This is a genomic window from Pseudoalteromonas sp. SG44-1, from assembly GCF_014164315.1.
GTDB classification, from domain to species: domain Bacteria; phylum Pseudomonadota; class Gammaproteobacteria; order Enterobacterales; family Alteromonadaceae; genus Pseudoalteromonas; species Pseudoalteromonas rhizosphaerae.
The window spans coordinates 1-115343 of the sequence record NZ_JACJEW010000001.1 but is presented as its reverse complement, the minus strand read 5'-3'; the positions used below and the strand labels follow the sequence as shown (position 1 = coordinate 115343).

Below are 115343 nucleotides of genomic sequence, written 5' to 3'. Positions count from 1 at the left end.
AATGAATGAGTGGAAGTCTTTCGATTTTAAACAAAGAATCAATCAGATCATCTCTCTTCCTGTCTATGTATGTAATGATGATACCGCAGCATGCTCAGCAGAGCTGAGCTTTGGCAACCCAGCTCGCTTTACCGATTTTTTATACATTTTTATTGGCACTTTTATTGGTGGTGGAGTCGTTATAAATGAAACCTTATTTACCGGTAAAAAAGGCAATGCGGGAGCTATTGGCTCATTACCAAGGCCTGTACTCAATAGTGAAGGCCAACTAACATCGCAACAGCTGATCATGCAGTCTTCGCTGTATATCCTTGAAAAAATGCTTAAAGATGATGGCTACAATACCGACATAGTGTGGAGTTCAAAAGAATATTGGGGAGATTTAGGCCCTGTTTTAGATAAATGGATAGATCAAGTTGCAGATGGCCTTGCCTATGCAGCACTGTGCTCACTAGCTATTTTTGATTTTGAAGCCATTGTGATTGATGGTGCAATCCCTATCAATGTAAGAGAGAAAATAGTATTAGCAACAAAGTTAAAATTAAGCCAAGCCGATCATCGTGGCATTTATCGCTGTGCCGTACAAAGCGGCTCTATTGGTGCTAAAGCTCAATCAATAGGTTGCGCTAACCTACCGTTAATTATAAACTTTTCTCAAGATAACGTCAGCCTTTCCCACAACTAGCTTCCAATAAATTTATCAAGCAGCCGGCGCTATTCGCCGGCGCTTTAATATCCTGGATTACCCGCAAATAAATTCAATTAAATAACTCCATAAACTTGTACAAAAAAATAAGTAATAATAGTTGATTTATTACTTTTAGTTCTCTACATTCTATTTACAAATTTGCCCAAACTGGTGAGGCGGGTTGATAAAACAGCAAGTTTTTAATCACACGCAACAAAAGCAAAAAATGGTTTAGGATTTGGCCACATAATCGTAACGGGTACATCTGGTCAAAAAAGAGTGAATCTATCAATGCCATTAACCCAGCTAAGTTAGCTGGCTTGATTCGAGAAGATACATAAAGCGACGTATTTTTTGACACCAAAATCAATAACTGTCTTGGTGGTCAAGGCTTAGATTTAACCAAAGGTATCGTTTAAAACGAGACGATACCCTGACAATTTTTATAGGAATAACGTAATGGAAGTAGTTGCAATTGGTGAAGCCTTAATTGATTTACTCTCAAATGATTGTATAGATAAAACAGTATTAAGCAGCGAGCTAGGATTCACTCAATTTGCAGGAGGTGCGCCCGCAAATGTAGCTGTCGCCGTAGCAAAGTTAGGCGGTTTGAGCTCATTGCTTGGTAAGGTAGGCGATGATCCGTTTGGTCGTTTTTTAATAAAGGCACTCGATACACATAATGTTAAAACATCACATGTTAGCTTTTCTAAAAAGGGTAAAACTGCACTAGCCTTTGTCTCATTAGATGAAAGCGGTGAACGTACATTTGATTTTTACGATAAAGACGCCGCGCATTATGATTTGCAGATTTCCGATTTAACCTCCTCTTTATTTGCAGCCCCTAAAATAGTGAGCTTTTGCTCAGGCTCTTTAGCTAAGGCTCACATATTAAATACTACGTTAAATGCACTAAAACACTTTAAAGAAGCAGACTCGGTTACATGCTTTGATATTAATTTTCGACCTGCCTTTTGGGATGAACCACTTACAGCCCCATCCATTATTAATGATATAGCTAAAACGGTTGATGTTATTAAAGCAAGTAAAGATGAGCTGATAGCCCTGTATGGTATTGAGCATATTGAAACCACAATAAAAAGCTGGGTAGACAATGGCGTGTCATTGGTTTTAATGACTGATGGTGGCGAGCCAATTACATTTTCCTCATGCTCATTTAGTGGTACATATCCTTGTCCACCAGCGAATGTCGTAGATACCACAGCTGCCGGTGATGCTTTTGTAGGCGGTTTTTTATACCAAGTAGCTTCGCTAGTAAGTGATAAAAACGAATTTACTGATTGGGCCAATAATTTTGAAAAAGTATTAAAAGCAATCGACTTTGCAACTAAGTGTGGCGCCTCAACTGTCGCAAAGTTTGGTGCATTCGACGCTTTACCAACGCAGCAAGACCTGTCTGCCTGAGCACTTACAATCAACCAGCCTATTTGTAACCTCTATTCTAACGACTAAAACTCATATTTTTAGTTTTAGTCGTCTAACAAAATCGCTTTTAAACTACTTTTACATTTAATACGTATAAAACTATTTATGCCTAATTATTTATAAACGATACGGTTTTGATATCACCAGTATGAAAGAAAAAATAAACATAGTCTGGTTTAAACGTGACTTACGCCTAAGCGATCATCAGCCTTTAAAAAATGCGTTTAGTAATGGCCTGCCCACACTATTAATTTATAACTTTGAACCTTTACTGCTTGCCGATGGGCATTACAACGAGCGGCATTGGCGCTTTGTCTATCAATCTATTGTTGATTTAAATACCCAACTAGCTCGCTATAATAGCCGCGTGTATATATTTAATGAAGACATGCAAACCCTACTTGAATCGCTTCACTCGCAGTTTGCAATCACAAACATGTTTAGCCATCAAGAAATAGGGCTAAACAACACTTTTGAACGTGATAAAACCATTAAAGCATGGTGCCAACACCATCATATTAACTGGTTAGAGTCGCCAACCGGGGCTGTGATACGTGGCAAAAAAAATCGCCACAATTGGAACGAACGCTGGCAACAAACCATGCAAGCACCTATTGCTATACCTAACTGGAAGCAAATAAAGCCACTCCCCCTTACTGACTATAAAACACCCAAGCTGCCTAGTGCCTATACGCAAGATAATGAATATTTTCAGCATGGGGGCCCACGACTTGCCCGTGAAGTAATGCAAAGTTTTTTTGCTGAACGCGGTAAGGGTTATCAAAAAGGAATATCTAGCCCTAGTTTAAGCCGTACTCATTGCTCTAGGCTATCGCCCTATTTAGCGTGGGGAAATATCAGCCTGAGGCAAGTGTATCAAATGGCGATTGACGCATACCATAGCACTTGTGCTGATAAAAAAGGTTGGCAGCGCCCGCTTGCTGCATTTGTATCTCGCCTGCACTGGCATTGCCATTTTATGCAAAAGTTTGAAAGCGAATGCAGCATGGAATTTAAAGCATTAAATCCGGGGTACCATGCATTTCCATATCGTGATGACGCACAAGTTACTAGCGATATTGAACGCTGGGCACAGGGGCAAACCGGTATTCCTATTATTGATGCCTGTATGCGCTGTTTAAAAGCCACCGGTTATATTAATTTTAGAATGCGCGCTATGTTAGTTAGTTTTGTTACGCATCATTTAAACATCAGCTGGCAACATGCAAGCCTGCCGTTGGCTAACTATTTTTTAGACTTTGAACCGGGGATCCACTACCCGCAAATACAAATGCAAGCATCGGTTACGGGCATTAATACTATTAGACATTACAACCCGATTAAACAATCTGAGGATCAAGACCCGAGCGGTGAATTTATAAAAAAATGGTGCCCAGAGCTTGAAAAGCTGCCTGTAGAATACTTGCATGAACCTTGGGAGCAAACACCCATGGAAGCATTATTTAACGACTTTAAACTAGGTGACGATTACCCTGCACCGATGATTGATTTAACCAAAGCGTCTAAAGAAGCGAGAGAACGGCTTTGGCAATATCGCGAACGTATTGAGGTTAAGCGCGCTATTCCTGCGATTTTAAAAAAGCATGTAAGCATCGCCCCTAGAACAAAAAGTACCAAGACAAACCATCACAATGGCTCATAAAAAACTAACTTTACCGCAAAAAACCTGCCCCACTTGCAAACGTGATTTTGCTTGGCGTAAAAAATGGCAGCGCGACTGGGATAACGTTATTTACTGCTCAGAGCGTTGTAAACGCAGTAAAGAGCTAAAGCTAACCCCTTAGTTAAATACAATAACCTTTGTTATCAACTCTAAAAATACGGTAATATCACCGTTATTATTAATAATAAATAGCATGAATTAAGGGATACTATGAATTGTACAAGTTGTGGTAAAGGGTTACTTAAACCAAGCTTTATTGAAGGTCAATTTCGTTCACACACATGCACGCACTGTAATGGCCACTGGATACTAATCGAAGACTTTGCAGCTTGGAAAGAGCGTAACCCAAACTTTGCATTTGCTGACAATATCTCATTCGAAGCCGACGCTAAAGACACTAAAAAAGCGTTAATTTGCCCAGTATCGGGGGTCATTATGCGTAAGTTTCGTATTTCATCAGCAACTGACCACCGTATTGATTACAGCGCACCAGTAGGTGGGATCTGGTTAGATGCAGGTGAATGGGAATTACTAAAAGAAGAAGGCTTAGCTGGTACATTGAATGCAGTAGTAACACAGCAATGGCAAAACCAAATTAGAGAGCAAAGTACCAAGCAAAACTTTAGTGACATATATGCTGATAAATTCGGCGCAGACACTTATACAAAAGTGAAAGAACTCAGAACATGGCTTAATGCACAACCGCAAAAAGCAGATTTGAGAGCCTACCTAATGGCTGAAGACCCATATTCTGCGGAAAAGTAAGCTGCTAAAAAAGTGGGACTCGCTGTATCGAGTCCTTTTATCACAAAAAATACCACAGTCATTGTACTTGTTTAATTTTCTTATTGCTGTGTTAACCGCATGCGCCACTGTTTTACTGTTATACTCAAATGCTAATACGCAGAAGCCAATCGCGGCTATGTCATATTTACTTTCAACTTGTCATTCTATGCAAGTTAACCACCTGATTTAAAACCGCTTTATATTAAAAATACTAATTTAGTAAATAACAAAACCCTTTACTGAGACCATTGTTTACAGTCAAGTGTTTCGCTTGCCTGTAAAACAGCCCACAGTTTGTTGGCGAAGTAGCATCATTCGTTTATGAACTCAGCATACTTTAAACAAGGCGATAGCATGAGTGAATTAACTATTGGCGTAATTGGTACGTCACGCAAGACAGATGAACGACGTTACCCTATCCACCCAGACCACCTTAAGCGCATTCCAGAACAACTTAGAAAACAACTGATCTTTGAACAAGGCTACGGCGAAGCTTTTAATGTGAGCGATGCGCAAATAGCCGCATTAACCGGTGGTGTTGCAAGTCGCAGTGATATTTTAACCAAAATAGGCACCGTGATCATCGCCAAACCGGTGCTTGCTGATTTACAGGAGCTACGTGAAGGTGGAACCCTTTGGGGCTACGTACATTGCGTACAACAACGCGAAATAACCCAAGCTGCACTTGATAGAAAGCTCACTCTCATTGCGTTTGAAGATATGTTTGTATGGTCGCCGCAAGGCAATGTTGGTCGTCATACTTTTTATAAAAATAACGAAATGGCCGGCTACTGTGCGGTGTTACACGCACTGCAGCTCAAAGGTATTGATGGACATTATGGTGATCAGCGTAAAACCATCATCTTTAGTTTTGGTGCTGTTAGTCGCGGTGCAATTTATGCACTCAAAGCCCATGGTTTTAGAGATATTACGATTTGCATCCAGCGCCCCGATCACGAAGTACGCGAAGAGATCCTCGACTGCCATTACGTTAAAGTTCGCCAAGGCCAACACGATGAAGCACGGATGATGGTGGTTGAACACGATGGTACGCAACGGCCACTAACGGAGCTCATTAGCGAAGCCGATATTATCGTCAATGGCACTTTTCAAGAAACTGCAAACCCGGTTAATTTTGTTATTGAATCTGAAGCGGACTGCCTAAAAGCAAATAGTTTAATTATAGATGTAAGCTGTGACGAAGGTATGGGGTTCTTTTTTGCTAAACCCACCACATTTGCAAATCCGATGTTTCGCTATGAAACCGTTGATTATTACGCGGTTGATCATACACCTAGTTATTTATGGGAAAGCGCAACACGTTCAATCTCAGCCGCCATGATTGTATACTTACCTACAGTATTAGCAGGCAAGGCACAATGGCAAAAAGATGAAACCATCCGTCGTGCGATTAATATTGAAGACGGTATAATCAAAAATACTGCGATTCTAGCGTTTCAAAAGCGCCAATTAAACCCGCCTTATAATGCACTTTAGTTATTAAACATCAATAAACACGCCGAGCAGCTAATCCTGCTCGACGAGTTCATCTGTAAGAGTCATTGTTCTGATGTTGTTTGCTCACCAGCAACTTTTTCTCTCAGTTGCATCACCACTTGATCTGATATAGCTAAATCTCCTTGCTTGGCACTAAAGCTATGAACAACCCCGGCAGTGGTAGCAACCACTTCCAACACCACTTTATCAAAATCAACATCAAATAAAGTTTGGTCTCGTACTACGGCATCCCCCTCATTAACGTAAATTGCCGAAATCGTAGCCTTACCCATCATTCCTTGTAGTTCAGGTACTTTGATATCCATATTGCTTCCTTTGTGGTTAATTTAAATGCTATTTCGCGCCCCATGCAGCAATCAATTTTTCAAACTGAGCCTGCACATTGTTATTATTGATACCTTGAGTTTGTTGGTTAATTGCATTAACAAGCTCAGTAAATGACGTTTGGTTATTGTTACTGGTAACCGCTGCAGTTAGCGCATTCACAGCCTCTTTATTATCAAGGGCTGCAAGTTGCTCAATTAACGCCTGCAAGTGTGGCTGACAGTTATTACCAGCTATAGCACGGCTTAATTGCTCTAAACTTGCCATATAAGGCGTTTGCACAAAACCATTATCAAGCGATTGCGCTATGCTACTAATTGCTTGTTTATTATCTAAACCTTGAATATTCACACCAACACTTTGTAATAACTGGCTGTAATCGTGGCTTAGGTTGTTTTTACTGAGTTTACCGGCAATCTCTTCCAGTGATTGATGCAAATAGCCCATTTGCTCCACCGCCATCATCACCGGGCTGCCTGCGCCATCAAGTTTATTTAAACGTACAAAGTCACCTTTAATTTGACTAAAGCGCTGCTGCTGCTCTGCGCTTAAGGTGCCACGCAGTTCACCGAGTTTAAGTAAGTTCTCTTCAGAGCCTTTACTGAGTGTTTGCGCTTCACCACGATAATGGTCACAAATTAAGTTTTCTAGCTCTTCGTCATTCATGGCAGCAACGACTTTTTCTGCCATTTTATTCATATTACGGTAGCTGCCTTGCAATTTAAATGGCGGCTCTGTGCGATAATTATTATCTTGCGCGGCTGAGGCAATATACTGGGCGTTCACTTTTAGTACGGTATTACGAATAGTGATTAATCGGCTGAGTACCGCTTTAATTTCGTTAACTTCCGCTTGTGAATAGCCGTGTTCAAGCTCATTTAATGAAATATCTTCGCCTTGACACATCCGCACTAACTTATATAAATCTTCCATGTTACGGTTAGCCAATGGCGCTAATACTGTATTAGATGTTAGCGCATTTTCTATAAAGCTCATGGCAAACTCTTGCTCACACCCGGCTAAGGTATCGCCAAGATTATAAATATCGGCGCGGTTTGCCAACATATCAGGAATTTTAAAGCTCTCACCAGATTCTGTATACGGGTTACCTGCCATCACTACGGCAAACTTTTTACCGCGTAAATCATAGGTTTTACTTTTACCGTTCCACACCCCGTCAATACGTCTTGAGCCATCACACAAAGAAATAAACTTTTGTAAAAACTCAGGGTTAGTATGCTGAATATCATCTAAATACAGCATCACGTTATTGCCCATTTCAAAGCTCTGATTGATTTTTGCAATCTCTTTTTCAGCAGTAGCATTAATGGCTTGAGCAGGATCGAGTGACACCTGATCGTGCCCTATCGACGGGCAATTTACTTTTACAAAAGTCAGCCCTAAACGGTTAGCAACGTATTCCACTAAGGTGGTTTTACCGTAACCTGGCGGCGAGATCAGTAATAGCATGCCCATTAAATCAGTGCGTTTGTTTTTACCTGCTGAGCCAATTTGCTTTGCTAAGTTATCGCCAATAATTGGGAAGTACACTTTATTGATCAGCTGATTACGTACAAACGAACTAAGCGGCCTGGCTTTAAATTCATCAAGCTGCAGGCGCTCTTTTTGCTCAGCTAAAATATCACTGCGCAATGCATGATATTGCTCAAAAGCCGGCACTTGCTCAGTAATATACTTACGCGTGCGGGCATAAAACTCAGCGTAATCTAAATTTAAAACTTGCTCTTGCACTCGCTTATGCTGCCCCATTAAGTGTTCAACTTGCGTGCTCGGCGTGGCATCCAGTACGGTATACTGCAATGCTGTAGTGGCACTGAGGTGTAAGTAGTTAGCCGCTTCCGCTTGCACCATTGCCGATACTTTAGGATTTTGCATGCAGTACGCATTAAGCCAACTTAAAAATAATAATGCCCGCTCATCAGTTTGCTTTACGTTTTCACAGGCCTGAGCAAGCTCGTTGCTATAACCTTTGGCTTTAGCGTCACTGCTAAACTGTTCAGCTAAATTTTTAGCTTGCTGAGAAACGATAAATAGCTGTTGCTCTGCCGTTTTTTGTTGCGCTAATTGTTGCACTAAATAAGCTGCGGCCAAGTCAGTGGATAAATCAGCAAAACGTGCAGATAATTTGCTAACTTGAGTTAAAAAGACATTGATCTGTTCACTTAACTGCGCGGTTAACGTGCTGATAAAGCTGGTCGCAGCAAAGTGTTTATCCATCAAAATAGCATTGCTCGCTTGATGGAAATATTCGTTCAGTTGTGCAGATGACAATTGCGCACTAAATAACTGCGCAATAATACGACAACTAGCCGGATAAATAAGTAAGTCCAGACTATTTTTTTGCGTCAGTAAGGTGTCAATAATTGCCCATGCATCGTGGTCATGAATGCCTTTTTCATAGCCTTCTTGATAGCGCGGTTCAGCAAATTTTTGCACCAGCTGCAATAACTGTTTATCTCGTTGTGCCTGCTCTAATTGTGCAAAAGTCAGCGAATGCTCACTGTTTTCACAAGCGAGTAATATTTGCGCAGCTAAATACTCACCACGATAAACCACCTCACTTTCCGAAACTAATGTTTGTTGCCACAAATGACGACTTTGCTGTAACGTTTGTAAGCTTTTCTCATCTGTTATTGGCTCAAAATAATCAGTACCCGTTAAGTGCAGCATCAGCTGCTCGTCACGCGGCAATAAGGTTAAATCGAGTAATTGCTTATTAACACTAAAAGCGTGCTTACCAATACTGACTGTATTGCCGCCATCAGTGAAAATATCTTGTTTATCACGTAACGAACGTATGCCCTGATCTTTACTGGCTTTTAGCTTTGATTGGATATCATCGGCACGAATTTCATCGCCTAACTCTTTAAGCTCACTAGTCAATGCACGAAGCTTGCTGATCATAGGATCGGCGGCAAAATAAGTATTTAATGCATCAAGCTCAGTAAAGCTTTGCGCACGGCGGTTAACGCCTTGCAATATACGCTCGGCGGAATTGGCTAGATTCAATGCGCGGCGCTGACGGGTATCAATTAAGCTTTGTTTATGCGCTTCAAAGCTTTCGTATACGTCATCACGTTTGGCAATGATCTCTGTCAGGTATTCGTCAAAGTCACTAAATTGCGATTCCAACTCTTCAAGCTGAATAAGCAAACGTGAAAGTTGCTCGTCACACGCCTCTGGGGTTTTAGCATTATTTAGTGCGTTGGTAATACTTTGCGAAAAAAGCTTAAAGCGTGCGGCAAATTCAGCTTTAGCTTCAACACTGCCAAGGCTCTTTTGGCGGATTTCAATACTCGCTTTAGCACGATTAACCAACGCATAAACAGCACTGATATCTTCGAGGATTTGCGTGCGCACACGGCTGTCGTCGATGTCTAAATCAAGCATAGTGTGGTTAAGTAAATCCAGCTCTACACTTTGCGCATCTAACTGTGCAATATAGGTCTTCAGCTCGCTAACGCTTTCGCTTTTACTGCTTAGCTCTTCAAGCTCTTTAAGTTTTTCGTGGTACGGCGCCAGCGCGCTGTCTTGTTGTAAAAACGCAGCAGTTGCTTGGCTTACTTCCACCAGCCGTGTATCAATTTCACTTTGTAAGTTATTCAGTGCAGCAATATCTATATATTTAATATCTTCAAGGCTTATTACTTGCCCTTTGAGCATTTTTAATGCATCAATACCTTGCACAAATTGCGGTGCGACTTTAAAGCTATCAGGACGTACTTCTCGGGTTACATCAGTGTATTGCTTATTAATATCCACCAAGGCTTGCTTGGCTTTGTTTTGAATCTCGGTGACTTTTTCAAACTCATCAAGCACTTGCTCAGCGGTTTCATTGATGCTGTGTAGGTTTTGTGCGATTTTCGCAAACTCGCTTTCGTTAAGCCAATGGTAACGGTCAAAGATATTCCGGCTAAGGGCAATTAAATCTTCGTAATGAAATAAAGTCGGGCTTTGCTCGCTAATGGCTTTATAGACACTGTATAAATCAGAAATACCGCGAACTAAATCGGGGTTACCTATTTTACCAAAAAAGCTAGTAAGTGGCGGCGCATTGGCTGCAAATTCAGCCGATACAAACGGGCTTTGCCAAATTTGAATCGGATGTACTCGCTCCGCTTGGTCTTTATCGGCTTTAAAAGTCAGCGTTATACCATCGTTGTAAATAGCATAACCGTGACAATAAATTGGATTTTGCAGGTTTTTATCAATAATATTATAGGCAAATAGCGCGTAACGGCCTTCACTTGGCTCGTAAAACACGTATAAAACATCTTCGCCGTTTGGTGACTTTATATGTCGGTGAAATTCTAAATCTTCTATTTGCTCTTCAAACGAGCGTGCTTGCCCTGATTGTAAGTAGTAACCGCCAGGGAAAATAATGCCGTGATCTTCAGGTAAAGTAACACATGCACTGCCGATTGCATCTTGGCGCATGACCTGCTGAGTGCGGGTGTTATAAATAAAGTAACGCCATGTTTTTTCACGGTATGGGAGAATTTTTAGCAGCACTAAGTCGCCTACCAGCGCGTACTCAACTTCGCTGTCAGCAAGGGATTGGTTTTTATCATCAACAGCTTCTTGATAAATCCCTTCACCGGTGTCAGTGCTGTTTTCTATTTTAATGGTCAGTGAACCGCCAATGGTTTCAACAAACACTTGGTCCGCGATGTTGATATGAGCGTGGCGCCCTTCTATGTGGTTACTTCGGTCAGTTTTGAGCCATTCAAAATCATAGTCATGTGCGTGTTGAATATCACGCTCACCGCGGTTATCGATATAATTAATGGTGTTGTCTGGGTGAATTTCCCAGCGAAAAACCCGCACATCCGATAACTTGTCACCGATTTGGAATAGCGCAAATAGCTTGCCATTTTGTTGATATAAATGCTGTAGGCTGGTTTGTTTGTAGTAGGTATACAGTTCTTCAAAATCACGAATAAAACGACTATCGGTTAAAAAACGCGTTGTCTCTGGGTAAGGCTCAATTTCGTAATGGTCGTCTTGCTCCACCAGCTTTTGTACACTAAATACATCACTGATTGCGGTTTCTTTTTTTAATCCCAAAAATACGTTGTAAGCAAAGATAACTTTATCGCCAATAATCACGATATCGCGCGGGGTACAATTTTGCTCCGTACGAACGCGAACACGCCCTTTTACTTGTAGATCAGTGCTACCAAACTCGTTAATACGCTGTGTATTTACATCATCTATTTGCGTTTTTAAACTAGCACCAAAATTATTTAAGCGGCGTTTAATTAAATCGTACGAGCCTTGTTCTAGCGCTTGTTGAGTTGCGTCCGTCATGAAACCTATCCTGAAATTTAATAGAAGTTAGCCGCAATAGTTAAACTATTGCGGCTACAACGAGAGAACTTAGAAATTAAGCTAGTCTTTTGGATCTAGTTTAATTTTCTCATCTAACCCACCACCTAAGTTACCGCCTAACATGCTTAGTAATTGGCTTTTTTCAGCCGCAGAGGTATTACTTAACTGCTTTAATAACTTACTCATGTTGAAGTTTTTAAGTGTTTCGGCTGAGCCATTCGCCCCAGCTAACACCCCTTTTAGGTCTTCAATTAAATTACGATCACCATTTAAGTGATCTTTAAATACGGTTTGTACGGTTTTACTTTCATCAACTAAGCCATCAATTGATTTACCTAAACTAATTGCACTCATAAATTGATTAAAGAACTGACCATCGCCGCCCATAATATTAATATCAGCATTACCTAAGGCTTTCGCCATAATATGTGCTTGGTGCTCAGCAATGTCTTTGCTGGCCGAAATTTTTGCCAATACGAGCTCTTTTTGCTGGTTAAGCTGCAGCGTAAAGCTTTCGTAATCGCGAGCATCTTGATCCATTGCGTTCAAGGCTTGTAGCTTCTCTTCAAGGCCTTTTGCTTCGGCGCGCATCTTACGCTCTAGGTTAATCGCTTCCACTTCACCTTGTTTCTCATTCGCATCAGCCATGGCTGTTTGTACTTGCGCCTGAGATAAACCAATTTCACGATTACCTTGTGCTTCAGCTTCAAGTTTTTGACGCATTACTTTAGCATCAGTTTCACCTTGAATTGCATTTGCTTCGGCCTTCGCTTTAATAACATCCGCTTCAGCAAGCCCTTTAGCAGCTGTTTCAACTTGTTGCGCATGCGCCAAAATCTTTTTCGACTCAGCTTGTTGATTAGCAATTCTAAGCTCTGCATTGGCCATTGTTTCAAGCTCACGAGCTTTATATTCTGCGGCTTGCTCTTGCGCTTTTGCAGCTTCGATATCTTTTACTAATGACTGTTCGGCTTCGGCTTTGGCACGAATGATCATCGCACTCTTCTCGCGCTCTGCACCTGCGAGTACTTTCACATCTTTAATGCGCTCTTCTTCTTCAGCCACTGATTTTTCAACAATCACGCGATCACGCACTACATCGGCAATTTCTTTACGTTCTACTTCCAGTGCTTTTTCTTTATTGATGCGCAGGATTTCGGTTTCTCTTTCACGTTCGATCACTTCAATTTCACGTGAACGAGCAACTTTCTCTTCTTCAATACCCAAAACGCGTAATCGGTTTTGTTCGGCAATATCAAGCTCACGTTGCTTATTTTGCTCGCTAATGCCAATCGCTTCTTCTGTTTGAATGCGGGCTTGCTCTGATTTTAAGCGCTCTTCTTGGCGTACTTTTTCAGCTTCGGCATATTCGCGGGCTTTCACGGTTTCAATTTCGCGCACTTGACGTGACATGGCATCTTGCTTTTGGCGCTCAATTTCCAGTGACTTTTCGGTGGCTTCTTGATTTTGGATCTCAATTTTAGCGCGTTCATCACACTTCAATTGATTGGTAGATACATTTTGTACTGCGGTCATTTCAGTGATGCGGCGAATACCTTCGGCATCGAGAATATTTTGCGGATCGAGCTTATCAATTGACGTTTGTTCAAGGTAATCAATAGCAACATCTTCAAGTGAATAACCCGATAAATCTTGGCCAATCACTTCTTTAATATTATCGCGAAATTCATTTCGGTGAGTAAATAACTCAACAAAATCCATTCGCTTACCAACAGTTTTAAGTGCTTCTGAGAATTTCGCTTCAAACAATTCTTGCAATGTGGCGTGCTCTGATGCACGGGCGCAACCGACTTGCTTAGCAACGCGTAAAATATCTTCTTTGTTTTCGTTAACACGAATATAAAAAGTAATGGCGATATCGGCGCGAATATTATCTTTACAGATCAAACCGCCTTTATCTTTACGCTCAAGCACCATGCGCTTGGTTGAAATGTCCATCACTTCCATTTTATGGATCACAGGATAAACAATTCCGCCCGTAGTGGTGACATCGGGCTCGTTCTTCATTTTATTAATGATCAGTGCTTGGCCTTGCTCTACCTTGCGATAAAACTTGCCGATAATTAGCAAAATAGCAAAAATAACAGCGATTGCTATACCTACAAATGTCAATATAGGTATGAGATTATCTAAAAATTCCATGTTATGTCCTAACGTGATTATCGATTTATTATGTGTTACTTACCCCTAAATAAACTAGGGTATTACCAAGGTTTGGCGGTAATAATGTAACAGTGTTGCTCTTTGAGGTGTTCAAGCAACACCGCTGTGTCACCTGATGTAAATTGCTCGTCATTTTCAGCTCTAACTTCAAGTAACTGCTCAGTACCTTGAAATTTAACCCGTGCTTGGCCAAATGTATTTGTTACTTTGCCAGTAACAACAACACATTCTAAACCCAGTAAATCTGAACTTTGCGAGGTTTGTGCGCTGCTAAAAAAGCGCTGTAATGGCCGAGAAATAATGGCCGCAATTGGCATAGCAATCAGCAAACAAACGCCCAGCATTAGCACGCCAAAAATATAAAACCACATACCATCGCCTAACAGGTAGGCAAAAAACTTATGGGCATAGATGCTGATCAACCAGCTACTCATCACTACGAGACTAATAGATACAGTAATTGGTATGCCACCAAACCCCATGCTAAACCATGAACTCAAGCCTGAGCTTTGCGACGCATCGGCTTCAATTTCTAGATCTGATTCAAACATGTCAATATCAGCAAAGCCAATAAGGGTTATTAGCCAAAACAACATCACAACTAACAACAGGGCTGAAAAAATAACGGTGGGGAAAGTAAGCGCTAAGTTTAAAAATTCCATCATTACAACTATCCATTTATTTTAAACGCAGTAGGCGATAAAACTTTTTATCATTTAGTCGCGTAAATGTTAAGTGTTTTATGGAAAATCAACGTTGTTAATATAAAAAATTGTAAATGAACGACTACTTTGAAACGTTAACTTAGCTTAATTAACGACTTAGAAGTAAAAAAACGCCGCAATTTAGCGGCGTTTTACTTTGTGTGTATGACGACCTAAGTTACATATTACCCAGCTTTATCATCATTGCTGTATACATTTTAAGATTGAGCTTAAGTTGTTCAACTGTAATAAACTCATGCTCTGAGTGACCGGTGTAGCGCTTGCCTGGCATTGATGGCCCAAACGATACTGCATTATCAAATAACTTTGCATTGGTACCGCCACCAATAGATACAAATCCAGCCTCTTGATCACCGGTAAAGTGTTTAAAAATATCTAATAATGCTTGTGCATGAGGTGCGCTGTCGAGCAACATTGGCGTGCCAATCACCACATCAACACCAGATAACTTTACGTTATTTCTCACTTGCCAATTACTCAGTGCGGTATCAATTTGCGTACGTAATACCGCTTCATCTTTACCCATTGGACGACGTAAATTCACAGCGAGTGTGAGTTCATTACCATCACGTTCAATAAGCGTTGGTGCTACTGTCATAGGTCCCATAAAGTCATGTTTATAAGCAATATCACCAAACTGTTTGCCATGTATATCAAGACCAATTAGCTGATTAATAAACGCAATTGCTTGACCATCACTGTTATTCTCAAGCTCAATACCTTTAAAAGCTTCCGCTAAGTAAGCAATGGCGTTAACCCCAGATTCTGGCTCTGATGAATGAGCAGACAACCCTTTTACGCTGATAACAACACCATCAGCTTGCTCGCTAAAGTTAAATTCCACAGCGTTAAGCGCACTCGCTGCATGTTTAAGTTTGCTGACTAACGCAGTATCGGCGTTATGTAACACCACACTCGCATCTTCTGGTATTTGGCTTTTAAAAGCGCCGCCAGTAAGTTCACTTACATACACTCCTGTTTGTGCTGAGGTAGCATTAAACGTTGGTGCAATTAAGCTCCAACCTTTTTCCGCGACAACCACCGGGTATGACGCATCAATAGTAACCGCATATTTAGGCTGCTGATAGCTTTTCATAAACTCTTCAAGCGGACCCCAATCAGATTCTTCAGCTAAGTAAATCATCAACTCAATACGATTATTAAGTGTGATCTGTTGATCTTTTATAGCTTTCATTGCATATAAAGCGGTCGCGATAGCACCTTTATCATCTTCTGTTCCACGCGCAATTAATTTACCTGGCTCTGAGGTACTATCTATTTCAAACGGGCTTTTTTTCCACTTACTTGCGTTGGCAGGTTGCACATCGCCATGGGTTACTATGGTTACCTTTTCAGTTTGTTGCCCCATACCAATAAGTACGGTGTAACCTAAATCTTGGTAATCAAAACCAAGTTCAGCAGCTTTCATTTTTAACAAAGCTTTAAAGCCAATAAAGTCGGGATTATCAGGAGTATTGATGCCGTCTTTATTAACCGTCGGGAATGATACTAAATTAGCTAAGGTATGAATTTGCGCACTTTGGTAGGTATTTACAGCATAATCAGCAACGCTGTCATTAATCTTATTTAATTTTGCATGTGCGTTAAAGGCCAATAAAGCGATACTAGCTAAAGCTAATTTTTTCAAAACAAGTCCCATTCAATTAACAACTAAGAATCACAATTATAACGCTCTGGCTTAATAACGAACAATGCTTTGCGATAGACCGACAACTTATTATTAATAAAACATAGAGCAAAGCAGCTAGGTAAATAATAGGCTGTAAGAAACTTAAGGTTTCATCTGATCAACCATTTCAACAAAACGTTTAACCCCTTGCGTAATTTCACTTAACCCTTGAGATACTTCTAAAATACTTTCTTGCCCTTCGTTTGCAATACCAGCGACAGATCCTAATAGTTCATCCATTTGACTTATCAACGCTTGAGTTTGCTCAACGACACGGCCTATCTCTGCGGTCGATTCTGCGGTATTACTTGCAAGTGTGCGCACCTCATCAGCAACGACAGCAAAGCCACGTCCAGCTTCACCAGCTCGAGCAGCTTCAATTGCAGCATTAAGTGCAAGTAAGTTTGTTTGATCTGCAATAGATCGAATAGTAACCACAATATCAACTATACTTTTAGACTGTATTTTAAGCTCTTTCCCTGTTGCCGTTGCATTATTAACTCGTTCAGCAATGTTTTTTGATGTTTCAACAGCTAAGCCTAAAATATTTACTGCATTGGAAGTTACTTGACTGGTTTCCTCTGAAATAGTCGCAGCTTGATCAATCGTGTTAAATGCTAAGTTAACGCGCTCTGTTATGTCTGATGCAAACTTAATAACTTTATATACCTTACCGTTTTCATCAAAGATTGGATTGTAAGTTGCCTCAAGCCACAAAATGCGACCATCTTTGCTAAATCTCTTAAAACGACCTGAATTAAATCGTCCCTTACTAAGGCTCTGCCAAAACTCTGGATTTTTAAGATAAAACTCTTTATCACAAAATATTTTATGATGTTTTCCTTTTACTTCTTCAAGTGAATAATGAACGGTTGATAAAAAGTTTTCATTAGCATCTAAAATATTTCCTTGTGTATCAAACTCAATGACTGCTAACGATAGATCTAGCGCATTAAGAATTGCATCTTTGTTTTTCAACACATTATTTATAGTCGTGATGTCATTGGCAATTTTAATAACTTTACTTACGCTGCCATCATCTTCTACAACTGGAAAATAATTTGCTTCTAAATAAATAGGAACCTTAGTTTTTGTAAAACGTAAAAAAGTACCACCAAATGATTTACCCGCACTTAAATCTTGCCAGAAATGGCGATAGTCCTCAGAATTTACATAGTCTGAATCACAAAATATTTTATGATGTTGGCCAACAATCTCACTAAGCTTAAACCCCATTACATCTAAAAAATGTTTATTAGCATCAACAATGATGCCATCCACTGTAAAACTAATAAAAGCTATATTAGATTTAATTGCATTTAGCTCTTTTTGAGCCTGAGAGGTCATTGGGTCAGTTTGTTTATGTTTATCTAAAACAGCATTCTTTGACTTAAAAAACATCATTTTATCCTTTGACTGTATCATTCTTATTAGCTATTTAAATCATAGAATTAACAACACTACTCTTTAACAGCCACACTTTAATTGTGACTACTATTCACTACCATTTAGTAACAAAAATCAATAATATCTAATAGTTGAGAATTTTAAAAAGAGCAAGATTAGTCATCAAATTAGTAAGGGGTATTACAGAAAACGCAGGAGATATAAACGATAATAGTATAGGGATAGTTGAGTTTCTAAAATAAATGAGCTATCAGTAAATCTTGTTACTTTTGAGCAACTAAATTTTTAATGTGTTAGAGCATTTAAAATGCCCACATAACAAACATTTTATAAATTTATTAGTCATATTTGCATACAACGAAGTATAATGCGCATCTTAAAATTATGGGGTCGATCATGAATCGCAGAAAGAAAATCGTTACAAAGTTTAATAACAAAGATAAGCGCGCAAATGCAAAATTACATAAAAGTAATAAGCCTGCTTATGTGTCTAAAGCTGAACGTGAAAGATTGGCACTACTCGCTCAAGAACAGCAAATAGACACTTTAAACGATGAAGCGAATTGATAAACCAATAAAAACATAAACTTGAGATTTAAATAAAATAAAAGTTAATAAATAGTTGCAAATTACACACCTAACTGTAATGTTGAATATTCAGCAACAATGCTGAAACACACCAATAATCACTTAGGAGGCATAAATGAACAAATTATTTATTATCGCTCCTAGTGCTCCTCAAGAATGTTCTGTCAACTATCATTTAAGTGAATGGTTCGACGAATAAAAAAACCTGAATAATTTAAAAGCAATAATGCCTCGCAGTAGGAAGGCTTCTATGTAATTAAAATTCAGGTAACAATAATGAAAAGAAAACTCTCAATTCTTAATGGAACACTAGCCGCGTGCATGTTTTTTTCGTTTGCAAGTAATGCTTGTTTAACAAACGAAGTTGAATCAAACGACACTGAAAGCAATGCAAATTCCCCACTTTGTAGTAATACCACCGTTGCAGGCTCGTTGAGCCGCAATGATACTGATTGGTTTAGCTTTGAAGTAACTCAAGTCGGGCCTATTGAGGTCAGCCTTGAGCACAACACTAACGATGATTTTGACTGGGCATTATACCAAGAAATAGGATCTGCTGTTGCCGAAGGGGCGACCAGTAATGTTCCAGAAACAGGCAGTTATAACGCACAATCAACGGGTACTTATTATGTAAAAGTAACGCGTTACTCCGGTACAGGTTGGTACGATTTAACGGTCAATTTTGGTGAAGGTAGTAACACCGGTGGCGGAAGTGGCAGCGGTGATTGTGGCTATAGCTCTCGCCCTGCAAAGCCAAGTTCATTACAAGCATATTTACAAGGTGGCAGTGCTGATTCATGCAGCACATTAACAGCTGATCAAGGTGCTGTATTACTGATGGGTGGTGGCAGCGATGTTGATCAAGCATTTAGTAATCGCGTTGCTAACCATGTTGGCAGCGGTGCCGATGTTGTTGTGCTTAGAACCTCAGGTACTGACGCCTACAACGATTATTTACTGAACTTAATGAATGCCGACTCAGTAGAAACACTGATCATTGATACTCGCAACAAAGCGAATGATGACTATGTTGACTGGGCTATCCGCAGCGCCGAATTTGTATGGATTGCAGGCGGTGACCAATCAGATTATCTTAATCAATGGCAAGGTACAAAAGTACAAACCGCTGTGCAACACGTTTTTGATAAAGGCGGTGTCGTTGGCGGAACGTCTGCAGGCATGGCGTTAATGGCAAACAGCGTGTACGACCCAGATGGCGTTGCTGGCGCAGTATCAGATGAAGTAGTCACTGACTTTTGCCACGAAACACTTAACTTCAGCAGTCGATTTATTGATGTGCCTGTATTAAACAACAGCTTAACCGATACGCACTTCCAAGAACGTGACAGAATGGGGCGTGCCATCGTGTCTTTAGGCCATCACAGCAATCAGTATTTTTCTATTGCAGCCAGTGAGGCAACCTCACTGTTCATCGATGCCTCTGGTACAGGTGTTGTTGACGGCAGCAATGAAGTTTACATCTTTAAAGAAACCGCTAATACGCAAAGAGTGACATTGCAATGTGGGAGCCCAGTAAACTATCAAAATATTAATAGAGTAAAGCTACTACCTGGTGATAATTACAATGTGGTTAGCCACGCTCATAATGGTATGCAACTAGACGTGAGCATTAATGGTAATAACAATAACTTCTACTCCCCTATCAATCCTTATTAATTCCCCCAGTTAAGAGCCCTTTGGGCTCTTTTTTATTTAAAAAGCAACTTGAGCAATTTCAATCAGGCAGGCATTCTCTTACTTTGTCACACTGACGCCACTTCTGAATAAAAGTATAACGAGTAACTATGAAAAACACGCACCTACAGCGCATCCATCATGTCTGTGATTATATAAACCACCATATTGATGAGCCACTTACATTAGATAGTTTAAGTGCCGTTGCCTATTGTTCTAAATTTCATTTTCATCGTTTATTTATCTCAATAATGGGGGTAAGCGTTACTAAGTACACGCAATTTGCTCGCTTAAAGCGCGCCTCTTATCGGCTTGCTTTTGAGCATCACAAACGCATTATTGATATTGCATTAGAGGCAAGTTTTGAAAGTCCTGAAGCTTTTAGTCGTGCTTTCAAACGTGTTTTTGCTCAATCCCCAACTCAATTCAGAAGCACACCAAACTGGCCACATTGGCATGCGCAGTTTGACTTTAAAATACCTGAATTAAAGGTTAGTAATATGAAAGTAGAAATTGTTCACTTTGCACCGCAAGCTGTTGCGTTGCTTACCCACAACGGTTCGGCCACTAAGCTTATGGAAACAGCCGCACAGTTTATTAAATGGCGAAAAGAGTCAGGCTTATCACCGGTAAAAACCAGTGATACTTATGGCATCCCTTATAGCGATCCTGCGGTGACTGACGACAACGATTTTCGCTTTGACTTCGCCGGCAGCGTCAAGCAACCAATTAGCGATAATCAATATGGCGTAAGAAATGGTGAGATCCCGGCAGGTCGCTGCGCTTTAGTCAAGCACTTTGGCAGTCATGACACTATCAGCGACACTGTTTATTATCTATATCGTCAATGGTTACCAAACAGCACTGAAGAAGTTAGAGATTTTCCGTGCTTCTTTCATTACTTAAATCTCATTCATGAAGTAGATGAGTGTGATTTAATAACTGATATTTACTTGCCGCTAAAATAATAATTAACCGCAGAGGCAAAATCTCATTATTGCCTCTTCGTTCTGTATTCATACTATTACAATTTCACACCTTCAAGCCGTTTAAAGCCAAGGAACTAAAATAATGCGTATAACGGATCGCTACATAGCCAACCACAGCGCTTGCTACTAGCAATTCAACTACCGCTAAATGATGTATTTGGTTTATAAACTGTACATCAACATTCATAGTTAGCATCCAATCCGCGAGTTTAAATAACGCCGTAGCACCAATGACCATGGGAAAGGTAAATGCAGCAAACCCAGGGCAAAACCTGCGGCGTAGTAATTTAAAAAATGCCGTATAAATAATGAGTGTCATTAGTATGGCAATACCAAATAACCCCCCAATTATCACTGGCGACGGCTGGGTCACTACAGTGAAATACCCCGCCAACGATAAGCTTGCCGGCGCCGCTAATATAGCTAATGTGGGCTGTGCAGCATCAGGAATTTGCTCAGCAAATATTATCCGGTAAATCATTAACGGCAACATAACTGCGTACATTAACATGCCAAAATAAAGTGCTGCTTGTGCTAAAAACAACAGTGCTGGGTTACCCGAGAACGCGACATCGGCAACAATAATACCCACCGGTGGTACAAACCAACTTGGCACCATGTGCTCAATTTTAAACTCACGAACACGATGAATAATAAAGCTCAATAAAAATCCCAAGTGCAATAAAAATGCGCCTACCCAAAGCACATCCCCTGCTAATGGATTAACGTGCCCTAACGAATTAGATACCACCAACGTTGCCATAGCAAAAGTAGGCACAACGCTACCTACAACAGGGTGCGCTAAATCGGCCTTTAATAAGTGTGGGTACAGTAAAAATTTTAAGCCAAGTATTAATAATAATGCGCTCGCAATTGCCGCCCCAGTGTATTGCGCTGCGCCATTTACATTAAACATATTTTCCCAAGCCCAACCAAGGCTGGCTATGCCTAATGCTAATCCACCCATTGGGGTAGGTGCGGTTATTACTTTGGCTTTTATATAATTAAACATGTTTATACTCCACACTCACTGTTTATCTTATAAAGAAGTTTAACCTTGCATTTTGTTTAGTTAAATCTAATTATATAGAACACATGTTCATAAAAATTAAACACCAAGCTCATGAATATTTCTCTTAAACAACTTAAAGTGTTTGTAGGTATTACTCAGCATGCAACACTTACCGCAGCCTCTGAGCGGCTTTACTTGTCTAAAGCGGCGGTGAGCATGGCGCTTAGCGAGCTTGAAAAGAAGTTAGGTCACCCACTGTTTGACCGAGTAAATCATCGCTTAATTTTAAATCAAGAAGGGCAAAAATTACTGCCCTTGGCCGATGAATTACTGCACAGAGCAAATGATATTAATACGCTTTTTTCGTCCCACGCAAAAGCCAGCGGCACCTTAAAAATAGGTGCCAGCGATACCATTGGTAATCATGTGTTACCCTCTATACTTAGTGGATTTCGCCAACAACAGCTGCATTATTCACAGCAAGTTTTTATTTCAAATTCTGAGCTTATTTGTCAAAAACTGCGCGATTTTGAACTCGACATTGCACTAATAGAGGGCCAAGCCCAGCAAAGCGACTTAGTCTCAACCGTGTTTAGTAAAGACACTATGTGTATTATTGCGCCGCTGTCCCACCCTTTAGCTAAAAAACCACAGCTTAGTTTTAATGACTTAGCAAACAGCGAATGGGTATTAAGGGAAGCCGGCTCTGGTTCACGCTCATTCTTTTTACAAAACCTCGCTACACATATCGATAATTGGAGCCAAAGTTTTGAGCTCAATACCACAGAGGCATTGATCAACAGCGTTGCTGAAGGGTTAGGGCTGGGATGTTTATCGTCACTCGCGGCACAATACGCTTTACAAGATGGCCGCGTTACAAAACTTAATTTAAACCACCCTATGCAAAGGCAATTTTGGTTAGTAATGCATAAAGACAAATATAAAAACCCGTTGCTAACGCAGTTTATAGATTTTTGTGATCAGCTATAATGTAGCCATGCTAAACATCATGGCTACATTTAGGTAGTTTACTTAAAATGCGTAGCTGATACCGGCATTAACCGAGCGACCTTGTCCTGCTAATTGGTTAAAGCCTTGGCCTTGATCCACATTAAACTGGGCAATACTGACTCCGCCTAAAGGCTGCTGGTAGTATTCGTCAAGTAAATTAGTAATTGCCAACTTAACTGTTAGCTTATCCCATGTCGCCTTGGTTGCTAAATTCACTAAGCTATAGTTGGCTGATAGATTTTCAATACGACGTGGATCTACACGCGTTTTGCTATCTACCCACTCCCAGCTCAATGAGTTTTGCCATTTACCGAGTTGTTGCTCAAGGGCTATTTTGCTATGCAGTGGCATTATTTGATATAACGGCTCATCACTGTCATCACGCTCGCCATGGGTGCTATTAAGCGCGGCGGTTAAATCCCATGTGCCTGCATTTTTACTATCAACAACACGGATAATACCTTCAAGCTTAGTGCCATAAAGTGTGGCGTCTAAATTGGTAAATTGCAGGGTATTACGCTCAGTTAATGCCTTATCTGTGCGGTTAGTACTGCCAACAACAGTAACATCAATATAATCATTTACTTGGGTATACCAAGCGTTAGCTGTTATTTGCCACTGACCATCTTCTGCCGATTTAGTGTAACTGGTGCTGATGGTATGCGCGGTTTCGGCTACTAAGTCTGGGTTACCAATATAACCATTACCATCACCAAACCAACCAATCATACTGGTCGACATTGTGCTGACACCCCAGCTATAACGTTCATATAAATTAGGCGCACGATTTTTACGTGCTAAGCCAAATTGTAGTTCATCTTCATTAGTAATTTGGTAGCGTAATAATAGGCTGGCATCCACAAGCGTGTCACTGCGCGCGCGATCCATGGCATTAAACTCTTTTGCAGCATCTTTATTTGGATCTGCCATATTCATTGCTGGCATACTTCCCATACCTGACATTCCATTCATGCCATCACCCATGTCTGAATATGGCTGCACTTCACCGGTATCCGTTTGCACATATTCAATACGCGTACCAGCAGAGACCCACCACTTGTTATTTAGCTGCTTTTGCAGCTCAGCAAAACCGGTGTAGCGGTCACGTTCACCGTCATTAATATTTACATAGTCGTTAGGCCCCATCATCATTGAGCCTTCAATCGCAGGCCACCAATCATCAATGCGGTAACCATAGTATTCTTGGCCGAGCAGTAATACAGTGTCAGCATCAAAGTCTAAACGCCAATTAAGTTGATAACTGATATCTTGCGCGTCGGTATTCATCGGCATCATGCCGGTTTTTTCAGCGCTGAAAAAACCCATTTCGTGCTTTACATCATTAAAGTTTATTTGCGCTCGAAACTCACCACTTTCAAGCTGGCGTTTATACTGAGTGACTATGCCATAACTGGTGTTATCCGTCATATCCATATATTGATTAGCAAAGCCCTGAAAGGGTATTTTTTGATGCGTTAATTTAACCACTAGCTGTTGTTTTTCATCTCGCAGCGCTGCGGTTAATGCATGATTTTGCACGCGATATAGAGTATCTAATACTAAATCACCATTACCATCGTCATAACTATCAGCGTCTTCAAAGGCACCTTGATAATTTAAACTAAAGCTGTCACTGGCAAGTCGTGCGCCAACACCAACCGCTTGCGCATTATTTACACTGCGATACTGCGCCGACACATAACCTGAATGCCACACTAACATATCACTCTCACCATATTGCGGAGCAATGGTGTTTACTACAATAACGCCGGCAATGTTATCGCCACCAGCGCTTACTGGCGAAATACCTGCAATCACTTGATAAGACGATAGCTGATTAGCCGAAATATAAGATAATGGTGGGTTCATCTGATTGCCACAGGCCGCAGTAATATCTGCGCCATCGACCAGTACTTTAACTCTATCGCCCATCATGCCATTTAATATAGGTAAACTAGAAATGCCACCTGCCGCAGAGAAATCCACCCCCAACTCAGTTAAAAGCTGTTCAGCAGAACCTAAATTTGCATGGCTGTTAACGTTTTGGCCCTGTACTTCAATCACTTCAATTGAATCATCAGCCAGTACATAAGGAGAGACTAAACTCGCAATGCAAAGTGCTAACGGAGAAAGTGCATAACGTGAATTGATAGGTGGATTGTGGTTGCTCATTTTATTCTTTAATTACAGCAGGTTTAAGATAAGCAAAGTATATAACTTGACGACAACACTGAACACGCGACAAATTGTCGCACCCCAAGCTCTGACTCGATGTTTATTGTTCTTATTTTAAACACGCTAATAACTTTTAAAAGGCTGTTAGAACACTAAAAACATAAAATAGCCACAACCACTGAAAATTTATTTTTCATCAGCATGCCGCTTAATAACCAAGGTGAATATATCAAGTCATTGAAAATTAGAACGTTCCTATTCAGCCAAAAACACTGCAATCTAAAATCGTATTTTCTGCTCTAAATACACTGTTTTTAGTGCAAGACGCTGACTTATTTTTATCATACAATCGCGGTTTAATTGGTTCTTCAAAATTGCAGTTTCCTGCTTTTTATTAAATAAATCATTCATATTTTGTCGTCAGTCTTTTTACAAGGGTTATCTATGTCACCTGAACCTAGCGTCGTGAACAATACGCTAAGCACTACCGCTATTTTGTTAGTACTTGCACTGGGTACTTTTATTTTAGGATTATCGGAATTTTCGATGATGCCGATGCTGCCATTGTTTAGCGAAACATTTGCCTCAACACCAGCACAAAGCGGTTATACCATTAGCGCCTATGCGATTGGCGTAGTGATCGGCGCACCGTTTTTTATGATCACCACAGCAAACATGCGCAAGCGTAATGCTTTGCTATTATTTGTGTCGATGATGTTTATATTTAACGGCTTAAGCGCATTTGCTAATTCGTTAGAGCAGCTTATATTATTTCGCTTTTTAAGTGGTTTACCCCACGGAGCTTATTTTGCTGTTGCCATTTTATTAGCCGCAGATATAGCACCTACCAATAAACGCGCCAGCTTTATGTCTAAAGTATTTATGGGCCTTACCATAGCAACGATTGTTGGCGTGCCTATGGTTACTTTAGTCGGTCAAAATTTTAGTTGGCGTTATTGTTTAGCGGGCACCGCAGTGCTGGCACTTGTTGCGTTAATTCTAATTGTAAAGTTCATACCAAACACAAAAAATTCAGCCCCTTCGTCGTTATTAAGCGAGTTGAGCGTACTGAAAAATAAGCTGGTTTGGTCAATTTTAGGGATCATTATTGTTGGCTTTGGCGGGGTGTTTTGCATTTATACTTATATTGCCGATACAATTTTAGTGGTCACTCACACACCAGCCTACACTATATCAATTGCAATGGTTATGTTCGGTATTGGTTGCACGCTGGGCAACTATATTTTAGGTAAGGCAGCTGATCATTCGCCCCTTAAAACCACTGGTATAGCACTTGTTGGCGCAATCGTTTTTGCTACAACTTATGTAATGGCAAGCCATAACATTTGGTTACTTTATGCGGTTATATTTTTTATTGGCTTTAGTGTCGGACTTGGCACAGTTATCCAAACTATGTTGATGGATGTATCTCCCCATGGGCACGCAATGATTGGCGCACTTGTACAATGCGCATTCAATACTGCAAATGCAATTGGTCCTTGGGTTGGCGGCTTAGCAATTGCACAAGGCGCGCAACCTAATCAAACCGGCTATGTCGCCGCAGTGTTATTTGCTGGTGGATTTATCATGTGGTTACTGAGTGCATTGCAAATGGGTAAACAAAAACCGCAACTAGTTGCCCCATAAACAGCGCTACACTCTGCGTACTTAAAGTACGCAGAGTGTAGAATTTATATCTCTTCATCTTGAAAGATATCTTCAATTTTTAATTTAAATAAACGAGCTGCTTTAAACGCTAACGGTAAACTAGGATCGAACTTGCCTTTTTCGATAGCATTCACCGTTTGCCTTGATACATCAAGTAGCTCTGCTAATTTTGCCTGAGTAAGGTCATGCTCCGCGCGCAATACTTTAAGGCGGTTTTTCATTCTTCGTCCTCAGCGCCAAGTTGTTTATTTATCACTACGACAGACACTAAATAAGTTATCCCCATAAACATCACTAAATGAGAAATCCCTTGTCGAAACGAAATTACCCCGCTCGTTTGTAATACCGAGTATGCTAAACCAAATACTAAACTCCCTCCTAAGGTAATCGCCATTGCATTTAAATGTAACCGTTGCTGCAATTCATCTAAGCCAGCTAAATGGCGTTTATTTGCCATAATCATCATAATACCTGCGCAAACATTGACCATAATTGCCACTATACTAAGTAGCGTGTTCTGCTCGCCCCACAGCAATAATGGCCCGAATGACGCAAGCGCCAAAGTTAAAACCCATGCCAGAGTCCACTTTGCTAAATAAACAGTGTTTAGTTTGTTGCGTTGTTTGAATGTTAATCCTGTTTGTTGTTTCATGCTCTCGCCTTTTTAGTCAAGTAAACTTGACTAAGTATTGTTGAGGCTCACAGAAAAGTCAAGCAGGCTTTACATAAAGTAATGTAAGATAGACATCACTTGAACTGTAACTGTTTAATAAAGCTTTTTAACGTTTAACTCAGAATATTGTATTAACTTATTGCTTGCAGTAGGATAAAACAAAGCTGTTTAAAGCAACCTCAATTTTAACAATAACAATGATGAGCCCTGCATGCGTAAATCTGTTTTCTTTGTCGGTGAATGGCAAGTAACACCTGCCACCAATAGCTTACGACGAGGTGCGCAAGTCAAACAACTTGAGCCCAAAGCGATGGATGTTTTATTGTTATTATGCGAAAAACAAGGAGAATTAGTTAGCAGTGACGAGATCATTAACCATTGTTGGCGCACTGTTGCGGTGGGCGATAATCCATTGCACAAAGTTATCACGCAATTACGTAAAGCATTTGACGACAAAGCCAGTGATCCGCAATACATAGAGACAATCCGCAAGCGCGGCTACCGCGTTATCGCCAAAATAGAGCTGCCTCTCGATGAAGAACAAAAAGCCAGCCATATAAAATGGCAAGGCAGCTCACCCTTTGTTGGCTTAAGCGCGTTTACTCCCAATGAAGCCGATGTTTTTTTTGGCCGCAGCAAGCAAATAAACACACTATTACAACGGGTATCGGCACAAATAAGTTTTGGCCGTGCTTTTAGCTTATTGCTCGGCTCTAGTGGCTCAGGTAAATCATCTTTAGTCAATGCAGGTATATTACCGGCATTAATGAGTGAATCAGGCTTTGATGGCTTTCGGGTTGAGTCATACTGCCAACTTGATTTTGCTGATATAACTAAAGATCGGTTATTTCTCGATTTAGCCTCTACCCTACTTGATTTAGAAATCAACGACGCCCCGGTGCTTAGTGATATGAGTGCCGACACCTTGAGCGAGTTATTACAAAACGCGCCCGAGCAAGTTATTGAGGGTTGCCAAATGGCTGTAAAGCAAAGCCAAACAGCCCATATAAAACCGTATTTATTTTTATTTATCGACCGCCTTGAAGTATTACTGTCGTCGCCAGTATTTAGCGAGCAAGAGCGCAGCCAGTTTTTAACAATTATAGAGTTACTGGCCACCAGTAACTGCATGATTATATTTAGCGCCTGTCGAAATGACTTTTATCCGCAAGTGGTTAATCAACCTAGCTTAATGGCAGGCAAAGCCAATGGCGCCCATTTTGACTTACTGCCGCCAACTCGCGCTGAATTAAAACAGATGATCCGCCTGCCAGCTTTAGCCGCAGGGCTTAGTTGGCAGCTTGACCCTGAGCACCAAACACCACTGGATGAAATGCTCTGTAACGACACCGCCAATAACCCCGATGCCCTGCCAATGCTGCAATACACTTTGCAACAACTGTACTTACAGCGCAGCGAAAACGATGAGCTATTAGTCTCTGAATATCAAGCATTGGGCGGTATTGAAGGCGCGATTGGCCAAAAAGCTGAGCACGTTTTTACACAACTGCCCAAGCAACAACAATCCCAGCTGAGCTTGGTATTATCAAAACTAATTACCCTGCACGCCGATGGCGAAACCCTCACCAGCCGCGCAGCCCGTTGGGATGAACTCACCACCCCGGCACAAACACAACTTGCACAAGCGATGGTCGATAGCCGCTTATTTGTATCGCACCTTAAAAACGAGCAAGCCTGTTTTAGTTTGGCACACGAAGCGCTACTACGTCAGTGGCAACGTGCCATAGACTGGATAAACCAACACCAACAAAGCTTAGCCATTAAAAGTCGCTTGCAAATCGCCACCGAGCGCTGGTTAAACGAGCAAAAACATGCCGACTTTTTATTAGCGCAGGGCAAGCCATTACAAGAAGCACAAAGCCTGATAAATAACGTTATGTTTAGCCTCAGCGCTGCTGAACTAAGTTTAATTAAAGCATCAAACCGCAGGGCAAAACGTAAAAAAAGAGTGTTACAAGCCACCGCGGTTGCCCTTATTTTACTCAGTTTTATAGCCACCTTTATGAGCGTACGCAGCTACCACGCCGAGCAAGTCGCGCAGCAAAAACGCTTAGAAGCCGAAAGCCTACTTGGCTTTATGGTGGGTGAATTTGCCGATAAACTGCGTAGCGTTAAACGTATGGATTTGCTCGATGGTATTAGCAATAAAGCGCTGGAGTACTTTACCAATCAAGCAGAAGAGCCCAGCTCTCTTTTTAGTTTTAACGACCAAAAAAAAGAATTTAACAACCGCTTTCAATATGCACAAACCCTTGAGGCAATGGGCGACGTAGCCTATTCCCGCGGCAAAACCAGTGAGGCCTATACCGCGTTTGAAAACGCCCGCACTCGCCTTGAAGCACTCTTAAAAATACAACCAGATAATTTAGAACTATTAACGCTTGCGGGCGCAAATGCTTTTTGGTTAGGCCAGCTTCATTATGATAAAAGTGATTACGCTGCCACAGAGCCAATGTTTAAAAAATACCACGCTTATAGTGAAACAATGTATTCATTAGCACCCAATGACTTTAACTCCATTATGGAGCTATCGTATTCACATAACTCATTAGGCTCCCTGTATTTAAATCAATTTAACTACCAAGCCGCAAAGCAAAATTTTACACAGTCGCTAGCTCTAAAAAATAAAGCCCTTGAACTGAAACCCAACAATAAAAATTTGCTACGCGATAGGGCCGATACTCTTAGTTGGCTTGCCAGTACAGAGGAAAAATTAGGAAACTTTAATGATACGCTTACTATGTTTAATAGTGCAGCGAACGAACTAAGTACCATGCTGAGTAAGTACCCTAATGACGCTAGTTTATATAAGGGGCTTGCGTCAAATTACATACAACAAAGTTATTTGTTAAGTTACTTTACTGACAAAAGCGCAGCTTATAAAAAAGCCGAGCAAGCAACAAACACGATTAACCTTGCTCGTTTACAAGACCCAGAAAACAACCAATTTCAACGTTCCTATTTTCGCTTTTTAGCTTTGCAATTAGCGTTATCTGATGACAAAAAAATCAATAGTAAAATAGACGAAATACTGAGTTTTATAGCTCAAGAGAAGTTTAACAATACAGTAATAATTAATACCCAAATAAGCTTGATTGAGTATTTTTTACAACGAGGCTTTTACGAAAAAGCTAAAACACTGTTAATAGCACTTGAACAAAGTGACGATTATAAAGAGCAAGTAAATCGACTTAATGAAAATGATTCGGGGTCAATTTTCGCAATAGTAAATTTAATTAATGCTAAACTAACCTCAAATAAAGAAGAAAGAAAAATATATTGCCAAAATGCACTCATTGCTTTGGGAGATAAAAAAAATAAAAGCATATATCATACCTTCCCTCTTATTCAAGCGCATATTTGCTTAAATAAAGAAGCCGAGATTACAGAATTAAAAAACAGCCTAATTAATTTGGGCATCAGTAACTTTGAACTATAACAATCGAAAAGGAAAAAACATGCTTCCAACTTTAACGCCATATATATTTAACGTAGACATTACTATAAACGATAATGACGAAGCCATAATAACTTACTATGAAAATGACAAAGTAGTGAGCGGTGGTGGCAGCGTTGTAGATGCCAACTCAATTGGCCTTTATATTATTAAAAATCATCCTAGCAATGAAGGCATCACGTTTTTTGATGTAGAGTTCTCTGAAGTTGAAGGCTTTGAAGAGTCTTGCGCTAAAGAAGACTTTGCAGGCGCATTAATAAAAGGGGGGAGAGCCATTTGTGTTTATGATTCAAATGAAAATACTGGCCGTACTTGCATGCGTTTTGTAGTAGAACGTGACGGTAAAACTTATAAAAGCCCAGACCCGCAAGTAGAAAACGATAGAAAACCTAACTAAAACAAGCTAATAATGCCTGAATACTTTGCACAGGTTAGTTAAAACCTGTGCAAATTTAAAAACAAAACAATAAAAATCAACATGTTAAAACCAGAAGATTACCAGAAGGTTTATTTGCACTTTTTTAAGTAAATTTATAGACACCAAAAACGTATAGCAAAGCGTAGGGATCAAACGTGTCTAAGCAAACAAATACTAACAACCATACACTTAATGCAAATAAGCAATCAGCTGCTATTGGCAAAACCCTTTCTGCCTGTCTTTCTCACTTACAGTTTGGTGCCTTGATTGAACTGTTTAATGGTACCGCCGAAGGCATTTTTGTTATCGATGAGCAAGGCACGTTTGAGTTTGTTAACCCGATGGCGGCGCAGCTTTTAGGTGACTCTCAGCAGTCGCTGATTGGGCAAAGCTTGCTACAATTTTTACACGAAACTGATCGTGATAAATACATGTATACGTTACTAAACTGGTTAGATATAAAAGATACTCGCCTTAACTTTGGTCCTAATGAAGTAAAAATAAATAAAGCGGATGGCAATATAATTGAGGCCGACTTATCTATTTCTAATATGCCTTCAAGCATTGCGTCAGCGCAAAAACTTTATGTATGCATATTACATGATTTAAGTATTCACAAAGCAATATATAATAAATTAAAAGTACAAGCATCAACAGATCATTTAACTGGGCTTGCTAATCGCTTCACGCTAGATGAATCATTAAAACAATACTGGCAAGAAAGTATTCAAAGCCACCAGCCATTAACTAGTATATTAATTGATGTCGATCATTTTAAGAGGTTCAACGATACCTACGGCCATATTAAAGGCGATAAGTGCTTACAAAAAATAGCCAAGGTTATTTTGCAATGTATACCATCAAGAGATTGTTTAGCCGCTCGCTATGGCGGTGAAGAATTTGCTGTTATTCTGCCACGTTGCAACCGTGATAGTGCCGCCGTTGTTGCCAGACATATTCAACAACAAATTAATGCGATGTCATTTACTGATATTGGCCTACCGCCAGAAGTTAAAGTAAGTGTGAGCCAAGGTATTGCCTGCGAATTTGATAACCAATACCGCACCTGCGAAGCGCTAATATGTGCCGCTGATACGGCTTTATATAGAGCAAAATCTGACGGCAGAAATAAAATTAGTATTAGTGCTTAATACGCTATAACGGTAAATAATTTGTCTATCAGTTACAGCTCGCTATTACTTTTTGCAGATAGAACTGCAACTTGTAAATAAAACACACTAACAGTTACATAAGACGCAAAATATTAACAATTAAGGTACATTGCTACTATGGTATTCTGATCTATTCTTTGTTGAGTAAACATTTTATTAGTAAAATGTTGTTGGTTAAAATCAACATACTCAAGGGATTACTATATGGCTAACTTAAAAAAACTGCCCCTACATTTAGCAATATGCAGTACATTTGCTTTTCAAGTAAGTGCCATTGCAGCAGAGCAACCAACTAGCGAAAACGAAGTAAAAGATATTGAAGTTATTTCGGTCACCGGCACACGTCGTAGTTTACGCAGCCTGTCGGAAAGTACAGTTCCTGTAGACTTGCTAACCAGTCGTGATCTAGCAACCACAGGCCAACTAGAAATAAGCCAAGTGCTTGCAGCCCAATTACCTAGCTTTAACTACCCAAGTGCAACCCTCGCTGATGGTACTGACCATGCAAAACCTGCAGTATTAAGAGGCCTAGCTCCCGATCACACCTTAGTACTTGTCAATGGTAAACGCCGTCATTCTGGTGCTTTATTAAACTTAGGCGGCACCGTTGGCCGCGGCTCTACTGCCGTTGATTTAAATAATATTCCAACCTCTGCAATTAAACGTGTTGAAGTACTGCGTGATGGTGCAGCTGCGCAATATGGCTCAGATGCCATTGCTGGTGTGATTAATATTGTACTCAAAGATGCCGATGAAGGCGGTAGTGTAAGCTACACCTATGGTGAGTACGACACACAAATGGCGGGCTCTCCTCAGTTACTCAGCACCAGTGCTGATGCGCAAGGTAATTTAAGCTTTGCCAAAGGCGAAGACCGTAAAGTAAACGATGGTATTACCCGAACTGCAAGTGCCAATGCGGGCTTTTCGCTTAGCGAGAATGGCTTTATCAATATCTCAATTGAAACCCGTAACAACGAGCCAACTAACCGCTCAGGTATTGATGAGCGAGAACAATATAATCGTGATGAAAACGGCGCGCTTGATCCAAAAGAGCTGACGTTTGACCGTTATAATCACCGCTTTGGTAAAGCCGATGTTGAAGATATCGCGCTATTTTATAATCTTGGCTACGACTTTAGTGATGACTTATCACTTTACTCTTTTGCCAGTTATTCAAATCGTAAAGGTAACTCAGGCGGTTTCTATCGTCGTGCCAAAGACAACCGTAATTTGCCAAGCGTTTATCCAGATGGGTTTTTACCAAACATTGACACTGATGTTGACGACTATTCGTTTGCTATCGGTTTAAATGGGGTTAGTAATGATTGGACATGGGATATCAGCACTAATTATGGTCGCAATGATTTTGCCTTAGGTGTTAGCAATAGCATCAATACCTCTATGGGTGCTAACAGTCCGACAGAGTTTGATAATGGCGCATTAGTGTATGAACAATTCCTTGTTAACATGGATGCCAGCAATAGCTTTGACTTAGGCTTACCTGATGACGTGTTTGTTACCATTGGTACTGAATATCGCCATGAAAACTACCAAATCAAAGCCGGTGAACAAGCTTCGTATTTAACGGTACTTGATGCACAAGGCGTACCTGTTGCCGCCGGTGGTGCACAAGTTTTATCAGGTTTTTCACCGGATAGTGCAACTGATAAAAGCCGCCATAACATTGCTCTATTTGCTGAATTTGATACCTACCTCACTGAAAATTGGAATGCTGTGCTAGCAGGTCGATTTGAAGACTATAGTGACTTTGGCAGTACTTTTACAGCGAAACTTGCCAGCCGCTATAGCATTACTCCTTCATTATCGTTACGTGGTGCTATCAGTAGTGGTTTTAGAGCACCGTCTCTTGCACAAACGTCTTATAAATCAGTCAGCACTGTATTTGAAAATGGCGTACCTAGAGAAGTCGGATTATTTCCAAGTAGTGAGCCTGCTGCCAAAGCGCTTGGCGCAAAAGATTTAGACGCTGAAGAGTCTGTCAATATGACCGCTGGTTTTATCTTCACAGAAGGTAATTTTAGCTTCACGCTTGATGCTTATCGTATCGATATTGATGATCGCATTGTGCTTTCTGAAAACTTAGAAGGCCCTGCTGTTGAAGCTATTTTACAACAAGCCGCTGAGCTTAATACCCAAAGTGTGCGCTACTTTACCAATGCTATCGATTCGCGTACTCAAGGGGTAGATATTGTTGCCACCTATTTACTTGGTTTAGCTGACTATGGTGACTTACGCTTAAGTGCCGCTGTAAACTTTAACGATACAGAAGTTACTCATGTGAAAGACAATCCACCGGAACTGGAAGCGTTAGGTGATGAATATCAATACTTTGCACGACGTGAAATTTCTCGATTCGAAAAAGGCACACCAGCAGATAAATGGAACCTGTCTGCAACATGGGATTATGAAAATATTCAAACCACGCTTCGTGCAACACGCTATGGTGAAGTAGTTGATACCTCAAGTAGTGCTGAGGGTGATGAGCTTCTAAAAGCAAAGTGGCTCACCGATATTGAAGTGGCATATCGTCCAACTGAGCAATGGAAACTTGCTTTAGGTGCTAATAATCTATTTGATCAGTACCCGCAAGATACGGTAAGTAATATTGGTTATAGTGATTTTAACCAAATTTTCACTTACAGCGGGTTCACGCCATATAGTTTAGATGGCCGCTTTGTTTATGCGAATGTAGCGTTTAGCTTTTAATTAAACAAATAACTACGGCCCATATAAATATGGGCCGTCTTATCGAGGGTGCATAGTTACAATCGCTACAAAGTTAAGGCTTTAGCTAATTGTTCATAGACTATTTTATGGTTACGATTTAAGTCACTCACTTTAACCGCTTTAAACCACTTAATGGCCTGCTGATTATCTTTTGCTTGCCAGCATATTTCTGCCAGCCTTAATGTATGCGAAGCTTTGGTAATATCATCGCTGCCATCGACCATATAACTTAACGAGTCAACATAATACTTAATGGCAAGGTCATACTGTCCGAGCAATTGATATGTACGCGCTAAATTCCCTTGTGCAACAATAATTTTGCCTTGATGCTGAGTTGGAAGTATCCAATCGAGTGCTTTTTTTCTACTATCTCTGGCATTTTCTAAATCGCCAAAAGCATGATAAATATTTGCTTTATTGGAATGTAATTCAAAATTAAAAATTGGGTCTTTACTCTTGCCAAACTTTCGTTCGGTTTTGAGTAGCATTTGAAAAGCGGATTCTTTATTACCAAAAACATACTGCAAATTGGCTAACTCAAGCATTCGCATTGGATCTGCAAACGCGTCGTACATCAACTGTATATCTGTAAGAGCCTTATTAGCATAGATTTCTGCAAGCTCATCATCCTCAGAGTAACGTAAGGCTTTGGCATAATAAAAGTAAACTTGGACTTTAAATACTTCAGGTAGATCATCTCGTTCTGCGAATGGCTCAACAATGATTTTTAAGGTTTCATAATCACTTTTATCGTAATAATAATCAAATAAGTAAGACTTGGCTTTGTACCACCGAGAAGAATCTAGCTCTGATTTCTCTATACGTTCATTAATATAAACTAAGCAGTCTTTCTCTGGCTGCTGTAAGCAGAATTGTTCGTGATCACTAAAGTGTTCAGACGCATTAGCTAGCGTAGAGAAAATAAAGATAAAAATAGCGACTATGAAGTGATTTTTTATCATAAAGTTTAAGTAAACGCTTAATGCTGTAAAGGATATACATAGATTAAAACATATTTGCATAAAATTATTAACAAATATTATACAAAAACAGATCGTTACGTACTAAGAGTGGGGATAATAAACTGGCTTAGGCAATTACAAAAATATTTTATAATTGCCTAAGCATTTGAAAGGTATATATACCTTTACTGATGGCGCTGAATAACTGGTCGCACAGCAGTATTTTTGTATGCTAAATTAAGCTGCTTTTTTCAGCGCTTTTTTAAGCTTACCTATTTTGGCTTTTTGTTTTGCGACTTTATCTTTACGAGCGCTGATTTCTTTTTTAATCGATTTTACTTCTTTACTGATTGCTTTAGCTGGTTTCTTTGACATTGAGTATTTCCTTTTTAATTATGTAGCTCGCTACTGCGAGAGTTGTACTTTATGATAAAAAAGAACCAGATGATACGCGCCAACCAGTTCTTCACTAAAGATTCACACAACAGAAATAAAACTGAAATTAATCAAATACCTGTAAAAGTTATCATACTTCGTACACTAAAATACTAAAGAAGTAATAAACTACCTAACCCTAAGAAAGTGACAAAGCCAACAATATCGGTCACCGTTGTCAAGATTACTGAACCTGACAGTGCCGGGTCGATTTTCATTTTATCTAAAATAGAAGGGATCACCACGCCAGACAAAGAGGCTGCAATTAAATTAAGCAAAATAGCCACTGTAATAGTGATACTGAGCATCACATCACTAAACCAGAAATAAGTAAGCACACCAATTACCATAGCCCACACACAGCCATTTACAGCCCCTACCCTAAGCTCTTTTTTAAGTAACGCCTTACGGTTTGAGTCGGTTACCTGACCAAGCGCTAAACCGCGCACGATTACGGTAAGTGTTTGACTACCGGCAATACCGCCCATTGATGCAACTACCGGCATTAATACTGCCAATGCAACTACTTGCTCAATGGTTGCGCCAAATAAGCCAATAAACCAGGATGCTAAAAATGCGGTTGCTAAATTAATGCCTAACCAAATACCACGGTTTTTCGCACTTTTTCGTACGCTGGCAAATAGATCTTCGTCTTCGCGTAAACCACCCGCTTTTGCCGCTGCTTCATCGGTGACCTCTTGGCGTAATTCATAAGCTGAGGTAACTTTTAATCGCCCCAGTAACTTGTTATCGACATTGACAACGGGCATTGCCACTTTTTCACTGTGGATCACCACTTCCGCGGCTTCGTATAGGTCATCGTCAGCATGCAGTGAGGTGATATCGTGATCAGCAAAACTTAATAAGGTATCTGAATCCTTAGCTTTAAATAACGTGTTAACCGATACCTCACCAATTAGCGTGCCTTTGCGGCTTACTAAATAAATAACCTCGGTATATTGCGGTAAGCCTTTTTGCAGGATTTTTCGTGCGCCACCGACCGTAAGTTTGTCTGAAACCTTAAGTGAATCAAAATCAAGCCAGTGACCAAGTTGCTCTGGCAGATACTGCTGCGCTAATTCATATTGCTTGGTTTGTACTTCATCAAGTTGACGGCGAGCGTATTCAACAAAGCGCTCAGGGATCACTTCTTCAAGTTCAAGTAACTCAGCAACGCTTACTTCATCAAGTAATTTAAAACCGGCATCTTCATCGAGTGTTTGTAATAACCAACGACAGCTATCGGCGCCTAAATTAATGAATATTTCGTGCTGGGTGTCTTCATCTAATAATTGCCAAATATCAATACGCTGATCTTTTGGCAAGGCTTCAAATAATAACGATAAATGTTCTGTCGAGAGTATTTCTTTGGCGTCAGCTAACAGCTTATTTTTACGTTCTGTGGTATCACATTGTAAAAGCTCGTCAATAAGCTGTGGGAGTTGATCAATCGGGTATTCAATCATGTTGAAGCCTTTGAATTTAACTACTTTGTGTTTAGTTTACCTCAGCTTGAAAAAATAGTTTGAGAAATTTTGCATCGTATTTCGTATTCCCCACAGCCTAATTAGCTGTGGGGAAAGTTGTTTATTTAAACCAGCCTTGCAAGCGTTCCATCAACAAGTAATTCACTGGCACCAACAACAAGGTGATAAAGGTTGCAAAAATAATCCCAAAGCCAAGGCTCACCGCCATCGGGATCAAAAATTGCGCTTGTGTCGCCTTCTCAAACAGCAGCGGCATTAAGCCTATAAAGGTGGTTAAGCTGGTTAGCATTACAGGGCGAAAACGTGATGCGCCCGCCATTTTTACCGCCTCCAGTAAATCACCACCTTCACTGCGTTTTTTATTTATAAAATCAACCAATACCAGTGAATCATTCACCACTACGCCAATCAGCGCTAGCATGCCGAGTAAGCTCATAATGGTCAGTTCCATGCCCATGATCCAATGTCCAATAACTGCGCCTATCATGCCAAATGGGATCACACTCATAACGATTAATGGCTGCAAGTAAGATTTAAATGGAATTGCTAATAAGCCATAAATAATGAAAAACACAAAGACCAATGCCCACGCGAGTGAACCAAATGATTCCCGCTGCTCTTTAGCTTCACCCTCAAGTGAGTGGCTTACTCCTGGGTATTGCTGTACAAGTTCATCTAAATACTCTTTTAAATCAGCTTGTAGCACCGTCATATTGGTGTTTTGTTTTTCAATATCAGCAGTCACATTTAAAGTACGGTAGCGATCAATGCGATTAATCGACGAAGGGCTTTGTCCCGGCACCAGCTTAGCTACATGCGATAAAGGCACTGTGCCGCCATCGGGTAGATTAATTAAAATATCTTTTAGATCCGCCACTGAGCGGCGTTCTTCAATTGGTAAACGCACCATTACTCGCACATCATCGCGACCACGTTGAATGCGCTGTGCTTGTGCACCAAAAAATGAATTACGCACTTGTTGCGATACATCAACACGATTCAACCCCAGTGCTAGGCCTTGCTCTGTTAGCTCTATTTGTAGCTCTTCTTTGCCATCGGACATACTATCAGCAATATCAAATACCGTTGGGTATGTCGCTAACCGCGCTTTGACATGATCAGCCACTTCTTGCAATGTGGTGAGTGAGGTTGCACTCAGTTGTACGTCAATCGGATCTGAACTGCGGCCAATTTCGGCTCTAAAGGTTAAGCTCTCTGCACCCGGTATTATACCAATTAAATCGCGCCATTCACTGGCAAGCTCGCGCGAGCCAATATCAGAGTCGCGGCTTTCAGCGGGTGTTATTTCAAAACGAACACTGCCGGAATTAGACGCACCACCGCGCCCGCCTGTGGTGGCGAGTATATTTAAAATAACACTTTCACCTGTATCTTCATCGCGGTACTTATCTTGTAATTGGCGTGCTTTATCCGACATATCAATGACATATTTATTAGTCACTTCAAACGGTGTGCCCGTTGGCAAGGTTAAGTTAACTCGAACCGTTTCACTTGGAATACGTGGGAAGAAAATAAACTTAGTCCAACCACTGGTGATCATGGTTAAAATGATCAAGAAAATACCAACAAACAAGCTCACCGTTGCTAGTTTATGCCGTAAAGCGAGGTTTAAAATGGGCTGATAGTATTTTAAGATTGCATGCTCAAAACCATCAGCAAAACGTTGTTGGAACTTATCAAATTTTGAGGGCTCGCCTTTTTGATGACGTAATTTGATGTACTTTAAATGCGCTGGTAACACGAACTTAGACTCAATTAACGAGAATAATAGCACGGGGATCACCACCACTGGAATTTGCGCAAATAACGCGCCACGGCCACCTTCAATAAACGCCAAAGGTAAAAAGGCCGCGACTGTGGTTAAAACCCCAAACGTTACCGGCGTTGCCACTTCTTGGGTACCACGAATAGCCGCTTGTTCACCTGATTCAGCCGTTTTTAAATGAGTATAAACATTTTCACCAGTAACAATGGCATCATCAACAACAATTCCCAGTACTAAAATAAAACCAAATAAGCTCATAATGTTCAGTGTTACACCAAACAATGGCATCGCTAAAAAAGCCCCCATAAACGATACTGGAATACCAATGAACACCCAGAATGCGATGGCCGGTCGTAAAAATAACGTCAGTAAAGCCAACACTAAAATGCCGCCTTGTAAGGCATTAGTGGTAAGCGTGGCAATACGACTTTTAACCAGTTCTGAATCATCATCCCAGTAACTCAGCTCAAACCCCATCGGCAGATTTGTTTGCTGGTTTTCAATGAATTCTTTAACCTCATCCGCCACGGTAATAGCACTTTGCGGGCCGATTCGGTACACATCAATAAACGCGGCTTGTTTACCATTAAAGCGGGTGCGCACTGGGGTTTCTTCAAAGTCATCGCTAATTTTAGCAATATCTCCAAGGCGAATTATGGTGCCATCGCTTTGGTGTTTTACTACAACTTGGGCAAATTCGTCTTTACGGTAAGCTTGGCCTTTAGAGCGAATGAGTACGTCGCCGCCTTCGGTTTTTAAATTCCCCGCAGAAATGTCTGAGCTCGAATTGCTAATGGCCCGTGAAATATCACTTAAACTTAAACTATATTGGCGTAATGTATCTTGACTGACTTCAATGGCTAACTCGTAATCGCGCACGCCACTTAGTTCAACCTGCGTCACGCTCGGTAAACGTAGTAATTGATCTCGTACTTGCTCGGCGTATTCGCGGGTTTCTTTTTCGCCGTAATCGCTGGCAACGGTGACTGCAATGACTTCGCGCTTGCGCTCTGCAAGAGCTACAACGGGCTTTTCGGCATCAACAGGAAAGGTATTGATCGCATCAACCCGGCTTTTTATATCGGCTAATAACTCCCGCGGATCATAACCGCTTTCAACTTCGATGCTAACCGAGGCAGAGCCTTCTGAGGAGCGACTTGAGATCTGCTTGATCCCTTCTAAATCTTGCACTGACTCTTCAATTCGAATCGTCACCCCTTGCTCTACATCTTCTGGCGTTGAGCCACGTAATGATACGCTAACGCTAATGCGATCGGTTTCAAATGAAGGAAATACTTCAAGCGGTATTTGCGTAGTTAAACTAAATAGACCCGCAAATACAATGCTGATCAGCAATAAATTAGCTGCAACATGATTTTTGGTAAACCAAGCTATCATGGTTTATCTCCTTGCGATCTTGCTGCGCGGCGTTTTTCAACTAACTGCTCAACAGTAATACCCTGTTTCTTAGCCATCTCTTCTAGCTGCTCACGACTTGGGCGCTGTTTTTTCACAGGTTCTGTCGAGGTTGCGGGTTCACCCATTACTTTAACTCGCGTACCCGAGCTCACCTGACCAAGCGGTGTGAGTACCAACTGTTCACCAGCCGTTAAACCACTGGCAATAATTCCTTGCGTGGCGTTTTGCCATGCTAAGCTAATCTCTTTACGCTTAAGTACGCCTTGCTCAACAACATACACATAGCTGCCTTGATAAATGGTGCTGTTAGGAATAACCAATACATCGTTTACCTGTTTACCGCTGATCTGCGCTTTAATATATTGCCCTATCTTAATTGGGTATTGGTTTTGCGCTGTTGCTTTGTATGGATCATTAATTTGTGCCACCACGTACAGTTGTTGGGCGCTTTCATCAATAGCTCCTTCGGTACGCGAAATTTGCCCAAGCCAACTTTGCTTGCCGACTAAGTCTGAAGTGAAATGCACCGCTGATCCAAGTGCATTTTTTTGCCCATCACGATATTGCTCTGGTAAGTTTATAAATGGCAAATCTTTATTTTTGATTGGCAGACGAATTTCCACACTATCAATGGCATAAATCGTTGCAAGCTGAGTATTATTAGACACCACTTGGCCTAGATCAACACTGCGACTGAGTACACGACCGGCATAAGGAGCTGTAATTTTAGTACGCTCTAAATCAAGTTCAGCTTTTTCAAGTTGCGCTTGAGCTGACAACACTTGTGCTTGCGCTGCGGCTAATTGTGGTTCGCGCAACACTAAGTTACTCGCTTGTGCACCATTACCTAAACGCTGCCAGTCAACCAAAGCTTGACGTCCACGCGCTTGCTCTTCTTGTAAGCCCTGTTGCGCAGTTAATAAGTTTGCTTGTGCGGCTTTTACTTCAGCGCGGTGATCCCTATCATCAAGTTGCAGTAACACATCCCCTTTTTCAAAAAAGCCCCCTTCGCGAAACTGCTCACTAACCGCAATGATTTGCCCCGATGCTTGAGCAACTAAGCCACTTTGCGTACGTGGTTTTACGGTGCCAAAACTATCAATCATCACTTGGTATGATTGCGGTGTTAGTAACTGCACTGCCACACTAATTTGTGCTTTAGGTGGCGCTGCAAAACGATTAGCTTGCGGCGGGTTACCTTGAATGAACATAACGATTGCTGCGGTTGCTGCAATCACTACGGCTGGGATCAATATTTTTCTGGTTTTTAAGTTCATAGTTATTGCTCTGTTGATGCGTTGGTTGGCTGTGAAAAATCGCCACCAAGGGCAATATGAAGATTTATACGGTTAATAATAAGTTGGTTTTTAATTTCGATGACTGAGCTTTGTGCATCAAAAGAGCGGTCTTGTGCATCTAATACGGTGGTGTAAGTGACTAAACCACTTTGATATTGCTCAAATGATAATTGCTCTGCTGCAATAGCATTTTCTTGCGCTTTAAGCGTAGCCTGGTAGCGCTGTTGTAATGACTGCTCTTGCGAAATAGCTTGTTCAACATCATTAAATGCATCATACAAACTCGCTAAATAATTTTGCTCTTGGCTTAGCACTGCTAACCGCGCAGCTTCCTCGTTTGCTTTTAGTCTACCTGCATCAAACAGCGGCATAGAAATGCTACCAACCAACGACCATGCCAGGCTCGACGGAGAAAACAAGTCGCTTACTCGGTCTGTGCTATCACCTAACGTTGCTGATAAATCTAAGCTGGGAAAACGTTGTTTATGGGCATAGGCCAAATTAGCATCGGTACTTAACAGTTGATACCAACTGGCCATTAAACTTGGTTTACGGGTGATCAATTCTGACGGTAAACCTAATGGAATAGGTTTATCTAATAATGGTAGCTCGGCCTCGACAGTTAAGGCGCCTTTTGGATAATCTCCAGTTAGCCGTTCAAGTGTTCGAATAGCTTGATTTAATGTCGCTTTTTGCCCGGCAATTCGCGAGCGTTCAGTATTTAGTTCATTACGCGTTAAATACACATCTAACGCATCATTTAAACCTTGGCGATAACCCGATTCAATAATTGCCAAATTTTGCTCAGCGTTTTTTTCACGCTGTTGATACAGTGCCAATAGCTTTTGCGCACTGATGACATTAAACCAGCCGCTGACTACATCGCCTACTAAGCGCTGCTTACTTTGCTCAAAATTGGCTTGCTCTGCTAAAAATTCAAGGTTAGCTTGACGCTGCGCATCAGATAGCTTGCCCCATAGATCAATTTCGTAGCTGAGGGTTAAATTTGCCGAACTGGCATTATTGTAGCTAACAGGGCGATTATCTTTGCTGCGATTCGTCCGCGAAGATAAATCCAAGCTCGGCCACAACGCGGCGCCTGTGGCAATTAGCTGCTGCTGTTTAATAGCAACATCATAACCGGACTGCAAAATTTGCTGGTTATTTGCTAATGCCTGTTCAACTAGAAAAAAAACTTGTGGGTTTTCTAGCTGCTGCAGCCAATTATCTTCAACCTTTAATGCAGACGTAGTCGCTTGTTGCCAAAGCTCTGGGGTATTTGCGATATCTTGCGCACGTTCAGTAGGATTGAGCTGATTGCTGCATGCACTGAGCAGCAACACACTCACCGCCACTAAACTCGGCTTAAGTTGCCAAATCATATAAAAACCTGAATTACTGCTATTTATGAGTGTAATTCAAGCACCAGTGCAGCAATAGCTCAACTGACTTTACATAACATTACACATGCTTAAAGGAAACAGCGGTGAAGCGCAGGTTTTGTGGGATTAAAGGTGAAAGGTGAATTAGAAAACTCAACCGAGTACTTGGCAAACTTTACTTGTGCTAATTTTCTCTAAAAAAAAAGCCCCGCATTTTCATGCAGGGCTTTAATATAAATGGTGCACTGAGGCGGCAAAAAATTGTCTGGAACAATTTTTAACGTCCGAAGGATGGCCCGTAGGGCAAAATACAGGGAAGCATTTTGTAATCGAACGTAGTTCGAGGCCGCTTATGTTTTAACTTAAATAAAAACAAAAAAGCCCCGCATTTTCATGCAGGGCTTTAGTATAAATGGTGCCTCGACGCGGAATCGAACCACGGACACGAGGATTTTCAATCCTCTGCTCTACCGACTGAGCTATCGAGGCACATCAACTGTGCTGATTTATTGTTAACCTAACAATAAATCTAAATAAATGGTGCCGACTAACCGAGTCGAACGGTTGACCTACTGATTACAAGTCAGTTGCTCTACCAGCTGAGCTAAGTCGGCACACTAAACTGTGTGCTAAGGCACGTTTCAATTTTAAAGATTGATAACTTTTAATAAATGGTGCCTCGACGCGGAATCGAACCACGGACACGAGGATTTTCAATCCTCTGCTCTACCGACTGAGCTATCGAGGCACTTAAACAGTGCTAATTAAATGTTTAAAACATTTAATTTAAATAAATGGTGCCGACTAACCGAGTCGAACGGTTGACCTACTGATTACAAGTCAGTTGCTCTACCAGCTGAGCTAAGTCGGCACACTAAACTGTGTGCTAAGGCACGCATAATGGTGTTTTAATCATTTTATTTAAACACCATTATTTAAATAATGGTGCCCAGAGGCGGAATCGAACCACCGACACGAGGATTTTCAATCCTCTGCTCTACCGACTGAGCTATCTGGGCAATTTCAGTATTAATAAAAATCACAAAGGATTTTCAATGCAATTCCCACTTAGCTCTACTGACTGAGCTATCAGGGCAATTTCAGTATTAATAAAAAATCACAAAGGATTTTAAATATAATTCCCACTTAGCTCTACTGACTGAGCTATCTGGGCAATTTCAGTATTAATAAAAAATCACAAAGGATTTTAAATATAATTCCCACTTAGCTCTACTGACTGAGCTATCTGGGCAATTTCAGTATTAATAAAAATCACAAAGGATTTTAAATATAATTCCCACTTAGCTCTACTGACTGAGCTATCTGGGCAATTTCAGTATTAATAAAAATCACAAAGGATTTTCAATTCAATTCCCACTTAGCTCTACTGACTGAGCTATCTGCGTGTGCGGCGTATTAAACTGGTTTTGCCCTTTCAAGTCAACTTTTTTTTTATTCTTCATAACTGTTTGCACAGTTTTTCAACAAAGCGACTAATAAATGTAAAGTACGCTGTTTTTTACAGCAATAACTCTTTAATTTATGTATTGGATAGGTATTTTAACTGCTTTGTGTACAACAGTCCTAAAAACGTAGTGAATTATTTCTGGTAAATGATAGGATTGATTTCCAGTACACAAGCGACTGTTTAGATTGCGGTTGATAATAGATAAGTTGGATAATAAATGCTGAGTAAATTTTCTTCTCCTGTAAAAGGACTATTACCTCTTTTTATACTAATAAACTTAGCCGTAACAGCACTCGCTGTGGTTGCTTATTCTTTTTACCCTAGCCACACTGAAGACTCAAAAGCACCACCAAGCTCACTAAGTTTAATGACATTAGCTGAGCAATTAGACACTCCTTTAGTAAATGCATTAACTCGAACAGGACAAGATAATGCCACACAACTACTAAATTTAAGTGCTGCGCTTAATAATCAATTTGATTACTACTTATATAGATATACACCTACTGCACAAACACAATTGGTTTTTGCTAGTAATAAACCGGCAATTGCACCGCTAAAACTTGATCAATATTCAGTTGAGCAAGGTATTATTCACTATCAATTAAATTTAAATGATCAACCCGTTGGTGAATTGATCATTAAACAAAAAATAGCTGTAACCCCTCTACTGCCAAATTATTCCATCGGACTTGCATTGGCTATTGCAGGAATTGCTGGAGTAAGTTTATTTTTACTGGCGCTGTTTTTTAACGTTTATCTTAATACGCGGATCCGCAAAAGTAGTGACACTCTTGCGCATAAATTAGAGAGCATCACTAAATCTGGTAGTTACAATACACATATCGACGAACAATTAGATATTGGCCTTGGCGTTGTAGCTAAAAATATCAATCAATTATTACAGCAAGTACAAGATGCCATCAATAGTAATGACATAGCCCAAAAAGATTTGCATAAGCTGCAAAGCAGTCTGGAAACTGAAGTGCAAAACCGCACTTTAGCGCTTGAAAAAGCGAGCCATAGAGCTGAACAAGCAAGCGAAGCCAAAACCACGTTTTTAGCAACTATGAGCCATGAGATACGCACTCCAATGAATGGCGTTATTGGCACCATTGATTTACTAAGGCAAACAGATCTTAATGGCGCTCAGCATCGTCTAAGCACAATTATTCGTGAATCAGCCTTTTCACTACTGGGTATTCTGGATGATATTTTAGATTTCTCAAAGATTGAAGCGGGCAAACTAAATATCGATCCAACTCCTTTTTCGGTCTCGGATACTATTGAAGAAGTTGCCAGAGTATTGTCATCGGTTGCAAAAAAACGCCAGCTTGATTTAGAGCTTGCCATAGCCCCTGATGTACCAATTAATTTAATTGGTGATACTGTTCGCGTTCGCCAAGTACTTTATAACTTATGTAGTAATGCGATTAAATTTACAAGCACCGATGAAAATCGCCTAGGTCAGGTACGCATTGCTGTAGAAGTGGCACAAAATACTGCTGACCATTTTACTCTGCGTTTTAGCGTCAGCGACAATGGTAAAGGTATGAGCCAAGCTCAGCTGCGTGAAATATTCAATCCATTTATTCAAGCCGAAGGATCAATTACCCGTGAGTACGGTGGCACTGGCCTAGGTTTATCTATTTGTAAAAGTTTAACCGAGTTAATGTTAGGGTCGATTAGTGTTACCAGCGATATAGGTATTGGTAGTGACTTTGTGGTGGAATTGCCATTCAGTACTGAAAACACCATAAAGTATGCCCATAAAGGCGCCTTGAAAGATCATTCGGTGATACTCGTCACTGAGCATCAAAGCAGACAACAAACGCTTTCTCGTTATTTATCATTTATGGGAGCAAAAACAATTACAGTGCAAGCGGTGCAAGAAATTGAACAGTATCAAGACAACCCCGGTGTTATTTGGGTGCTTGATGGTATCGATTCAATGGATAGCATTAATTACTTACTACGCCGTTTACTGTACACCCTTGAAGATAATAACCAACAGGTGATCGTACTTAGTAAATTGGATGAAGCCGCAATAAATCACAAAAACATCTTTTACCTTAATGCGTCGCCATTATGTAAGTCAAACTTTATGATGTCGCTATTGGTTGCTGCGGGGCTGCATACACCAAGACAAGTTAAACCAGTTAAAACCCTTAATAATTATTTAAATATTGAACAAGCACGCGAAGAAAACAAACTCGTGCTACTTGTTGAAGACAATATTTTGAATCAACAAGTGCTTACCGATCAACTACATTTACTTGGGTTTGGCGTTGAGGTTGCTGAAAACGGCGAACAAGGTTTAAAAATGTGGCAAAGCGGTCGTTACCCATTAATTTTAACTGACTTACATATGCCTAAAATGTCAGGTTATGACATGGTTGAAAAAATTCGCGACGAAGCCGCGCAACTTGAAGACATCAACGCTCAGCCTTATGTTATTGCAGTAACGGCAAATGCCTTAAAGGGTGAAAAAGAACGCTGTTTAAATGCCGGTATTAACGATTTCATTACTAAACCTGTGGAATTAAATACACTAGAGGCAACACTTAATAGTTGGAGTGAAAGCAAACAAGAGTCGATTACAGCTTCTCCTAATAAGCCGTCAGCACCAATTAACTTTGAAATGCTCGCTAAATACATAAACAATGATGAAGCAAAGCAGTTACGGTTCTTTAAAATGTACTTAGAGCAAAGCCATACGTTAGCTAAAGACATTAATACGGGGGTAATGACCGGTGATAAAGAAATAATAATTGCAGCTTGCCACCAACTTAGATCTATATCGAAAACAATTGGCGCAGAAAAAGTAGCTGAACTGGCAGCTGACTTTGAAGATAGCTGTAAAGAACAAGACTTAACCAGTGATCAACTAATTGAGCTGCGTGACAATTTAGAGATTGAGTACTCTCGTGTTGCACAGTTTTTAAAAGAGCAAGTTAGTAATGCCCAAGAGCAAGATGATCTGATTTAATTCAAGCATTAAAAAAGGGCTTATTGCCCTTTTTATTCGCATGTGAAAATCATTTTTCTGGCGGACGGTATCCTTCAATTTCTACATCTTTATCTTCAAACAAAAAGCCAACCATTTGCTCTTCTAAAAAAGTACGATGCTCTGGATCCATCATATTTAAATGCTTTTCATTGATCAGCATTGTTTGCTTGTGCTGCCACTGTGCAAATGCTTCTTTAGAAATATTATTAAAAATCCTTTCACCCAACTCACCAGGGTAAAGTTGGAAACCAAGCCCTTCGGCTTCTTTTTGTAACTTTTGACAAAATACAGTGCGTGCCATGATTGCTCTCTTGTGCTCTTAGAAACGATATCAGTTAGTGTAAACTATTGTCGCAATTTGTTTAACTAGCTTTTTAGTTGGAGCGGCTAAACCAACCTCTATGGACTGGTCCAATGGGTACCAAACTAGTTGTCGCTCATTCACCACATCAGGCACTTTATGCAAAGTGAGTACATACGGATTAATAGTTAATTCAAAGTGCGAAAATATATGCGTAAAAGGCTCAATTGGCACAGTTGTAATGGCAAGCCCTTGCTGTGCTAAAAAAGTATCTAACTGAGATTTTTGCTCAAACTCAAAAAAACTAAATAAGCCGCCCCATATTCCTGAGTTAGGCCTTTTTTCCATCAATACTTGATCATTACATTGAATAATTAATTGATGACACACTTTCTTTGGCACTGCTTTTTTAGGTTTTGAATGAGGGAACTGTTTTACCTGCTCAGTCTTATACGCTGCACAACGCGAGCGCAACGGGCAAGGTTGGCAATCAAACTTGCTACGTGAGCAGAGGCTTGCTCCTAAATCCATCATTGCTTGGTTAAACTCAGTCACTTGTTTTGCTGGAGTTAACTGCTCTGATAGTTGCCATAATTGGTTTTCAACTTTTTTAACTCCGTACCAACCTTCAATCATAAAGAATCTGGCAAGCACACGTTTTACATTACCATCTAATATAGGGTGATGCTGGCCAAGAGAAAGCGATAAAACAGCTCCTGCAGTCGAGCGCCCAATTCCAGGCAAAGCAACAACCTCGTCTAACGTTGTTGGAAACTCGCCTTTGTATTGATCTCGGATTATCTTTGCGGTTTTATGTAAATTGCGAGCTCGAGCGTAATAGCCCAATCCTGTCCAGTGATGCAGCACGTGATCTTCATCTGCATTTGCTAAAGCGATAATATCTGGAAAACTTTGCATAAACTTTTCAAAGTAAGGAATAACTGTGATTACCTGAGTTTGTTGCAACATCACCTCAGATATCCACACCTTGTAAGGTGTTTTATTTAATTGCCAAGGTAAAGTTTTACGCCCATGTAATTCATACCAATCGACTACTTGCTGAGAAAACCAGCTTGCTTCACTGTTGTTTAACTTCAAAATAACTACTTTTAAAACCCGACCCTTAATGGCGCTCAGTCTATTGCAGTGAGTTAAAATATCAAGTTATAAACATACACAAAAGATAAGGCCTTGTGATCAACGCCGTGGTCAGGGATAATACGCCACCATTTTAAGACATGTTGTTTTCATCAGGCCAAAATATATGAGTGATTCAAGTAACGATAACCTTGAGCAAGCGATGCAAGAAGGTAAATATATTCGTACCATTCGCAGTTTTGTTAAGCGCGAAGGTCGTTTAACCAAAGGACAAGCTGCGGCAATTGAAAAATGCTGGCCAACCATGGGGCTTGAACATCAACAAGGCATGCTTGATCTAGCCCAAGTATTTGGCAATGACAACGACGTTGTTTTAGAAATTGGTTTTGGTATGGGTAAATCATTGGTCGAAATGGCCAAGAGCGCACCACACCTTAACTTTATTGGTATTGAAGTACACCGCCCTGGTGTTGGCGCATGTTTAATGGATGCTGATGAAGCAGGCATTACAAACTTACGTATTTTTGAGCATGACGCTGTTGAAGTATTTGCTGATTGTATTGCTGAGGGCAGCATTACAACGGTGCAACTATTCTTCCCTGATCCATGGCATAAAAAACGTCACCATAAGCGTCGTATTGTACAACCTGCATTTGTAGAGAGCTTGCGTAGCAAATTAAAAATTGGCGGTGTCTTCCATATGGCAACTGATTGGGAAAACTACGCAGAACATATGCTTGAAGTAATGCAAGCAGCGGAGCATTTTAAAAACCAATCAGAGACTAACGATTATGTGCCACGTCCTGATTTACGTCCCTTGACGAAATTTGAGCAACGCGGCCATCGTTTAGGTCATGGCGTTTGGGATTTAATGTTCGAGCGTATTAGCTAAATTAATCAAAACAACTTTAAAGGCAAAGCCATATATGAGCGCATTAACTAATCCAAGTTCACTTTTACTACGCAATAGTGCAAACCTAACGGCGGACTCTATTTTAGTAGTTAATTTTGTGCAAGATGGCTTTTTGTCACAACTGCGCCAGTTAAATCCAAACAGCAAGATCAGCGCTTTTAGCTACAACCATGCTAATGGCGAATTTGCTAAAAATATCAACACTATTGATGTTTGTGTTAGCCATGAGATAGCCGGTCAACACTTTGACCTCGTTATTTATTACTACCCAAAAGCAAAACCTGAAGCATTGATGACGTTGGACAATATTCGCGCGGTTATCAACCCAGACGCTGAGTTACTGGTGGTTGGTGAAAATAAAAGTGGTGTGAAATCGATCGAAAAGCAATTTAGTAGCCACTGTGAATACAGCAATAAAATCGACAGTGCCCGCCATTGTGCTTTGTATTTATTCACCGAGATAAAAACCTTAGCTGAGTTTGTTATTACTCGTTACCACAAACAATTTAATGTTGATGTGGCTGGCGTTAGTTTTAATGCCATTAGCGTACCTGGCGTATTTAATCACGGTGAACTTGATGGCGGTACTAAAATACTGTTAGAGAATGCACCTGAAATTAAATCTGGCAATGTGCTGGATTTTGGCTGTGGCGCGGGTCTTATTGCGACCTTCTTAGGTTTGAAAAATCCAGCTTTGAGTTTTACCTGTACGGATGTTAGTGCTCTTGCAGCTTATGCAACCACGCAAACATTGGCACTTAACGGTGTAAACGGTAGCGCTTTACTAAGTGATGGATTAGCAAATGTAACTGGAAAATTTGAGCTTATTATTTCAAATCCACCATTTCATACCGGTATTGCCACTGATTATACTGTTGCTGAACAGTTTTTAAGTGGTGCTAAACAGCACTTAACTAAGCAAGGCAAGTTAACTATTGTTGCAAACTGCTTCTTGAAATACCCGCCAATTCTAGAAACTCAGTTCGGTAGTTATCAAGTAGTACACAAAACCAATAAATTTTCAGTGTATAGCAGTTAATTACAACTATTGCCTCACAAACGCTGCCAAATAATATAAATGGCAGCTTTTCAATAAAGTTATTATATTTTTTAGTCACTTTGATAGGTCTTTGCTAGACTTACAGCAACTCAATAAAAATTATATAACTGGGCCTTCATTACAATAATGCCTTTATCAACATCGCCAACAAGTATTCGCAAAGCCCTGATCAGTGCAGTCATGCTTGTTACTGCTTTGTGTTTATCGTTATCTATTTCGACCTACCTTGATGTCAAAGAGCAAAAACAGTTAATCATCAATAAGCTCAATATCCTTGCAGAAATTATCGCCTTTAATGCCCAAGTAACCGTACTATTTGATGATAGAAAAACCGAAGAACAACGTCTTAAATCTTTCGAAAAAATTCCACTCGTTAAAAATATACATATTTACGCAATTGACGAAATTTCAAATAAAGCGGTATTTTTTACCAGCTTTAATGCACGAAAAACGCCACCAGTGCCGCTTCGGGTTGATAGTATTGAACAACTCCAACAGCCTAGGATCACTGAAGACTACGTAGAACTAATCAAGCCAATCACGTACGAAGGTGATATTAAGGGTTATGTGTATATTCGTGGCGGCCTAGAGCGCCTCAACGAGTATATCAACCAAAAAATTCTTATTGATATTCTTTTAACGTTATTCGTTTTAATACTGGTTTATTTTGTAGCAAAACGAATTCAAAAACGTATTGCCGACCCTATAGACCACTTAAGCAGATTACTGCAAGATGTCTCGAAAAATCATAATTACAACGCCCGAGCCCCAAAAACTAATATTACCGAAATCAACATGCTTTCGAACAGTTTAAACATCATGCTGACTCGCACGCAAAATCAAATAGAGCGCCATAAAAACGATAAGCAAGAAATTAAACAATTAAACCAAAGCTTAGAAGAAAAAGTAAACCAACGTACAATCGCGCTCAGAGAAGCAAATCAAGAGTTGCTAACAACCCTTGAACGGATGCATCAATACCAAAATCAGATTGTTGAAAGTGAAAAGATGGCCTCTTTAGGGCAAATGGTTGCAGGTGTTGCACATGAAGTAAATACACCTATTGGTTTAGGGATCACTGGCTCTACCCTGCTACGCGATAAACTGGCAGAAATAAGCCTAGGGTTTGAGCAAAAAACCTTAACCTCAAGTCAATTGAAACGTTTTATCGACAATGGTATAGAAAACTTAGATCTTATCTATCGGAATTTAAATCGCGCTGCGGAACTGGTATCCAGCTTTAAAAAAGTAGCGGTGAACCAAGATGGAGAGATTAATTCGCTGGTCAATATGCATGAGCTTATCACCAACGTGATGCTTTCAATGCGTACTGAATTAGAGAGCAAAGCTCCTAAAATCGTTATTCATTGTTCTGAACAATTGATGATCGAAAGTAAAGCAGGCCCGCTTCAGCAGATATTGCAGCAATTGTTAAGTAACTCGGTGATCCACGGCTTTAAAGATAATCAAAATAACGAAATCGAAATTACAGTGGAACGCAACGAAAGTAGCCTGAGCATTAACTATTATGATAATGGTATCGGGGTTGATAAAAGCGTTAAAAAACGCATTTTTGATCCCTTTGTTACCACTAAACGCGGCGAAGGTGGCAGTGGTTTAGGTATGCATCTAGTTTACAACTTAGTCACACAAGCCTTAGGTGGCAATGTTTATTTTGATGATCAAAATATAGAAGGCACACGCTTTATAATTACCTTGCCCTTAACTGAGGCAAGCAAATTATGAAACTAACGGGTTTATTATTGGCTCTGATGCTGTTGTTTCCAGCATTTTTACAGGCTAAATCACCTGAACAAGTCAAATCGGCATTTCTATTTCAGATTGCAAAATTCGTCGAGTTCCCCAAAGTTAACAATAAACAGGCTGTGACTTTTTGTTTTTATGACGTTGAACATGGAATTGGTGAGTTATTAAAGGATAATTCGAATCTTAAAATTAACGATATACCGATTGAAACAGTGTTAATTGATAAAAAACAGCAAATTTCTGAACTTTCTCGCTTTTGTGATATCACATACATTGATGAAACAATGGAAGATGATATAATTCCACTTTGGATCGATACCATTTCATTAAATACCTTAACAGTTGGTGAGAGTATCAATTTTTTAGAAAAAGGGGGCGTTGTCTCTTTGGTCCAAGAAGGGAATAAAATCCGACTGTATATCAATAAACAGCAGTTGTTGCGCAGCAGTTTTAAAGTGCAATCTCGGTTATTAGCTGTTTCTAAATTTCATCCGAATTGATTTTACTTGTTAACAATTGGATATACTCCTATAATCACTAGTATTCGGTTTTATAATACAATACCGAATTAATTGTAAATAAAATATTCCGAAAAAGGTTAATTAATAATGCAAACGCCAGTCATTCTGATTGTAGAGGATGAAGACGTAACTCGACTAAACCTCGTTAGTTTATTTGAAGCTGAAGGTTACAAAGTTATTGAAGCCATTGATGGCGATGACATGCATGACAAGCTTACAAATAATGATGATGTGAACCTTGTAGTTATGGACATCAACCTGCCAGGCAAAAACGGGCTAATATTAGCGCGTGAATTACGTCAAAAGCGTAACGTTGGACTTATTTTCCTAACCGGTCGTGATAATGATGTAGACCGTATTTTAGGCCTAGAAATTGGCGCGGACGACTATATTACTAAGCCGTTCAATCCTCGTGAATTAACTATTCGTGCTCGTAACTTGCTTTCACGTACTGCCCTTGGCGGTGAAGAATCAAGCCTTGAAACAAATGGTGTGATCACTTTCAATGGCTGGGAACTTGACGAAAATAGCCGCTGTTTAACATCACCAAATGGTGATGCCAAACGTTTACCTAAAGGTGAATACAGAGCACTACGTTTAATGCTTGACTCTCCAGGCCGTATTTTTAGTCGTGAGCAGCTAATCAAGCATATGACTGGTCGTGAGTTACGTGCGAATGACCGTACCGTTGATGTAACGATCCGTCGTATCAGAAAGCATTTTGAAAGTGATAACAGCACATCTGAGCTTATCAGCACCATCCATGGTGAAGGTTATCGTTTCATTGGTAAAATTGATAGTTAATATCTGTTTTACCAAGTAATGACAGCATTAACGTTCTAATTGCTGTAAGAATAAATGAAGGGCATGTTGCCCTTCATTTATTTTATCTGCCAATATTACTAACCAAGTCTTTAATACTTCATCACTTTCTTCAATAGAACCATGTTCCATGGTCTTAGCGTGTAACTGTACATCATTTAAACCAACTGAACCTGCAGCACCTTTAAGCTTATGTGCTACAGACTTATACTCTTCACGGTCACCAGCTGCTAATGACGTTGCTAACTCTTGCAGATACTGTGGATTTAGCTTTTCAAATAAACTGCTGCTGCGCTTAAATGTTACTATGCCCATCGAATTAACAAAATCTTCAATGGTTTCAACATCAAGTAACTCTACATTGATATTTTCACTGGCTTCTTTGCTAACCGTCAGGCGTGTTTCATCAGACTGTTGTAGATGTTTAATATCAAATAGTTCAGCCAGCATTTTATCAAGCTTCGTGGTATTGATAGGTTTAGCTAATGCGCCTTGAATTGAGATCCCTTGTAACTCTTCTTCGGCGCTACGCACATTAGCCGTAAGCGCGACAATAGGTAACTTATCAAAATGGCTATCGGCACGGATCTGTCTTGCTACTTCATCGCCATTAATATCTGGCAGTTGCATATCTAGCAGTACTAAATCCAGATCATCCTCAGTTTCAACAAACGACAATGCATCTTCACCGGTTTCAGCCCAGATAACTTCATGACCACGTTGCTCAAGTAAGTTAGTGGCGATTTCAGCATTAAGCGGCACATCTTCAACTAGCAAGATATTCAAACTACGACCAACATAACTTTGTTCAGCCGGAGCGATACAAAGCGCCAGCGGTATTTCAACCACAAAACAGCTGCCCTCTCCTTCGGTACTGCTTACATGTAATTGTCCTTTCATTGCTGTAACCAAAGCCTTGGTGACCGCTAAACCAATACCTGATCCTATCGCATTAGTACCATTTAAATCCGGCGCTTTATAATACATATCAAAAATACGATGTAATTGCTCTTGTGGAATACCTTGCCCGGTATCTGTTACTTTCATGACTAACCACGCGCCATCCGCACGATTTTCCCGAGCACACGCTAATTGAACTTTACCTTTTTGGGTAAATTTAACCGCATTATTTATTAAGTTCCATACCACTTGGCGTAATCGGGTCGGATCTAGTTGCGCATAAATATCCAACATACCTTTGCGCTTAATTTCAAACTCTAGGCCTTTTTGTTCAGCAATTAATCCAGCAAAGTTAACCACATCATTAATAAAGTCGGAAACATTTATTGAGTCGGTAACAATATCGAGTTGCTCGCGGTCTATTTTATCTAAATCTATAATATCATTAAAAATATTTCCTAATGTTTCAGCACTAGAAAATACTGTATTACACCAACTACGTTGCTGCTTATCCAAGTCGGTGTCTAGCAACATCCGGGTTAAACCCACAATACCATTGAGCGGAGTTCGTAATTCATGACTTAGGGTGGCAATAAATTTCCCCTTGTCTTTATAAGCGGTTTCAAGTGCTTGAGCAGCTTCTTTACGGCTGGTGATGTCGCGGCCAAACGCTAATAAACCAATGTAGTCACCGTCATCATTAATAAATGGGAGCTTGCGCATTTCAAACCAACGGTTTTCATTGCCTACAGGGTATTCAACATCAAGCGTTAATGCGGCGTGAGTTTTTTCGACTTTGTTATCAGTTAGTAATACTTCCGGTAAGAATTGCGTTGGATAAATTTCCTCTGCAGTTTTACCTATTAACTCGTCACTTGATTTACCCATCACCTCTTCAAACATTTTATTACAACCGGCAAAAACACCATTGTTATCACGGTAATAAAATAAATCAGGCGATGAATCAACAATAGAGCGCAGTAACATGCCTTGTTGAGCAAGCTCTTGCTGGGTTTTTTTACGCTCGACGATTTCTCGTCTGAGTTCTTCGATTGCACGGTGTTTGGCATGAAATGCCATTTTACGTTCATCTATCTCTACATTTAAGCGATTGATATTATCTTTTAAAGTTTGATTTAATAATTTTTCTTGCTTGGTGGCACTATCTAAATACGCATAGGAAGCATCTAACTGGCGAATTGAATTGATCAACACACTGATAATAATGGGCGACACTACTGCAGTAAAAAACATTACGGCAAGCACATCAACGAGCATCACCTCGCCCACTGCAACATAATAAAACATACACGACAATATTAATGCCAAGACTAATAGTAATGCATAACAGATAGTTGCGGTTTTGAATTCACCGAATCGAGTAATTAAACTGGAAAGTGTTCGAGCCCATGGACTCAAAGAGGAATCGATCATATATAAATCTGTCTCTTAACTATACATATAAGTATATAAAAAATCAGCTGACTACACAGCTACAAAAAAACCACTAGTGCTAATATGTTAGCATTTTTGCATTAACTATTTTCATGTTCCGCGACGAAAACAGAAAATTTTCATCTACCACGTATTTTTTATTTATTTCGTGTAAAATATCGCGCTTTACAATTGCCAATAACGAGATTTTTCATGCAAAGCAAAATGCCCGATATAGCAGATACGGCTCCCGCCTTACAAACAGGTAAATTAGACTGGGTTGGTATGGCTGATATTGAACTGCCTTTTTTATTTGAATCTCGTGATCTTGCGCCTATTAATGTCAACGCTAAAGCTCGTGCTTTTGTTAATCTTCACAAAGAAGACGCAAAAGGTATTCATATGTCGCGGTTATTTTTAGCGCTCGATACCTTATCAACTGAGCAGCAGGTAAACCCCACAACGATTGCTCAAGCACTAGATACTTTTATTTCCAGCCATGAAGGGTTATCGGATCAAGCTAAAATTGAATTTAAGTTTGAACTACCGCTGCGCAGAAAATCACTCCTTAGCGGCAAAGCGGGTTGGAAAAGCTACCCGTTAACCATAGTGGCAAAAATTGACCGCGGTGTACTTAGTTTTGAGTTAAGCCTTGATGTAACTTACTCATCAACTTGCCCATGCTCAGCGGCATTAGCTCGCCAACTTATTCAACAAGCCTTTGTTGAAAAGTTTCAGCAGCATACTCTTAGCCATGAAGAAGTGGTCAACTGGCTTGGCAGTACCGATGGCATAATCGCCACACCGCATTCTCAACGCTCTATTGCCAATGTAAAAGTCAAACTAGATAGCAGCATCCGTGAGTTTGATATTTTAAGCTTGATCAATACTCTTGAAGATGAGCTTAAAACCCCTGTACAAGCGGCAGTTAAGCGTGAAGATGAGCAAGAATTCGCCCGTTTAAATGGTCAAAATCTGATGTTTTGTGAAGATGCTGCGCGTAAAATCAAAGCCGTGTTAGAAGATGCACAATACGCCGATTACTGGTTACAAATAAACCATTATGAATCTCTGCATGCCCATGATGCTGTAGCGATTGCAGTAAAAGGAATTGCTGGCGGATACCAGCCATAACTTAGCTGTTATAAAGTGTAACTTCATTACAACTGGGCACGTAAATTGCTAAGTAATTTATAGTGTCAATTTGTTGTTGTGGAGTTACCGTATGGAATTCGCTTTATTATCAATTTTAGTATTAGTCGTAGGGGCATCTGTTGTTGCGTCAAAGTTTACCGATGATGGCGGAAACCCTTACCCATTCACGCGTAAAACCAGTGTATTTACGCAAGTTGAAAGCTCATTTTTAAACCTTTTAGAACGTGCTGTAGGCGATCAATATAAAATTGTTAGCCGTGTAAAATTAATCGATATCATTGATTGTAAAAAAGGTTTATCTGCTAAAGCTAAACGTGCTGCAATCGCTAAAGCAAAAAACAAACAACTGGATTATGTGCTGATTGATAAAGAAAAGATGACGATTGTGGCAGCGGTTGACTTAGTAAACAACGCCAATAAAGATGGTCATAAAGCACAACGAGACTGGTTTGTTAATGGTGCACTTGAAGCTGCTGGCATTCCACATATCCGTATGAAAGTTAAATCTGGCTATCGGCCATCAGAAGTACGCGAAGCAATTATGTTTAAGCTTGGCAAGCCGACAGCACAAAGTAGTCGCCCGACACGCAACCGTGTTACTAAGCCGGCGGTACTATCTCCTTCGCAAGCTAAAGCCCATTCCACAGCTTTAGCTGAAATATAAGTTTTCTTAAACGATAAAATGCGAGCTTTTAAGCTCGCATTTTTGTTTTTTATCGCTAACTTCACGTATAATCTAAACATCTAATTAGAGGAATTTAAAATTATGAATGTCGGTATTATTGGCGCGATGGAGCCAGAAGTTAAAATTTTGCGTGAAGCAATGCAAAATCCACAAATTCTAACTAAAGCAGGTTTCACTTTTTATACAGGTGAATTAGCTGGTAACACTGTGACTTTAGTGCAATCAGGTATTGGTAAAGTCGCCTCTAGTATTGCAACAACGTTATTGATTGATAATTTTCAACCAGACTGTGTGATCAACACAGGCTCTGCCGGTGGTTTTGATCCATCTCTGAGTGTTGGCGACGTGGTAATTTCATCTGAGGTACGTCATCATGATGTTGATGTAACCGCTTTTGGTTATGAAATTGGCCAAGTACCACAGATGCCTGCTGGTTTTGCCGCTCACCCTAAATTAATCGAGGCTGCACAACAAAGTGTTGAAAGCATCAGTGACGTGAAGACCCTGATCGGCTTAATTTGTACTGGCGATTCATTTATGTGTGATCCGGTGCGTATTGATAAAGCCCGCGCGGACTTCCCTACTATGTTAGCTGTAGAAATGGAAGGCGCTGCCATTGCACAAGTATGCTTTTCTTTAGCTACACCGTTTGTAGTGATCCGTTCAATGTCTGATATTGCAGGTAAAGAGTCACCACAGTCATTTGAAGAATACCTAGAAACCGCTTCAATAAACTCATCAAAAATGGTGGTCGCATTACTAGAAAAGCTGACTACGGTAACGCTATAAGGTGTTACTCAATTTAGTTCAGCAACATTTGGACTTTATTGTATTTATATTAGCGCTCCTTGCTGAGCGCTTTTTACCTTTGGTAAGCTGGTATCACCCAAATACATTTTTAATTGCGGTATTTAGAGCACTTGGGAAACGCGTTTTTCGAAAGAGTGAACCTGCAAGTTACCAATATTTGTCCTCTTCGTTATGTTTCACCTTAGTCATTTTAGTGATCATGACCTTGGTAATCTTACTGCTTGAATTTGCATATTACCCTGAACTATTAGCTGGGTTAATTTTATACCTCAGCCTAGAGTGGCGAAGTGTAGAAAGTAAAGCGCTGCGTATTGCACGACTCGTTAAACAAAATCAAAAGTCTACAGCCCGAGAGTTATTAAAACCACTACTTGCTCGCCAGGTTGATAAATTATCAGGCCCTGGTCTTTGCAAAGCCATTATGGAAACGCTGATCTTAAGAGTGGCTCGTCATTACTTTAGCGTTATTTTCTTTTATTTACTATTAGGCCCTATGGCTGCACTGGCTTATCGCTTACTGACTTTGATCCACCAAGCTTGGCGCAAAGATATTTTGCCTAATAGCCCATTTTTAAAATCACTCAGTTGGCTATTATATATTCTTGAGTGGTTACCTACGCGGATATTGGCGCTGACTGTTGCAGCAAGTAAAGCCAGTAAATTGAGCGTTCATTATATTAAGCATTATGGACGGCATTTTTATCAAACAAATAGTGGCTGGTTATTAAGTTGTTGTTCGGCCTCTGTTGGTGTGCAACTCGGTGGCCCTGCCATATACCAAGATACTCGATTTGATAAAATGCGTATTGGTACTGAGCGTTTACCACAGGCTGATGATATTGCGGTATTGATCAATCGGCTAAATCAAGCGCGTGGCTTTTGGTTACTGGTTATATTTGGCATCGAAATCATTAAAACAATGTTGTAGATCACAAAGAGTAAAAAACCAGCCGAAGCTGGTTTTTAAAACTGAATTTTCATTCTTTACCTATTAAGCACAGGTAATATTTGCAAACTTACGTTTGCCAACTTGATAAATAGCTGTGCTGCCTTTTGCAATTTCAAGCTTAGTATCAGTGACCTTTTCTTCGCCATTGATTTTAACTGCGCCTTGTTTGATCATTCGCATAGCTTCTGACGTACTCGCAACTAAGCCTGCTTCTTTAAGCAAATTAGTAATAAATACGGTATCTTCATCAATCGTTACTGTCATATCTGGGATATCATCCGGTAACGCATTTTTTTGAAAACGTTTAATAAAATCTTCATGCGCACCAACAGCTGCTGCATCGCTGTGAAAACGAGCAATCATTTCTTTTGCTAAATCGATTTTAATATCACGCGGATTAGTACCTTGTGCAACCTTTTCTTTAAGCGCAGCAATTTCGTCAATTGATAAGCTACTTAGCAAATCATAATAACGCCACATCAGCTCATCACTAATAGACATGATCTTACCAAACATATCGTTAGGAGCATCAGTAATACCAATGTAGTTACCTAATGACTTAGACATTTTTTGCACACCGTCGGTGCCCTCAAGTAAAGGCATCATTAATACGGTTTGTGGCTTTTGGCCTTCGTCTTTTTGTAGCTCTCGACCCATTAATAGATTAAAGCGTTGATCAGTACCACCGAGCTCAACATCAGCTTCAAGCGCAACTGAATCCCAACCTTGCACTAATGGATACAAAAACTCATGAATCGCAATTGATTGTCCGCCAGCATAACGCTTTTTAAAATCATCACGTTCTAGCATACGAGCAACAGTTTGACGTGCTGCTAGCTTGATCATCCCTGCAGCGCCTAAATTCTCCATCCAAGTTGAATTAAAAGCAACCGTGGTTTTAGCCGGATCCAGAATTTTAAATACTTGTTCTTTATATGTTTCAGCATTTGCCAAGACATCTTCACGGGTTAGTGGCTTACGAGTTACATTTTTACCCGTTGGGTCACCAATCATACCGGTGAAATCACCAATTAAGAAAATCACTTCATGACCTAAGTCTTGGAAGGTTTTCATTTTATTAATTAGCACAGTGTGACCTAAGTGTAAGTCAGGTGCTGTTGGATCAAAACCAGCTTTGATCTTTAGCTTTTTACCAGACTTTAGCTTTTCGACTAACTCGTCTTCAATTAATATTTCTTCAGCACCGCGTTTTATCTCTGCTAGAGCGGTTTGTAAGTCCACTATGTATTACTCCAAAAAATTCAGTCAATCTGGTGATTCTAGCGTAAATCCGCGCCAGTTTAAATCTACAAAACACTGGTATTAACGCTTTATTAAGTATATCCTGCAATATTAGTGATTAATTATCTTGACAGCAGGAAAAGGCACGTTATGGTTCGCGTTGTGCACACTCTCCCAAAAAAACACAAATTGCTTATTCTAGGCTTGGTTTCTGCTATTGCTGCTTTAACACTCATTCCTTCAGAAAAAGCCACCGCCTCTAAAGACAATAGCGCTGATGCGCTAGAAATTGGCAAGCGCTACGAATTACAAATTAAAGTTGATGATAACGAAAAATTAACTGAATTAAATTCGCAAGAAGATGCAGCAAAATTCCCAGAATACAATCTAGTCGATTTTGAAGTAAAGAACGGTGACAATTTAGCACTTATTTTCAAACGCGCCGGCTTTTCAGCGCAAACCGTTCATAAACTGCTTAATACCAATGCAGAAACACGTAAACTTAGTAAAATTCACCCTGGTGAAACATTAAGCTTTGCTACCGCCGAAGATGGTTCTTTGGCACAGTTACGTTATGTGATTTCAAAAACAGATACCCTATTCGTTACATTAAATGAAGAAGGTAACTACGATACGTCTATTGATAGTAAAGAAATTGAAACATTAACTAAATCAACAGGCGGAGAAATTACCAACAGCTTTTGGACCTCAGGTATTGCTGCTGGTTTAAGTGAACGGCAAATAATGAACTTTGCTGACATATTCGGTTGGGATGTGGATTTTGCCAATGATATCCGTAAAGGCGATCAATTTGGTTTAATCTATGAATCGCATTATGTTGATGGCGAGTTTATTGGCACAGGTAAAATTATAGCTGCTGAGTTTATTAACCAAGGTCAACGTTACGCGGCTATTCGTCACAGCGATGGTACTTTTTACACGCCTGAAGGGCGTAGTATGAAAAAAGCATTTTTACGTGCACCGGTTAACTTTAAATATATAAGCTCAAGCTTTAATCCGCGTCGCTTACACCCTGTAACAGGACAAGTAAGAGCACACCGTGGGATTGACTACGCAGCTCGTACTGGAACGCCAGTAGTTGCCTCTGGTAATGGTAAAGTAATTAAAGCCGGATACAGTAAGTATAATGGTAACTATATATTTATTAGTCACGGCACACAGTACGTCACTAAATACCTACACCTTAACAAGAAACTAGTTAAAACTGGTCAAAAAGTTAAGCAAGGTCAACAAATTGGTACTGTCGGCTCCACAGGTCGTGTAACAGGCGCACACTTACACTACGAGTTTTTAGTTAACGGCGTTCACCGTAACCCTAAAACGGTTAAGTTACCGAAGTCAGAGCCACTGCCTCGCGACGAGCTTGCTAAGTTTAAACCAATCGCAGATAACTTCTTAGCGCAGCTAGAGCGCAACCGAGAGCTACAGTTAGCGCTTAAGTAAAGCGGTCAGCGAAAAATATAAGCCGTTGTTATGTAAATAGCAACGGCTTTTTGTTGAACTGTTTGATGTGATGCGCTCCGGTTGTATTCGCAAATTAATGTTGCAATAGAACTTGCATGTGCTGCCTCATATCTACTTTTATAGTTTTGAAAGTTAAGCAAACGTCACCTGATAAACGGCTATGAGCGAAAATTGAATATTTTATTGATTGAAATTTAGCCATGCGATTATTAATATCGCAATTTTCTCCGATAACATTAGTGACCGCCGTTTTGGTGTGCTAAAAAACCACCAAAATGGGACAAATAGATTGTTACGTTTCAGAATGAGCATTGAAGATATAAACAAAAAAGCCAAATCATTAATAGATGAAACTTGGAAAGATAACTCCAAGTGGCATCAAAACTTTGATGAGGCAAAAAGCATTCTTGAGCAAGTCTTACATAACCATACTGATGATGAGCTAACTCTCATAAACTATGGAACTGTTCTATGTGATATGGGCAAACATCAAGAAGCGGCTGAATATTTTAAAAAAGCAATAGATCAAGGCAGTAATAACAAACATGCATTTTACAATTTAGGTGTAGCGCTTATGAATTGTTCAACTGACGAAAATGCAATGTTCTACATGAAAAAAGCAAAATCAAAACAAGCTTGTGCTCTAACCTGGGAGGCTTACTTTGATCCAATGGGGCACTAATAACTTAACAAGATGGGTTTATTATCCATACAAAGCGTTTAAACATCGTTCAGACCATGTGGCCTTCACGGGAAACCCAAAGCTGCGTGACTGTTGTGGGATCGCAGAGTAACGAGCATAGATAAATATTCAAAGATTGATATCTACCGTTACAATTTTTTCGTTGTGTTTCGCGGTGCTCAACCCAACCTACACAGTCCATTTAAACACGAGCTTATCACTTACAACTTAAAGCTTACCGCTCCTAGACCTTAAAACTGGCAGCTACGCTCTACCTCACCAACACATAAATCAATTGCACAACCAATGAAATCATCACTAATGGCCAAATGTATTTGGCGTATTTAGTCGCACCATCTAGGCCCATTTTAGACTGATACTTTTCAAGTAGTGGCACAAGAATGATTAATGCAACAAACAGTGAAATTAAAATCACGAAGATATTCATACCATTCCTATTTAATAAAATATCTATCGAGTATACCTAGGGTCTGTTTATCTTTCGAGGTTAAATTTGCAGCTGCGCGTTTGGTTTTTAGGCAAGGCAGAGCCTATGTAGTGTGGTTATTCCCCATAAATAGGAGATAACTCGACATAAATGCCAAACACGCGCTGCCCGAAGGGTTCTGCCTAGGGGCGATTAACTCTTTGTTGCTCGATTTTTACTTAGCCCACTAGGTTACAAATCTCGCGCCGTGATTAAATCGCCCCTAGTTTGAACAAATTTTAACCCTAAAAGGTCAACAGACCCTAAGCGCAAAAAAAAGCGCAGTAAATACTGCGCCAGTCGGTTGGAAGTAAAAGTTACCTCACCATACTCAGCTCGCTGGGTATGGTTTAAGATTTGTTTAACCTACCAGAGCTAACAAGATACCTGCAGCCACAGCACTACCCAGTACTCCCGCAACATTTGGTCCCATTGCATGCATTAATAAGAAATTATGCGGATTATTCTCCAGACCCACTTTATTAACTACGCGTGCAGCCATTGGCACAGCTGATACACCAGCCGCGCCGATGAGTGGATTGATTGGTGATTTAGAGAACTTGTTCATACCTTTTGCCATAAATACACCTGAAGCTGTACCAATTGCAAAAGCCAAGGCGCCGAGTACCAAAATACCAATTGTTTCTACGGTTAAAAACTTATCTGCAGCAAGCTTAGAGCCTACAGCTAAACCAAGGAAAATAGTGGTGATATTTATGATCTCGTTTTGTGCACTATTACTTAAACGGTCAACCACACCAGACTCTCGCATCAAGTTTCCTAAACAGAACATGCCTACCAGTGGCGTTGCTGCAGGTAAAAACAAAATCGTTAAACTCAATACCATTAACGGAAAAATAATTTTTTCCTTTTTTGATACGGTGCGTAACTGTGGCATTTGAATTTTACGTTCTTCTGGTGTGGTTAAAGCCCGCATAATTGGCGGCTGAATAATTGGCACCAACGCCATATATGAGTATGCAGCTACGGCGATAGCACCCAATAAATCAGGAGCAAGTTTTGAGGCTAAGAAGATTGCCGTCGGGCCATCTGCACCACCTATAATCGCAATTGCTGACGCATCTTGTAAAGAAAACTCAAAACCTGGTACATAGTTTAGTAAAATTGCGCCAAACAAGGTTGCAAAAATACCAAACTGAGCTGCAGCACCTAGCAATAACATACGAGGATTAGCTATCAAGGCACTAAAATCAGTGAGTGCACCAACACCCATAAATATTAATAATGGGAATACACCGGTATCAATCCCAATATGATAAACGTAATACAGCAAACCACCGGGGTCTGATAAGCCCGCTACGGGGATATTTGTTAATATTGCCCCAAAGCCAATTGGTAATAATAATAACGGCTCAAAGTTGCGCGCAATTGCCAGATACAACAATAAACACCCTACTGCGATCATAATAAGCGCAGGAAATGTAAAATTAGCAATACCTGTTGCTTGCCAGAGGTTTAATAATGCTTCCATCCTCTGAGCTCCTAAGCTAGTGCTATCATAGCGTCACCCGTTGCCACTGAATCACCTTCAGCAACAAGAATTTCAGCAATAGTACCGGTGTGGGTTGCACGAATTTCAGTTTCCATTTTCATCGCTTCCATGATGATCACTACATCGCCTTCATTTACCGTTTGACCCGCTTTCACCTTGATTTTAAAGATGTTACCAGCAAGTGGAGCGTTAAGTGTTTCGCCGGAAGCAACTGACGCCGATTGTGGAATATGCTCACTATCTTTAAGTGTTACTTCTTTAAGCTCACCGCCTTGTGCAACCACTACATCATAAACTTTACCATCTACTTTTACGCTGTACTGCTCTGCTTTTACTGTGTTGCTGTTACTTTTTTTATTGCTAACTGGTTGTTCTTTATTAGCAGATTCAGCACTTGGCACAGCTTCGAAAGCATCTGGGTTATTACGATTCTTAATGAATTTCAACCCAATTTGTGGGAATAATGCATACGTTAACACGTCATCAATCTGCTCATCCGCTAAGCTTAAACCTTGCTCTTGTGCTTCTTTTAATAGCTCAGCTTGGAGTATTTCTAGTTCTGGTTGCAATAAATCAGCTGGGCGGCAAGTAATGACTTCTGCCCCATTAAGTACGCGCTCTTGTAACTCTTTATTCATCGGCGCAGGAGTTACGCCATACTCACCTTTTAGCACTCCGGCAGTTTCTTTGGTGATAGTTTTATAACGCTCGCCCGTCAATACGTTTAATACTGCTTGTGTACCAACAATTTGTGATGTTGGTGTAACTAACGGTAAATAACCTAAGTCTTCACGTACACGTGGGATCTCAAGTAATACTTCATTCAATTTATCCGCAGCACCTTGCTCTTTAAGCTGGTTTTCCATATTAGTTAACATGCCACCAGGCACTTGCGCTAATAAAATACGGCCATCAACACCTTTTAAGCTGCCTTCAAACGCGGCATATTTTTTACGAACATCACGGAAATAAGCAGCAATCTCTTCGAGTTGATTTAAATCCAGCTCAGTATCACGTTCAGTACCTTCAACAATCGATACAATCGTTTCAGTTGCGCTGTGCCCGTAAGTCATACTCATTGATGAAATTGCGGTATCAAGCATATCAATACCAGCATCAATCGCTTTTTGGTAAGTAGCAGTACTTAAACCTGTTGTGGCATGACACTGCATTGCAATTGGGATAGAGACTGTTTCTTTTAACGCTTTGATTAACTCTTCTGCATCGTATGGTTTAAGCAAACCGGCCATGTCTTTAATACAAATTGAATGACAGCCTAACTCTTCAAGCTGCTTGGCAAGCGTTAACCACATATCAAGTGTATGAACCGGGCTTACTGTGTACGAAATTGTACCTTGTGCATGTGCGCCAACTTTAATTGCAACTTTAATAGCCGTTTCAAGATTACGAACATCGTTCATCGCATCAAAAATACGAAACACATCAACACCATTTTTGTGCGCTCGCTCTACAAATTTTTCAACAACATCATCGGCATAATGACGATAGCCTAAAAGGTTTTGACCACGTAATAACATTTGCTGTTTAGTATTTGGCATAGCTTTTTTAAGAGCACGAATACGCTCCCAAGGATCTTCACCCAAATAACGAATGCATGAATCAAAAGTAGCCCCACCCCATGATTCGATCGACCAATAACCTGCATCATCTAATTTTTGTGCAATCGGTAGCATGTCATCCAAACGCATACGCGTTGCTAATAATGATTGATGCGCGTCCCTAAGTACTAATTCTGTTAATTTTAATTTAGCCACAAGTCACTCCTTATAGTTTTTGTTTATTTTTGTATTGAGCTATGGCTGCACTTATCGCAGCGATGTGTTCACTTGATACACCTGATGCTTTGATTGACGGTGTACGCGTTGGCGTTGTTGCAACCGGCTGTTCAAAACGACTCGCTAATTTAGACATAATGGTAATTGCTGAAATCAACAACGAAAGAAAAACGAAAACGCCCACCATCCCGGTGATCATTAAGTTTGCTGCTGTAGCAAGTAACTGACCTATATCCATCCTGCTCCCCCTGATTATTTCCACCCAGCCCCGCTAGGTAAAAAATCACTTTATTTAAATAATTATGCAACAATCATAACAAAGAAAAAGACCAAGTCCAACACTTTGTAAATTGGTAAAACCAATTAATACAAAGCTAACATATGCTCAGCAAAGTTAACACTCTACATTTTGCTATAATTTCATAGGATATAGATGATAAAAATACTGAATATAGCTATAACTTATAAGTAAAAGCTTATCCGCAGCTGGAAAACCTACCGACTGAACGACTGAACAACCGCTTGATTAAATACAAAATGGCTCAAAAATGAAATTGGTCTTACCAAAAAACGACTTAAATATTGATTTTTAGAGCGTCGAGTATAAGTTACAGATAAAGCTGTAAATAATTCCCACCTAATTTATGAAGAGAAATGAAATAAACCCCTATGACATTGATAATAAAGGATTTAAATACATGGCATGTAACTAGCATTATTTACTCTGAACAAATTTATAAACCAAGGAGACGACAATGTTACGCTGGACAATTACATTTCTAGTTATTGCACTTATTGCTGCAGTGTTAGGTTTTGGTGGTATCGCAGGTGCCGCAGCAGGAATTGCTAAGATTATCTTTTTTATCTTTATTGTATTGTTAGTTATTTCACTCGTTTCAGGTGCATTGCGCGGCAATGTCCCTAAGTGATAACAATTTATTTTAAATAACAACACATTTATTATTTTTACAAGGAATTACATTATGAAATCGACAACTATTAAAACCGCTGTGATCGCTTTATTCGCTAGTTTTTTTATCATGGGTTGTGAAGACAATCATGCAGAAGAGGCCGGTGAGCGCATCGATGAAGCTGTTACCGACGTACAAAACAAAGTAGAAGACGCCTGTGAAGAAGTAAAAGAAGGCGTTAACGCTAAAGAGACTAACTGTTAATAAATATATTCAAGATTAAAAAGCGGCTTCTGAAGCCGCTTTTTTATTTAAGCTACTGTTTAAAAACAATCTTTTTATCTACCCTGCCGTATTTCATTCGTTTTACATTTCAAACTTTTCAAAATTTTATATTTTGACGCTTTAAATTATTTGTATGTCCCAACTTAATGACTATCTTTAAAAAGCTAAGAGGAAGCATCTGCAATGTGCTTCCTGTTGTATTTAGCCTAATTATTATAAATATTTGGGAGATTACAATGTTAAAAAGTAGAATTTCATCTGCAGTGAAATATGCACTTAGTGCAGGGGTTGTCTCAACCGCACTCATCTATTCACCACTTTCCACAGCACAAGAAACTGAAGTCGACAAAGACGTCGAAGTTATTTCTGTTACAGGTAGCCGTATTCGCCAACCAGGAGCTGTTTCCGCTAGTCCTATCATTTCCATTGGAGAAAAAGAACTTGGTTTTCAACAAGAACCTGAAGTTGAACAAATATTAAGAAACTTACCAGCAACAGTACCTGGTGATGGTAGTAACGTTAATAATGGTTCTGGCGGTGCAGCTACAATAAACTTACGCGGTCTTGGTGCTCAACGCTCATTAGTATTAATGAATGGCCGTCGTATGATCCCATATAACTATAATGGTGCCGTAGATAGTTCAACCATCCCCAGTGCATTAATTGAACGAATTGATATTGTTACCGGTGGAGCATCTGCCGTTTATGGTTCTGATGCAATAGCGGGCGCTGTCAACATAGTGCTAAAAGATGATTTCCAAGGGGTGGTTTTTGACGCCAAACATTCAGAAACTGGCGATGGTGACGGTGATAAAGACAGCTTCAGTATTACTCTGGGTTCTAATCTTGAAGATGACAAAGGTAATGTAGTGTTATCGCTAGGTTGGACACAACGAGATCAAATTTTATTAGGTGATAGACCATTAGGCCTGCTAGGAATTGAAACTAAAACGGGTGCTAACTATGAACAATTCTTAAATGGCGAGCCGCCAATCCCAGCTCCTGATGCATGTAGTGGTCCAAACTCCGTCGAAAGTGGTGGATCTACCACCGCTTTTCCTACTCGATTTACAATTGTTGGTGCTGGCGGTAATGGTAGTGGCCAATTCAGAAATGATGGCACATTAGCCGCTACTGAGTGTAGTGTATTCAACTTCAACCCATACAACTTCTATCAAACACCATCTGAACGCTATTCAGCAACAGCTATTGGTAATTACTACCTGACAGATGATCACCAAGTTTATTCATCTGTGAACTTTACTAATACCAGTGTTGATACCCAAGTAGCTCCTTCTGGTACTTTTGGATCTGTGTTCAATTTACCATTAGCCAATCCATTAATAGGCGATCAAGCAAGGCAATTTATGATCGATGGCGCTACGGCTGCTTTAGGTGAAGGAAGTTTAGATACATCTAATTGGCAAGACATAAATGGCAATGGTATTGTTGATGAAGCTGACTACCTGTCAGTTCAACTTAGAAGACGTACATTAGAGCTTGGCGCTCGAACAGAACGATTTGACAGCACTCAATTTCAAATGGTGACTGGGGTTACAGGTTACTTTTTAGATGATTGGCAATATGATGCAAGCTATCAATATGGTGAATCTAACCGAACAACTGTTCGTGGTGGTTACACCAACTTAACTAACATTCAAAACGCGCTTGATACTACAGATGGCGTTACTTGTAAAAATGGTGATTCTAGTTGTGTTCCTATAAACTTATTTGGTGGTTTTGGTTCAATCACCGAAGAAATGGCAGGTTATGCACAAGCAATTGCATTGCAACAACAAAAATACAGCCAAGAAGTTTTCACTGCTAGTGTAAATGGCTCATTCGACTTTATTGAAATTCCGGGCGCTGGCGCACCACTGGCAATGAGTTTTGGCTATGAAAAGCGTAAAGAAAAAGGCTTATTTGAGCCTGACGAATGTTTAAAGCTTGCTCCAGCAAGCTGCCAAGGTGGTGCTGGCGGTAATCAACTTCCAATCTCTGGCGGTTTCTCCGTTGATGAGTTATTTATGGAAGGCTACTTGCCGGTATTAGATGGGTTACCAGGTGCTGAAACGCTTGATGTTGAGTTTGGTTTTCGTTGGGCTGATTATGATACAGTTGGTAGCAATGAAACCTGGAAGTTAGGCTTTAATTGGCGTCCAGTCAGCGATATTTTAGTCCGCGTCATGCAACAACAAGCTACTCGTGCACCTAATGTTGGTGAGATTGCATCCCCTGTAGTCACAGGGTTAGATAATGCTCAAAGTGACCCGTGTTCAGTAGCTAATGCAGGTAATATTGATGAAACATTAAAACAGCTTTGTATATCAACTGGAATGACTGAAGCGCAAGTTGGTAATGTGCAAAATGTTATTTCAGGGCAAGTACAAGTTATTAGCGGTAGTGATCCTCTGAATCCTCCGGGGGCCGAAGAAGCAGACACATTTACAGCAGGTATTGTGTGGACGCCTGAGTTTGATGCGCTTGAAAACTTTACAATCACATTAGATTACTATGATATTGATATTAGTAATATTATTGGCAACTTTTCTGCTCAAGAAATTCTTGATGCTTGTTATGTACTTGGCGATACCAATGAGTGTGCAAAAATAAATAGAATTGGTGGTGATTTAACAATTGCTGGAGCTGGTATAGAACAGTTCACCACTAACTTGAAAAGCCAACGTGCTGAAGGTATCGAACTTGGTTTTAACTTTGCTGTACTAATGGACGAAATGGGCGAATTGCAATTTTCAGGTAATATCAATAAATATCTAACACAGGAGTCACAAAGCTCAGACACAGCTAGAATAATCGATTGTAAAGGTTACTTCAGTACCAGTTGTGACCCTGTATCAGAGCTTCGTTGGGTGCAACGTACTAGCTGGGTATGGGAAGATTTAACAATGTCATTACAATGGCGTCATATAGATGGCGTTGAAGTAGAGCCGATTGAAGCCCCGAATGTTTTTGAAGATTTTAGAAGCATTGACAGCTACGACTACTTTGATTTATTTGCTAGTTATTACGCAACAGAAAACATTGTAGTTAATTTCGGTATAGATAATATTTTTGAAAAAGAACCACCTGTCGTTGGTGGTGAAGCTGGCGATACCAGCTCTAACTCAGGTAATACATTCCCAAGTAACTATGATGTACTTGGCCGCAAATTTAAAATGGGCATTAAAGTCCAATTTTAAATAAATCCTTTCAGTTGCATTAACATGCACCGCACTTTATGCGGTGCATGTTTATAATTTATTACAATGGCTATGCTCTCGCTTCTAGCATTAGTCGCTTCATGTCACGTACTGCTTTATCTAATCCATCAATGGCTGCGCGCGCTATAATTGCGTGACCAATGTTTAATTCGTAAATTTCTTTCATAGCAGCAATCGGTTTCACGTTATGATAATGAAGACCGTGGCCGGCGTTTACTATCAAACCCAAACTTGCTGCATACTTTACGCCTTGATGAATATGCTCAAGTTGTTTTTGTATCTCGGTATCAGTTTGCGCATCCGCATAAGCGCCAGTATGAATTTCAACATAAGGGGCATTACAGGCTTTAGCTGCATCTAGTTGTGCTTTGTCTGCATCGATAAATAATGATACTTTAATACCGGCGTCAGTTAATTTTGCTGTCGCGGCTTTAATCTTATCTAGATTACCAACAACGTCTAAACCGCCTTCGGTGGTCAACTCTTCGCGTTTTTCTGGTACTAAGCAAACATAAGCTGGCTTAACATCTAAAGCAATATCAATCATTTCATCTGTAACCGCTATTTCAAGGTTCATTCGTGTTTGGATTGTTTTAGCCATCACATACACGTCACGATCTTGAATGTGACGACGGTCTTCACGTAAATGAATAGTGATCCCATCAGCGCCAGCATGCTCAGCAACACTCGCAGCATGTGCTGGATCTGGGTAATTTGTACCCCGAGCTTGGCGTAAGGTAGCAATATGATCAACGTTTATACCCAAAAGAATATCTTTCATTTTTTTACCTGTAAAAATAACGGTTAAAAATACCGTATTAAGATTGTTGGTGAATACCCAAACTATTTGGATATAAACAGCTCGCGACTTTTTAATGGTTTTTTGCCTAATAAAGGCTTCATTAAATGACGACTTAATTGTTTTGCCATATATAACACATCCGGCGCACTAAAGTCATGAGCTGCAATTGCATTTAACTGCGCGCCAGAAAAGCCACTGCCTTGATTTTCTTGGGCAACAAAGCCGTATTCAGCAAAGTAACTATACGTTTGCTCTGCCGAAATTGGATCGCCTGCGGCATCAAAACTAAAGTCAACGCCATAGCCTAATAATTCTAATAGTTGAAATTCATAAGAACGTAATACAGCTTGTAAATTAGGGTGCTGGTTAAGCTGTTGTAGGTGAGTTTTATACAATTGATAGGCATGATCAATCGGTTCATTAATTGGTACAATGCGGTTGGTTAGTTCATTGAGGTAAAACCCACAATAAAGCTGATCCCCAACTAGTGTGGATTGCGTGCCATGTAGTTCAAATCGTTGGATATATTTCAGGTCGTGTTTACCGGTATAATTTACCAGTAAGGCTTGGAAGGGTTGTAACTGAGCTTTGTATTTTGTTGCTTGGCGACCGCTAATTCGCGCCAGCATGCGCAACTGGCCAACGCCTTCTACTAACATATCAAGCATTACTTGTGAGTCACTAAAAGGACGTCGGTGTAATAAATATGCCGTGTAGAAGTCGCTATCCATAAATATCGCTTAGGCTATTAATCTTCACCATAGCCTAAACTGCGAAGTGCTCTCTCGTCGTCAGCCCAACCTGATTTAACCTTCACCCAAAGTTCTAAAAACACTTTATTATCAAGCATTTCTTCGAGATCTTTACGGGCTTCGCGGCCAATCACTTTAAGCTTTTCGCCTTTATTACCAATAACCATACGTTTTTGCGTTTCACGCTCAACTAAAATCAAGCCATTGATATGCCAAATGCCATTTTCTTGCCATTTAAATTGCTCAATTTCAACGGTAACTGAGTAAGGAAGCTCCTCACCCATAAAGCGCATCAACTTTTCACGGATCACTTCGGCTGCCATAAAGCGCATAGAACGATCTGTTACGTAATCTTCAGGGAAGTAAAATTCACACGGTGGTAAACGCTTAGTTACTTCATCTTTGATCAGGTTGATATTTTTACCTTGAGTCGCAGATACTGGCATAATGCCAACAAAATCAAACTTTTCGCCTAACCACTTCATATGCGGTAGCACAAGGTCACGGTCTTTTACTTGATCAATTTTGTTCATCACAAGTAATACCGGTTTGCCATTTTGCTTTACTTTGTTAAGCACCATTTCATCGTCAGCATTCCAATGAGTACCTTCAACAACAAAAATAACTAGCTCAACATCACCTAATGAACTTGAAGCAGCACGGTTCATTAAACGGTTAATGGCACGCTTTTCTTCAACATGCAGGCCTGGTGTATCAACATACACGGCTTGGTGCTTACCTACAGTATGAATACCCATAATACGGTGGCGTGTGGTTTGCGGTTTACGCGAGGTAATACTTACTTTTTGCTCAATAATTTCATTAAGCAAGGTAGATTTACCAACGTTTGGGCGGCCAACAATAGCGACCATGCCACAAAAAGTATCTAAATCACGCGTGTGCGGTTGGATCAATGTATCAAGATTCATTTTTAAGTATCTTCAACGCTTTTTCAGCGGCTTTTTGTTCAGCTTTACGACGAGAACTGCCAACTGAGATGATGCTATCCATACCTTCAACAATACATTCAACCGTGAACGTTTGATTGTGTGCCTGACCTTTAGTATCAACTACAGTATAGCCTGGCAAAGGTAATTTGCGGGCTTGTAAGTATTCTTGTAGCAATGTTTTAGGATCTTTTTGGTTTAAACCTGGCGAAATGGCATCAAGGCGAGATTCATACCACGCTAAAATCAAGTCTCCACAAACATCAATGCCAGCATCTAAAAATACCGCACCAATAATTGCTTCAACCGCATCAGCTAAAGTTGATTCACGTCTAAAACCACCACTTTTAAGCTCACCCGGCCCTAAGCGTAAGTAATCACCTAGGCCAAACTCTAAACCAAATTCAGCTAAGGTTTGTCCACGCACAAGCGTTGAACGCATGCGGCTAAGATCGCCTTCACGCGCTTTGGGGAACTTACTATATAAAGCATTGGCAATGACAAAGCTTAAAATGGAATCGCCCAAAAACTCTAAGCGTTCATTGTGTTGTCCTTTATGGCTGCGATGGGTCATCGCCTGCTCAAGCAATACTTGATCAATAAAGGTATACCCTATTTTGCTATATAACTCTGTTACATTTTTTTTCATTGTTACTGAATATTACCTAGGCGTTCAAAACGAACACCAGTTGGAACCCAGCCTGGTAAAATGTCATCTGGGCCATTCTCAAATTCAAAACTCATCCATATAAAGACAGCTTTACCCACCAAGTTTTCTTTTGGCACAAAGCCCCATACGCGACTATCTTGGCTGTTATCGCGGTTATCACCCATCATAAAATAATGATCAGCCGGCACTACCCATTCATCAGAACGTGTACCCGGTTGTTGATAGTAACGCCCTTTCATTTCCAGCGCTTCAGGGTTAATTAAAATATTATGTTTTAGCGTAGTCAAATTTTCATCTAACCGAACTAAATCCATAGAGCCTTGCTTAAATTCATCGCGATTAATGATCTCCATATCAATTTTATTAAATTCATTACACAATAAGTCACCTTGTTGTGTTTGTCCTTGTTCGCAATTTGGCTGAATGTATAAACGCTTATCACGGTAAACGATTTTATCACCCGGTAAACCAATCGCACGTTTAATATAATCGATACTTTCATCTAATGGGTATTTAAATACCACAATATCACCACGTTCTGGCTCTGCCACATCAACTAATTGAGTACGCCAAACAGGGTCTTTCACGCCATACGAATATTTCTGTACTAAGATAAAATCGCCAACTAATAGTGTCGGCATCATTGAACCTGATGGTATTTGAAACGGCTCGAATATAAACGATCTAAAAATCGTAATAGCCGCAATCATCGGAAAAATTGATTTTGCCGTTTCAGTAATCGTCGGTTCTGGCGCAATTAGTGCTGCAGTTTCTTCATCGAGCTCGCCGCCAGCAGAACTTTGCGCAAGAGCTAAGCGTTGCTGCCTTTTTGGTGCAAACATAAAATGGTCAATTAACCAAATTAAGCCTGAGCCTAAAGTTAACAACACTAAAAATATTGAAAAATAACCTGCCATGCATTAAATCCTTTATCTTACGTAATTTGGTTAAAAAACTTACTTACCAACTTTAAGAATAGCTAAAAATGCTTCTTGAGGCACTTCAACATTACCTAGTTGCTTCATACGTTTTTTACCATCTTTTTGCTTTTGAAGTAGCTTTTTCTTACGACTCACGTCGCCACCATAACACTTCGCGATTACGTTTTTACGTAACTGTTTAACAGTGGTACGGGCAATAACGTGTGCACCTATTGCCGCTTGAATCGCAATATCAAACATTTGACGAGGAATAAGCTCTTTCAATGCATCAGCTAGTTGACGACCACGCGATTGCGCACTGTCTCTGTGAACAATAATCGCAAGTGCATCAACACGCTCACCATTGATCAAAATATCAACACGTACCATGTCTGATGTTTGAAAGTGCTTAAAGTTATAATCAAGCGAGGCAAAGCCACGACTGGTTGACTTTAACTTATCGAAAAAGTCCATCACCACTTCAGCCATTGGCAGTTCATAAGTAACTGCGACTTGTTTACCGTGATAGTTCATCTTGGTTTGCATACCACGCTTTTCAATACAAAGCGTAATAACACTGCCTAAATACTCTTGTGGTACAAGAATATTAGCTTCAACAACGGGCTCACGAATTTCTAAAATATCATTTACAGCAGGTAAATCAGATGGGTTATCAATCTGAATCGTACCTTCCTTAGTTACAACTTCGTAAATTACCGTTGGTGCGGTGGTAATTAAGTCAATATCGTATTCACGCTCTAAACGCTCTTGAATGATTTCCATGTGCAACATGCCCAAGAAGCCACAGCGAAAGCCAAAGCCAAGTGCTGTTGAATTTTCTGGTTCGAAGAATAACGACGCATCATTTAAGCTTAGTTTATTAAGCGCATCACGGAATGATTCATACTCATCCGAGGCAATTGGAAACATACCGGCATAAACTTGTGGTTTAATTTTTTGAAAGCCCGGTAAGCGCTCAGGTGCTGCATTTTTTTGATGGGTAATAGTGTCACCTACTGGCGCACCATGTATTTCTTTAATACCCGCAATAACAAAACCTACTTCACCAGTTCTTAAAATACCGGTGTTGGTTTGCTTTGGTGTAAAAACACCAACCTGATCTGCAGTGTGTATATGCTCGTTCGACATAATTTTTATCTTGTCGCCCGTTCTTAATTCACCGTGCTTAATACGCACCAGCGATACTACACCTTGATACGGGTCAAACCATGAGTCGATGATAAGCGCCTGTAGCGGCTTGTCTTTATCACCCTCTGGTGGCGGTACGTCCTTAACAATCATTTCAAGAACTTCGGCAATACCCACACCTGTTTTAGCGCTACATTGCACGGCATCTAGGGCATCGATACCAATAATATCTTCAATTTCTTCGGCTACACGAAGTGGATCAGCTTGTGGTAAATCGATTTTATTTAATACCGGAATTACTTCTAAATTCATTTCGATGGCGGTGTAACAATTCGCTAGAGTTTGCGCTTCAACACCTTGACCGGCATCAACAACTAATAATGCACCTTCACACGCTGCTAGTGAACGCGATACTTCATAAGTAAAGTCAACGTGTCCAGGGGTGTCGATAAAGTTAAGTTGGTAAGTCTCACCATCGTTGGCTTTATAATTTAGAGTTACACTTTGCGCTTTAATGGTGATACCACGCTCGCGCTCAATATCCATTGAATCCAATACTTGCTTTTGCATTTCGCGGTCTGTTAAACCACCACAAACTTGGATCAAACGATCTGAAAGGGTCGATTTACCGTGGTCAATATGGGCGATGATCGAAAAATTACGGATATGCTTCATAAACTGGATTCTAAACTTCTATTTTAATGGACTGAGTGTATAAAGCCGTAATTTTACATTTAATTGGCTTCAATCACCATCTATTTGAGTTAAAGGAAGGCTAATAGGGTGAATTTTTATTACTTTAACATCATGCTTTAGGCTTTTCACTCGGCTTTTAGCGATGCCAAAGCCAGTAAAACCACCAGCTATAGCGGCAATGATTTGCAACCATTCAGGCACAGAAAAAACCTCAGCAGCCACTAACGCAAATACCAGACTTAACACCAAAGGCAACATATACACTGCAAAAGCATGCTTTACCATGTGGCTATCATCCAGTGCTAGGGTTACTTTTTGCCCAACCACAACTGGAATTTCAAATCGATAGGGGAAGGTTTTTTTAGCAGTGCCAAATAGCTTACTAAAAATTTGTGAACCACAACGGCCATTACACCCTTCACAGGCTTGCTTTTGTTGGGCTTCTAAATGCGCAGTGGCGCCTTGAATCGACACCACTGTAAGAGTTTGTTCTATCATTATCAGCTTATATTACAAGGGTCTTGCAACCGATTCAGCAATTGCTTTTGCAGTCATTGCTGGAATATTCCCCACCACTGACACATCAAAACTACCGCTATTATGCACATATACTGTCGTGGCACCGGATGACAATGCACCGCTTGGTCTGCGACCTGGTAATGGTCTTTGTACGAACACTGAAATTTCGACAAAACCATCTGAGTATAAATAATAATCCGTCAGTTCATTGTTCAAATCAAGCTTATGACGGTCTGATTTTAGTAAACTAAACCCCTCAGGTAACCAACCTATTTGCCAATTATTACTTCCTGTCTTTGCTTCATTTTTGGTAATTGCCGCTGCCGGTAGTGGCGTTGGAAATTTACGATTAAGCATTTCAAGTAATAACGCAGCGGGCTCTTCGGTTACACTAATATGGGTTAACTGTAGTTGTTCTAACATCTCACCGGCATGATTAACATAAGCAGATTTTAGTAATAGCGATGACTCAGCATCAAGCCACAGCCAATAATTAAACTTATACTCGTCTTTTGATTCGATGCGCACAAGCTGCGCAGCACGCCCTGCAATACGGCCTTTACCACCGAGTACAAAATCGTAATGCTGACTTAAGCGCTCAACATCTTTAAACAACACTTCTGGGATTGGGCCTGCTATAGAATCAGTATCTATTGAATAAGGCTCAGACTGTGGCTCAAAATAAGTAACTTGGTCATCGATACGAACCATCTCAAGGCCTGCGCCATTGAGTAAGCTCAAATGTTCGAGTTCTGTATTACCTTGTTTTGCATGCAACCAACGATATGGTTCCATTGACTTTCCTTTAACGACCACAAATGATGCGTCAAAGTTACGATTATGAACGGCGTCAGCCATTTTGAGCAGTAGCTCTTTTGCGGGGTTTTCGTCGTCAGCAAAGGCTGGAGCCATTAATACCAACGACAAAATAAAAGTAATTACTTTCATTTAATTAGTTTTTTTCCTCTTCGGCTTGCGCCTCAGTGTGAGCTTTTTCTAATGAATATGCAACTCGTGCTTGGCGTTGATGTTCCAATACTAACGCGCCAATACGCTGTTGCTGTAACTCACGCAAACCTTGCTCTGCATTTTGTAAAGCGGGTTCTGACGAATAGCTAACTGGTGATGCCATTCCTGTTACTGGTGTTGTTTGTAACATCGGAATTTCATTGCTAGGTGAGTTTTCACCTTGTGGCAATGTTTGTACACCAACAATTGCAAACATGGCGACACTTGCTGCAATTGCAAGTTGTGCAACTGGTTTGCGCCAGTTAAATGCCACTACATTATCGGTGCCCGTGGCAGCCAATGGTGTTGGCTGTGCCGCTGGTTGTGTGAAATCAGCATAAACTGGCTCACTTTCCAGCGCTTGCGCAACACTATCGCTTATATCAAAGACGAACGCATCTTCTGACTCAGCACGCATTACGTCACCTATTAGCGCATAACGTCCTAAGGTTGCCGCATCTTGCTGGGCAATAACCTCATCAGTTAATGATTGTTCGCCGTCAAGTAATGCGGATAAATGCTGATTATCCAACTTGTTAACGTGTGCTTTTGTCATATTAAGACTCGCCTATTAATGGGTTTAATTTGTTATCTATTGCTTCACGGGCACGGAAAATACGCGAACGCACCGTCCCGACTGGGCAATCCATCACCACGGCTATTTCTTCATAGCTCATCCCTTCGATTTCTCGTAGAGTGATCGCGGTTTTAAGATCTTCAGGCAAACTATCAATGGTGTTAAAAATCACTGCGCGAACTTCTTCGCTTAATAACAAGTTCTCAGGGGATGCGTTTGAACGCATTGCATCAGCACCATCATAAAACTCTGCATCGTCAGCATCTATATCATTTGCTGGCGGTTTGCGGCCCTGAGCCACTAAGTAATTTTTAGCACAATTAACGGCGATACGGTATAACCAAGTATAAAAGGCACTGTCCCCTCTAAAGTTTGGAAGTGCGCGGTATGCTTTAATAAAAGCTTCTTGAGCAACATCAGCAATATCGCCTTGGTTTGATACATAACGTGAAATCAAACCGGCTATTTTGTTCTGATACTTCTTTACTAAAAGATTGAAGGCATTTTTATCGCCCTGCTGGACCCTTTTTACTAGCGCTAAATCCAAATCCTGCTCGCTCATTCGAGCCGGTACTCCTCTGTCTGATTATTGCTTGTCATTCATATCCTGCCATTGTTTACAAATACTCTGACTGCTGCATGAATGAAAAGTTCTGTTTAATATTATTTTTTTATAAAATAGCATATAAATATGTTGGCGAAAGTTGAAAATCACTAATAGTGTCGCGCCAAATATGATACATATACGCCTATCATAATATTATTATTTGCTCATTACTGTTTATACATTAGTATCTGAGCATTGTAACCGCAAAGACCACGGACATGAACCAAAATAAACACCATATCACGGATGTCGCTATTATTGGCAGCGGCGCAGCTGGCCTCTCATTAGCATTATCTTTAGCTAATCACTGTAAAGTTACCGTGATCAGCAAAGGTGAATTGACGGAAGGTTCCACACTTTATGCACAAGGCGGCATTGCTGCCGTGTTTGATAAAAAGAATGACAGCATTGAATCTCACGTACAAGACACCTTAGATGCCGGTGGTGGTTTATGTGATAAAACCGCCGTGCAATACACCGCAAGTAATGCCCATGACTGCTTGCAATGGCTAATCGAGCAAGGCGTGCCTTTTGATATGGAGTTTGATAGCAAAGGCAAAGAGCGCTTTCATTTAACCCGTGAAGGCGGCCATAGCCATCGCCGAATTTTACACGCTGCAGATGCCACCGGCCGAGCAGTGCAAACAACGCTAATAAGCCAAGTACAAGCGCACCCAGAAATTACCTTATTAGAACAATACAACGCGATAGATTTAATTGGTGATAAAAAACTAGGCCAAAACGGTAAACATATTCATGGCGTATATATGTGGAACCGAGCAGCGAAGAAAGTTGAAACAATTTCAGCTAAGTTTGTAGCCTTAGCAACCGGTGGTGCCAGTAAAGTATATCTTTACACATCCAACCCTGATGTATCCAGTGGTGATGGTATCGCAATGGCTTGGCGGGCAGGTTGTAGAGTAGCCAATATGGAATTTAACCAATTCCACCCGACCAGTTTATATCACCCAGAGCTACAAAACTTTCTGATCACCGAAGCGATGCGCGGTGAAGGTGCTTATTTAAAGCGCCCTGACGGCACACGATTCATGAAAGACTTTGACGAGCGTGAAGAGCTTGCACCACGCGATATTGTTGCTCGCGCTATCGATTTTGAGATGAAGCGCTTAGGTGCTAACTGTGTGTATTTAGATATTAGCCATAAAGATAAAGACTTTATTATTGAGCATTTCCCGACCATTTATGCAAAATGCTTAAGTGTCGGGCTCGATATCACTAAAGATCCAATTCCAGTGGTTCCTGCGGCACATTATACATGTGGTGGAGTAATGACTGACTTTAACGGCAAGACCGATCTAGATAACTTATATGCGGTAGGCGAAGTCGCTTATACGGGGCTACATGGCGCTAATCGCATGGCCAGTAATTCATTACTAGAGTGCATTGTGTTCGCGCACGCCGCAGCAAAAGATATTTTAGCAAAAATACAGCATAGTCCAGCATTAAAAGTGCTGCCGATGTGGGATGAAAGCCGCGTAACTAACTCAGATGAAGAAGTGGTGATCACCCATAATTGGCATGAACTACGACTATTTATGTGGGACTATGTTGGCATTGTGCGTTCAACTAAACGCCTAGAACGTGCGTTACACCGAGTTGAATTACTACAGCAAGAAATTCGTGATTATTATGCAAACTTCCGCGTTTCGAATAACTTGCTTGAACTGCGTAATTTAGTGCAAGTAGCAGAGCTTATAATTCGCAGTGCAATGGAGCGAAAAGAAAGCAGAGGCTTGCATTATACCATTGACTACCCACAGTTAAATGATAATCCAACGCCCACTATTTTAACTCCGCTTGCTCATGACGAGCAGCCAAAGTAAGACGTTTCAAGCGCACAAAACTCAGTTCATCAACCCCGCTGGCATTAATAATCAGCCAGTGGGAGCTTGCAAAGCCATTAATATATAACCAAACACTGCTTTGATAAACACGGCTTTTGTTACTGATATGGCCATTTATTTTTAGCGTATTATTTTCAAAACGACATTGCGTAGAATCTAATATAAAAACGCCTTGCTGAGGATGGGATTTTTTATACCAGTGCCAACTCACATAGCCAAAAACAGTACTACTGGCGACACAAATAAATTGCGCTAATATGCTAGTTAAAAATAAGCTATAACACACTGCGAACAAGCTAAAGTAGACCACAAAAGGCCTGTGGTCTGGAACATTATTAGTAACCCTAAACCTATACACGAACTCGGTCTAAAATCAGTTGTACCATCTGTTTAAGCTCAGGATCTTTACATTCTTGATGGCCCATAAACCACACAAATAGATCGGGATCATCCGCTTCTAGCAAACGTTGAAGAACAGCTTGCTGCTGTACAGATAACGAATCAAATGCCTCATCTACAAATGGCATAAATAACACATCTAGTTCTAACATGCCGCGGCGACAAGCCCAGCGGATACGCGCTTTATTGTGAATTTCAGTCATTTTTTACCTCGTACTAAGTTACTTAGCAGTTTAACAAATTGCACCTGAATAAACAGCTATTTATGCATCTATACCAGCAGCGCTAACTACGGTATTATACGCGCCTACATTTATTGTAAAGCAGGTTTTTATGTCAACAGTACACGCATGCCCTTTATCACATCAGCTGATCCGCATTAGCGGTGTTGATAAACTCGCCTACCTTCATGGCCAAATTACCCAAGATATTAATAAGCTCAACCAAACCAACTTCTTATGGGCTGGGCACTGTAATGCCAAAGGTAAATTATGGAGTGTAGCAAAGTTATTTGCTTATCAGGATAGTTACTATTTAGCAGCATCAGCGGTTGAAACCACTCAATCTTTAACGGAATTAAAAAAGTATGCGGTGTTTTCAAAAGTTGAAATACAAGCTGCTACCAGCAAGTTAATTGGTTTAATCGGTGATGATTTAGCTGCAACCTTAAATGCGTTGAACATTCATTTTAATGAGCAAGATAGCGCTTGCGATTTTAGTCATGGTAAAGCACTAAAATTAGCAAAAAACCGCATTTTACTGATGGTTAATGATGAATTTTCACTGCCTGATGAGGTTATCGCCCTTGAAAACGACGCGCTGTGGCACCAACATAGTATTTTAGCGGGTGAGCCTGAGCTCAATGAAGCGGCACTCGGTGAATACGTACCACAAATGGTTAACCTGCAAGCTATCGGTGGAGTAAGCTTTCGTAAAGGCTGTTACACAGGCCAAGAAACCGTTGCCCGCATGAAATACCTTGGTAAAAATAAACGCGCTATGTATATCGTATCAGGGCACAGCGATGGAGAATTAGCTGAACCAGAGCTTGAAACCCAAATGGGTGAAAACTGGCGTCGTGCTGGCAAATTAATAAGCCAAGCCTACAATCAACAAAGTAAAACCTTATTTGGCCTTGTTGTGTTGCCAAACGACAGTGAACCTAGTCAGTTACTGCGTGCAAAACATGCCCCAACGGTAGAGCTATCAATCCTTCCTCTACCCTACTCTCTCGAAGACGAATAAATAGGAGTGACTATGATCGTTGCAACAAATAAAGTGGTAAAAATGCATTATTCAGTCATGGATAATGACAAAAACTCTATCGACAACTCATTTGATGGTGAGCCACTGATCTTTATCGTTGGTACCGGTTACTTAATTCAAGGCCTAGAAGATGCCCTGCAAGGTAAAAAAGCGGGCGACACACTTAGTGTTACTGTGCCACCAGAGCAAGGTTATGGCGAACGCCATGATGATCTGATGCAAGCAGTACCAAAGTCGATGTTTGAAGGTATGGAAATTGAAGTTGGTATGCAATTTCGTGCCTCAACAGATGACGGCGATCAATCTGTAATGATCATTGATATTCAAGAAGACGATGTAATTGTTGATGGTAATAATCCACTCGCAGGCATCACTTTAAACTTTGATGTAGAAATACTTGAAGTGCGTGATGCAACAGCAGACGAACTAGAGCATGGCCATGTTCATGGTGATGGCGGCTGTGGTCACGATCACTAATATCGACTTAAACCGACAATAAAAAAAGCGCTACTGCGCTTTTTTTATATCTATAATTTAATCAAACAGGTGTAGGCTCTGGCTCTGCTACTGGCTCGCTTATCTTACCCGCCAACGCTGCCAGTAAACCATCTTGGTCGTTAGTTCCCAAGCGATATTGGCTACCATCTTTTAAAGTTAGCTGTACCGCGCTAAATCCTGACACTGTGTATACCCAACCATCATGGGTAATACGTAAGCCAATACCATGACGAAAAGAATTTTCTACTGCTTTAGCTTCAATAATATCCACTAACTGTAACTTATCACCAAACACACCAGGACCAAACCCCCAGCTAATTTGGCTGTCATCAACTTTAATGGTTAAACCATGGAACAAAAAACCCACCAGCACTAAAATCGCTGCAAATACCATTAACGGCATATCGGCACCAATTAAATACCAAGCTAAACCAACAAAGCTGGCAACCCAACTTAGAATAACAAAAATGAACAATGCAAATTGCTTATGTTGATACATAATACTCTCTTAAAAACTATAAACTAATGTCGCACTTAGTTCTGAATCAAACTTTAACTTATCGTCTTCCGGCTTAGAATTATAACGATATAAATAAGTAAACTTTAATGATACAGCGCCCATTAGTTGGCTGATCAATGATGTTTCTGACTTTAATCGTGAGTTTAATCCTGACAATGATTGCTCAATACTTAAATCTTGATTGAAACGTGTTCGAGTCGAGACAGTTCGCTCCCACTGCAGTGCTAAACGTAATAAATAGCCGGTTTTGGTTTTGTCTTGCTCATCTTCAAGCTCAGCATCATCTTGTGCTACCGAGCGGTATAAACCAGGCCCTATATCAAAATCAACTTGGTTTTTTACCCCTTGATACAAACGGTTACCATAACCTGCCGCAAGTGTGCTTTTAAACTCAAGACCACTGAATTCATCTTCTTCATAATCACCATACATAAAGAATGAGGCATTTTTTACCCCTACTTTATAGTTGCCCTGCGCAGAGAAAAATATACGGTTTGCCGAGACTTCATCATTGCCAGTGGTGTCGTTACGATCACGTTTATATAAACTATCTATCTTGAATTGATTACGCCAATTCTCAAGATCTTGATATAAGTTACCTTTGAACTTAAAACTGGTCGAATTAGTATTACCGCGACTAACAATAAATCCAAATTCAGTATCGCCGTATAATAGTTCGCCTTGATGGATTTTATGGATCTCTTCATCTGAGAGCTGACCATACTCATGAAAGTCTTCAAAAGGATCAACCGCCCAGACTCTAAAGCTAAGCAGACAGCCCAACAACAGCAGTAACCTAATCACTGTTCGCTCACTGTGTTGATATTTAAAACAAGGCTGTTTTCACTAAGATACTGCATCGAGATTATTCGCTATCTTTCCATAATATATGACAAAACGGCGCGTCTTTATCACGGCTAATCAAAATTTTAGCAAATAAAATATCTTGATTATCGAATTCAAGTCCCACTAACACCTGAATAAATAATTCTGGCTCTATTTCTAATGCGACAAAATCTTGCCATTGGTCATCAGGCTCACCTTCTTCAATAAAGCCAAGCTCTTCACGATGCTGGTTAAAATCATCAACATCTTGCTCACTAAGGTTATCTGGGGCTAACTCTAAAAAGATATCGTAAGCTTGATGCGTTACTTCTTCTTCACTGTATAAACGGGGTCCTGTCATTGCCATAAACCTTTCATGATGCTAATGCCAGATATAGTATCAAACCTCAGCAAATTTTTGACAAAAAAAAGCCAGGTTTCCCTGACTTTTTTTATACAGGGCTTATTTTACGTTTGCGTTGTCGCTGTGCCCTTTACTTTTTCGCGCATTGACTGCACCAAACTATAAAATAATGGCACCAGCAAAGTACCCAATATAGTCGCGGCTAACATGCCGGCTAGCACAGTGACACCAAGCGATACGCGGCTTCCAGCACCCGCGCCAGTTGCAAATACTAACGGTAATACACCTAATACAAATGAAAGAGCAGTCATTAATACCGCACGAAACCTCATTTTGGCTGCACTAAGAGCCGCATCAAAAATACTCTTGCCGGCAAGCCGTTCTTCCATCGCAAACTCTACAATCAAGATTGCAGTTTTGGTCGACATACCTATAAGCAGTACTAACCCCACTTGTGCATAAATATTATTTTCCATACCCAGTACGTATAACGCTAACATTGCGCCAAACATCGCCAGTGGAATTGCGGCTATAACTGAAAAAGGGATCGTCCAACTTTCATATTGTGCAACCAAGAACAAGTAAACAAAGATAACGGCCAAAGCAAATAGCAACGGTGCCATATTGCCAGCTTCAATTTCTTGTTTAGATTGCCCTGCCCATTCAAATACATAGCCATTAGGTAACTGCTTAGCTAGCTCTTCCATGGCAGCTATTGCATCACCACTTGAGAACCCCGCAGCTGCTTGACCACTGATACTCGCACTACGATATAAATTAAAGTGCTTAAGGGTTGTTGGCCCAAGAATTGGTTCAAGTTTAGCAAGTGTCGTTAATGGCACCATGTCGCCTTCATTATTACGCACAAAATAATGCTGTAAGTCGGAAGGATTTTTACGGAACTCACTCTCAGCTTGCATGATTACTTTATAAGTACGACTAAACTGATTGAAATCGTTAATATATAATGAGCCGAGCTGGGCTTGGAGCGTTAAGAATATGTCACTTAATGCAACCCCTTGAGCCTTTGCTTTATTGCGATCTATCTCTAAAAAGTACTGCGGTACATTTGCTCTAAAAGTACTGTACACATTACTCAAGCTTGGATGTTGGTTCGCTTCATATACCAGACCATTAAGTACTTGCGCCAATTCAGTCGGATCCCGACCTTCACTGTCTTGTAGGCGAAACTCAAAACCAGCGCTATTACCTAAACCAGGAATTGGCGGCGGGTTAAATACCATTATCTGCGCATCTGGCATGGCCCACATTTTTCCCATCAAACGACCAATCACTGACTTTAAGCCTAGTTCAGCACTAGTGCGTTCTTCCCAGTCTTTTAAAATAACAATACCTAAAGCATTATTTGAGCCCGCCCCGCCAATCAAAGAAAAACCGGATACCGCAATAAAATCAGTTGCTGCAGGTTCTTGTTTAATAATGTCACCTATTTTATGCATCACATCAGCAGTGCGACCAGAAGCCGCCGCATCTGGTAATTGCACATCTACAAACACAAAACCTTGATCTTCGGCTGGCACAAATCCTGTTGGAACGCTTTTAGCCAGCCAGCCTGCCACCACAAAAATAACTAAGGCAAAAATACCCACTCGTGCCGAGCGTTTTAAAACAAAGTGGATGATTTTAGAATAGATGGAAGTTGATTTAACAATGCCTTGCTCGACTGGCGCCAGCCATTTTATCGGTTTCATTGACTTTTCTGTTAACAATAGCGCACATAAAGCTGGACTTAGGGTTAATGCGTTAACCGATGAAATTAATACCGCAAACGAAATCGTTACAGAAAACTGCTTATAAAGCTCCCCGGTAATACCAGGCATAAAGCCTACAGGCACAAATACGGCTAATAACACCAAAGTGGTCGCAATAATAGGCCCGGTTACTTGCTCCATCGCTTTAGTGACAGCCTCTTTAATCGGCAGCTTTTCTTCTTTGAGGATCCGCTCAACATTCTCAATTACAATAATTGCATCATCTACCACAATACCGATCGCTAGCACTAAACCAAATAAGGTGATTAAGTTAATTGAGTAACCCATAGCCATCATAAAAGCAAACGTCCCCACTAACGATACTGGAATGGCAATAGTTGGAATAAGTGTCGCGCGCCAGTTTTGTAAAAACAAAAACACCACTAAAACAACTAGGCCAACTGCTTGAAATAATGTAACAATCACTTCTTCGATTGAGCGATTGATAAACTCTGTCGTATCGTATGGTATTGAGTATTCAACACCATCTGGTAATTGCTTAGCAAGCTCTGCCATGGTGGCTTTTACATCACTTGCCACTTGCGTTGCGTTGGCATCGGTTAATTGGTAAATAACTATAAAAGCGGTATCTTGCTGATTTAACTTAGCGTTAATACTGTAATCAGCTGAGCCAAGTTCGATGCGGGCAATATCAGTTAAACGTACAAAGTTACCATCTTGATTAGCACGAATAATTGTTTGGCCAAACTCTTCTGGAGTTTTTAAACGCCCTTTAGCTTGAATTGAATATTCAAACTGCTGACTTGGTAAACTCGGTGCAGCACCTAATTTACCAGCTGCCACTATGGTATTCTGCTCTTGTAATGCTGCTCTAACTTCGCCTACTGTCAGCCCTAACGCCGCCATTTTATCTGGACGTAACCACAATCGCATTGAATAGGTTTTCTCACCCATAACCTCAGCCGATGCCACGCCTTTAATTCGTCCCAGCGGTTCCGTTAAGTAATTTGTTGCATAGTTACTTAAAAAAATAGCATCAATGTTTGCTTGGCTAGAATACAAGTTAATACCCAATAACATTGAACTGGATTTTTTCTTAACCGATACACCTTGGCGTGTTACTTCGCTGGGTAATCCTGGTTCAGCTAACGCGACACGGTTTTGTACATTGACTTGAGCAATATCAGTATCCGTGCCCACCTTAAAGTATGCAGTTATCGTAGCAGTGCCATTATTGCTGGAGCTAGACTCGATATACATCATATCTTTGACACCATTAACTTGCTCTTCAATGGGTCTGACCACAGACTCTTCCACTATTTGCGCACTGGCGCCAGGGTAAACTGCGGTGATCTGTATTTGCGGTGGAGTAATCTCGGGATACATATTAACTGGCAGCAAACCCATGGAAATCAAACCCGCTAGCGTAATCACTATCGAAATAACGAGGGCAAATTTAGGCCGCGCGATAAACGTTTTACTTATCATGTGCGTTTCCTTTAGTTTGCAGCGTCTGATTGACTAGAAATTGTACCAGTGGTGTGATCGACCTTTTTTTCAACTGGTTTAACTTCGACCCCTTGACGTACTTTTTGTAAACCTTCAACAATCACTTGCTCACCTTCTTCAAGGCCCGATTGAACGACCCACATCGCATTAATGCGCCGTCCTAGTTGCACAATGCGCGTAGCAACTTTGTTATCTTCACCCACCACGAGTACAAATTTACCTTGTTGATTTTCTTGTACTGCTGCTTGAGGAATAAGTGCTTGTAATTGCTTATCTTTACTTTCAACAATTAAGGTGACAAACAAGCCTGGCATTATAATGTTTTGTGGATTGGCAAATGTCGCTCTTAATTCAACTGTGCCAGTACTGCGATCAATTTTCGTATCGGCAAAATCTAACTGCCCTTTAGCCCCCAAGTCCGAGTTATTTGGCAAACGCAGGGATAAATCGATTGGTACATTTTGAGGGTTATTAGCACTGTCTTGATGTTTTTGACGATAACTAATGTAATCACCTTCTTCGACCTGGAAGTTAACATAAATTGGATCCACATCGGTCAATTCCGCTAGTTCATTTGAGGAAGGACTCACAATATTGCCTACATCGTAATTAACCTTACCAATACGCCCTGCAAACGGCGCTTTTATCTCGGTGTAACTTAAATTTAATTTTGCTTTTTCAAGGCTTGCCCTTGCTGAGATAACAGCCGCAGCAGCTTGCTCATACTTAGTGGTTAATTTATCTAAATCAGATTGTGAGATAAACCCTTGTGCAGCAACTTCTTTACCGCGTTTTAAATCGCGAGATGCGCCATCTTCGCCAGCAAGCTTACTTTTTAAGTCCGCTTCAATTTCAGCAACAGAAGATTGATATTCACTTGGATCGATTCTCAGTAGTAGCTGTCCTTTTTCAACAAATGAGCCTTCATCAAAATGACGCTCTATTAATTCACCCTCAACACGAGCGCGAATTTTCACTTCCTGATGAGCTTCCGTGCGAGCAACAAACTCTCGATAATTCCCCACCTCTTGGGTAACAACATTAAATACTGAAACCGCAGGAGGCGGAGCGACTTGTTTAGTAGCATTATCATCTGAGCAACCAGCTAAAAAAGCGATTAATGTTGTACCAACAACCCCTTTGATCGCTAATGACATGTAAGTTCCTAAAATGCTAGGCGTGAACCTTTTTAGCATGGTTTATCTCCTTAGTAGCTGCGCGCACTACCTTTATATGTTTATTTTAAATTGTGTTTAAACGCCAAGTTACGTTCAGAGGCTATTATGGGTCGATCATATAACAAGCCACCCGATTAAAAATATAGACCACTTTGTGATCATTTGTATCTGAGGTTCACAATAACAGGCTATAAAATAGCTTGCTTTTCAAACAAGAAAGCCACGCTTTACATCAATTCAATTAGCTCGTAAGCTAAACTGAAACAGGTCAGAGGAGTTGACATGATTAATTTTGAAACACAGCAGGCAATCGCCTTCGTTACATTATCCCGAAAAGATAAACAAAATGCGTTGAATTTTGTCATGTTCAAACAGCTGACAAGTATCATTAAAAAAATTAAAAAAGACCCGACTATCCGCGCTGTCGTTATTCAAAGTGATGGTGAGCATTTTTGTGCTGGACTGGATGTTGCTGCCGTTATGAAAAGTCCCATAAATATTGCCAAGTTGCTATTTAAATGGTTACCGGGTAACTGTAATTTAGCGCAGCAAGTTGTGCTGGGTTGGCAATCACTAAGTGTGCCGGTATTCGCAGTCGTCCAAGGTAATTGCTTTGGTGGTGGCCTGCAAATAGCTCTTGGGGCTGATTATCGGATTGTGCACCCAGATGCTAAATTAGCCATTATGGAAGCGCGCTGGGGACTATGCCCTGATATGGGTGCAAATGTTGTACTACCTAGCTTACTAAAACGTGACGATGCCATGTGGCTTGCCAGTCATGCAGATCCTATTAGTGCTGATAAAGCGCTGCAATTAGGGTTAATAACCGAAGTAAATGCGGATCCAAAGCAACGCTGTTTAGCAATGATCAATACCTTATTAGCTCGCTCACCGGATACTTTAGCGGCAATCAAACGCGTTACCCAACAAAGTTTTAACACTCCAAGAAGACAAATTTTAGCAAAAGAAACCATTAGCCAAATTCGTCTGCTTATTAACAGTAATACAAAAAAGGCCATTGCAAAAGCCAAAGGCGCCGACAACATCGAGTATCAAAATAGTAAACGTTGGTAACAAATTCACTTAATATCAACGCTAAGCAATAAGTCGCATAGTTTTCAACAAGCAAATATGCTGAAGTATAATACGACCTGTAGTGAGTAAATAATCAATGGATCCCCGAACTGTGCTAAAAAAAATCTTCCCTTATTTACTCAGCAGCTGTTTGATTTTGGGTTGTTTGGCTATAGCAAAAATAATCATGCACTGGCTGCAAGGCAGCTTTCCAGCCCCCCTATTAGCGATGCTAATGCTGCTTACGTTACTTTTAACAAACGTAGTGAAAGAGCATCACTTAGCTCCCTGTGCTAAGCCATTATTAAATGTCATGCCGCTTTTTTTCATCCCTGCAGGGGTTGGTTTTATCGAACACCTTGAAATCATCGCCCTGCAATGGCAATTTCTCAGTGCAGTTTTCATTTTGGTGCCATTGACCAGCTTACTGCTTATCGCAGCAGTGATCAGTGTATTTAAAGGCAGGATTGAACATGATTGATCTATGGTGGTTAAGTATTCCTGTAATTATCACGCTGTTTTTAGGGTTAAGGAAGCTCAATACAACCATTAACAATCCTTTATTAAAAGCGCTGACTAATCCCGTTTTTATCACTATTACGCTTATAGCCATATTACTAGTGAGTTTTTCACTGCCTTATTCGCAATTTGCTAGCCATAGCCAGCTATTAAGCTATTTACTGGAGCCTGCCATTGTTGCGCTTGCATTACCGCTATATCAACAATTTGTGCATATACGAAGAAATCTCTTGCTGATTGTTGGCTGCTGTAGTCTGGGCATAATCAATGCCACTGTGGTTGCAACCTTACTCAGTGCTGCATTTAATGTGCCTACACAATTAGCAGCATCTGTTGCCGCTTTATCGGTCACTACTCCCATTACTCTGCTAGTCACTGATTCACTCGGAGGCATCGCTTCGCTGGCAGCTGCGATGGTGATTTTTATCGGCTTATTAGGTGCTTTGTTCGCGCTACTTATTCTTCGTCAGGTGGGCATTTATAACCATCAGGCACAAGGCGTTGCGATTGGTACTGCATTTCATGCAATAGGCACCGCCGCCGCACTTGTTGAGCATCCGCGTATTGGTGCATTTGCTTCAGTGGCAATGGCATTGAGCGCATTACTTACCGCTTTAATCGTACCATTACTTTATCCTTTTTTGAGTCAAGCTCTGCTATGATGAAATAGTTTAACCACTTTATTTATGGATAATAGATGATCAGTACAGAAATCCAACAAGTTGAAAAATACTACACCATGATCACTGAGTACCTCGTTAAGTACAGCATGCAATTAGTTGGCGCATTGTTGATCTTGATTTTTGGTTTGTGGGTGGCACAAAAAATATCTAAGATGATTGCCGCTTTAATGGCGCGTAACAATATTGATATTACTCTCACTAATTTTGTCAGTAATGTAGTGAAAGTATTGTTTATCGTTATGTTCATTATTATTGCGCTAGGTAAAATTGGCATAAGTGTCACACCTTTTGTTGCTGCAATTGGTGCCGCTTCTCTTGGCGCTGGTTTAGCATTGCAAGGGATGTTATCAAATTATGGCGCAGGCTTGGCTATTATTGCCACCCGCCCCTTTATTGTTGGTGACACGATTGAAGTTAAAAATGTCAGCGGTCAAGTAAAAACCATTGAGTTAGGCTACACCATTTTGATCAACGAAGAAAAAGTCGAAATTACTATTCCTAACAAACATATCGTTGGCGAAATACTACATAACTCATTTAATTATTCATTGGTCAAAGGTGAAATTGATATTGCCTATAACGCCACTGCTGAGCATGCTATAGAGCTTATAGAAGACGTATTGAAAGACCATGAGTTAGTCGCAAGTGAACCGCTATCACAAGTTGGCATTGAACGGTTTGCTGAAAGTGGAGTAACAATTAGTTACCGCTACTGGGTGCCGACAACGAAAATAATTGAAACCAAGCTGGCCGTAAACGGTGGCGTATATAGTGCGATTCAAGGTGCGGATATTGAAATTCCATTCCCACAACGAATTGTCACAATTAACCAACAAAGTATTGATAGCTAAGCTAGCAATACTGCAAACAAGGGAGCTAATTGCTCCCTTTATTTATACTACATATTAACTTCATTAAAACTTATAGCGCACATTCGCAGTTACAGTTCTGCGTTGACCATAGAAGCAATCTCCACGCGCTAAACATGATGTAATCACTGTTTTATCCGTTAAATTTTGCGCTTGTAAACTAAAACTATAGTCATCAAAATCATAACCAATCATAGCGTCAAATAAAGTATAGTTATCCGTTTTAATAGGATCATTTAAAACTATATTATTCATTTCAACATAGGCACTTCCATCTGATGTTTCACCAACGTATCGTGCTCCAAAACCCATTTTAAAGCCGTTCAATGACTCAGGTCGCCAAGTACTCCAAATAGATGCTTGCTGATCTGGCAAGGCACTTAACTTTGCACCATCTTCACCAAGAGTATTACTTTGACTAACATAGCCGTCAGTGTATGCATAAGATGCGTAAACATCGACTGTATCCCACGCTAGCTGTGCTTCTAATTCAATACCTTTAACAGTTACCTCACCTTGCTGAACTTGTCCATTAGGGTCAATAAGATTTGTATTACCCACCTGTTCAGCTGGTAAGCTGGTGGTGCGATTTTGCTCTACAATATGATATACGGCGGCCGTAAGTAGATGCTCTGTACCTGCTGGTTGATATTTTAAACCCGCTTCAACTTGCTCACCCGTTTTTGGTTCGAATGCTTTACCGTAAGCATCTTGACCTATTAATGGTTCAAATGATTCACTATAACTTGCATACGGTGAAACCCCTGAGTCAAATAAATACATCAAGCCTAAACGACCGGTGGTCGCATACTGTGACTCACTTTTGCCGTTTTCAGGGTTTGTTGTTGCTTTATCGCGACGTAATGCTGTTGAGACTATCCACTTATCAGCAATTTTCATACTGTCTTGAATATATAAGCCAGTTTGATAAACCTTTGACGAGTCATAATCAACGATATCATCTACCGTTGGTAAATTAGCGACTTGGCCATATTTCGGGTTAAATAAGTCTAGCGTGCCAGCGAGTCCAGAAACAGAGTCGTTATCGGTATAAGCATTTTGATAATCAAGCCCCATCACTATTGTGTGCTCAATATTACCGGTTATTATATTGCCATGAAACTGGGCATCACTGGCAATAGCCCGCGAATCAGCGGAGCTAAGATAAGACACTCGCTTGACGCTGCGCCCATCTTCTAAAAATTTAGGTGGCCAACCATAAATCGTATGATAATCAGCATGACTATCGGTGTAACGCGCAGCTAGTTTAAACTGCCAATCAGCATTAATATTTTGCTCTAAAATCGCAGTGATTGACGCTTGCTCAGTATCATAACGATCAAAACCCGGCTCAGAAACAAAACTGTTTGATGGAATTTTGCCGTTTTCGTTTTCTAAAATGGTGCCTGAGTGAGGTAAGAACGAGGTACTCGTGCCTGATTCATTCTTTTGCCAATTAGTTAATAGCGTTATTTTTGTATCATCAGTGGCATACCAGGTTAATGATGGAGAAAACACAATACTGTTATCTGGCACATAATCGGTTTGGGTATCACTCTCTCGCCATAAACCAATTACTCGCCCTTGTAATGAAGCATCATCATTTAATGCACCGGTAATATCTCCCGCAACTTGTTTGCGCGAGTAATTACCAACTTGCCCCCAAAGCTGTCCTGATGTTTCAGCTTCTGGTTTTTTACTGACTAAGTTAACAATCCCGCCAATTGACCCCTGTCCATAAAGTACTGAGCTCGGCCCTTTGAGTATTTCAATTTGCGACAATCCATAAGGGTTAGTACGAACATTATTATAACTACCATACAACGATTTTAAGCCATCTAAGTATTGTACGGGCGACACACCACGAATAACCGACCAATCGCCACGGGTATCAACACCGTATGGACCATTATATAAACCAGACACATAACCAATTGCATCTTGAATAGTTAGTGCGCCTAAATCTTCAATTCGCTCTTGCGTTAAAACTGAAACAGACAACGGAGTTTCAATAATTGGCACGTCTGATTTTGCACCAGACGCACTCATGTATGAAATCAAACCTCGTTGGCTTTTTACCGTAATAACTTCTAAATCGTGATCTTCACTCACAGCATGCTGTTCGGCAACAGCATTAGAAGGATTTAACAGTGAAAGAAGAGTCAAAGATAAAATACTTAACGGTGTATTTATTCCACTTAACTGCATTAATATTCCTTAGGACAAATTGAAATTGAAGGTAGTTTAATAGTACAATTATTGAAATGCAATATGAATGATAACAAATATCATTAACAATAGGTTTCACTATGGCTAAAGTAAGCAAGCGATTTTGGTTTCAATTACATGGCTGGTTCTCATTGCCTGTATGGGTTTTATTCTGTTTTATTTGTATTACAGGCACTCTCTCTGTAGTGAGTCATGAGCTTACCTGGTTAACCAACCCTGCTGCTCGAGCAAGTAATCCTAACAATTTGCCTGCAAAACCAATCGATGAATTAATAGCAGCAGTAGAACAACAACATCCAACTGCTGATATCACATCAGTATTGGTGTATGAACCGTATTTAGTAAACGCTATTATTTTTACAGATCACAATAAACCCCAAGCAATTGCCTACGTAAATCAGTACACAGGGCAAATACAAGCAGTTAATCAAGACATCACCTTTATTGGTTTTATGCGCGCGTTACATGGTTGGCTGTTGTTTCCATGGCAATCTGGTTATAGCGTCGGTTATTATCTTGTATCTGCAATGGCAATAGTCATGTTTGGCGCATTAGTCACCGGGCTGATTATTTATAAAAATTTCTGGCGTGCTTTTACTCAGCCTAAATTGCGCTTTAATCAAGGTAAAAAAACCTTACTAAAAGATTTACATAGCTTGGCTGGCGTCTGGTCTATGTGGTTTTTACTCATTATGAGCTTAACGGGGTTTTGGTATTTAACTCAAGCAATTATGTGGCATAACGAAATTGATATTGAAGAGCATCCGCCGCTGGTAAGCATAGCTGATTTGCCCACCTCTAAAACGGTACCGGCCATCAGTCTAAGTCAGGCTCTACAGCTCACTAAGCAGCAGTTTACTGACTTTGAACCTCATTACATCATGTTCCCAGAACATAGCCGAGGCATGTACAGTATCAGCGGCTCGAACAACACTATTTTCTATGATGACTATGCGTTCTCAACGACGATAAATCCTTGGACAGGCGAATTAGCACAGACTAAAAGTCCCGGATCAATGAACGCTCTACAAACTATTTCTCATATTGCAGACCCTTTGCATTACGGCACAATTGGCGGGATCTGGACCAAGCTAGTTTGGTTTATTTTTGGCGTGATCTTAAGCGGTATGTCTATTACAGGCTTTATGATGTGGCGTAGTAAGTTAGCTAAGACAACAAAGGCGCAGCTGCTAACGACTGACTATATTCAGGAGGCACAATAATGGCGCGACTTAAAAGTACTTGGTGGCAACGCTATAAGTATCTACTACATGCTAGTATTTTAATTTTACCATTTTGGTTTTTATATCAATCAATGATTCTCATATTTCCTGACTCATGGGGCGAGCAAACAATGGGAGAGTTTACCCTTGCACCCATGCCACTTAATATGGCACCCCCCTATAGCCACCATGGTGAATACGTTAAAGATTTTATGGTAATGTTTAATAAAGGAAAAATAGCAGATGTACGCCAAGGTTACATGAATATTGGCCCCACCCCATTACCACTTAGTCAGTTATCAAAAGCCGATGAAGGTATTTTACATGGCACGCGTCATGGTCAACATGTGCACGCTATTGCACCAAAATTAATAACCAGCAAAGATAAGGCATGGATCACACTCCAAACGTGGCAAGGTGAATTGCTAGTTCAAAGCTGGGAAATTCCAAGCCAGTTTATTAACTAACAACAATGGGGAGCAAAACATGCTCCCACGCCCACCCAGACCCAACTTTTATTTAACTTAAATCACCATTTATCTTTACAAAAGTAATAATATAATAAAGTGTTATAATTAACCTTTTAAAGGTTACACCGTTGAGCTGCTCGTCGAATGCTAAATTTGCTTTAGCTATCGGATCATACACACACAGTACTTTGGAGATAAAATGAAATTTTCCACACAACTACTTTGCTGGCTTAGTTTAGCCGCCAATCCATTTTTTAATAATGCATTCGCTATCGATAATGGCGTCTATACCATAAAATCAAAATATAGCGCCAAATTTGTCGAAGTTGCCAATGCATCAACAGCTGATGGCGCGAATATTAGCCAATGGGCTAATACCAATCACGATACCCAACGCTGGCTCATTACTCAGGTTGAAAATAATAACTACTCTGTATAAACCTTAACAGCGGTAAAGCAATGGAGGTCTTTGAGTGGTCAACTAATGATGGCGCAAACGTAGTGCAATATGACTATAGCGCTGGCGCAACCCAGCATTGGCAAATTAATAACGAAGGCAACGGCTATGTGAGCTTTATCAATGCCAATAGCCAAAAAGCACTCGACCTGTATGACTTTGACGGCAATGACGGGGCTAATATCAGCCAATGGGCATACAATGGCAGTGATGCACAGCTTTGGCAGCTCAATAAACTCGCCAACGTAGAATCCGCTCCCTTTGATCCTTCAACTACCAATGGCGCAACGGATCATTGGCCATTAACCGGTAGTTTAGTCACTCACGATCCAACCATCAGTTACGAAAATGGTACGTGGTGGATATTTCAAACTGGGCCTGGCATCGCTGGAAAGTGGTCAAATGATGGCGTAGCATGGAATGATGCGGCAGCGATTTTTCCTAATGGCTTAAATTGGTGGTCTAACTATGTGCCTGAACACGATGGCATTGATGTTTGGGCGCCTGAACTTAAAAGTTACAATGGCCGCAGCTGGCTTTATTATGCAATATCAACCTTTGGCTCGCGTGTTTCGGCAATTGGTTTAACCTCAGCAAGTAGTATCTCTGCCGGTAATTGGCGTGATGATGGTTTAGTGATAAACACCACCAACAGCAATAACTACAATGCGATTGACCCAGATTTAGTCGTCGCCAAAGATGGTGCGCCATGGTTAACATTCGGTTCGTGGAATTCAGGTATCAAGTTAATGCGGATCAACCCAATAACGATGAAACCATTTGGTGAGCTCTATTCCCTTGCTAGCCGCTCAGGTGGCATTGAAGCACCAACGATCATCTATCGCCAAGGATACTACTACCTATTTGTATCTGTTGGTAAATGTTGCGCAGGAACCGATAGCACCTATCGTATCGCATATGGGCGTGCAACGGATATTCGTGGTCCTTACTTAGACAAGAATGGCAACAATATGCTCTCTGGTGGTGGCAGTATTTTAGATGCTGGTAACAGCCAGTGGGCCGGACCTGGCGGCCAAGATATTCTTAATACCGATGTAATGGTTCGCCATGCTTATGATAAAGGTGACAACGGTGTGCCAAAACTATTGATCAGCATACTAAATTGGGACTCAAATGGTTGGCCAAGATTTTAAACCAGCCAACTTAACAACATTTATAAAGCGTGTAATAACGCGCTTTATAAAAAACGCTCCATGATAGCGGAGGCGATTTGCGTAGCTATTCCACATCCCCACATATATGCACGTTGGATCGGGTAACCTCTAAAAATCCAACGCTTTCTAACATGATTAAAATTACTTAAATAATCAGCTTTGGCATCTGGCAGAGGTTGATCAGCAAGCTTTGCCCATGCTTTATAAACACCCGACATATCTGCACCACGCATAAATTGCTGTAACCAGCGAGGAAATCGCGCGTATCGTATCGTCGACTGAAAATCGATGATATACGGTTTACCATCATCACTACAAAGCACATTACCCAAATTGCGCAAATCTAAATGTACAACTCCTCGGCGATGCATTAATGCAACCAGTCGTTCAAAATCTTTAAAAAAACTAACGGGTAGCACTTCTTTTTGTTGTACTAACTGTTTAAGTGGTGTGCCTGTAATATAGTCATAGGCAACAGCAATCGGCGATAATCGTAAAAATCGCCCACTCACTCCAGTTATGCCAGCTAAACGAGCCAGCCCTTTATACTCTTGATTCACCGACAAAGGCGCAAAGGTTTTTCTGATCCACCAAGGGCTATGTTGAAAATCTTTAATTACTAAATCGAGTTGCTGATCGGTATAACGATAGACAATAGCATTTGCAAAACGTCCAGTATGAACAACATTTAAATTTTCGGCTGCAAACTGATGTTCTGGAAATTGCTGCTGTAACTGCATTAATAAAGTAGCTTCGATCATAACACCCTGCGATTTGTTAAATATAAATGCCTAGGCAACTATATTATCAAATCTCTGCACTCACAGCAATATAACCCTTAGCTAGATTTACGATTTCAAATTATGAATTGCTCTAAATAACAGCTTTGCCAACAGTTTTTTCTCATCATCAGAAAAGTCGATTAGTGCTGTGCGGTAAATATTATTCACAATAGGGAGTATTTCAGGGTAAAGCTGTTGGCCTTTTTCAGTAAGGCATAATAGCGTAGAGCGGCGATCTTCTGCGGATTGTTGTTTTGCAACTAAGCCTTTTTCTTCTAAACGAGACAACAAACGGCTCATCGCGCCACGATCATAAACCATATGCTCACATAGCTCTGCCAAAGTATGCACTTTGCCTCGAGCTAATAGCACCACAACAATATATTGCGCCGAAGTTAAATCCATTGGCGTAAGGCCAGCATCTAGATGGGTTACTAAATTTGACCGTAAATAAGCAACTAACCGACCCAGATCTTGAACGGGATCAAGATCATCAATACAACATTGTACAAGTGAAGCGGATTCTTTCATAAATTCTCAAAAACTGCGTGAAGGTCACTCATTGACCGTTAATAGCTATAATAATTCAATCAAACATAATTGCGTAGTGACACCTAATTAGTGTAGCGTCGAACAAGCTAACTAATGTTATTGAGGAATACATGCAAAGTAAACAACGAGATGTTATCAAGTATATTGCCATACTTATACTGCTACTACTTTGCTGGTCAAAGCAATTTAACAGCTATGTCATGGATTTTCTTGACCAAACCTTAGTGCAGTCATCATTAGTTTATGCTTCTGCACGCAGTGTTAACGGCATTATTTCTTTATTACAGTCGGCTGAAGTCGGTATTGGTATAGCAAGCATAGCGCCTGCGCAATTGCTTGATCCGGTGAACGATTTAGCCGAATACATTGCCGATGCGATGCGCATATCATTAGGCTCACTGTTTATCCAGCGGATTTTATTTACTATTTCATCAGGGGTATTTTTTAGCGCCTTGTTTACCGCCGGCGTCATTAGTTATTTAGTCTGTGATTATTTTGGGTATTTAAAACAGCTTAAAGGAAAGTTACTAGCCAGCCTGATTTTAGTGCGGTTTTTAATTCCATTTGTAGTACTTGCAACTGGGCTTGCCAGCCAAGCCTTTCTAGATGAAGAAATTAATTATCAAAATCAATATGTTGAAAAGACCGTTGACACACTTAGCGTACAGGCTAATGCGACCTCCACATTATCAGCACAACTGAGCGCAAAAATTAATAGTGACAAGCAAACAACCCTCGATGAACTCGAACTTATTGCCGTTCAGCAACAGCAATTAAAAGCAATTATTACAGATAACCAACAGCAGCTTGAGCAATTAAATAAGCAAATTGATGCCATTCAAACGACCCGCAGTTTAGCCGAAAAACTCACCTTAACAGAGCTTCCCGAGGCTAAACCATTACTGCAAAAACAGCGCGAGTTAAAGCAACAACAAGCATCTATCAACAATCAGTTCGCCGCGTTATATCAACAGAAAGCTCAGCTGCAACAACAGCTGCATGATTATAACGACCAACTAGCAGGTAATTCTGGCAATTTAATCAGCAAAGTCGTTGATACCGTTACCACTGGCATTACCGATATGGCTAATTCTTTAGAGGGCTTATTTATTGAATTTTTAAACTTAGTGTCGTTACTAATCATCAAATTATTTATTATGCCTTTGCTATTCTTATATTTATTTAGTAAAGCATTTAAAGCTATTTGGCAACGTTCCGTGCTACAAGCATTAGCGCAAATGAAAACAGAAATACACACCGCCATCACAGAAAAATAACCGCTATATCATGCTTAGGGTCACATCAGCTCAGCATGAAAGCGATGCCCTAATGCGCCATTTAAAAACTAAAAATTAAAAATAAAAACAAATAAAAACATATAGATAAAATAAAAAGCATTGAATAAAAGGAAACCTAAATAGCTTTACTCTCACTGCAGAAGTCTTTCTTTTGTCACGGTTTTGTCATAAAAGTTATTTAGCTTGCATCGCATACATAGCTAACTTAGGACTTTACTTGTGCCAACACTTAAACCACTTGCTTATGCACTGAGCATATTAACACTCACAGCAACATTAGGCGCTTGCAGCAGCCAAGATGTTAATTCCACTCAACCAAACCAAACTACACTAAAGCTTAACAGCACACCATTTTGGCAACAAAATAATATTCAAGGATCGCAAGCTGCTTGGCTTTTTGATGATGTATGGTTACTAGCCAGTGAAAGCCAAGGCTTAATTGTTGTAGAGCAAAATAAACAACATAGCGAAGTACTTAAAGCGGGTAACTTTGAAACTCTGTCAGTGCGTACTATTGGCGATAATCGCTTTTTAGTAACCAGTATTGATAACGAACGTGATCTGGTTGCCGTTTTCACCCTAACTCAAAGTAACGGCAACTGGCAACTAACGGAGCACACACCGATTGTTGCACCGCAAGCAAAACCTGAAGCGGTCTGCCTATTTAACAATCACAATACGGGGAGTATTTCTGCTTTTGTTGCTGATGTTCGCGGCTTAATGCGCGAAACCTTAATTTATAACTTTGCCACAGAGCAAACCACTAACATGGCGGTCCGAGAATTTGCCGGTGTAAATGAAGCTGCGGGTTGTGCGGTTAATGATGTAAGCCAGCAATTATTTATCAGTGAAGAAGAACTTGGCATTTGGCAAATGAACGCCAATGCAGAATCTTCAGCGAGTAAACAACCCCTTACCATGGTTGCTCCCTTTGGTGAACTGGCCAGCGGTATTGGCGCATTAACCACCAGCACTGATGGCAGCCTCTGGTTTACTAGCAGCAGCAATAACACCCTATACCGATATAATCCAGAGCAAGGTATACAACAAAAGTGGCGTGTCTCTGGAGATCTCAGTATTGGTTCTGTGGTAATTGATAATAACGCCACTACTGCTCAAGCCATTATGTATGACGATGAAAGTGGCGCGTACCGCAGCAGCCAGTTAATTTTAGACCCAATCACCAGTACGACAAAAACCAACACCACCACTGCAAAAACAGCACATGTGTATGCAAACGTGCAAACGACACCAGTTGCAGCATTTGGTGATGCCGCAGACGATCCAGCCATCTGGGTGCATCCAACCGACGCCGCTAAAAGCTTGATCATTGGCACCGATAAACGTCGCGGACTGATGATCTATAACTTAGCTGGAGAGCAAATTCAAAGCCTTGACGTAGGTAGAGTTAACAATGTTGACGTTCGTCAAAGTAGTAATATCAACAACCCAACTCACACTCTAATTGCAGCCAGTAACCGTAGTGAAAATAGCATTAGTTTGTTCACTGTCGACATACAAAACAGCGTACACCACTTAGGTAGCGTGGCTACCAATTTGAGTGAGATTTATGGCTTATGCATGTATTCATCGAAATCAGGTGACTATGTATTTGTGAATGATAAATCAGGGTTATATCAGCAATATAAAATAACCAGCCAACAGCAACAAGTCTCGGGCAAACTGGTGCGCGAATTTAATCTACCTAGCCAACCAGAAGGCTGTAGTAGTGACGATAAAAATGGGGAACTTTTTGCCGGTGAGGAAGACGCTGGTATTTGGTTTATCCAAGCAGAGCCTGATTCACAGCAAGCGCCTATTTTATTGCAATCCGTGAATGAAATGCTAGTTGATGATGTAGAAGGTATGGAGATTTATCATGGTAAAGACGAGCGCTTATTAGTGGTATCTAGCCAAGGTGACAATAGTTATGTCGTGTATCGCATAAATAAAGGTGAAAAACACCCTACCCTTGAGTTTGTCAGTAAGTTTAATATTCTTGCAAACTTAAATAACGGTATTGATGGCGTGTCAGAAACCGATGGCTTAACCGTTACAGCCAAACCGCTGCCTGGCTACCCTCTTGGCGTATTAATAGTGCAAGATGGCTACAATCGTATGCCACAGCAACCACAAAATTTTAAACTGGTGGATTGGCGCCAAGTACATTCACTTATCCATGGCGATGTTAAGTAAACTAAACAAATATAGCCGTCACTTGGCGGCTATATTACCGTTGTTAACCACCAAATAACTAACACCAACACAGTCAAACCAAGCATTGCTTTGGTTTTATGTTTTGTAATAATTCGCTCCGCTTGATTGCCAGCATAATACACCACCAGCGCCAGACCAAAATACCGAATTGAACGGGCAATAGTCGTCGCAATTAAAAACATTATTAATGAATATTTGGTGGCACCCGCTGCGAGCATAGCTATTTGAAAAGGAATTGGCACTATCCCCAACATTATTACAAACCAAAAACCTTGCTGCTGCATTTGTTGTTCTACGTGTTCAAACTGCTCTGGATTTGAAAAGGTATTGATCACCCAATCGCCAACCGCATCAAACAAGTAATAGCCAAGCGCGTAACCAAACAAAGCCCCAATAATACAGCCTAAAGTCGCCATTAAGGCGATTAGCCAAAGCTTTTCACGCCGCGCTTGCATCAACGGCACCAATACTGCTTCAAGAGGAATAGGAACTATTGTTGACTCTAAAAATGAAGCCGCCGTTATGCTGGTTAACATATGCTTTGAATCAATAAATTGTCGTGTTTTTTGCTTTAAGCGCTGCATAACAGCCATAGTATCACCTTGGTAGTGCTTATAAGTTATATTTATAAGCATATTGCAAGCTCAATACCAGCCTTGCATAATAAATAAGTGCATTGTTTTATAAGCATTTTTTAATAAATATTAACAGGAACAGGCAAATAAATTTAACTGATAGTGTAAAAACCCCCAATTAAAATTGTAAATTTTACTGTAATCAATCGCTTAGGGATTAAGCAATGTAATATTGGCTACGGCCACTATTTTTCGCTTTGTACAAGGCTTGATCAGCACGTTTAACTACCTCATTAAACGCTTCTTCTGGGGCCTTAAATGACACACCAATACCTACACTTACCGTTCGATTAGCAGCAAGTTCAATGGTATGTGCAAGTGATAGTAATTGCTCACTTAAATCGCAGGCTTTTGGTCGGTCATCGCCGGGCAGGTATATTGCAAACTCTTCACCACCTAAACGTGCAAAGACACTATTATTAGGTAAAGCTTTGGCATATAAAGATGATAATTCGATCAGTACTTGATCCCCCCTATCGTGACCAAACTGATCATTAATCACTTTAAAAAAATCGATATCAATAAGCAAAATTGTATACGGGGCTGATTGATTTTTTTGCATATATTGATAAAAAAATTGGCGGTTCGCTATTTGGGTTAAGTAATCAGTGATCAGCTCTTTTGATAACTGCTGCTGCACACTTGTTAAATCGCCTATAGTTAACTTTAAACCATAACAAGTAAACAACATGCCTGCAGTACGTAAAACATCCTCAACATAAATACCAATAAACAAAGGCTGGATCAGCACTTCATCAAGTAGATCAAAGGTTAAACCCGCTGACCACAATAATAAACCGATGCTTAAATTAACATAAGCAAAAACTGATAAGTTGGCCCTTTGGACAATGATAAAAATAGCCACCACAATTAATAGGTTAATTGCGTCGGTAAGTACACCATTAAAAAAAATACTGTTATCTAATTCAGGATAGAAATAAATATACGAGGTAACTATTAAAAACAGAGTAACTACAAATACAGCTGAAAACACGGGTTGTAAGGTGTTTTTTGCAGTTTGTTGTTGAAGTTTATTATCACTGTATTTCATACACGTTTCGCTGATTAAGTGAGCGCTATATTAAATAACGCTATCACAAGCTAATGAATATATAGCTTTTAAATACAACTGCCGTTTTATATCACTGGAGCTGATTTTTTAAGTTCCTAACACCAGCACCAACCTGAGTTTACACACCTAAACAAGGTATTTTAACCACAGCATTTTTTGTATTTTTTATTACTGCCACACGAACATGGATCATTACGTTGTGGTGTTTTTTCAAAAACTTGAGTAACAGGTTTATTAAGTACAATATCTAAAGGAGTAATATCTTCAGCAAGCGTACTATCAACACGAATATCTGCAAATAAATCATTAGCTATCAAAATAGCGTTTATTTCAAGCTCACGTGCAGCGCTTTGCACCTGTAAAACGAGCGGATTTTCTTCGCTACCAGGTTTTACTTTCGGTTTAGGCTGATAAGTACCTTGATTATTTTTACCCATAATATCGGGCTTACCACGATAGAAAAATTTTGACACCTGCGTTCCTAACTGTCATTTAAAGCAACTCACCGCGAGTAGCTAAAGGCTGCGCAGTCTAACAGAATTTAATGCTGTTAGCGCGCATCTTTAAAATCGATAATGAAGCTAATAAACTTTAGTCGTCTTCAGGTGCTTGTGCTGCTTTTATTCGCTCTTGGTTTTCTTGCATTTGCTCAAATGCAGCTTTGATTTCATCAAGCACTGAATCAACATCAGCCTCAGCATGGTTATCTGCAACCTCACCGTAAAGAACAGTTTCTGCTGTTAATTCACCCGCTTGATACAAAGCCCACATTTCTTCACCAAAACGCGTATCGAGTATTTCTGGTGCGTACTGCCCGTAATACAAGCGCATATTGCGTACATCACGTAAAAACATTTCTTGCGCATTGTTATTCGCCGCCGCATTTACTGCCTGCGGTAAATCAATCACCACCGGACCGTAGCTATCTACTAACACATTAAATTCAGACAAATCACCATGCACAATACCCGCACATAGCATTAAGCGAATGTAATGAACCATAGTAGCGTGATCTTCAATTGCCTGCTCAGCAGTTAAACTCACATCATTTAAACGCGGCGCAACATCACCATCATTATCGGTGACTAAATCCATGATCAGTACACCATCGTAACAACCATGAGGTTGTGGTACTTTTACGCCAACCCGAGAAAGCGTGAAAAGCGCATCTACTTCCGCATTTTGCCACACGTTTTCTTGTTCTTTACGACCAAACTTAGAGCCTTTTTCCATCGCACGACCGCGGCGGCTATTCCTTACTTTACGTCCTTCTTGGTATTTTACTGCTTGTTTAAAACTTCGGTGTTGTACATCTTTGTACACTTTCGCACAGCGAATATGCTCGCCACAGCGAACCACATAAACCGAGGCTTCTTTTCCACTCATTAATTGGCTGATGACTTCATCAACGATACCGTCTTCTATTAACGGTAAAATCTGTTTTGGCGTTTTCATGACACTCTTATACCGTACTTAGGCATACCTTGTAATCTTCTCGCAAACTATTTTATCTGACAGACCCTTACGTTAAAGCAAAAGCAGACGAAAACCAATGCTAATAAGCGCACAATTGACCTTATCAAGCATGTTAAAGAACAAAAAACTTGACTAAATCGGCTAAATCCACAAACTGCGAAGTTAACAGCCCAAATTATACTTACTTTATATGAATTCAGAAATACGCTATCGCTTCCAATCTGGTCAAATCGCTAATCGTTTTTTAAACGAATTAAAGCATTGGCCTGTCGCCCGAGTAAAAACAAAACTTCTTAATGGTGGTTTTGACGTTAAAGTAAATTATCAATTCGATGGCGCGGGGTTTGATTACACTTGCGCAGAACTTGATGAATTAGCCGCAAAACATGCCGGTGAAGAAGTTAGCTAAGTATATTAAGCATACAGCAATATACATTTTGAGTTCTCTCAGCTATGTTATTAAATCTTAAATCAATAACATATAGGCACTGCAATGAATAACCCACATTCAGATCACATTCCTCAAGAAGCCTTTGATTGGTACGATGAATACGCTCATGGCAAAATGGATAGACGCACGTTTATGAAAAAACTTGGTGGCTTAGTCGCCCTTGGTTATTCAATGACAGTGCTCACGTCAGCGTTATTACCAAATTATGCCTTAGCCGAACAAGTTTCGTTTAATGATGAATCAATTAAAGCAACTTATCAAAGTTTTGATTCTCCCAATGGTCATAGCAAAGGACAAGGTTATTTAGTAGTGCCAACGCAATTAAAGGGCAAGCGCCCGGTAGTCTTAGTGGTGCATGAAAACCGAGGCTTAAACCCTTATGTAAAAGATGTGGCCCGTCGTTTAGCCAAAGCGGGTTTTGTCGCTTTTGCACCCGATGCGCTATTTCCGCTAGGTGGTTATCCGGGTAATGATGACGAAGGGCGAGCCATGCAAAGCTCAATGGATAAAGAGAAAATTCAAAATGATTTTGTTGCCGCAGCCCACTATTTAAAATCACACCCACTCAGTAATGGTAAACTTGGTGCCGTTGGATTTTGTTTTGGCGGTTATATTGTCAATTACCTCGCTGCGGTTGATTCATCATTATTAAGCGCTGGAGTACCATTTTACGGCACGCCCGCCAGCGAAGCTCTGCGCAAAAATATTAAAGCCCCGTTAATGATCCAATTAGCCGAGCTTGATGAGCGCGTAAATGCAACATGGCCTGACTATGAGCGCGATTTAAAAAGTCTCAATGTAGATTACAAAATGTATATGTATAAAGATGCCAATCACGGTTTTCATAATGACTCAACGGGCCGTTACGATAAACCGAATGCAGAACTTGCATGGCAACGAACTTTAGCATTTTTTGAGCAACACCTTGTTTAATTATATCTTGTTTAATTGCATCTAGTTTAATTGCACCTTGATTAATTGCATAATGGTTAGTGCCAAGCATAATAAGCTAGCACTAACTTCATTCAGAATTAAGTACTTCAGTTAAGAAAAATCACCGACTCTATGACTAAATTTTTTCTCCTAAAATACATCGCTTTTTTTAGTGGATGTGTTGCTTGTTTTACCCTTCATACGCAATTTGCAGTGCCTGCGGTTATTGCATCTTGCCTAACCGGACTTATTGGCAGCTTTATTCCTTTTCCAAAACAGTATGCAAATCATCCTTACGCAGCTGTTTATGCTGGTAGTTTTGCTGGAATGTGCTCTCAGGGGTTGATTAATACCTATTGGGAATTAGCAATTATTTCATTGATTGGGGCTATTTTATACGTACTGACGACTAAAGTGTTTACTGGCTTTGGTGGTAAATTAGGAAGTATTGCCTTTATTAGTGTTGCTTTGTTTGTATTAGCTAAAGGGCTCGCGGCATGAGTTTATCATCAGTAACACTTGCTTTACTTGGCGCGTTTTTGACCTTTTATTTAGCTAAGCATAACCGTCTAGATGCGATTAGAGCGTCAGCAATTTTAGCTATTATCGCTTACCTTATTTTACTTACCACCGAGTTCAACGCAGAGCTATATAGCAGCATTTTTTTTGGTGGAACATTTATAGGCATGAGCGCACCAAAACGCTTTGGTATTTACACGCTGTTTTCTGCCAGTGTTATTTTTTCGATTTTGTTTGATAATTTAGTGCCTTACCTTAGTAATTTTGGCGGAGCTTTGGGCATAAGTGGATTTTTGTCGATATGTGTCTGCCAAATAGCGATTGTACTAGGCGCTCCTCGCAGTAAAAAACGCCACTAGTTGAGATGCGCTTTGTGGCAATTAAACTAAATAAAACACATAATTTTTTACTTAAAATAGTCTACAAATCAGCTTAAATTGTAGATTTTTAATAACGATGAAACGTATTATACCGTATTGATACAGAGCGAAATAACAGGATAGTTATGCCAAATCGTTTATTTATATTAAGTTGTATAGCACTACTTAATGGCTGCACAACGTTAAGTCAAGATGAGTGTAAAGTCGCTAATTGGCAAAGTTTAGGTTATGAGCACGGCGTAAACGGTGGTGATTATGCCGATGGCATAACAAAGATCGCGGCGTGTAACGATTACAATATTACCCCAAATATAGCACAATTCAAAAGTAGCTACGAACGTGGTTTAGCGGTGTATTGTCAACCTGAAAACGGCTTTACTCTTGCTATGCGTGGAGTCTCGTATAACGGTGTATGTAACAGCCGTGCATTTCGAAAAGCGTGGGAAGAAGGTAACGACCGTTATCAAATTCAACAACGTCGTATAGAAATTGATAACCGTCTAACCGAGCTAAAACAACAACTCTCTGAAACTAATCAGCAATTAAACAGCAATAACATCACGCAAACGCAGCGTAAAGAGTTAAATACACAGCAACGCCAATTAGAACGTGAGTTAAAGGACTTAAGACGCGAAAAATCCTTATTACCACTATTGAATAAAGCCTCAACAGTTGAAATTACCTTTCCTTAATTACCTTCTGCCCAGCCTGTAATAATAGGGCTGGGTTAATACAAAAAGCTAAAGCAAAATTCAGATAAAAAAAAGCCACTGTAATTTATGTGAATAAGTCTTAACTTGAACTGTCAAAGCAAGTCTGAGCCAGTAAACACTGCTCGAGTTTAACTAATTCTGACAATATATTAAGAGCTTTATAGTAGCGATGAAAGCCCTCACGCAGAGGGCTTTGAATCCTTATAAAAAATAATGCGGCAGAGCACCAAGATTAGCTGAAAATTAAAGAAACATACCGCCAGACGCTTCAATTCGCTGTCCCGTAATCCAGCCGCTGCCTTCACTAAGCAACATGGCAACGGCTTTACCAATATCGTCAGCCTCCCCAACCCGACCCAAAGCGGTAACAGATGCCACCATTTGGTTCACTTGTTGGTTGTCACGCACATTACCACCGCCAAAGTCTGTCGCAATAGCACCGGGTGCCAAGGTATTTACGCGAATTTGTCGGTTTGCGAACTCTTTTGCCATATAGCGTGTCATGACTTCGACTGCACCTTTGGCCATCGCGTAGGCACTTGAACCTGGCATATTAAACCGTGCCAAACCTGAAGAAACATTGAGAATATGACCGCCGTCTTTAATATGCGGTAATAATGCTTGCGTTAAAAAGAAAGGTCCCTTTACATGGATTGCCAGCATATTTTCTAGCTCTTCATAAGTGGTTTCTTCAACACTTGCCCGTAAACCTACGCCAGCGTTATTTAACAAATAATCGAAATCGCTTCGTGCAAATTCATTGCTCAACAATCCGTCAACCTGACTAACAAATTCAAGAATGGCATCAAAATCGCGCGTATCCAATTGAAGGGCAAGGGCTTTTTGGCCTTTTTGTTGAATCTCTTCAATCACATCTTGTGCCGCTTGAACATTATTGTGATAAGTAAAAATAACGTCTATGCCTTTGTCAGCTAACGCTAAAGCACTGTTTCTTCCTAACCCACGGCTAGCACCAGTAATAATTGCTAATTTATTCATCACTCTCTCCAATCTATTCTGTAACAATTTTAAAACCTTAAACCATAGCGGCTCTGACCACGTAGAACAGAGTAGATAATTTATTGTGTTCGATATACATGACAAAAGTGATAACATTGTTCGGATAAAACAAACAAAGGTAGAAGATGTGGACAAATTTGAAGCCATGCAGCGCTTTGTATTGGTTGCTCAATTTGGCAGCTTTACCAAGGCAGCAGACGCACTTGGCCTGCCAAAGTCAAGCGTATCAAGTGCTATTCAAGGGCTTGAAAGTGAATTAGGCACGCGGCTTTTTCATCGCAGCACGCGCAGCGTCACCTTAACTCAAGACGGCGAGACTTACTTACCACAGTGCCAAGTACTGCTCGCCGAGTTAGACGCTTTGGCAAGCCAGTTCCAACGTAACTCTGATGATGTTCGCGGGGTACTCAGAGTCGACATGCCTAGTCGTTTTGCCACTACGGTTGTCATTCCGCATTTATCCTACTTCCTCGAAAAATACCCCAACATACGCCTAAAAATCAGCAGCGCAGATTATCGAGTTGATATAATTAAAGAAAGCATTGATTGCGTCATTCGAGTGGGTAATCTTGACGATAGCAGCCTTATCGCTCGCCCATTAACGCTGTACCGAAGCGTAAACTGTGTGTCGCCAAGCTATGTTGAAAAATATGGTATTCCACAGAGTCTTGCAGAATTAGCCAATCATAAACTGATCGAATATTCTCATACGCTTGGTAATCTCGATGCCCAATTTGAATACATGGAAGGCGACAAGGTAAAACAACAATCCATGCCAAGTAGCCTAGCGGTTAATGGCACAGATGCTTATTTAGATGCTTGCTTAGCAGGGCTTGGCATTGCCCAACTCCCCGCGATTGGTGCAGAAAACCTCATCAAGAAAGGCCTACTAATTTCTGTCCTACCTCAATTTGAAGCCGAGCCAATGCCGGTGTCTTTACTCTATTCATCACGTAGACAACCAACTAAACGCCTAACTGTCTTTATGGATTGGCTGCAATCAATCACCCTAGCAAGATAATAAAAGTCACAGCGCTTTGGGTCACGTTATTGAAAAACACCTATTGTGAAAAACGCCTTATACATGTTCCAAAAAAGTTTATTTGAAAATATTTTAATAACTAAACCTTTTAAGTAGTCACACTCTCAATATAATTCTCTGCTTCCCAGTTAAGGGCACTATGAAATATAAACAGCATTTTTGAAATCTTGATGGTTATCGCTCACAGCCGTAATATCGGCAAAGTGGTAGAAAGCTGCAGACGCCTTGTAGTGACTAAGGAACGAAAAGGCGTTCCGACAGACTGCGTTTATTATGCATTACTCGGCACCGATGTCTTCTTTGACTTTATTGTTTAGCTTAACAAAATCTCTGATGAGCTGATCGCAGACCGTCTTCTCTGCACCGCATCTCGCGCTTGTTTCTATGTAAATAGAACCACCTTTTTCAACGACCTCCCGCTTAACATAAGATGGATGAGCGGGATGAGATTCCGGTGTAAACGAATAAAGAGCGCGCTCAGATTTCACTTCAGCTATTTGCCAGCCGCGCTCAACCCTGACATTAACTTCCGGATTGGATTTTAATTGAGATAATAGCTCATTCACACCAAGCCCTGAGTTGTTCTGACCTTGATAACCAAGATCTTCCTTCACGGGAGTGGTCGAACTACAGCCCATTAACATTACAATTAAAAATAGACTTAAGAGCTTCATTCTAGATTCCATTTTTTGCATAACGAGCCTGTAGATTAACTCATTTTTTTATTTGTTTTTATTAATAAACAAACCATAGCCGAGTTCCTATTTTGATTCAATTAGTTACTCTGATGATACGTAAAATATAAAAAGGATTTGCTGTTGCTTTAATTGGCGTTTTGCAAGGTATTACAGGGCTTTAGTGATTTTTTAAGTTGGAAAGGGCTCAAAAAAATTAACATTGCGCTAGGTAATGACTATTTAGCTTCACAAGGCTTAGTGTCATTGAGAGATATTTAGATCGATATTCATTACGGGAGATAAACCGACCATTGCTTTTCTTGTTAATAAAAATGCATGATGGGTGGTGTGGGGACTGGAGGTTAGAGACCTCCGGCTACCCGATTAGCTTTAAACTAGCACCCGAACCGGATTATAGTCCACCACCGAATAGTCTACGTTTAACTCATTTGTAAAAGGTTCTTCATAAACTTTCGCGTCATAACCAATGAATTCAAAGCCATTAGACTTAAGCTCAGAAAAAACTTTAACTACTGCGGATGTAAATATTGGAATTAAATTTATATATATCTGATTTAGCGGATACCTGTTAGATTTTGCATGCTCAATGATTTTATCAAATTTAAGTTGAGCCATTATTTTTTGAAGTAGATCTGATTTCTGTTTTGGCTTAATTCTATTTTCTAGAAAAGGTGAATTTAAAGAATCATCTAATCTTAATAAGATATCTTCAAGCTTATAGTAATAGTTCATTACAGGTGGTCTATTACAAACTCTATTAGATGCTAATAGAAATTCAGCACCGTTATTTCTCTCAAGCCCACCATAAATCAACATTTCTTTATTCCAACTAATAAATAAATCATGATCTCTATGATGAATCGCGTTTCTAATTAAAATTAACAATGCAGTATCAGCATTACTAAAATAATCAAAATCAGATTTTGTTACATCGTATAAGCTATGAAAAGCTTCTAATTTACTTTCAAATGCCCTATCTAGGTTATTGATGGCTTCTTCTTTATCAATCAATTTCAACCGTTCAAAGTTGAATTTAGCTTCACCATACATTCTCATCGTATTGGACAGCTTATCGACCGCTATTTGTTTTATTTTCATAGATACTCAAATTTACGCGTTTAAAGCTAACGCCGCACTAAGCGGACTAAAATAGTGGGTTGCAATGTGTAGCGAAGCGAAACCTAACCTACTGTTTTAGTTCCGTTTAAGTGCCTTGTGTACGCCCGACATGGGCATTGACTTATGAGGTGAAAGTCCTCTGTAGGAAGATCACCGTTTAAATAACATACTGTTATTAAACGATAACTACTAGCGAATGGCAAGGGCTAAATCGCGAG

99 protein-coding genes, 5 tRNA genes and 1 pseudogene (1 of these 105 running past the window's edge) are annotated in these 115343 nt (G+C 40.3%); 49 read left to right on the top strand and 56 right to left on the bottom strand.

All coding sequences use genetic code 11. From position 1 onward, the window contains the following. The 6 genes from H5187_RS00525 to H5187_RS00500 all read left to right on the top strand — a co-directional run. On the top strand, window positions 1-685 hold the 3' portion of the coding sequence (locus tag H5187_RS00525) for an ROK family transcriptional regulator (protein ID WP_220493207.1). 473 nt of this gene lie to the left of the window's left edge; 685 of the gene's 1158 nt are visible here — the last part of the coding sequence; the start codon falls outside the window, past its left edge; it ends in the stop codon at window positions 683-685. Between the two features lie 462 nt (window positions 686-1147). Next, entirely contained in the window at window positions 1148-2113 is a 966-nt protein-coding gene (locus H5187_RS00520; RefSeq protein WP_182767474.1) for a carbohydrate kinase, read from the top strand. A 169-nt stretch (window positions 2114-2282) separates the two neighbouring features. Then, entirely contained in the window at window positions 2283-3797 is a 1515-nt protein-coding gene (locus tag H5187_RS00515) for a cryptochrome/deoxyribodipyrimidine photo-lyase family protein (RefSeq protein WP_182794070.1), read from the top strand. Continuing rightward, window positions 3787-3939 carry a DUF2256 domain-containing protein gene (locus H5187_RS00510; RefSeq protein ID WP_182794069.1) on the top strand — a complete coding sequence of 51 codons (153 nt, stop codon included), beginning with the start codon at window positions 3787-3789 and terminating at the stop codon, window positions 3937-3939. Before H5187_RS00515 ends, H5187_RS00510 begins: the two co-directional genes overlap by 11 nt. A gap of 89 nt (window positions 3940-4028) precedes the next feature. Further along, on the top strand, window positions 4029-4583 hold the full coding sequence (locus H5187_RS00505) for a zf-TFIIB domain-containing protein (RefSeq protein ID WP_182717039.1): 555 nt from the start codon (window positions 4029-4031) through the stop codon (window positions 4581-4583). A gap of 375 nt (window positions 4584-4958) precedes the next feature. Next, window positions 4959-6101 carry a N(5)-(carboxyethyl)ornithine synthase gene (locus tag H5187_RS00500; RefSeq protein WP_145237471.1) on the top strand — a complete coding sequence of 381 codons (1143 nt, stop codon included), beginning with the start codon at window positions 4959-4961 and terminating at the stop codon, window positions 6099-6101. A 62-nt stretch (window positions 6102-6163) separates the two neighbouring features. On the opposite strand, the gene H5187_RS00495 is transcribed toward H5187_RS00500, so the two are convergent. The 6 genes and pseudogenes from H5187_RS00495 to H5187_RS25000 all read right to left on the bottom strand — a co-directional run. Continuing rightward, the gene (locus H5187_RS00495) at window positions 6164-6427 is read right to left on the bottom strand and encodes a biotin/lipoyl-containing protein (protein WP_149980857.1); all 264 of its coding nucleotides are present in this window, start codon (window positions 6425-6427) and stop codon (window positions 6164-6166) included. Window positions 6428-6455: 28 nt separating this feature from the next. Further along, a complete protein-coding gene (locus tag H5187_RS00490) occupies window positions 6456-11777 on the bottom strand; it encodes a DNA repair ATPase (protein WP_182794068.1) in 5322 nt (1773 codons plus the stop codon). A gap of 81 nt (window positions 11778-11858) precedes the next feature. Further along, the gene (locus H5187_RS00485) at window positions 11859-13961 is read right to left on the bottom strand and encodes a flotillin family protein (RefSeq protein WP_145237480.1); all 2103 of its coding nucleotides are present in this window, start codon (window positions 13959-13961) and stop codon (window positions 11859-11861) included. A gap of 62 nt (window positions 13962-14023) precedes the next feature. Further along, window positions 14024-14647: a YqiJ family protein gene (locus H5187_RS00480; RefSeq protein ID WP_257325469.1), complete on the bottom strand. Its 624-nt coding sequence runs from the start codon at window positions 14645-14647 to the stop codon at window positions 14024-14026. Window positions 14648-14864: 217 nt separating this feature from the next. After that, the gene (locus tag H5187_RS00475) at window positions 14865-16355 is read right to left on the bottom strand and encodes a dipeptidase (RefSeq protein WP_182783825.1); all 1491 of its coding nucleotides are present in this window, start codon (window positions 16353-16355) and stop codon (window positions 14865-14867) included. Between the two features lie 144 nt (window positions 16356-16499). Then, window positions 16500-17729 (bottom strand): annotated as a pseudogene (locus H5187_RS25000) (methyl-accepting chemotaxis protein); the annotation flags it as partial. Window positions 17730-18200: 471 nt separating this feature from the next. Between H5187_RS25000 and H5187_RS00465 the strand changes: the two are divergent. The 3 genes from H5187_RS00465 (at window position 18201) to H5187_RS00455 (ending at window position 21055) form a co-directional block, all read left to right on the top strand. Further along, a complete protein-coding gene (locus H5187_RS00465) occupies window positions 18201-18371 on the top strand; it encodes a DUF2986 domain-containing protein (RefSeq protein WP_182783823.1) in 171 nt (56 codons plus the stop codon). Window positions 18372-18668: 297 nt separating this feature from the next. After that, a complete protein-coding gene (locus H5187_RS00460) occupies window positions 18669-20069 on the top strand; it encodes a pre-peptidase C-terminal domain-containing protein (protein WP_182783821.1) in 1401 nt (466 codons plus the stop codon). 128 nt (window positions 20070-20197) lie between these two features. After that, window positions 20198-21055, top strand: coding sequence for a GyrI-like domain-containing protein (locus tag H5187_RS00455; protein WP_149980865.1), 858 nt, complete (start codon window positions 20198-20200; stop codon window positions 21053-21055). Window positions 21056-21119: 64 nt separating this feature from the next. On the opposite strand, the gene H5187_RS00450 is transcribed toward H5187_RS00455, so the two are convergent. Then, window positions 21120-22088, bottom strand: a complete 969-nt coding sequence (locus H5187_RS00450) for a TDT family transporter (protein ID WP_182717032.1) — start codon at window positions 22086-22088, stop codon at window positions 21120-21122. Between the two features lie 111 nt (window positions 22089-22199). Between H5187_RS00450 and H5187_RS00445 the strand changes: the two genes are divergently transcribed. Further along, entirely contained in the window at window positions 22200-23078 is an 879-nt protein-coding gene (locus tag H5187_RS00445; protein ID WP_182797437.1) for a LysR family transcriptional regulator, read from the top strand. A gap of 42 nt (window positions 23079-23120) precedes the next feature. Here H5187_RS00445 and H5187_RS00440 read toward each other — a convergent pair whose 3' ends face one another. Continuing rightward, window positions 23121-25271, bottom strand: a complete 2151-nt coding sequence (locus H5187_RS00440; RefSeq protein ID WP_182783819.1) for a TonB-dependent receptor — start codon at window positions 25269-25271, stop codon at window positions 23121-23123. A 447-nt stretch (window positions 25272-25718) separates the two neighbouring features. Here H5187_RS00440 and H5187_RS00435 point away from each other — a divergent pair, with 447 nt between their 5' ends. Further along, the gene (locus H5187_RS00435; protein ID WP_182761470.1) at window positions 25719-26921 is read left to right on the top strand and encodes an MFS transporter; all 1203 of its coding nucleotides are present in this window, start codon (window positions 25719-25721) and stop codon (window positions 26919-26921) included. A gap of 44 nt (window positions 26922-26965) precedes the next feature. Here H5187_RS00435 and H5187_RS00430 read toward each other — a convergent pair whose 3' ends face one another. Together H5187_RS00430 and H5187_RS00425 are read right to left on the bottom strand one after the other, a co-directional pair. Then, window positions 26966-27163 carry a helix-turn-helix transcriptional regulator gene (locus tag H5187_RS00430; protein ID WP_182761469.1) on the bottom strand — a complete coding sequence of 66 codons (198 nt, stop codon included), beginning with the start codon at window positions 27161-27163 and terminating at the stop codon, window positions 26966-26968. Next, on the bottom strand, window positions 27160-27594 hold the full coding sequence (locus tag H5187_RS00425) for a hypothetical protein (protein WP_182761468.1): 435 nt from the start codon (window positions 27592-27594) through the stop codon (window positions 27160-27162). Before H5187_RS00425 ends, H5187_RS00430 begins: the two co-directional genes overlap by 4 nt. Before the next feature lie 232 nt (window positions 27595-27826). Between H5187_RS00425 and H5187_RS00420 the strand changes: the two genes are divergently transcribed. The 4 genes from H5187_RS00420 (at window position 27827) to H5187_RS00405 (ending at window position 35410) form a co-directional block, all read left to right on the top strand. Beyond that, window positions 27827-31075 carry a winged helix-turn-helix domain-containing protein gene (locus tag H5187_RS00420; protein ID WP_182794067.1) on the top strand — a complete coding sequence of 1083 codons (3249 nt, stop codon included), beginning with the start codon at window positions 27827-27829 and terminating at the stop codon, window positions 31073-31075. Window positions 31076-31094: 19 nt separating this feature from the next. Further along, window positions 31095-31490: a DP-EP family protein gene (locus H5187_RS00415; protein WP_182761466.1), complete on the top strand. Its 396-nt coding sequence runs from the start codon at window positions 31095-31097 to the stop codon at window positions 31488-31490. Between the two features lie 236 nt (window positions 31491-31726). Continuing rightward, window positions 31727-32662 (top strand): sensor domain-containing diguanylate cyclase, encoded by a 936-nt coding sequence (locus H5187_RS00410; RefSeq protein ID WP_310737046.1) that lies wholly within the window; start codon window positions 31727-31729, stop codon window positions 32660-32662. A 225-nt stretch (window positions 32663-32887) separates the two neighbouring features. Continuing rightward, window positions 32888-35410, top strand: a complete 2523-nt coding sequence (locus H5187_RS00405; protein WP_182717024.1) for a TonB-dependent siderophore receptor — start codon at window positions 32888-32890, stop codon at window positions 35408-35410. 65 nt (window positions 35411-35475) lie between these two features. Here the strand turns inward: H5187_RS00405 and H5187_RS00400 are convergent, their stop codons facing one another. The 11 genes from H5187_RS00400 to H5187_RS00350 form a co-directional block, all read right to left on the bottom strand. Continuing rightward, a complete protein-coding gene (locus tag H5187_RS00400; protein WP_182767523.1) occupies window positions 35476-36393 on the bottom strand; it encodes a tetratricopeptide repeat protein in 918 nt (305 codons plus the stop codon). A 237-nt stretch (window positions 36394-36630) separates the two neighbouring features. Then, a complete protein-coding gene (locus H5187_RS00395; protein ID WP_169020715.1) occupies window positions 36631-36768 on the bottom strand; it encodes a hypothetical protein in 138 nt (45 codons plus the stop codon). Window positions 36769-36941: 173 nt separating this feature from the next. Further along, window positions 36942-38294: a magnesium transporter gene (locus tag H5187_RS00390; protein ID WP_182797436.1), complete on the bottom strand. Its 1353-nt coding sequence runs from the start codon at window positions 38292-38294 to the stop codon at window positions 36942-36944. A gap of 121 nt (window positions 38295-38415) precedes the next feature. Beyond that, on the bottom strand, window positions 38416-41499 hold the full coding sequence (locus H5187_RS00385) for an efflux RND transporter permease subunit (RefSeq protein WP_182739403.1): 3084 nt from the start codon (window positions 41497-41499) through the stop codon (window positions 38416-38418). After that, window positions 41496-42797 carry an efflux RND transporter periplasmic adaptor subunit gene (locus H5187_RS00380; protein ID WP_182717020.1) on the bottom strand — a complete coding sequence of 434 codons (1302 nt, stop codon included), beginning with the start codon at window positions 42795-42797 and terminating at the stop codon, window positions 41496-41498. Before H5187_RS00380 ends, H5187_RS00385 begins: the two co-directional genes overlap by 4 nt. 2 nt (window positions 42798-42799) lie before the next feature. Beyond that, on the bottom strand, window positions 42800-44200 hold the full coding sequence (locus H5187_RS00375) for a TolC family protein (RefSeq protein ID WP_182717019.1): 1401 nt from the start codon (window positions 44198-44200) through the stop codon (window positions 42800-42802). 413 nt (window positions 44201-44613) lie between these two features. Continuing rightward, a tRNA-Phe gene (locus H5187_RS00370) sits at window positions 44614-44689 on the bottom strand. 49 nt (window positions 44690-44738) lie between these two features. Further along, window positions 44739-44814 (bottom strand) — tRNA-Thr (locus H5187_RS00365). A 58-nt stretch (window positions 44815-44872) separates the two neighbouring features. Then, window positions 44873-44948: transfer RNA gene (locus H5187_RS00360), tRNA-Phe, on the bottom strand. Window positions 44949-44995: 47 nt separating this feature from the next. Then, window positions 44996-45071: transfer RNA gene (locus tag H5187_RS00355), tRNA-Thr, on the bottom strand. A 72-nt stretch (window positions 45072-45143) separates the two neighbouring features. Continuing rightward, window positions 45144-45219: transfer RNA gene (locus tag H5187_RS00350), tRNA-Phe, on the bottom strand. A gap of 666 nt (window positions 45220-45885) precedes the next feature. Here H5187_RS00350 and H5187_RS00345 point away from each other — a divergent pair. Then, window positions 45886-48657, top strand: coding sequence for a hybrid sensor histidine kinase/response regulator (locus H5187_RS00345; protein ID WP_182717018.1), 2772 nt, complete (start codon window positions 45886-45888; stop codon window positions 48655-48657). Between the two features lie 49 nt (window positions 48658-48706). Here the strand turns inward: H5187_RS00345 and H5187_RS00340 are convergent, their stop codons facing one another. Continuing rightward, complete coding sequence (locus H5187_RS00340) at window positions 48707-48979, bottom strand: oxidative damage protection protein (protein ID WP_145237543.1); 273 nt, start codon at window positions 48977-48979, stop codon at window positions 48707-48709. 30 nt (window positions 48980-49009) lie between these two features. Continuing rightward, window positions 49010-50077 (bottom strand): A/G-specific adenine glycosylase, encoded by a 1068-nt coding sequence (gene mutY / locus H5187_RS00335; protein ID WP_220493206.1) that lies wholly within the window; start codon window positions 50075-50077, stop codon window positions 49010-49012. A gap of 166 nt (window positions 50078-50243) precedes the next feature. Between mutY and trmB the strand changes: the two genes are divergently transcribed. The 5 genes from trmB (at window position 50244) to arcA (ending at window position 55142) form a co-directional block, all read left to right on the top strand. Further along, complete coding sequence (gene trmB / locus H5187_RS00330; RefSeq protein WP_145237549.1) at window positions 50244-50969, top strand: tRNA (guanosine(46)-N7)-methyltransferase TrmB; 726 nt, start codon at window positions 50244-50246, stop codon at window positions 50967-50969. A gap of 34 nt (window positions 50970-51003) precedes the next feature. Then, complete coding sequence (gene rsmC, locus H5187_RS00325) at window positions 51004-52029, top strand: 16S rRNA (guanine(1207)-N(2))-methyltransferase RsmC (protein ID WP_182761645.1); 1026 nt, start codon at window positions 51004-51006, stop codon at window positions 52027-52029. Window positions 52030-52176: 147 nt separating this feature from the next. Further along, window positions 52177-53796 (top strand): sensor histidine kinase, encoded by a 1620-nt coding sequence (locus tag H5187_RS00320; RefSeq protein ID WP_182797435.1) that lies wholly within the window; start codon window positions 52177-52179, stop codon window positions 53794-53796. Beyond that, window positions 53793-54317, top strand: coding sequence for a YfiR family protein (locus tag H5187_RS00315; RefSeq protein ID WP_149980884.1), 525 nt, complete (start codon window positions 53793-53795; stop codon window positions 54315-54317). The genes H5187_RS00320 and H5187_RS00315 overlap by 4 nt, the downstream gene beginning before the upstream one ends. A gap of 108 nt (window positions 54318-54425) precedes the next feature. Further along, window positions 54426-55142 carry a two-component system response regulator ArcA gene (arcA, locus tag H5187_RS00310; protein WP_016709833.1) on the top strand — a complete coding sequence of 239 codons (717 nt, stop codon included), beginning with the start codon at window positions 54426-54428 and terminating at the stop codon, window positions 55140-55142. Between the two features lie 27 nt (window positions 55143-55169). Here arcA and arcB read toward each other — a convergent pair whose 3' ends face one another. Continuing rightward, window positions 55170-57494 carry an aerobic respiration two-component sensor histidine kinase ArcB gene (gene arcB, locus H5187_RS00305; RefSeq protein WP_182797434.1) on the bottom strand — a complete coding sequence of 775 codons (2325 nt, stop codon included), beginning with the start codon at window positions 57492-57494 and terminating at the stop codon, window positions 55170-55172. A 213-nt stretch (window positions 57495-57707) separates the two neighbouring features. On the opposite strand from arcB, the gene folE2 reads away from it, so the two are divergent. From folE2 to H5187_RS00285, 4 genes are all read left to right on the top strand, one after another. Further along, window positions 57708-58628: a GTP cyclohydrolase FolE2 gene (gene folE2, locus H5187_RS00300; RefSeq protein ID WP_182797433.1), complete on the top strand. Its 921-nt coding sequence runs from the start codon at window positions 57708-57710 to the stop codon at window positions 58626-58628. 91 nt (window positions 58629-58719) lie between these two features. After that, window positions 58720-59313: a DUF2726 domain-containing protein gene (locus tag H5187_RS00295; RefSeq protein WP_145237569.1), complete on the top strand. Its 594-nt coding sequence runs from the start codon at window positions 58720-58722 to the stop codon at window positions 59311-59313. A gap of 102 nt (window positions 59314-59415) precedes the next feature. Further along, window positions 59416-60123 carry a 5'-methylthioadenosine/S-adenosylhomocysteine nucleosidase gene (mtnN, locus tag H5187_RS00290; protein ID WP_182717012.1) on the top strand — a complete coding sequence of 236 codons (708 nt, stop codon included), beginning with the start codon at window positions 59416-59418 and terminating at the stop codon, window positions 60121-60123. Between the two features lies 1 nt (window position 60124). Further along, complete coding sequence (locus tag H5187_RS00285) at window positions 60125-61072, top strand: cobalamin biosynthesis protein (RefSeq protein WP_182717011.1); 948 nt, start codon at window positions 60125-60127, stop codon at window positions 61070-61072. 63 nt (window positions 61073-61135) lie between these two features. On the opposite strand, the gene tyrS is transcribed toward H5187_RS00285, so the two are convergent. Further along, window positions 61136-62335, bottom strand: a complete 1200-nt coding sequence (gene tyrS / locus H5187_RS00280; RefSeq protein ID WP_145237578.1) for a tyrosine--tRNA ligase — start codon at window positions 62333-62335, stop codon at window positions 61136-61138. Between the two features lie 150 nt (window positions 62336-62485). Here tyrS and H5187_RS00275 point away from each other — a divergent pair, with 150 nt between their 5' ends. Together H5187_RS00275 and H5187_RS00270 are read left to right on the top strand one after the other, a co-directional pair. Beyond that, the gene (locus H5187_RS00275) at window positions 62486-63799 is read left to right on the top strand and encodes a peptidoglycan DD-metalloendopeptidase family protein (RefSeq protein WP_182717010.1); all 1314 of its coding nucleotides are present in this window, start codon (window positions 62486-62488) and stop codon (window positions 63797-63799) included. Between the two features lie 208 nt (window positions 63800-64007). Further along, entirely contained in the window at window positions 64008-64502 is a 495-nt protein-coding gene (locus H5187_RS00270) for a tetratricopeptide repeat protein (RefSeq protein WP_182717009.1), read from the top strand. 271 nt (window positions 64503-64773) lie between these two features. Here H5187_RS00270 and H5187_RS00265 read toward each other — a convergent pair whose 3' ends face one another. The 4 genes from H5187_RS00265 to H5187_RS00250 all read right to left on the bottom strand — a co-directional run bounded on the left by H5187_RS00265 (window position 64774) and on the right by H5187_RS00250 (window position 68536). Continuing rightward, window positions 64774-64950, bottom strand: coding sequence for a hypothetical protein (locus tag H5187_RS00265; protein WP_167542971.1), 177 nt, complete (start codon window positions 64948-64950; stop codon window positions 64774-64776). A 400-nt stretch (window positions 64951-65350) separates the two neighbouring features. Beyond that, window positions 65351-66481: a sodium ion-translocating decarboxylase subunit beta gene (locus tag H5187_RS00260; protein WP_145237582.1), complete on the bottom strand. Its 1131-nt coding sequence runs from the start codon at window positions 66479-66481 to the stop codon at window positions 65351-65353. An 11-nt stretch (window positions 66482-66492) separates the two neighbouring features. Continuing rightward, on the bottom strand, window positions 66493-68277 hold the full coding sequence (gene oadA, locus H5187_RS00255; protein ID WP_182797432.1) for a sodium-extruding oxaloacetate decarboxylase subunit alpha: 1785 nt from the start codon (window positions 68275-68277) through the stop codon (window positions 66493-66495). Between the two features lie 10 nt (window positions 68278-68287). Then, the gene (locus H5187_RS00250) at window positions 68288-68536 is read right to left on the bottom strand and encodes an OadG family protein (RefSeq protein WP_182717007.1); all 249 of its coding nucleotides are present in this window, start codon (window positions 68534-68536) and stop codon (window positions 68288-68290) included. Window positions 68537-69053: 517 nt separating this feature from the next. On the opposite strand from H5187_RS00250, the gene H5187_RS00245 reads away from it, so the two are divergent. From H5187_RS00245 to H5187_RS00235, 3 genes are all read left to right on the top strand, one after another. Continuing rightward, on the top strand, window positions 69054-69227 hold the full coding sequence (locus H5187_RS00245; RefSeq protein ID WP_145237585.1) for a DUF1328 family protein: 174 nt from the start codon (window positions 69054-69056) through the stop codon (window positions 69225-69227). Between the two features lie 54 nt (window positions 69228-69281). Further along, window positions 69282-69473: a hypothetical protein gene (locus H5187_RS00240; RefSeq protein WP_149980895.1), complete on the top strand. Its 192-nt coding sequence runs from the start codon at window positions 69282-69284 to the stop codon at window positions 69471-69473. 257 nt (window positions 69474-69730) lie between these two features. Beyond that, window positions 69731-72694, top strand: coding sequence for a TonB-dependent receptor domain-containing protein (locus H5187_RS00235; protein WP_182717006.1), 2964 nt, complete (start codon window positions 69731-69733; stop codon window positions 72692-72694). Between the two features lie 70 nt (window positions 72695-72764). Here H5187_RS00235 and pdxJ read toward each other — a convergent pair whose 3' ends face one another. The 10 genes from pdxJ to rpoE form a co-directional block, all read right to left on the bottom strand. Continuing rightward, complete coding sequence (pdxJ, locus tag H5187_RS00230; RefSeq protein ID WP_149980896.1) at window positions 72765-73496, bottom strand: pyridoxine 5'-phosphate synthase; 732 nt, start codon at window positions 73494-73496, stop codon at window positions 72765-72767. 62 nt (window positions 73497-73558) lie between these two features. Continuing rightward, window positions 73559-74248 carry a DNA repair protein RecO gene (gene recO / locus H5187_RS00225; RefSeq protein ID WP_145237591.1) on the bottom strand — a complete coding sequence of 230 codons (690 nt, stop codon included), beginning with the start codon at window positions 74246-74248 and terminating at the stop codon, window positions 73559-73561. A 17-nt stretch (window positions 74249-74265) separates the two neighbouring features. Further along, the gene (gene era, locus H5187_RS00220; RefSeq protein ID WP_145237593.1) at window positions 74266-75198 is read right to left on the bottom strand and encodes a GTPase Era; all 933 of its coding nucleotides are present in this window, start codon (window positions 75196-75198) and stop codon (window positions 74266-74268) included. Continuing rightward, a complete protein-coding gene (gene rnc, locus H5187_RS00215) occupies window positions 75188-75865 on the bottom strand; it encodes a ribonuclease III (RefSeq protein ID WP_145237595.1) in 678 nt (225 codons plus the stop codon). Before rnc ends, era begins: the two co-directional genes overlap by 11 nt. A 2-nt stretch (window positions 75866-75867) precedes the next feature. After that, complete coding sequence (gene lepB, locus H5187_RS00210; RefSeq protein ID WP_149980897.1) at window positions 75868-76803, bottom strand: signal peptidase I; 936 nt, start codon at window positions 76801-76803, stop codon at window positions 75868-75870. Between the two features lie 39 nt (window positions 76804-76842). Beyond that, a complete protein-coding gene (gene lepA / locus H5187_RS00205; RefSeq protein WP_182717004.1) occupies window positions 76843-78630 on the bottom strand; it encodes a translation elongation factor 4 in 1788 nt (595 codons plus the stop codon). Between the two features lie 69 nt (window positions 78631-78699). After that, window positions 78700-79149 carry a SoxR reducing system RseC family protein gene (locus H5187_RS00200; protein ID WP_149980899.1) on the bottom strand — a complete coding sequence of 150 codons (450 nt, stop codon included), beginning with the start codon at window positions 79147-79149 and terminating at the stop codon, window positions 78700-78702. 12 nt (window positions 79150-79161) lie between these two features. Next, on the bottom strand, window positions 79162-80118 hold the full coding sequence (locus tag H5187_RS00195; RefSeq protein ID WP_182797431.1) for a MucB/RseB C-terminal domain-containing protein: 957 nt from the start codon (window positions 80116-80118) through the stop codon (window positions 79162-79164). Window positions 80119-80122: 4 nt separating this feature from the next. Continuing rightward, complete coding sequence (locus H5187_RS00190; RefSeq protein ID WP_149980901.1) at window positions 80123-80734, bottom strand: sigma-E factor negative regulatory protein; 612 nt, start codon at window positions 80732-80734, stop codon at window positions 80123-80125. Window position 80735: 1 nt separating this feature from the next. Then, window positions 80736-81317 carry an RNA polymerase sigma factor RpoE gene (rpoE, locus tag H5187_RS00185; RefSeq protein ID WP_064666393.1) on the bottom strand — a complete coding sequence of 194 codons (582 nt, stop codon included), beginning with the start codon at window positions 81315-81317 and terminating at the stop codon, window positions 80736-80738. A 263-nt stretch (window positions 81318-81580) separates the two neighbouring features. Here rpoE and nadB point away from each other — a divergent pair, with 263 nt between their 5' ends. Continuing rightward, window positions 81581-83206 carry an L-aspartate oxidase gene (gene nadB, locus H5187_RS00180; RefSeq protein WP_182717003.1) on the top strand — a complete coding sequence of 542 codons (1626 nt, stop codon included), beginning with the start codon at window positions 81581-81583 and terminating at the stop codon, window positions 83204-83206. On the opposite strand, the gene H5187_RS00175 is transcribed toward nadB, so the two are convergent. Together H5187_RS00175 and H5187_RS00170 are read right to left on the bottom strand one after the other, a co-directional pair. Next, window positions 83166-83537: a hypothetical protein gene (locus H5187_RS00175; protein WP_246175499.1), complete on the bottom strand. Its 372-nt coding sequence runs from the start codon at window positions 83535-83537 to the stop codon at window positions 83166-83168. The two genes, nadB and H5187_RS00175, sit on opposite strands and share 41 nt — an antisense overlap. Window positions 83538-83577: 40 nt before the next feature. Next, entirely contained in the window at window positions 83578-83829 is a 252-nt protein-coding gene (locus H5187_RS00170; RefSeq protein WP_182797430.1) for a succinate dehydrogenase assembly factor 2, read from the bottom strand. Window positions 83830-83959: 130 nt separating this feature from the next. On the opposite strand from H5187_RS00170, the gene ygfZ reads away from it, so the two are divergent. After that, window positions 83960-84871 (top strand): tRNA-modifying protein YgfZ, encoded by a 912-nt coding sequence (ygfZ, locus tag H5187_RS00165; RefSeq protein WP_145237616.1) that lies wholly within the window; start codon window positions 83960-83962, stop codon window positions 84869-84871. Window positions 84872-84883: 12 nt separating this feature from the next. After that, window positions 84884-85369: a peptidylprolyl isomerase gene (locus tag H5187_RS00160; RefSeq protein WP_182717001.1), complete on the top strand. Its 486-nt coding sequence runs from the start codon at window positions 84884-84886 to the stop codon at window positions 85367-85369. Between the two features lie 61 nt (window positions 85370-85430). On the opposite strand, the gene H5187_RS00155 is transcribed toward H5187_RS00160, so the two are convergent. The 5 genes from H5187_RS00155 to H5187_RS00135 form a co-directional block, all read right to left on the bottom strand. After that, complete coding sequence (locus H5187_RS00155; RefSeq protein WP_182797429.1) at window positions 85431-85889, bottom strand: hypothetical protein; 459 nt, start codon at window positions 85887-85889, stop codon at window positions 85431-85433. Between the two features lie 9 nt (window positions 85890-85898). Then, window positions 85899-86714, bottom strand: coding sequence for a DUF481 domain-containing protein (locus H5187_RS00150; protein ID WP_149980906.1), 816 nt, complete (start codon window positions 86712-86714; stop codon window positions 85899-85901). A gap of 61 nt (window positions 86715-86775) precedes the next feature. Next, window positions 86776-87096 carry an HI1450 family dsDNA-mimic protein gene (locus H5187_RS00145; protein WP_145237630.1) on the bottom strand — a complete coding sequence of 107 codons (321 nt, stop codon included), beginning with the start codon at window positions 87094-87096 and terminating at the stop codon, window positions 86776-86778. 107 nt (window positions 87097-87203) lie between these two features. Then, entirely contained in the window at window positions 87204-90320 is a 3117-nt protein-coding gene (locus tag H5187_RS00140; protein WP_182716999.1) for an efflux RND transporter permease subunit, read from the bottom strand. A gap of 11 nt (window positions 90321-90331) precedes the next feature. Next, window positions 90332-91498, bottom strand: coding sequence for an efflux RND transporter periplasmic adaptor subunit (locus H5187_RS00135; RefSeq protein ID WP_149980909.1), 1167 nt, complete (start codon window positions 91496-91498; stop codon window positions 90332-90334). Window positions 91499-91801: 303 nt separating this feature from the next. Here H5187_RS00135 and H5187_RS00130 point away from each other — a divergent pair, with 303 nt between their 5' ends. The 4 genes from H5187_RS00130 (at window position 91802) to H5187_RS00115 (ending at window position 94646) form a co-directional block, all read left to right on the top strand. Continuing rightward, complete coding sequence (locus H5187_RS00130; protein WP_182797428.1) at window positions 91802-92593, top strand: crotonase/enoyl-CoA hydratase family protein; 792 nt, start codon at window positions 91802-91804, stop codon at window positions 92591-92593. 97 nt (window positions 92594-92690) lie between these two features. Further along, window positions 92691-93074, top strand: coding sequence for a CidA/LrgA family protein (locus tag H5187_RS00125; RefSeq protein ID WP_149980911.1), 384 nt, complete (start codon window positions 92691-92693; stop codon window positions 93072-93074). Next, window positions 93067-93774, top strand: a complete 708-nt coding sequence (locus tag H5187_RS00120) for an LrgB family protein (protein ID WP_149980912.1) — start codon at window positions 93067-93069, stop codon at window positions 93772-93774. The genes H5187_RS00125 and H5187_RS00120 overlap by 8 nt, the downstream gene beginning before the upstream one ends. A 35-nt stretch (window positions 93775-93809) precedes the next feature. Then, window positions 93810-94646, top strand: coding sequence for a mechanosensitive ion channel family protein (locus H5187_RS00115; RefSeq protein WP_182797427.1), 837 nt, complete (start codon window positions 93810-93812; stop codon window positions 94644-94646). A gap of 63 nt (window positions 94647-94709) precedes the next feature. Here H5187_RS00115 and H5187_RS00110 read toward each other — a convergent pair whose 3' ends face one another. Further along, window positions 94710-96872 carry a TonB-dependent siderophore receptor gene (locus H5187_RS00110; RefSeq protein ID WP_182797426.1) on the bottom strand — a complete coding sequence of 721 codons (2163 nt, stop codon included), beginning with the start codon at window positions 96870-96872 and terminating at the stop codon, window positions 94710-94712. Window positions 96873-96973: 101 nt separating this feature from the next. Here H5187_RS00110 and H5187_RS00105 point away from each other — a divergent pair, with 101 nt between their 5' ends. The 4 genes from H5187_RS00105 (at window position 96974) to H5187_RS00090 (ending at window position 100197) form a co-directional block, all read left to right on the top strand. Beyond that, window positions 96974-98116, top strand: coding sequence for a PepSY domain-containing protein (locus H5187_RS00105; protein ID WP_182797425.1), 1143 nt, complete (start codon window positions 96974-96976; stop codon window positions 98114-98116). Then, window positions 98116-98583, top strand: a complete 468-nt coding sequence (locus tag H5187_RS00100) for a hypothetical protein (protein ID WP_149980916.1) — start codon at window positions 98116-98118, stop codon at window positions 98581-98583. Before H5187_RS00105 ends, H5187_RS00100 begins: the two co-directional genes overlap by 1 nt. Window positions 98584-98785: 202 nt before the next feature. Beyond that, entirely contained in the window at window positions 98786-99025 is a 240-nt protein-coding gene (locus tag H5187_RS24490; RefSeq protein WP_182797424.1) for an RICIN domain-containing protein, read from the top strand. 20 nt (window positions 99026-99045) lie between these two features. Next, a complete protein-coding gene (locus tag H5187_RS00090; protein ID WP_182797423.1) occupies window positions 99046-100197 on the top strand; it encodes a family 43 glycosylhydrolase in 1152 nt (383 codons plus the stop codon). Window positions 100198-100241: 44 nt separating this feature from the next. On the opposite strand, the gene H5187_RS00085 is transcribed toward H5187_RS00090, so the two are convergent. Beyond that, a complete protein-coding gene (locus tag H5187_RS00085; protein ID WP_182794059.1) occupies window positions 100242-100979 on the bottom strand; it encodes an RIO1 family regulatory kinase/ATPase in 738 nt (245 codons plus the stop codon). A gap of 87 nt (window positions 100980-101066) precedes the next feature. Next, a complete protein-coding gene (locus H5187_RS00080; RefSeq protein ID WP_149980919.1) occupies window positions 101067-101531 on the bottom strand; it encodes a MarR family winged helix-turn-helix transcriptional regulator in 465 nt (154 codons plus the stop codon). 131 nt (window positions 101532-101662) lie between these two features. On the opposite strand from H5187_RS00080, the gene H5187_RS00075 reads away from it, so the two are divergent. Together H5187_RS00075 and H5187_RS00070 are read left to right on the top strand one after the other, a co-directional pair. After that, window positions 101663-102829 carry a hypothetical protein gene (locus H5187_RS00075; RefSeq protein WP_182797422.1) on the top strand — a complete coding sequence of 389 codons (1167 nt, stop codon included), beginning with the start codon at window positions 101663-101665 and terminating at the stop codon, window positions 102827-102829. 240 nt (window positions 102830-103069) lie between these two features. Further along, complete coding sequence (locus H5187_RS00070; RefSeq protein ID WP_182761662.1) at window positions 103070-105046, top strand: phytase; 1977 nt, start codon at window positions 103070-103072, stop codon at window positions 105044-105046. Window positions 105047-105075: 29 nt separating this feature from the next. On the opposite strand, the gene H5187_RS00065 is transcribed toward H5187_RS00070, so the two are convergent. The 4 genes from H5187_RS00065 to H5187_RS00050 form a co-directional block, all read right to left on the bottom strand. After that, window positions 105076-105660 (bottom strand): YqaA family protein, encoded by a 585-nt coding sequence (locus H5187_RS00065; protein ID WP_145237660.1) that lies wholly within the window; start codon window positions 105658-105660, stop codon window positions 105076-105078. A 199-nt stretch (window positions 105661-105859) separates the two neighbouring features. Continuing rightward, on the bottom strand, window positions 105860-106753 hold the full coding sequence (locus H5187_RS24485) for a GGDEF domain-containing protein (protein WP_259401699.1): 894 nt from the start codon (window positions 106751-106753) through the stop codon (window positions 105860-105862). A gap of 161 nt (window positions 106754-106914) precedes the next feature. Continuing rightward, window positions 106915-107247, bottom strand: a complete 333-nt coding sequence (locus H5187_RS00055) for a PBPRA1643 family SWIM/SEC-C metal-binding motif protein (RefSeq protein WP_145237663.1) — start codon at window positions 107245-107247, stop codon at window positions 106915-106917. 118 nt (window positions 107248-107365) lie between these two features. Further along, a complete protein-coding gene (locus H5187_RS00050) occupies window positions 107366-108229 on the bottom strand; it encodes a PA4780 family RIO1-like protein kinase (protein ID WP_145237666.1) in 864 nt (287 codons plus the stop codon). A gap of 211 nt (window positions 108230-108440) precedes the next feature. Between H5187_RS00050 and H5187_RS00045 the strand changes: the two genes are divergently transcribed. From H5187_RS00045 to H5187_RS00025, 5 genes are all read left to right on the top strand, one after another. Next, window positions 108441-108659 (top strand): hypothetical protein, encoded by a 219-nt coding sequence (locus H5187_RS00045; protein ID WP_145237669.1) that lies wholly within the window; start codon window positions 108441-108443, stop codon window positions 108657-108659. Window positions 108660-108743: 84 nt separating this feature from the next. Then, window positions 108744-109634, top strand: coding sequence for a dienelactone hydrolase family protein (locus H5187_RS00040; RefSeq protein ID WP_149980923.1), 891 nt, complete (start codon window positions 108744-108746; stop codon window positions 109632-109634). A 132-nt stretch (window positions 109635-109766) separates the two neighbouring features. Beyond that, window positions 109767-110135, top strand: a complete 369-nt coding sequence (locus H5187_RS00035; RefSeq protein ID WP_179959150.1) for a hypothetical protein — start codon at window positions 109767-109769, stop codon at window positions 110133-110135. Next, window positions 110132-110512 carry a hypothetical protein gene (locus H5187_RS00030; protein WP_149980924.1) on the top strand — a complete coding sequence of 127 codons (381 nt, stop codon included), beginning with the start codon at window positions 110132-110134 and terminating at the stop codon, window positions 110510-110512. Before H5187_RS00035 ends, H5187_RS00030 begins: the two co-directional genes overlap by 4 nt. A gap of 146 nt (window positions 110513-110658) precedes the next feature. Next, complete coding sequence (locus tag H5187_RS00025; protein ID WP_182797421.1) at window positions 110659-111225, top strand: DUF2799 domain-containing protein; 567 nt, start codon at window positions 110659-110661, stop codon at window positions 111223-111225. A 264-nt stretch (window positions 111226-111489) separates the two neighbouring features. Here H5187_RS00025 and H5187_RS00020 read toward each other — a convergent pair whose 3' ends face one another. Continuing rightward, window positions 111490-112245: an SDR family NAD(P)-dependent oxidoreductase gene (locus H5187_RS00020; protein ID WP_220493205.1), complete on the bottom strand. Its 756-nt coding sequence runs from the start codon at window positions 112243-112245 to the stop codon at window positions 111490-111492. A 148-nt stretch (window positions 112246-112393) separates the two neighbouring features. Here H5187_RS00020 and H5187_RS00015 point away from each other — a divergent pair, with 148 nt between their 5' ends. After that, on the top strand, window positions 112394-113287 hold the full coding sequence (locus tag H5187_RS00015; protein ID WP_182797419.1) for a LysR family transcriptional regulator: 894 nt from the start codon (window positions 112394-112396) through the stop codon (window positions 113285-113287). Between the two features lie 299 nt (window positions 113288-113586). Here H5187_RS00015 and H5187_RS00010 read toward each other — a convergent pair whose 3' ends face one another. Both H5187_RS00010 and H5187_RS00005 read right to left on the bottom strand, forming a co-directional pair. Further along, complete coding sequence (locus H5187_RS00010; protein ID WP_182797418.1) at window positions 113587-113982, bottom strand: molecular chaperone DnaJ; 396 nt, start codon at window positions 113980-113982, stop codon at window positions 113587-113589. A gap of 393 nt (window positions 113983-114375) precedes the next feature. Further along, on the bottom strand, window positions 114376-115104 hold the full coding sequence (locus H5187_RS00005; protein WP_182797417.1) for a hypothetical protein: 729 nt from the start codon (window positions 115102-115104) through the stop codon (window positions 114376-114378). Window positions 115105-115343 lie beyond the last annotated feature (239 nt).

Excerpts from the sequence above, each read along its gene's own strand:
- H5187_RS00320 (WP_182797435.1), top strand. The coding sequence starts at position 52,177 with ATGCCTTTATCAACATCGCCAACAAGTATTCGCAAAGCCCTGATCAGT.
- H5187_RS00515 (WP_182794070.1), top strand. The coding sequence starts at position 2,283 with ATGAAAGAAAAAATAAACATAGTCTGGTTTAAACGTGACTTACGCCTA.
- H5187_RS00155 (WP_182797429.1), bottom strand. The coding sequence starts at position 85,889 with ATGTATCAACATAAGCAATTTGCATTGTTCATTTTTGTTATTCTAAGT.
- rnc (WP_145237595.1), bottom strand. The coding sequence starts at position 75,865 with ATGAAAAAAAATGTAACAGAGTTATATAGCAAAATAGGGTATACCTTT.
- era (WP_145237593.1), bottom strand. The coding sequence starts at position 75,198 with ATGAATCTTGATACATTGATCCAACCGCACACGCGTGATTTAGATACT.
- H5187_RS00245 (WP_145237585.1), top strand. The coding sequence starts at position 69,054 with ATGTTACGCTGGACAATTACATTTCTAGTTATTGCACTTATTGCTGCA.
- H5187_RS00140 (WP_182716999.1), bottom strand. The coding sequence starts at position 90,320 with ATGATAAGTAAAACGTTTATCGCGCGGCCTAAATTTGCCCTCGTTATT.
- H5187_RS00510 (WP_182794069.1), top strand. The coding sequence starts at position 3,787 with ATGGCTCATAAAAAACTAACTTTACCGCAAAAAACCTGCCCCACTTGC.
- arcB (WP_182797434.1), bottom strand. The coding sequence starts at position 57,494 with ATGATCGATTCCTCTTTGAGTCCATGGGCTCGAACACTTTCCAGTTTA.
- H5187_RS00065 (WP_145237660.1), bottom strand. The coding sequence starts at position 105,660 with ATGGCTGTTATGCAGCGCTTAAAGCAAAAAACACGACAATTTATTGAT.
- H5187_RS00045 (WP_145237669.1), top strand. The coding sequence starts at position 108,441 with ATGAATTCAGAAATACGCTATCGCTTCCAATCTGGTCAAATCGCTAAT.
- H5187_RS00420 (WP_182794067.1), top strand. The coding sequence starts at position 27,827 with ATGCGTAAATCTGTTTTCTTTGTCGGTGAATGGCAAGTAACACCTGCC.
- lepA (WP_182717004.1), bottom strand. The coding sequence starts at position 78,630 with ATGAAGCATATCCGTAATTTTTCGATCATCGCCCATATTGACCACGGT.
- H5187_RS00265 (WP_167542971.1), bottom strand. The coding sequence starts at position 64,950 with ATGAATATCTTCGTGATTTTAATTTCACTGTTTGTTGCATTAATCATT.
- H5187_RS00395 (WP_169020715.1), bottom strand. The coding sequence starts at position 36,768 with ATGTCAAAGAAACCAGCTAAAGCAATCAGTAAAGAAGTAAAATCGATT.
- H5187_RS00200 (WP_149980899.1), bottom strand. The coding sequence starts at position 79,149 with ATGATAGAACAAACTCTTACAGTGGTGTCGATTCAAGGCGCCACTGCG.
- H5187_RS00190 (WP_149980901.1), bottom strand. The coding sequence starts at position 80,734 with ATGACAAAAGCACACGTTAACAAGTTGGATAATCAGCATTTATCCGCA.
- H5187_RS00505 (WP_182717039.1), top strand. The coding sequence starts at position 4,029 with ATGAATTGTACAAGTTGTGGTAAAGGGTTACTTAAACCAAGCTTTATT.
- lepB (WP_149980897.1), bottom strand. The coding sequence starts at position 76,803 with ATGGCAGGTTATTTTTCAATATTTTTAGTGTTGTTAACTTTAGGCTCA.
- H5187_RS00390 (WP_182797436.1), bottom strand. The coding sequence starts at position 38,294 with ATGATTGAATACCCGATTGATCAACTCCCACAGCTTATTGACGAGCTT.
- H5187_RS00090 (WP_182797423.1), top strand. The coding sequence starts at position 99,046 with ATGGAGGTCTTTGAGTGGTCAACTAATGATGGCGCAAACGTAGTGCAA.
- H5187_RS00275 (WP_182717010.1), top strand. The coding sequence starts at position 62,486 with ATGGTTCGCGTTGTGCACACTCTCCCAAAAAAACACAAATTGCTTATT.
- H5187_RS00170 (WP_182797430.1), bottom strand. The coding sequence starts at position 83,829 with ATGACTGAAATTCACAATAAAGCGCGTATCCGCTGGGCTTGTCGCCGC.
- H5187_RS00295 (WP_145237569.1), top strand. The coding sequence starts at position 58,720 with ATGGAATTCGCTTTATTATCAATTTTAGTATTAGTCGTAGGGGCATCT.
- H5187_RS00315 (WP_149980884.1), top strand. The coding sequence starts at position 53,793 with ATGAAACTAACGGGTTTATTATTGGCTCTGATGCTGTTGTTTCCAGCA.
- H5187_RS00345 (WP_182717018.1), top strand. The coding sequence starts at position 45,886 with ATGCTGAGTAAATTTTCTTCTCCTGTAAAAGGACTATTACCTCTTTTT.
- H5187_RS00385 (WP_182739403.1), bottom strand. The coding sequence starts at position 41,499 with ATGATAGCTTGGTTTACCAAAAATCATGTTGCAGCTAATTTATTGCTG.
- H5187_RS00405 (WP_182717024.1), top strand. The coding sequence starts at position 32,888 with ATGGCTAACTTAAAAAAACTGCCCCTACATTTAGCAATATGCAGTACA.
- H5187_RS00120 (WP_149980912.1), top strand. The coding sequence starts at position 93,067 with ATGATTGATCTATGGTGGTTAAGTATTCCTGTAATTATCACGCTGTTT.
- H5187_RS00020 (WP_220493205.1), bottom strand. The coding sequence starts at position 112,245 with ATGAATAAATTAGCAATTATTACTGGTGCTAGCCGTGGGTTAGGAAGA.
- H5187_RS00340 (WP_145237543.1), bottom strand. The coding sequence starts at position 48,979 with ATGGCACGCACTGTATTTTGTCAAAAGTTACAAAAAGAAGCCGAAGGG.
- mtnN (WP_182717012.1), top strand. The coding sequence starts at position 59,416 with ATGAATGTCGGTATTATTGGCGCGATGGAGCCAGAAGTTAAAATTTTG.
- H5187_RS00400 (WP_182767523.1), bottom strand. The coding sequence starts at position 36,393 with ATGATAAAAAATCACTTCATAGTCGCTATTTTTATCTTTATTTTCTCT.
- rpoE (WP_064666393.1), bottom strand. The coding sequence starts at position 81,317 with ATGAGCGAGCAGGATTTGGATTTAGCGCTAGTAAAAAGGGTCCAGCAG.
- H5187_RS00010 (WP_182797418.1), bottom strand. The coding sequence starts at position 113,982 with ATGAAGCTCTTAAGTCTATTTTTAATTGTAATGTTAATGGGCTGTAGT.
- H5187_RS00130 (WP_182797428.1), top strand. The coding sequence starts at position 91,802 with ATGATTAATTTTGAAACACAGCAGGCAATCGCCTTCGTTACATTATCC.
- H5187_RS00495 (WP_149980857.1), bottom strand. The coding sequence starts at position 6,427 with ATGGATATCAAAGTACCTGAACTACAAGGAATGATGGGTAAGGCTACG.
- H5187_RS00040 (WP_149980923.1), top strand. The coding sequence starts at position 108,744 with ATGAATAACCCACATTCAGATCACATTCCTCAAGAAGCCTTTGATTGG.
- trmB (WP_145237549.1), top strand. The coding sequence starts at position 50,244 with ATGAGTGATTCAAGTAACGATAACCTTGAGCAAGCGATGCAAGAAGGT.
- H5187_RS00115 (WP_182797427.1), top strand. The coding sequence starts at position 93,810 with ATGATCAGTACAGAAATCCAACAAGTTGAAAAATACTACACCATGATC.
- H5187_RS00025 (WP_182797421.1), top strand. The coding sequence starts at position 110,659 with ATGCCAAATCGTTTATTTATATTAAGTTGTATAGCACTACTTAATGGC.
- H5187_RS00375 (WP_182717019.1), bottom strand. The coding sequence starts at position 44,200 with ATGATTTGGCAACTTAAGCCGAGTTTAGTGGCGGTGAGTGTGTTGCTG.
- H5187_RS00465 (WP_182783823.1), top strand. The coding sequence starts at position 18,201 with ATGAATCGCAGAAAGAAAATCGTTACAAAGTTTAATAACAAAGATAAG.
- arcA (WP_016709833.1), top strand. The coding sequence starts at position 54,426 with ATGCAAACGCCAGTCATTCTGATTGTAGAGGATGAAGACGTAACTCGA.
- H5187_RS00160 (WP_182717001.1), top strand. The coding sequence starts at position 84,884 with ATGATCGTTGCAACAAATAAAGTGGTAAAAATGCATTATTCAGTCATG.
- H5187_RS00430 (WP_182761469.1), bottom strand. The coding sequence starts at position 27,163 with ATGAAAAACCGCCTTAAAGTATTGCGCGCGGAGCATGACCTTACTCAG.
- H5187_RS00240 (WP_149980895.1), top strand. The coding sequence starts at position 69,282 with ATGAAATCGACAACTATTAAAACCGCTGTGATCGCTTTATTCGCTAGT.
- H5187_RS00380 (WP_182717020.1), bottom strand. The coding sequence starts at position 42,797 with ATGAACTTAAAAACCAGAAAAATATTGATCCCAGCCGTAGTGATTGCA.
- rsmC (WP_182761645.1), top strand. The coding sequence starts at position 51,004 with ATGAGCGCATTAACTAATCCAAGTTCACTTTTACTACGCAATAGTGCA.
- H5187_RS00195 (WP_182797431.1), bottom strand. The coding sequence starts at position 80,118 with ATGAAAGTAATTACTTTTATTTTGTCGTTGGTATTAATGGCTCCAGCC.
- H5187_RS00485 (WP_145237480.1), bottom strand. The coding sequence starts at position 13,961 with ATGGAATTTTTAGATAATCTCATACCTATATTGACATTTGTAGGTATA.
- H5187_RS00520 (WP_182767474.1), top strand. The coding sequence starts at position 1,148 with ATGGAAGTAGTTGCAATTGGTGAAGCCTTAATTGATTTACTCTCAAAT.
- recO (WP_145237591.1), bottom strand. The coding sequence starts at position 74,248 with ATGGATAGCGACTTCTACACGGCATATTTATTACACCGACGTCCTTTT.
- H5187_RS00480 (WP_257325469.1), bottom strand. The coding sequence starts at position 14,647 with ATGATGGAATTTTTAAACTTAGCGCTTACTTTCCCCACCGTTATTTTT.
- pdxJ (WP_149980896.1), bottom strand. The coding sequence starts at position 73,496 with ATGAAAGATATTCTTTTGGGTATAAACGTTGATCATATTGCTACCTTA.
- H5187_RS00425 (WP_182761468.1), bottom strand. The coding sequence starts at position 27,594 with ATGAAACAACAAACAGGATTAACATTCAAACAACGCAACAAACTAAAC.
- H5187_RS00075 (WP_182797422.1), top strand. The coding sequence starts at position 101,663 with ATGCAAAGTAAACAACGAGATGTTATCAAGTATATTGCCATACTTATA.
- H5187_RS00450 (WP_182717032.1), bottom strand. The coding sequence starts at position 22,088 with ATGTTTAATTATATAAAAGCCAAAGTAATAACCGCACCTACCCCAATG.
- ygfZ (WP_145237616.1), top strand. The coding sequence starts at position 83,960 with ATGTCAACAGTACACGCATGCCCTTTATCACATCAGCTGATCCGCATT.
- H5187_RS00085 (WP_182794059.1), bottom strand. The coding sequence starts at position 100,979 with ATGATCGAAGCTACTTTATTAATGCAGTTACAGCAGCAATTTCCAGAA.
- H5187_RS00440 (WP_182783819.1), bottom strand. The coding sequence starts at position 25,271 with ATGAGCAACCACAATCCACCTATCAATTCACGTTATGCACTTTCTCCG.
- H5187_RS00455 (WP_149980865.1), top strand. The coding sequence starts at position 20,198 with ATGAAAAACACGCACCTACAGCGCATCCATCATGTCTGTGATTATATA.
- folE2 (WP_182797433.1), top strand. The coding sequence starts at position 57,708 with ATGCAAAGCAAAATGCCCGATATAGCAGATACGGCTCCCGCCTTACAA.
- H5187_RS00460 (WP_182783821.1), top strand. The coding sequence starts at position 18,669 with ATGAAAAGAAAACTCTCAATTCTTAATGGAACACTAGCCGCGTGCATG.
- H5187_RS24490 (WP_182797424.1), top strand. The coding sequence starts at position 98,786 with ATGAAATTTTCCACACAACTACTTTGCTGGCTTAGTTTAGCCGCCAAT.
- H5187_RS24485 (WP_259401699.1), bottom strand. The coding sequence starts at position 106,753 with ATGAAATACAGTGATAATAAACTTCAACAACAAACTGCAAAAAACACC.
- H5187_RS00050 (WP_145237666.1), bottom strand. The coding sequence starts at position 108,229 with ATGAAAACGCCAAAACAGATTTTACCGTTAATAGAAGACGGTATCGTT.
- H5187_RS00105 (WP_182797425.1), top strand. The coding sequence starts at position 96,974 with ATGGCTAAAGTAAGCAAGCGATTTTGGTTTCAATTACATGGCTGGTTC.
- H5187_RS00080 (WP_149980919.1), bottom strand. The coding sequence starts at position 101,531 with ATGAAAGAATCCGCTTCACTTGTACAATGTTGTATTGATGATCTTGAT.
- H5187_RS00445 (WP_182797437.1), top strand. The coding sequence starts at position 22,200 with ATGAATATTTCTCTTAAACAACTTAAAGTGTTTGTAGGTATTACTCAG.
- H5187_RS00260 (WP_145237582.1), bottom strand. The coding sequence starts at position 66,481 with ATGGAAGCATTATTAAACCTCTGGCAAGCAACAGGTATTGCTAATTTT.
- H5187_RS00250 (WP_182717007.1), bottom strand. The coding sequence starts at position 68,536 with ATGGATATAGGTCAGTTACTTGCTACAGCAGCAAACTTAATGATCACC.
- H5187_RS00110 (WP_182797426.1), bottom strand. The coding sequence starts at position 96,872 with ATGCAGTTAAGTGGAATAAATACACCGTTAAGTATTTTATCTTTGACT.
- H5187_RS00490 (WP_182794068.1), bottom strand. The coding sequence starts at position 11,777 with ATGACGGACGCAACTCAACAAGCGCTAGAACAAGGCTCGTACGATTTA.
- H5187_RS00035 (WP_179959150.1), top strand. The coding sequence starts at position 109,767 with ATGACTAAATTTTTTCTCCTAAAATACATCGCTTTTTTTAGTGGATGT.
- H5187_RS00135 (WP_149980909.1), bottom strand. The coding sequence starts at position 91,498 with ATGTCATTAGCGATCAAAGGGGTTGTTGGTACAACATTAATCGCTTTT.
- H5187_RS00145 (WP_145237630.1), bottom strand. The coding sequence starts at position 87,096 with ATGACAGGACCCCGTTTATACAGTGAAGAAGAAGTAACGCATCAAGCT.
- H5187_RS00005 (WP_182797417.1), bottom strand. The coding sequence starts at position 115,104 with ATGAAAATAAAACAAATAGCGGTCGATAAGCTGTCCAATACGATGAGA.
- H5187_RS00100 (WP_149980916.1), top strand. The coding sequence starts at position 98,116 with ATGGCGCGACTTAAAAGTACTTGGTGGCAACGCTATAAGTATCTACTA.
- H5187_RS00500 (WP_145237471.1), top strand. The coding sequence starts at position 4,959 with ATGAGTGAATTAACTATTGGCGTAATTGGTACGTCACGCAAGACAGAT.
- H5187_RS00125 (WP_149980911.1), top strand. The coding sequence starts at position 92,691 with ATGGATCCCCGAACTGTGCTAAAAAAAATCTTCCCTTATTTACTCAGC.
- H5187_RS00030 (WP_149980924.1), top strand. The coding sequence starts at position 110,132 with ATGAGTTTATCATCAGTAACACTTGCTTTACTTGGCGCGTTTTTGACC.
- H5187_RS00415 (WP_182761466.1), top strand. The coding sequence starts at position 31,095 with ATGCTTCCAACTTTAACGCCATATATATTTAACGTAGACATTACTATA.
- H5187_RS00435 (WP_182761470.1), top strand. The coding sequence starts at position 25,719 with ATGTCACCTGAACCTAGCGTCGTGAACAATACGCTAAGCACTACCGCT.
- nadB (WP_182717003.1), top strand. The coding sequence starts at position 81,581 with ATGAACCAAAATAAACACCATATCACGGATGTCGCTATTATTGGCAGC.
- H5187_RS00235 (WP_182717006.1), top strand. The coding sequence starts at position 69,731 with ATGTTAAAAAGTAGAATTTCATCTGCAGTGAAATATGCACTTAGTGCA.